The 111,645-nt window shown below is 59.2% G+C and carries 117 protein-coding genes and 3 pseudogenes (2 of these 120 only partly in view); 64 read left to right on the forward strand and 56 right to left on the reverse strand.

Annotated elements, in window-relative coordinates; all coding sequences use genetic code 11:
• The 9 genes from algG to JQ848_RS18210 form a co-directional block, all read left to right on the forward strand.
• Positions 1-708, forward strand: the final stretch of a protein-coding gene (gene algG / locus JQ848_RS18170; protein ID WP_202210994.1) for a mannuronan 5-epimerase AlgG. It extends 864 nt beyond the left edge of the window; the window shows 708 of its 1,572 coding nt (coding positions 865-1,572); the start codon falls outside the window, past its left edge; the stop codon is at positions 706-708.
• A gap of 11 nt (positions 709-719) precedes the next feature.
• Entirely contained in the window at positions 720-2,153 is a 1,434-nt protein-coding gene (locus JQ848_RS18175) for an alginate O-acetyltransferase (RefSeq protein WP_160628366.1), read from the forward strand.
• Positions 2,154-2,161: 8 nt separating this feature from the next.
• A complete protein-coding gene (locus JQ848_RS18180; RefSeq protein ID WP_202210995.1) occupies positions 2,162-3,283 on the forward strand; it encodes a mannuronate-specific alginate lyase in 1,122 nt (373 codons plus the stop codon).
• 192 nt (positions 3,284-3,475) lie between these two features.
• Positions 3,476-5,026, forward strand: coding sequence for an MBOAT family O-acyltransferase (locus JQ848_RS18185; protein ID WP_202210996.1), 1,551 nt, complete (start codon positions 3,476-3,478; stop codon positions 5,024-5,026).
• Between the two features lie 12 nt (positions 5,027-5,038).
• Positions 5,039-6,217, forward strand: coding sequence for an alginate O-acetyltransferase (locus JQ848_RS18190; protein ID WP_010656010.1), 1,179 nt, complete (start codon positions 5,039-5,041; stop codon positions 6,215-6,217).
• Positions 6,218-6,248: 31 nt separating this feature from the next.
• Positions 6,249-6,905, forward strand: coding sequence for an alginate O-acetyltransferase AlgF (locus tag JQ848_RS18195; RefSeq protein ID WP_202211318.1), 657 nt, complete (start codon positions 6,249-6,251; stop codon positions 6,903-6,905).
• A gap of 124 nt (positions 6,906-7,029) precedes the next feature.
• Complete coding sequence (locus JQ848_RS18200) at positions 7,030-8,481, forward strand: mannose-1-phosphate guanylyltransferase/mannose-6-phosphate isomerase (RefSeq protein WP_003440061.1); 1,452 nt, start codon at positions 7,030-7,032, stop codon at positions 8,479-8,481.
• Between the two features lie 153 nt (positions 8,482-8,634).
• Positions 8,635-9,099, forward strand: coding sequence for a hypothetical protein (locus tag JQ848_RS18205; RefSeq protein WP_003440059.1), 465 nt, complete (start codon positions 8,635-8,637; stop codon positions 9,097-9,099).
• Positions 9,100-9,109: 10 nt separating this feature from the next.
• Positions 9,110-9,928 (forward strand): SDR family oxidoreductase, encoded by an 819-nt coding sequence (locus JQ848_RS18210; protein WP_202210997.1) that lies wholly within the window; start codon positions 9,110-9,112, stop codon positions 9,926-9,928.
• A 50-nt stretch (positions 9,929-9,978) separates the two neighbouring features.
• Here JQ848_RS18210 and JQ848_RS18215 read toward each other — a convergent pair whose 3' ends face one another.
• The gene (locus tag JQ848_RS18215; protein ID WP_202210998.1) at positions 9,979-10,863 is read right to left on the reverse strand and encodes a LysR family transcriptional regulator; all 885 of its coding nucleotides are present in this window, start codon (positions 10,861-10,863) and stop codon (positions 9,979-9,981) included.
• 109 nt (positions 10,864-10,972) lie between these two features.
• On the opposite strand from JQ848_RS18215, the gene JQ848_RS18220 reads away from it, so the two are divergent.
• Together JQ848_RS18220 and JQ848_RS18225 are read left to right on the forward strand one after the other, a co-directional pair.
• Positions 10,973-12,196, forward strand: coding sequence for an MFS transporter (locus JQ848_RS18220; protein WP_127196046.1), 1,224 nt, complete (start codon positions 10,973-10,975; stop codon positions 12,194-12,196).
• A gap of 14 nt (positions 12,197-12,210) precedes the next feature.
• Positions 12,211-12,606: a DUF4440 domain-containing protein gene (locus JQ848_RS18225; RefSeq protein WP_010656015.1), complete on the forward strand. Its 396-nt coding sequence runs from the start codon at positions 12,211-12,213 to the stop codon at positions 12,604-12,606.
• A gap of 52 nt (positions 12,607-12,658) precedes the next feature.
• Here JQ848_RS18225 and JQ848_RS18230 read toward each other — a convergent pair whose 3' ends face one another.
• Genes JQ848_RS18230 through JQ848_RS18245 form a run of 4 tightly spaced genes read right to left on the reverse strand, consistent with a single transcriptional unit; the run spans position 12,659 to position 17,447 of the window.
• On the reverse strand, positions 12,659-13,525 hold the full coding sequence (locus JQ848_RS18230; RefSeq protein WP_003440026.1) for an efflux RND transporter periplasmic adaptor subunit: 867 nt from the start codon (positions 13,523-13,525) through the stop codon (positions 12,659-12,661).
• 10 nt (positions 13,526-13,535) lie between these two features.
• The gene (locus JQ848_RS18235; RefSeq protein WP_003440024.1) at positions 13,536-13,736 is read right to left on the reverse strand and encodes a DUF1656 domain-containing protein; all 201 of its coding nucleotides are present in this window, start codon (positions 13,734-13,736) and stop codon (positions 13,536-13,538) included.
• Positions 13,726-15,912, reverse strand: a complete 2,187-nt coding sequence (locus JQ848_RS18240; protein ID WP_202210999.1) for an FUSC family protein — start codon at positions 15,910-15,912, stop codon at positions 13,726-13,728. The genes JQ848_RS18235 and JQ848_RS18240 overlap by 11 nt, the downstream gene beginning before the upstream one ends.
• A gap of 23 nt (positions 15,913-15,935) precedes the next feature.
• Positions 15,936-17,447: an efflux transporter outer membrane subunit gene (locus tag JQ848_RS18245; protein WP_202211000.1), complete on the reverse strand. Its 1,512-nt coding sequence runs from the start codon at positions 17,445-17,447 to the stop codon at positions 15,936-15,938.
• Positions 17,448-17,660: 213 nt separating this feature from the next.
• Here JQ848_RS18245 and JQ848_RS18250 point away from each other — a divergent pair, with 213 nt between their 5' ends.
• Both JQ848_RS18250 and JQ848_RS18255 read left to right on the forward strand, forming a co-directional pair.
• Positions 17,661-18,593: a LysR family transcriptional regulator gene (locus tag JQ848_RS18250; protein WP_003440018.1), complete on the forward strand. Its 933-nt coding sequence runs from the start codon at positions 17,661-17,663 to the stop codon at positions 18,591-18,593.
• An 84-nt stretch (positions 18,594-18,677) separates the two neighbouring features.
• A complete protein-coding gene (locus JQ848_RS18255) occupies positions 18,678-19,667 on the forward strand; it encodes a 2-hydroxyacid dehydrogenase (RefSeq protein WP_003440015.1) in 990 nt (329 codons plus the stop codon).
• Positions 19,668-19,866: 199 nt separating this feature from the next.
• Here the strand turns inward: JQ848_RS18255 and JQ848_RS18260 are convergent, their stop codons facing one another.
• Positions 19,867-20,763, reverse strand: coding sequence for a DMT family transporter (locus tag JQ848_RS18260; RefSeq protein WP_003440013.1), 897 nt, complete (start codon positions 20,761-20,763; stop codon positions 19,867-19,869).
• Between the two features lie 134 nt (positions 20,764-20,897).
• On the opposite strand from JQ848_RS18260, the gene JQ848_RS18265 reads away from it, so the two are divergent.
• Complete coding sequence (locus tag JQ848_RS18265; RefSeq protein WP_003440011.1) at positions 20,898-21,773, forward strand: helix-turn-helix domain-containing protein; 876 nt, start codon at positions 20,898-20,900, stop codon at positions 21,771-21,773.
• Positions 21,774-21,894: 121 nt separating this feature from the next.
• Here JQ848_RS18265 and JQ848_RS18270 read toward each other — a convergent pair whose 3' ends face one another.
• From JQ848_RS18270 to JQ848_RS18280, 3 genes are all read right to left on the reverse strand, one after another.
• Positions 21,895-24,321, reverse strand: coding sequence for a TonB-dependent siderophore receptor (locus JQ848_RS18270; protein WP_037001367.1), 2,427 nt, complete (start codon positions 24,319-24,321; stop codon positions 21,895-21,897).
• Between the two features lie 156 nt (positions 24,322-24,477).
• A complete protein-coding gene (locus tag JQ848_RS18275) occupies positions 24,478-25,470 on the reverse strand; it encodes a FecR family protein (protein WP_202211001.1) in 993 nt (330 codons plus the stop codon).
• Positions 25,467-26,021, reverse strand: coding sequence for an RNA polymerase sigma factor (locus JQ848_RS18280; protein WP_083912783.1), 555 nt, complete (start codon positions 26,019-26,021; stop codon positions 25,467-25,469). Before JQ848_RS18280 ends, JQ848_RS18275 begins: the two co-directional genes overlap by 4 nt.
• Positions 26,022-26,458: 437 nt before the next feature.
• On the opposite strand from JQ848_RS18280, the gene JQ848_RS18285 reads away from it, so the two are divergent.
• The gene (locus JQ848_RS18285) at positions 26,459-26,887 is read left to right on the forward strand and encodes an HPF/RaiA family ribosome-associated protein (protein WP_003439990.1); all 429 of its coding nucleotides are present in this window, start codon (positions 26,459-26,461) and stop codon (positions 26,885-26,887) included.
• Positions 26,888-27,002: 115 nt separating this feature from the next.
• Here the strand turns inward: JQ848_RS18285 and JQ848_RS18290 are convergent, their stop codons facing one another.
• Positions 27,003-27,503, reverse strand: coding sequence for a phosphate-starvation-inducible protein PsiE (locus tag JQ848_RS18290; protein WP_003439989.1), 501 nt, complete (start codon positions 27,501-27,503; stop codon positions 27,003-27,005).
• A 255-nt stretch (positions 27,504-27,758) separates the two neighbouring features.
• Between JQ848_RS18290 and JQ848_RS18295 the strand changes: the two genes are divergently transcribed.
• The 3 genes from JQ848_RS18295 (at position 27,759) to JQ848_RS18305 (ending at position 29,119) form a co-directional block, all read left to right on the forward strand.
• A complete protein-coding gene (locus tag JQ848_RS18295) occupies positions 27,759-28,016 on the forward strand; it encodes a YebG family protein (RefSeq protein WP_003439988.1) in 258 nt (85 codons plus the stop codon).
• Positions 28,017-28,094: 78 nt separating this feature from the next.
• Positions 28,095-28,670: an NAD(P)H-dependent oxidoreductase gene (locus JQ848_RS18300; protein ID WP_161718113.1), complete on the forward strand. Its 576-nt coding sequence runs from the start codon at positions 28,095-28,097 to the stop codon at positions 28,668-28,670.
• A 38-nt stretch (positions 28,671-28,708) separates the two neighbouring features.
• Positions 28,709-29,119 carry a MerR family transcriptional regulator gene (locus JQ848_RS18305; RefSeq protein WP_202211002.1) on the forward strand — a complete coding sequence of 137 codons (411 nt, stop codon included), beginning with the start codon at positions 28,709-28,711 and terminating at the stop codon, positions 29,117-29,119.
• 45 nt (positions 29,120-29,164) lie between these two features.
• Here JQ848_RS18305 and JQ848_RS18310 read toward each other — a convergent pair whose 3' ends face one another.
• From JQ848_RS18310 to hmgA, 4 genes are all read right to left on the reverse strand, one after another.
• Complete coding sequence (locus tag JQ848_RS18310; RefSeq protein WP_003439985.1) at positions 29,165-30,205, reverse strand: Glu/Leu/Phe/Val dehydrogenase family protein; 1,041 nt, start codon at positions 30,203-30,205, stop codon at positions 29,165-29,167.
• A gap of 167 nt (positions 30,206-30,372) precedes the next feature.
• A complete protein-coding gene (gene maiA, locus JQ848_RS18315) occupies positions 30,373-31,011 on the reverse strand; it encodes a maleylacetoacetate isomerase (protein ID WP_160628386.1) in 639 nt (212 codons plus the stop codon).
• An 11-nt stretch (positions 31,012-31,022) separates the two neighbouring features.
• Positions 31,023-32,327 carry a fumarylacetoacetase gene (gene fahA / locus JQ848_RS18320; protein ID WP_010656024.1) on the reverse strand — a complete coding sequence of 435 codons (1,305 nt, stop codon included), beginning with the start codon at positions 32,325-32,327 and terminating at the stop codon, positions 31,023-31,025.
• A 2-nt stretch (positions 32,328-32,329) separates the two neighbouring features.
• Positions 32,330-33,634, reverse strand: a complete 1,305-nt coding sequence (gene hmgA / locus JQ848_RS18325; RefSeq protein WP_202211003.1) for a homogentisate 1,2-dioxygenase — start codon at positions 33,632-33,634, stop codon at positions 32,330-32,332.
• 163 nt (positions 33,635-33,797) lie between these two features.
• Between hmgA and JQ848_RS18330 the strand changes: the two genes are divergently transcribed.
• Positions 33,798-34,592, forward strand: a complete 795-nt coding sequence (locus JQ848_RS18330; protein WP_003439978.1) for an IclR family transcriptional regulator — start codon at positions 33,798-33,800, stop codon at positions 34,590-34,592.
• Between the two features lie 269 nt (positions 34,593-34,861).
• On the opposite strand, the gene JQ848_RS18335 is transcribed toward JQ848_RS18330, so the two are convergent.
• Positions 34,862-35,548: an LrgB family protein gene (locus JQ848_RS18335; protein ID WP_003439976.1), complete on the reverse strand. Its 687-nt coding sequence runs from the start codon at positions 35,546-35,548 to the stop codon at positions 34,862-34,864.
• The gene (locus JQ848_RS18340; protein ID WP_202211004.1) at positions 35,538-35,924 is read right to left on the reverse strand and encodes a CidA/LrgA family protein; all 387 of its coding nucleotides are present in this window, start codon (positions 35,922-35,924) and stop codon (positions 35,538-35,540) included. Before JQ848_RS18340 ends, JQ848_RS18335 begins: the two co-directional genes overlap by 11 nt.
• A gap of 99 nt (positions 35,925-36,023) precedes the next feature.
• Between JQ848_RS18340 and JQ848_RS18345 the strand changes: the two genes are divergently transcribed.
• Positions 36,024-36,920, forward strand: coding sequence for a LysR family transcriptional regulator (locus JQ848_RS18345; RefSeq protein ID WP_003439970.1), 897 nt, complete (start codon positions 36,024-36,026; stop codon positions 36,918-36,920).
• Here JQ848_RS18345 and JQ848_RS18350 read toward each other — a convergent pair.
• Complete coding sequence (locus JQ848_RS18350; protein ID WP_003439968.1) at positions 36,901-37,356, reverse strand: flavodoxin; 456 nt, start codon at positions 37,354-37,356, stop codon at positions 36,901-36,903. The genes JQ848_RS18345 and JQ848_RS18350 overlap by 20 nt on opposite strands.
• Before the next feature lie 134 nt (positions 37,357-37,490).
• Between JQ848_RS18350 and JQ848_RS18355 the strand changes: the two genes are divergently transcribed.
• Together JQ848_RS18355 and JQ848_RS18360 are read left to right on the forward strand one after the other, a co-directional pair.
• Positions 37,491-37,964, forward strand: coding sequence for a PAS domain-containing protein (locus tag JQ848_RS18355; RefSeq protein WP_127196053.1), 474 nt, complete (start codon positions 37,491-37,493; stop codon positions 37,962-37,964).
• Between the two features lie 52 nt (positions 37,965-38,016).
• Positions 38,017-38,625, forward strand: coding sequence for a hypothetical protein (locus JQ848_RS18360; protein WP_003439965.1), 609 nt, complete (start codon positions 38,017-38,019; stop codon positions 38,623-38,625).
• Positions 38,626-38,628: 3 nt separating this feature from the next.
• On the opposite strand, the gene JQ848_RS18365 is transcribed toward JQ848_RS18360, so the two are convergent.
• Complete coding sequence (locus JQ848_RS18365) at positions 38,629-39,561, reverse strand: MerR family transcriptional regulator (protein WP_010656028.1); 933 nt, start codon at positions 39,559-39,561, stop codon at positions 38,629-38,631.
• 242 nt (positions 39,562-39,803) lie between these two features.
• On the opposite strand from JQ848_RS18365, the gene JQ848_RS18370 reads away from it, so the two are divergent.
• The 6 genes from JQ848_RS18370 to JQ848_RS18395 all read left to right on the forward strand — a co-directional run bounded on the left by JQ848_RS18370 (position 39,804) and on the right by JQ848_RS18395 (position 42,786).
• The gene (locus tag JQ848_RS18370; RefSeq protein WP_202211005.1) at positions 39,804-40,373 is read left to right on the forward strand and encodes an antibiotic biosynthesis monooxygenase; all 570 of its coding nucleotides are present in this window, start codon (positions 39,804-39,806) and stop codon (positions 40,371-40,373) included.
• 94 nt (positions 40,374-40,467) lie between these two features.
• Positions 40,468-41,178, forward strand: a complete 711-nt coding sequence (gene folM, locus JQ848_RS18375) for a dihydromonapterin reductase (protein ID WP_161717946.1) — start codon at positions 40,468-40,470, stop codon at positions 41,176-41,178.
• Between the two features lie 21 nt (positions 41,179-41,199).
• Positions 41,200-41,760: a GTP cyclohydrolase I FolE gene (gene folE, locus JQ848_RS18380; protein WP_003439956.1), complete on the forward strand. Its 561-nt coding sequence runs from the start codon at positions 41,200-41,202 to the stop codon at positions 41,758-41,760.
• Complete coding sequence (gene folX / locus JQ848_RS18385) at positions 41,760-42,146, forward strand: dihydroneopterin triphosphate 2'-epimerase (RefSeq protein ID WP_003439954.1); 387 nt, start codon at positions 41,760-41,762, stop codon at positions 42,144-42,146. The genes folE and folX overlap by 1 nt, the downstream gene beginning before the upstream one ends.
• Positions 42,147-42,161: 15 nt before the next feature.
• On the forward strand, positions 42,162-42,458 hold the full coding sequence (locus JQ848_RS18390) for a DUF1244 domain-containing protein (protein WP_003439952.1): 297 nt from the start codon (positions 42,162-42,164) through the stop codon (positions 42,456-42,458).
• A complete protein-coding gene (locus tag JQ848_RS18395) occupies positions 42,451-42,786 on the forward strand; it encodes a HopJ type III effector protein (protein WP_010656030.1) in 336 nt (111 codons plus the stop codon). The genes JQ848_RS18390 and JQ848_RS18395 overlap by 8 nt, the downstream gene beginning before the upstream one ends.
• A gap of 120 nt (positions 42,787-42,906) precedes the next feature.
• Here the strand turns inward: JQ848_RS18395 and trxB are convergent, their stop codons facing one another.
• Positions 42,907-43,869, reverse strand: coding sequence for a thioredoxin-disulfide reductase (gene trxB / locus JQ848_RS18400; RefSeq protein ID WP_003439949.1), 963 nt, complete (start codon positions 43,867-43,869; stop codon positions 42,907-42,909).
• A gap of 311 nt (positions 43,870-44,180) precedes the next feature.
• Between trxB and cysZ the strand changes: the two genes are divergently transcribed.
• Both cysZ and JQ848_RS18410 read left to right on the forward strand, forming a co-directional pair.
• Positions 44,181-44,936 (forward strand): sulfate transporter CysZ, encoded by a 756-nt coding sequence (gene cysZ / locus JQ848_RS18405; protein ID WP_003439947.1) that lies wholly within the window; start codon positions 44,181-44,183, stop codon positions 44,934-44,936.
• Between the two features lie 97 nt (positions 44,937-45,033).
• The gene (locus tag JQ848_RS18410) at positions 45,034-46,227 is read left to right on the forward strand and encodes a glycosyltransferase family 4 protein (protein WP_161717945.1); all 1,194 of its coding nucleotides are present in this window, start codon (positions 45,034-45,036) and stop codon (positions 46,225-46,227) included.
• Here JQ848_RS18410 and JQ848_RS18415 read toward each other — a convergent pair.
• Together JQ848_RS18415 and JQ848_RS18420 are read right to left on the reverse strand one after the other, a co-directional pair.
• Complete coding sequence (locus JQ848_RS18415; protein WP_003439942.1) at positions 46,224-46,706, reverse strand: glutathione peroxidase; 483 nt, start codon at positions 46,704-46,706, stop codon at positions 46,224-46,226. The genes JQ848_RS18410 and JQ848_RS18415 overlap by 4 nt on opposite strands.
• 133 nt (positions 46,707-46,839) lie before the next feature.
• The gene (locus tag JQ848_RS18420) at positions 46,840-47,325 is read right to left on the reverse strand and encodes an FKBP-type peptidyl-prolyl cis-trans isomerase (protein WP_003439940.1); all 486 of its coding nucleotides are present in this window, start codon (positions 47,323-47,325) and stop codon (positions 46,840-46,842) included.
• Here JQ848_RS18420 and JQ848_RS18425 point away from each other — a divergent pair.
• The 3 genes and pseudogenes from JQ848_RS18425 to JQ848_RS18435 all read left to right on the forward strand — a co-directional run bounded on the left by JQ848_RS18425 (position 47,324) and on the right by JQ848_RS18435 (position 50,698).
• A pseudogene (locus JQ848_RS18425) lies at positions 47,324-47,633 on the forward strand (DUF3565 domain-containing protein). The gene JQ848_RS18420 and the pseudogene JQ848_RS18425 overlap by 2 nt on opposite strands.
• A gap of 59 nt (positions 47,634-47,692) precedes the next feature.
• Entirely contained in the window at positions 47,693-49,792 is a 2,100-nt protein-coding gene (gene pta, locus JQ848_RS18430; RefSeq protein WP_003439937.1) for a phosphate acetyltransferase, read from the forward strand.
• Positions 49,793-50,698, forward strand: a complete 906-nt coding sequence (locus JQ848_RS18435; protein WP_003439935.1) for an acyltransferase — start codon at positions 49,793-49,795, stop codon at positions 50,696-50,698. It begins immediately after the preceding gene.
• Between the two features lie 130 nt (positions 50,699-50,828).
• On the opposite strand, the gene cysN is transcribed toward JQ848_RS18435, so the two are convergent.
• The 3 genes from cysN to JQ848_RS18450 all read right to left on the reverse strand — a co-directional run bounded on the left by cysN (position 50,829) and on the right by JQ848_RS18450 (position 54,645).
• Positions 50,829-52,727, reverse strand: coding sequence for a sulfate adenylyltransferase subunit CysN (gene cysN / locus JQ848_RS18440; RefSeq protein ID WP_003439933.1), 1,899 nt, complete (start codon positions 52,725-52,727; stop codon positions 50,829-50,831).
• 9 nt (positions 52,728-52,736) lie between these two features.
• Positions 52,737-53,654, reverse strand: a complete 918-nt coding sequence (gene cysD / locus JQ848_RS18445; RefSeq protein WP_003439932.1) for a sulfate adenylyltransferase subunit CysD — start codon at positions 53,652-53,654, stop codon at positions 52,737-52,739.
• A gap of 232 nt (positions 53,655-53,886) precedes the next feature.
• Positions 53,887-54,645, reverse strand: coding sequence for a Nif3-like dinuclear metal center hexameric protein (locus JQ848_RS18450; RefSeq protein WP_202211006.1), 759 nt, complete (start codon positions 54,643-54,645; stop codon positions 53,887-53,889).
• A 101-nt stretch (positions 54,646-54,746) separates the two neighbouring features.
• On the opposite strand from JQ848_RS18450, the gene algW reads away from it, so the two are divergent.
• Positions 54,747-55,904 (forward strand): Do family serine endopeptidase AlgW, encoded by a 1,158-nt coding sequence (algW, locus tag JQ848_RS18455; protein WP_003439928.1) that lies wholly within the window; start codon positions 54,747-54,749, stop codon positions 55,902-55,904.
• Between the two features lie 57 nt (positions 55,905-55,961).
• On the opposite strand, the gene hisC is transcribed toward algW, so the two are convergent.
• The 10 genes from hisC to JQ848_RS18505 form a co-directional block, all read right to left on the reverse strand.
• Positions 55,962-57,014 (reverse strand): histidinol-phosphate transaminase, encoded by a 1,053-nt coding sequence (gene hisC, locus JQ848_RS18460; RefSeq protein WP_127196057.1) that lies wholly within the window; start codon positions 57,012-57,014, stop codon positions 55,962-55,964.
• Between the two features lie 2 nt (positions 57,015-57,016).
• Positions 57,017-58,345 carry a histidinol dehydrogenase gene (gene hisD / locus JQ848_RS18465; RefSeq protein ID WP_003439925.1) on the reverse strand — a complete coding sequence of 443 codons (1,329 nt, stop codon included), beginning with the start codon at positions 58,343-58,345 and terminating at the stop codon, positions 57,017-57,019.
• A 163-nt stretch (positions 58,346-58,508) separates the two neighbouring features.
• On the reverse strand, positions 58,509-59,144 hold the full coding sequence (gene hisG / locus JQ848_RS18470) for an ATP phosphoribosyltransferase (protein WP_003439923.1): 636 nt from the start codon (positions 59,142-59,144) through the stop codon (positions 58,509-58,511).
• Positions 59,145-59,326: 182 nt separating this feature from the next.
• The gene (gene murA / locus JQ848_RS18475) at positions 59,327-60,592 is read right to left on the reverse strand and encodes a UDP-N-acetylglucosamine 1-carboxyvinyltransferase (protein WP_003439921.1); all 1,266 of its coding nucleotides are present in this window, start codon (positions 60,590-60,592) and stop codon (positions 59,327-59,329) included.
• Positions 60,593-60,623: 31 nt separating this feature from the next.
• Complete coding sequence (locus JQ848_RS18480) at positions 60,624-60,863, reverse strand: BolA family protein (protein ID WP_003439919.1); 240 nt, start codon at positions 60,861-60,863, stop codon at positions 60,624-60,626.
• A gap of 114 nt (positions 60,864-60,977) precedes the next feature.
• Entirely contained in the window at positions 60,978-61,283 is a 306-nt protein-coding gene (locus JQ848_RS18485; protein ID WP_003439917.1) for an STAS domain-containing protein, read from the reverse strand.
• Positions 61,280-61,939 (reverse strand): MlaC/ttg2D family ABC transporter substrate-binding protein, encoded by a 660-nt coding sequence (locus tag JQ848_RS18490; RefSeq protein ID WP_003439915.1) that lies wholly within the window; start codon positions 61,937-61,939, stop codon positions 61,280-61,282. The genes JQ848_RS18485 and JQ848_RS18490 overlap by 4 nt, the downstream gene beginning before the upstream one ends.
• 11 nt (positions 61,940-61,950) lie before the next feature.
• Entirely contained in the window at positions 61,951-62,418 is a 468-nt protein-coding gene (mlaD, locus tag JQ848_RS18495) for an outer membrane lipid asymmetry maintenance protein MlaD (protein ID WP_003439913.1), read from the reverse strand.
• Complete coding sequence (mlaE, locus tag JQ848_RS18500; protein ID WP_003439912.1) at positions 62,418-63,215, reverse strand: lipid asymmetry maintenance ABC transporter permease subunit MlaE; 798 nt, start codon at positions 63,213-63,215, stop codon at positions 62,418-62,420. Before mlaE ends, mlaD begins: the two co-directional genes overlap by 1 nt.
• Positions 63,215-64,024: an ATP-binding cassette domain-containing protein gene (locus tag JQ848_RS18505; RefSeq protein ID WP_003439910.1), complete on the reverse strand. Its 810-nt coding sequence runs from the start codon at positions 64,022-64,024 to the stop codon at positions 63,215-63,217. The genes mlaE and JQ848_RS18505 overlap by 1 nt, the downstream gene beginning before the upstream one ends.
• A 291-nt stretch (positions 64,025-64,315) precedes the next feature.
• On the opposite strand from JQ848_RS18505, the gene JQ848_RS18510 reads away from it, so the two are divergent.
• The 10 genes from JQ848_RS18510 (at position 64,316) to JQ848_RS18555 (ending at position 71,341) form a co-directional block, all read left to right on the forward strand.
• Complete coding sequence (locus JQ848_RS18510) at positions 64,316-65,290, forward strand: KpsF/GutQ family sugar-phosphate isomerase (protein WP_003439908.1); 975 nt, start codon at positions 64,316-64,318, stop codon at positions 65,288-65,290.
• Positions 65,290-65,814 carry a KdsC family phosphatase gene (locus tag JQ848_RS18515; RefSeq protein ID WP_003439907.1) on the forward strand — a complete coding sequence of 175 codons (525 nt, stop codon included), beginning with the start codon at positions 65,290-65,292 and terminating at the stop codon, positions 65,812-65,814. The genes JQ848_RS18510 and JQ848_RS18515 overlap by 1 nt, the downstream gene beginning before the upstream one ends.
• Before the next feature lie 8 nt (positions 65,815-65,822).
• On the forward strand, positions 65,823-66,395 hold the full coding sequence (lptC, locus tag JQ848_RS18520) for an LPS export ABC transporter periplasmic protein LptC (RefSeq protein WP_127196060.1): 573 nt from the start codon (positions 65,823-65,825) through the stop codon (positions 66,393-66,395).
• The gene (gene lptA / locus JQ848_RS18525; RefSeq protein ID WP_003439896.1) at positions 66,382-66,927 is read left to right on the forward strand and encodes a lipopolysaccharide transport periplasmic protein LptA; all 546 of its coding nucleotides are present in this window, start codon (positions 66,382-66,384) and stop codon (positions 66,925-66,927) included. The genes lptC and lptA overlap by 14 nt, the downstream gene beginning before the upstream one ends.
• Complete coding sequence (gene lptB, locus JQ848_RS18530) at positions 66,927-67,652, forward strand: LPS export ABC transporter ATP-binding protein (RefSeq protein WP_003439894.1); 726 nt, start codon at positions 66,927-66,929, stop codon at positions 67,650-67,652. The genes lptA and lptB overlap by 1 nt, the downstream gene beginning before the upstream one ends.
• A gap of 184 nt (positions 67,653-67,836) precedes the next feature.
• Positions 67,837-69,330 carry an RNA polymerase factor sigma-54 gene (locus tag JQ848_RS18535; RefSeq protein WP_003439892.1) on the forward strand — a complete coding sequence of 498 codons (1,494 nt, stop codon included), beginning with the start codon at positions 67,837-67,839 and terminating at the stop codon, positions 69,328-69,330.
• Between the two features lie 76 nt (positions 69,331-69,406).
• Positions 69,407-69,715 carry a ribosome hibernation-promoting factor, HPF/YfiA family gene (gene hpf / locus JQ848_RS18540; protein WP_003439891.1) on the forward strand — a complete coding sequence of 103 codons (309 nt, stop codon included), beginning with the start codon at positions 69,407-69,409 and terminating at the stop codon, positions 69,713-69,715.
• A 12-nt stretch (positions 69,716-69,727) separates the two neighbouring features.
• Entirely contained in the window at positions 69,728-70,189 is a 462-nt protein-coding gene (ptsN, locus tag JQ848_RS18545; protein ID WP_003439889.1) for a PTS IIA-like nitrogen regulatory protein PtsN, read from the forward strand.
• Positions 70,190-70,194: 5 nt separating this feature from the next.
• Positions 70,195-71,052, forward strand: coding sequence for an RNase adapter RapZ (rapZ, locus tag JQ848_RS18550; RefSeq protein WP_003439888.1), 858 nt, complete (start codon positions 70,195-70,197; stop codon positions 71,050-71,052).
• A 16-nt stretch (positions 71,053-71,068) separates the two neighbouring features.
• Entirely contained in the window at positions 71,069-71,341 is a 273-nt protein-coding gene (locus tag JQ848_RS18555) for an HPr family phosphocarrier protein (RefSeq protein ID WP_202211007.1), read from the forward strand.
• Positions 71,342-71,388: 47 nt separating this feature from the next.
• On the opposite strand, the gene JQ848_RS18560 is transcribed toward JQ848_RS18555, so the two are convergent.
• The 6 genes from JQ848_RS18560 to pmbA form a co-directional block, all read right to left on the reverse strand.
• On the reverse strand, positions 71,389-72,282 hold the full coding sequence (locus tag JQ848_RS18560) for a ZIP family metal transporter (protein ID WP_202211008.1): 894 nt from the start codon (positions 72,280-72,282) through the stop codon (positions 71,389-71,391).
• Positions 72,283-72,309: 27 nt separating this feature from the next.
• The gene (locus JQ848_RS18565; RefSeq protein WP_003439885.1) at positions 72,310-72,921 is read right to left on the reverse strand and encodes a superoxide dismutase; all 612 of its coding nucleotides are present in this window, start codon (positions 72,919-72,921) and stop codon (positions 72,310-72,312) included.
• A gap of 1 nt (position 72,922) precedes the next feature.
• Positions 72,923-73,372 carry a hypothetical protein gene (locus tag JQ848_RS18570; protein WP_003439884.1) on the reverse strand — a complete coding sequence of 150 codons (450 nt, stop codon included), beginning with the start codon at positions 73,370-73,372 and terminating at the stop codon, positions 72,923-72,925.
• A 20-nt stretch (positions 73,373-73,392) separates the two neighbouring features.
• Positions 73,393-74,769 (reverse strand): class II fumarate hydratase, encoded by a 1,377-nt coding sequence (locus JQ848_RS18575; RefSeq protein WP_161717937.1) that lies wholly within the window; start codon positions 74,767-74,769, stop codon positions 73,393-73,395.
• Positions 74,762-75,157: a hypothetical protein gene (locus JQ848_RS18580; protein WP_003439881.1), complete on the reverse strand. Its 396-nt coding sequence runs from the start codon at positions 75,155-75,157 to the stop codon at positions 74,762-74,764. Before JQ848_RS18580 ends, JQ848_RS18575 begins: the two co-directional genes overlap by 8 nt.
• 151 nt (positions 75,158-75,308) lie before the next feature.
• Entirely contained in the window at positions 75,309-76,655 is a 1,347-nt protein-coding gene (gene pmbA, locus JQ848_RS18585; protein ID WP_003439879.1) for a metalloprotease PmbA, read from the reverse strand.
• Positions 76,656-76,762: 107 nt separating this feature from the next.
• On the opposite strand from pmbA, the gene yjgA reads away from it, so the two are divergent.
• Positions 76,763-77,284, forward strand: a complete 522-nt coding sequence (gene yjgA / locus JQ848_RS18590; protein WP_003439877.1) for a ribosome biogenesis factor YjgA — start codon at positions 76,763-76,765, stop codon at positions 77,282-77,284.
• A 45-nt stretch (positions 77,285-77,329) separates the two neighbouring features.
• On the opposite strand, the gene tldD is transcribed toward yjgA, so the two are convergent.
• The 8 genes from tldD to mreB all read right to left on the reverse strand — a co-directional run bounded on the left by tldD (position 77,330) and on the right by mreB (position 88,621).
• Positions 77,330-78,772, reverse strand: coding sequence for a metalloprotease TldD (gene tldD / locus JQ848_RS18595; RefSeq protein WP_003439875.1), 1,443 nt, complete (start codon positions 78,770-78,772; stop codon positions 77,330-77,332).
• A 172-nt stretch (positions 78,773-78,944) separates the two neighbouring features.
• Complete coding sequence (locus JQ848_RS18600; RefSeq protein WP_127196063.1) at positions 78,945-79,784, reverse strand: carbon-nitrogen hydrolase family protein; 840 nt, start codon at positions 79,782-79,784, stop codon at positions 78,945-78,947.
• A 36-nt stretch (positions 79,785-79,820) separates the two neighbouring features.
• Complete coding sequence (locus JQ848_RS18605) at positions 79,821-83,633, reverse strand: YhdP family protein (RefSeq protein WP_202211009.1); 3,813 nt, start codon at positions 83,631-83,633, stop codon at positions 79,821-79,823.
• Positions 83,634-83,705: 72 nt separating this feature from the next.
• Positions 83,706-85,163 carry a ribonuclease G gene (gene rng, locus JQ848_RS18610; protein WP_060781831.1) on the reverse strand — a complete coding sequence of 486 codons (1,458 nt, stop codon included), beginning with the start codon at positions 85,161-85,163 and terminating at the stop codon, positions 83,706-83,708.
• Between the two features lie 56 nt (positions 85,164-85,219).
• Complete coding sequence (locus tag JQ848_RS18615; RefSeq protein ID WP_003439861.1) at positions 85,220-85,825, reverse strand: Maf family protein; 606 nt, start codon at positions 85,823-85,825, stop codon at positions 85,220-85,222.
• 52 nt (positions 85,826-85,877) lie between these two features.
• Positions 85,878-86,366 (reverse strand): rod shape-determining protein MreD, encoded by a 489-nt coding sequence (mreD, locus tag JQ848_RS18620; protein WP_003439859.1) that lies wholly within the window; start codon positions 86,364-86,366, stop codon positions 85,878-85,880.
• Positions 86,366-87,439 carry a rod shape-determining protein MreC gene (mreC, locus tag JQ848_RS18625; RefSeq protein ID WP_083912782.1) on the reverse strand — a complete coding sequence of 358 codons (1,074 nt, stop codon included), beginning with the start codon at positions 87,437-87,439 and terminating at the stop codon, positions 86,366-86,368. Before mreC ends, mreD begins: the two co-directional genes overlap by 1 nt.
• 144 nt (positions 87,440-87,583) lie before the next feature.
• Positions 87,584-88,621 carry a rod shape-determining protein MreB gene (gene mreB / locus JQ848_RS18630; protein ID WP_003439856.1) on the reverse strand — a complete coding sequence of 346 codons (1,038 nt, stop codon included), beginning with the start codon at positions 88,619-88,621 and terminating at the stop codon, positions 87,584-87,586.
• A 210-nt stretch (positions 88,622-88,831) separates the two neighbouring features.
• Between mreB and gatC the strand changes: the two genes are divergently transcribed.
• From gatC to JQ848_RS18655, 5 genes are all read left to right on the forward strand, one after another.
• Complete coding sequence (gatC, locus tag JQ848_RS18635; RefSeq protein WP_003439854.1) at positions 88,832-89,119, forward strand: Asp-tRNA(Asn)/Glu-tRNA(Gln) amidotransferase subunit GatC; 288 nt, start codon at positions 88,832-88,834, stop codon at positions 89,117-89,119.
• A gap of 15 nt (positions 89,120-89,134) precedes the next feature.
• Positions 89,135-90,586, forward strand: a complete 1,452-nt coding sequence (gatA, locus tag JQ848_RS18640; protein ID WP_003439853.1) for an Asp-tRNA(Asn)/Glu-tRNA(Gln) amidotransferase subunit GatA — start codon at positions 89,135-89,137, stop codon at positions 90,584-90,586.
• Positions 90,587-90,596: 10 nt separating this feature from the next.
• Complete coding sequence (gene gatB, locus JQ848_RS18645; protein WP_003439852.1) at positions 90,597-92,042, forward strand: Asp-tRNA(Asn)/Glu-tRNA(Gln) amidotransferase subunit GatB; 1,446 nt, start codon at positions 90,597-90,599, stop codon at positions 92,040-92,042.
• A gap of 171 nt (positions 92,043-92,213) precedes the next feature.
• A complete protein-coding gene (locus JQ848_RS18650) occupies positions 92,214-92,585 on the forward strand; it encodes a septal ring lytic transglycosylase RlpA family protein (RefSeq protein WP_003439851.1) in 372 nt (123 codons plus the stop codon).
• 49 nt (positions 92,586-92,634) lie between these two features.
• Entirely contained in the window at positions 92,635-93,675 is a 1,041-nt protein-coding gene (locus JQ848_RS18655; RefSeq protein WP_003439850.1) for a calcium/sodium antiporter, read from the forward strand.
• Positions 93,676-93,701: 26 nt separating this feature from the next.
• On the opposite strand, the gene JQ848_RS18660 is transcribed toward JQ848_RS18655, so the two are convergent.
• The 3 genes from JQ848_RS18660 to JQ848_RS18670 form a co-directional block, all read right to left on the reverse strand.
• The gene (locus tag JQ848_RS18660) at positions 93,702-94,643 is read right to left on the reverse strand and encodes an AEC family transporter (RefSeq protein WP_161717931.1); all 942 of its coding nucleotides are present in this window, start codon (positions 94,641-94,643) and stop codon (positions 93,702-93,704) included.
• 79 nt (positions 94,644-94,722) lie between these two features.
• Positions 94,723-95,196 (reverse strand): WbuC family cupin fold metalloprotein, encoded by a 474-nt coding sequence (locus tag JQ848_RS18665; RefSeq protein ID WP_127196065.1) that lies wholly within the window; start codon positions 95,194-95,196, stop codon positions 94,723-94,725.
• 17 nt (positions 95,197-95,213) lie between these two features.
• On the reverse strand, positions 95,214-95,771 hold the full coding sequence (locus tag JQ848_RS18670) for a hypoxanthine-guanine phosphoribosyltransferase (protein WP_003439847.1): 558 nt from the start codon (positions 95,769-95,771) through the stop codon (positions 95,214-95,216).
• A gap of 165 nt (positions 95,772-95,936) precedes the next feature.
• Here JQ848_RS18670 and upp point away from each other — a divergent pair, with 165 nt between their 5' ends.
• Both upp and JQ848_RS18680 read left to right on the forward strand, forming a co-directional pair.
• Complete coding sequence (upp, locus tag JQ848_RS18675; protein WP_003439846.1) at positions 95,937-96,575, forward strand: uracil phosphoribosyltransferase; 639 nt, start codon at positions 95,937-95,939, stop codon at positions 96,573-96,575.
• Between the two features lies 1 nt (position 96,576).
• On the forward strand, positions 96,577-97,851 hold the full coding sequence (locus JQ848_RS18680) for a uracil-xanthine permease family protein (protein WP_003439829.1): 1,275 nt from the start codon (positions 96,577-96,579) through the stop codon (positions 97,849-97,851).
• A gap of 72 nt (positions 97,852-97,923) precedes the next feature.
• On the opposite strand, the gene hemH is transcribed toward JQ848_RS18680, so the two are convergent.
• Together hemH and JQ848_RS18690 are read right to left on the reverse strand one after the other, a co-directional pair.
• The gene (gene hemH / locus JQ848_RS18685; protein ID WP_003439827.1) at positions 97,924-98,949 is read right to left on the reverse strand and encodes a ferrochelatase; all 1,026 of its coding nucleotides are present in this window, start codon (positions 98,947-98,949) and stop codon (positions 97,924-97,926) included.
• Positions 98,950-98,962: 13 nt separating this feature from the next.
• Entirely contained in the window at positions 98,963-99,886 is a 924-nt protein-coding gene (locus tag JQ848_RS18690; protein WP_202211010.1) for a TIGR01777 family oxidoreductase, read from the reverse strand.
• A 205-nt stretch (positions 99,887-100,091) separates the two neighbouring features.
• Between JQ848_RS18690 and JQ848_RS18695 the strand changes: the two genes are divergently transcribed.
• The 12 genes and pseudogenes from JQ848_RS18695 to JQ848_RS18750 form a co-directional block, all read left to right on the forward strand.
• A complete protein-coding gene (locus JQ848_RS18695) occupies positions 100,092-101,078 on the forward strand; it encodes an NAD(P)/FAD-dependent oxidoreductase (protein WP_003439824.1) in 987 nt (328 codons plus the stop codon).
• A 185-nt stretch (positions 101,079-101,263) separates the two neighbouring features.
• Positions 101,264-102,232 carry a YbgA family protein gene (locus JQ848_RS18700; protein WP_003439822.1) on the forward strand — a complete coding sequence of 323 codons (969 nt, stop codon included), beginning with the start codon at positions 101,264-101,266 and terminating at the stop codon, positions 102,230-102,232.
• Positions 102,233-102,234: 2 nt separating this feature from the next.
• Positions 102,235-103,170, forward strand: a complete 936-nt coding sequence (locus tag JQ848_RS18705) for a MerR family transcriptional regulator (protein ID WP_202211011.1) — start codon at positions 102,235-102,237, stop codon at positions 103,168-103,170.
• 10 nt (positions 103,171-103,180) lie between these two features.
• The gene (phrB, locus tag JQ848_RS18710) at positions 103,181-104,626 is read left to right on the forward strand and encodes a deoxyribodipyrimidine photo-lyase (protein ID WP_202211012.1); all 1,446 of its coding nucleotides are present in this window, start codon (positions 103,181-103,183) and stop codon (positions 104,624-104,626) included.
• A complete protein-coding gene (locus JQ848_RS18715) occupies positions 104,619-105,389 on the forward strand; it encodes an SDR family NAD(P)-dependent oxidoreductase (protein ID WP_202211013.1) in 771 nt (256 codons plus the stop codon). Before phrB ends, JQ848_RS18715 begins: the two co-directional genes overlap by 8 nt.
• The gene (locus JQ848_RS18720) at positions 105,386-106,633 is read left to right on the forward strand and encodes an NAD(P)/FAD-dependent oxidoreductase (RefSeq protein WP_161717925.1); all 1,248 of its coding nucleotides are present in this window, start codon (positions 105,386-105,388) and stop codon (positions 106,631-106,633) included. The genes JQ848_RS18715 and JQ848_RS18720 overlap by 4 nt, the downstream gene beginning before the upstream one ends.
• Positions 106,630-107,430 (forward strand): DUF1365 domain-containing protein, encoded by an 801-nt coding sequence (locus JQ848_RS18725; protein ID WP_003439813.1) that lies wholly within the window; start codon positions 106,630-106,632, stop codon positions 107,428-107,430. Before JQ848_RS18720 ends, JQ848_RS18725 begins: the two co-directional genes overlap by 4 nt.
• Entirely contained in the window at positions 107,417-108,688 is a 1,272-nt protein-coding gene (locus JQ848_RS18730; RefSeq protein ID WP_202211014.1) for an SAM-dependent methyltransferase, read from the forward strand. Before JQ848_RS18725 ends, JQ848_RS18730 begins: the two co-directional genes overlap by 14 nt.
• Positions 108,681-109,196 (forward strand): DUF2878 domain-containing protein, encoded by a 516-nt coding sequence (locus JQ848_RS18735; RefSeq protein ID WP_202211015.1) that lies wholly within the window; start codon positions 108,681-108,683, stop codon positions 109,194-109,196. The genes JQ848_RS18730 and JQ848_RS18735 overlap by 8 nt, the downstream gene beginning before the upstream one ends.
• A gap of 78 nt (positions 109,197-109,274) precedes the next feature.
• A complete protein-coding gene (locus tag JQ848_RS18740; protein ID WP_003439808.1) occupies positions 109,275-109,580 on the forward strand; it encodes a YkgJ family cysteine cluster protein in 306 nt (101 codons plus the stop codon).
• A 119-nt stretch (positions 109,581-109,699) separates the two neighbouring features.
• A pseudogene (locus tag JQ848_RS18745) lies at positions 109,700-109,822 on the forward strand (YkgJ family cysteine cluster protein); the annotation flags it as partial.
• A 117-nt stretch (positions 109,823-109,939) separates the two neighbouring features.
• Positions 109,940-110,065 (forward strand): annotated as a pseudogene (locus tag JQ848_RS18750) (YkgJ family cysteine cluster protein); the annotation flags it as partial.
• 94 nt (positions 110,066-110,159) lie between these two features.
• Here JQ848_RS18750 and JQ848_RS18755 read toward each other — a convergent pair.
• The 3 genes from JQ848_RS18755 to JQ848_RS18765 all read right to left on the reverse strand — a co-directional run.
• A complete protein-coding gene (locus JQ848_RS18755; protein ID WP_202211016.1) occupies positions 110,160-110,678 on the reverse strand; it encodes an acyloxyacyl hydrolase in 519 nt (172 codons plus the stop codon).
• Positions 110,679-110,792: 114 nt separating this feature from the next.
• Positions 110,793-111,584, reverse strand: coding sequence for a glutamate racemase (gene murI / locus JQ848_RS18760; protein WP_202211017.1), 792 nt, complete (start codon positions 111,582-111,584; stop codon positions 110,793-110,795).
• Positions 111,577-111,645, reverse strand: the final stretch of a protein-coding gene (locus JQ848_RS18765) for a molybdopterin-synthase adenylyltransferase MoeB (RefSeq protein WP_202211018.1). Its footprint extends 687 nt past the window's final position; 69 of the gene's 756 nt are visible here — the last part of the coding sequence; its start codon lies off the right edge, out of view — the gene reads right to left on this strand; the stop codon is at positions 111,577-111,579. Before JQ848_RS18765 ends, murI begins: the two co-directional genes overlap by 8 nt.

Genomic DNA, 111,645 nt, shown 5'->3' on the forward strand with positions numbered 1-111,645 from the left:
GTAGTCAAGGGCAACACCTACCGCGACAACATCGTCTACGGCATCGACCCCCATGACCGTTCCCGCGGGCTGATCATCGCCGACAACGATGTATTCGGGACCCAGCGCAAGCACGGGATCATCATTTCCCGCGAGGTGAACGACAGCTTCATCTTCAACAACCGCAGCCATGACAACAAGTTGTCGGGCCTGGTGATCGACCGCAACAGTTCCAACAACCTGATTGCCGACAACCAGATTTTCCAGAACCACACCGACGGCATCACCCTGTACGAGAGCGGCGACAACCTGCTGTGGGGCAACAAGGTGATCAACAACCGTCGCCACGGAATCCGGGTGCGCAACAGCGTGAATATCCGGCTGTACGAAAACATCGCCCTGGCCAACGGCCTGACCGGCATCTACGGCCACATCAAGGATTTGACCGATACCGATCGCGATATCGACCTCGACCCGTTCGACACCCAGGTGTCACTGATCCTGGTGGGCGGCGAACTGGCCGGTAACGGCAGCGGCCCGCTGAGTATCGACTCGCCCCTGAGCATCGAGCTGTATCGGGTATCGATGCTGGCCCCGAGCAAATCCAGCGGCATCAGCTTCAACGGCATTCTGGGTGAGCGTCAGAGCGAGATTCTCGACCTGCTGGTGCGCCAGCAAAAAGCCGTGCTGATCGACCCCGTTGAACGCCAGACCGAAATGCGCGACTGAGGATGACTGTTATGCCCCCAAAAATGATCAAATTTCTAAGCTTGTCGGGCCTGACCGCCGCCATCCTCGCTGTCAGTGCCGGCGTGCAGGCAGATGAGATTCAAGCCCCGGCGTTCAACGCAGAACCCTGCTGCAACCTGTGCCCCCAAGCCCACGATGCGAAAAACTACACCACCCGCTACCAGCAAAACTTCACCACCCTGGTGCAGGCTGAAGGCGACTGGCTGTTCCGCACCCAGGAAGACCTGCGCACCGAATTCGATACCACCCCTGCCGGCTACCGACGCATGCAGCAACTGCACGATGCGTTCAAAAGCAAAGGTGTGGAACTGGTGGTGGTGTATCAACCGACCCGCGGGCTGGTCAACCGCAACAAACTGATGCCTGCCGAGCGTGACCGCTACGACTACGACAAGGCCCTGAAAAACTACCAGGCCATGCTCGGGCGCTTCGCCAAAATGGGCTACCACGTGCCTGACCTGTCGCCTTTGACCAACGAAAAACAGGCCCACGATTTCTACTTCCGCGGCGACCAGCACTGGACACCCTACGGCGCCGAACGCACCGCCAGAATCGTTGCCGACACGGTGAAAAAAATCCCCGCTTTCGCCGATATTCCCCGGCGCGAATTCGAAACCAGAATCTCCGGGCGCATGGGCAAGACCGGCACCCTGCACAACATGGCCGGCCAGTTATGCGGCACCAGCTATGCCGTGCAGTACATGGACCAGTTCAGCACCGAGCCCAGGGGCGAAGCCGCTGACGGCGACCTGTTCGGTGATTCGGGCAACCCGCAGATCACCCTGGTGGGTACCAGCCACAGCGGTAAGAACTACAACTTCTCGGGCTTTCTGGAGCAGTACATCGGTGCCGACGTGCTCAACGTCGCCTTCCCCGGTGGCGGCCTTGAAGGCTCGATGCTGCAGTACCTGGGCAGCGAAGAATTCCAGAAAACCCCGCCCAAGGTGCTGATCTGGGAGTTCTCGCCGCTGTATCGCCTCGATCAGGAGGTCACCTACCGGCAAATGCTGGCCCTGCTCGACAACGGTTGCCAAGGCAAGCCCGCGCTCCTGAGCAACAGCACCACGCTCAAGCCCGGCGCGAACCAGATGCTGGTCAATAGCCGCAACCTGGACCTGCGCAACGCCAATCACCAAATCGACATCCGCTTCGCCGATCCGTCGGTGAAAACCTTGCAAGCCACCCTCTGGTACATGAACGGACGCCACGAGAATCTGAAAATCGACAAGCCGACCACTTCCGACACCGACGGGCGTTTCGCCTTCGAGCTGCGCACTGACGAAGACTGGGCCAGCCAGAACTTGCTGGCCATTGAAATCGAGGGCCCGCAAGCCGGGGCCGAGCCGCAGAAAGTCGAGGCCCGACTCTGCAAACGCAACGTATTCCCCTCCCCTGCGCATCCCGACGCGCAGGCCGGACGATGAGGTATCTGATGCCAACTGCACCGATCACACTACGTTCATTACTGACCCCCGCCCTTCTCGGGCTGGCGATGTTTGCCAGCACCGCCAACGCCGCCGGAGCACTGCGCCCGCCCCAGGGTTATTACGCCCCGGTGGAAGCCTTTAAAACCGGCGATTTCAAAAACGACTGCGGGACCATGCCGCAGCCGTATACCGGCAAGCTGGAATTTCGCAGCAAATACGAAGGCTCGGACAAGGCCCGCTCGACACTTAATGTCGACTCGGAAAAAGCCTTCCGCGACGCCACCTCCGGCATCACCACCCTGGAACGCAGTACCAGTAAAAAGGTGATGCAGTTCATGCGTGACGGTCGCCCGCAACAGCTTGAATGCACGCTGAACTGGCTCACTGCCTGGGCCGAGGCCGATGCGCTGATGAGCAAAGACTTCAATCACACCGGCAAGTCGATGCGCAAATGGGCGCTGGGCAGCATGGCCTCGTCTTATATCCGCCTGAAATTCTCCAGTTCGCAGCCCCTGGCCCGGCATCCACAGCAGGCGCAGGTGATCGAGGCCTGGTTCAGCAAAATGGCGGATCAGGTGGTCAGCGACTGGGACAACCTGCCGCTGGAAAAAACCAATAACCACTCGTACTGGTCGGCCTGGTCAGTGATGGCCACCGCCATCGCCACCAACCGTCGCGACCTGTTCGACTGGTCGGTGAAAGAGTTCAGGGTCGGCGCGAGTCAAGTCGACGCCCAGGGCTTTTTGCCCAACGAACTCAAGCGCCAGCAACGCGCCCTGGCCTATCACAACTACGCCCTGCCGCCCCTGTCGATGATCGCCAGCTTTGCCCTGGTCAATGGCGTGGACCTGCGCAACGAAAACAACGGGGCCCTGAAACGCTTGGGCGAGCGCGTGCTCAGCGGGGTCAAGAACCCGGATGAGTTCGAACAAAAGAACGGCAAGAAGCAGGACATGACCGACTTGAAAGTCGACGCCAAATTCGCCTGGCTCGAACCGTTCTGCACCCTCTACACCTGCACCCCGCAGGTGATTGAAATGAAACGCGGCATGCAACCGTTCAAGACCTTTCGCCTGGGTGGTGACTTGACCAGGGTCTACGACCCGGCCCACGAAAAAGGCAAATAGCCCACCACCCTGACCCTTCTGTAGGAGCGAGCTTGCTCGCGAGCTCTTCGAGATCAAAAGATCAAAAGATCGCGAGCAAGCGCGCTCCCGCAGACGGGAAGAAGGGATTGCATCGATTTACCCCCCCGAGTTTTTCATGGGGGGTTTGGGGGGGCCTGGCCCTTTACTGTTGGTCAACACGGAGAAGTCAGGATGGTTTTTTCATCCAATGTGTTCCTGTTTATGTTCTTGCCAGTATTTCTGGCGCTGTATTACTTGAGCGGGCAACGCTATCGCAATCTGCTGCTGCTGCTCGCCAGCTATGGGTTCTACGCCTGGTGGCGGGTGGATTTCCTGGCACTGTTTATCGCCGTCACCCTCTGGAACTACTGGATCGGCCTCAAAGTCGGGGCCGCCGGGGTGCGCACCAAACCTGCCCAGCGCTGGCTGTTGCTCGGGGTAGTGGTCGACCTGGCGATTCTGGGCTACTTCAAGTACGCCAACTTTGGCGTCGACAGCATCAACGCCATGATGAGTTCGGTCGGCCTCGACCCGTTTATCCTGACCAACGTACTGCTGCCCATAGGGATCTCGTTCTACATCTTCGAGTCCATCAGCTACATCATCGACGTGTACCGCGGTGACACCCCCGCTACCCGCAACCTCATCGACTTTGCCGCCTTTGTGGCGATCTTCCCGCACCTGATTGCCGGTCCCGTGCTGCGCTTTCGCGACCTGGCCGACCAGTTCAACAACCGTACCCACACCCTGGATAAATTCAGCGAGGGCGCCACGCGGTTCATGCAGGGCTTTATCAAGAAGGTGTTCATCGCCGACACCCTGGCAGTGGTCGCCGATCACTGTTTTGCCCTGCAGGACCCGACCACCGGTGATGCCTGGCTCGGCGCGCTGGCGTACACCGCGCAACTGTACTTCGACTTCTCCGGTTACAGCGACATGGCGATCGGCCTGGGCTTGATGATGGGTTTCCGTTTTATGGAAAACTTCAAGCAGCCCTACATCAGCCAGTCGATCACCGAGTTCTGGCGCCGCTGGCACATCAGCCTGTCCACCTGGCTGCGTGATTACCTGTACATCACCCTGGGCGGCAATCGCAAAGGCACGCTGACCACCTACCGCAACCTGTTCCTGACCATGCTGCTCGGCGGTTTGTGGCACGGCGCCAACATCACCTACATCCTGTGGGGGGCCTGGCACGGGCTGTGGCTGGCGCTGGAAAAAGCCCTGGGCCTGAACACCAATCCCCGGGCCCTGAACCCGATCCGCTGGGTACTGACCTTCTTCATCGTGGTGCTGGGCTGGGTGATTTTCCGCTCCGAAAACCTGCACGTCGCCGCTCGCATGTATGGCGCCATGTTCAGCTTCGGCCAGTGGTCACTGTCGGAACTCAACAGCGCCAACCTCACCGGCCTGCAGGTTGCCACCCTGATCGTTGCCTACCTGACCCTGGCCTTTTTCGGCCTGCGCGACCTGTACCACACGCCAAAAACAGCCGGTAAAACAGACGCCGACGGCCCTGCCACCGCGCAACCGGGCCTGATCAAGGCCGTCCCCGGCGATGTGCCGGGCAGCCTGCACCTGCCCGGTTATACCCAGGGCGCCGAGGCCACTGTGCAACCGCCGTACTGGGTCGCTGACTGGCCGCGCTACGCCATGCGCAGCCTGATCGTGCTGCTGTTCATCGCCTCGATTCTCAAACTTTCGGCGCAAAGCTTTTCGCCGTTCCTCTACTTCCAGTTCTAAGGGGAGCCGACCATGAACCGGACTTTACGCATCCTCTACGTCACCTTCTTCTGCGGCCTGCTGGTGGGCCTGGGGCTGCTGGCCACGCGCAGCTTCATTGGTTTCAACACCACCGACAAAGACACCGTACTCAACGGTCGCTGGAGCAAAGCCGTCGAAACCCGTTACGACGATGAATTCCCGATCAAGCGTCTGGGCACCAACCTCTGGGCAGCACTGGATTTCACCCTGTTCAACGAAGGTCGCCCCGGCGTGGTGCTGGGCCGCGATCAATGGCTGTACAGCGACGAGGAGTTCAAGCCGTGGCCCGATGCCGAGCAGCACGTGGCAGACAACTATGCCCTGGTTGAGGGCGTGCGCCGGACCCTCGAGGAACGCGGGATCAAACTGGTAATGGCCGTGGTGCCGACCAAGGTGCGCCTGTATCCCGAACATATGGGTGAGCAGCGCCCGGCCGCCATTTATGCCGATCTGTACCGTGACTTCCATGCCCGCCTGGCCGCCAGCAAGGTGCTGGCGCCAGACCTGCTGGGCCCGCTGCAACAGGCCAAGCAGGCCGGGGCCCAGGTGTTCTTGCGTACCGACACGCACTGGACGCCGGACGGCGCACTGATTGCGGCCCAACAACTGGGGGCTTCGATTGCCGAGCAATTCCCCCTCAGCGGCAGCCCGCAACAGTTTGTGACCCAGGCGCAAAAAGTTGTGCAACACAACGGCGACCTGGAGCGGTTCCTGCCACTGGACCCGTTGTTCAGCAACCTGCTGCCGCCGTCCGAACCCCTGGAAAAACGCAGCACCCGCCCCGCCGAATCGGCTGCTGACAGCGAAGATTCATTGTTCACCGACAGCGAAGTGCCGGTGACGCTGGTGGGTACCAGCTACAGCGCCAACCCCAACTGGAACTTTGTCGGCGCCCTGAAACAGGCGCTGCGCAGTGATGTGATCAATGACTCCACAGACGGCCACGGGCCGATCCTGCCGATGCTCGCTTACCTGCAGAGCGATGGGTTCAAAAACAGCCCGCCCCAGGTGCTGATCTGGGAGTTCCCCGAGCGTTACCTGCCGGTGGACAACGAGATTGGCGATGCCGACCCGCAGTGGGTCGCGAGTCTGAAACAGGCCACCGGCCGCCAACCGCAAGTCGCACAGAACACTGCTGAATCCGAGACGCCCGACCGGGCGCAAAACTGAAAGAGAGGTACTACTGATGTCATTCAAAGCCATGCCGTTTACACCTGCTCCACGTCGTCTCGCCAAATCCCTCGCGCTGGTTGCGAGCATGAGCCTGCTCTCAATGCAAGCCTTGGCCGGCGGTGATGCCGCCCTCTACGGCCCGGTTGCGCCGAAGGGCTCGAGCTTTGTGCGTATTTTCAACGCCAGCCCCCAGCAAGTCAGTGCCACCGTGGGCAACACCGCCCTCGACGACGTGCCCGCCCAGGGCAGCAGCGAGTTCAGCTTTATGCCCCAGGGTGATTACAGCGCCAAAGTCGGCAGTCAGAACCTGTCGGTGCAACTGGCCGCCGATCACTATTACACCCTGGTCAACAGCGCCAGCGGCCAGCCGCAATTGATTGAAGAACCACCGTTCAAGAACAAACAGAAGTCCCTGGTGCGGGTGCAGAACCTCACCGATAAAACCCTGACCCTGAAAACCGCAGACGGCAAGACCGAGGTGGTCAAGGCCGTGGCCGCCAAGGGCCGGGGCGAGCGCGAGATCAACCCGGTCAAGGTCAGCTTTGCGCTGTTCGATGGCGAGCAAAAAATCACCGATCTCAAGCCTGTAGCCCTGGAACGCGGTGAAGCCGCCGTGCTGTACGTCATCGGCAGCGGCGCCAGCGTCTCGCCGACCTGGGTAAAGCGCCCGGTTTCGACCCGCTAAAAGCCTGCCCTTGTCTGTAGGAGTGAGCTTGTTCGCGATCTTTTGATGTTGTTTCAACAATCAAAAAATCGCGAGGCAAGCTCGCTCCTACGGGGAAAACCTATTTCAGATTTGGAGAGACAACATGATTCCGGTAATTCTTTCTGGTGGTAGCGGTTCGCGTCTGTGGCCTTTGTCGCGCAAGCAGTTTCCCAAGCAGTTTCTGGCCCTGACCGGCGAGCAGACCCTGTTCCAGCAAACCCTCGAACGCCTGGTATTCGAAGGCATGCAGGCGCCGATCGTGGTGTGCAACAAAGACCACCGTTTTATCGTCAATGAGCAATTGGCCAACCGCAGGCTCGAGACCCAGCGCATCCTCATGGAACCTTTCGGGCGCAACACCGCGCCTGCCGTGGCGTTGACGGCGATGATGCTGATCAATGAAGGCCGCGACGAGTTGATGCTGGTACTGCCCGCCGACCACGTGCTGGAAGACCAGAAAGCCCTGCAACGGGCGCTGGCCCTGGCCACCGTGGCCGCCGAGCGCGGCGAAATGGTGTTGTTCGGCGTGCCGGCCCTCAAGCCCGAAACCGGCTACGGCTATATCAAGTCCGCAGCCGACGGCTTACTGCCCGAAGGCGTCAGCCGGGTCGCATCCTTCGTCGAAAAACCTGATGCCAAACGCGCTGCCGAGTTTGTCAAAAGCGGCGGCTATTTCTGGAACAGCGGCATGTTTCTGTTCCGCGCCAGCCGCTTTCTCGAAGAGCTCAAACAGCATGAGCCGGATATCTATGACACCTGTGTGCTGACCCTGGAGCGCAGCCAGCAGGATGTCGACACCATCGACATCGACGACGCCACCTTCGCCTGCTGCCCGGACAACTCCATCGACTATGCCGTGATGGAAAAAACCCTGCGCGCCTGTGTTGTCCCGCTGACCGCAGGCTGGAGTGACGTGGGCTGCTGGTCATCGCTGTGGGACGTCAATGAAAAAGACGTCAACGGCAACGTCTGCAAGGGCGATGTGGTCATTCAGGACAGTACCAACTGCATGATCCACGGCAACGGCAAACTGGTATCGGTGATCGGTCTGGACAGCATTGTGGTGGTGGAAACCAAGGACGCAATGATGATCGCCCACAAGGACAAGGTTCAGGGGGTCAAACAGATGGTCAACACTCTGAACAAACAAGGCCGCAGCGAAACCCAGAACCATTGCGAGGTCTATCGTCCGTGGGGCTCCTATGACTCGGTGGACATGGGCGGGCGGTTCCAGGTCAAACATATTTCGGTCAAGCCCGGCGCCTGCCTGTCGCTGCAAATGCACCACCACCGCGCCGAGCACTGGATCGTGGTTTCGGGCACGGCAGAGGTGACCTGCGACGAGAACGTGTTCCTGCTCACCGAAAACCAGTCGACCTATATCCCGATTGCCTCGGTCCACCGCCTGCGCAACCCGGGGAAAATCGCCCTGGAAATCATCGAAGTGCAGTCCGGCAGCTATCTGGGCGAAGACGACATCGAGCGCTTTGAAGATGTATACGGACGCTCGACGCCAGTGGGCCGTGGCGTATCGATCAAGACCATCGCCCAGTAATCGCTGCCGCAGGCCATTGCTTTCGGCTCTGCGGCGAACAAAAGACCTCGCAGCCTGCGGCAGCGATTACAAGTGCCGCAGAGCGGCATCGTGCTTGATGCCGCGCGCTTCACCCCTCATGCTGACAGCTCATCTTCAGTCAAGGCGAGCGTCATGCTTATCGGCGTTTTACTGATCTTCACCTGGCTCATCCTGCTGCTGCGCTATCCGTCCAAGGCCTTGCCGGTGTCGCTGGCGGCAGTGATCGGCCTGGGTCTGGTGGCAGCCTCAGTGGCGTGGCTGGACAACCGCGAAGCCCGGCAACTGGCACGGCTTGAGCTGCGCATTACTTATGCCCCCGGCGAATGCCCGGCTGACCGCCCCCTCTCTGTTACCCTGCGCAATGGCAATGACGTACCGCTGATCGAGCTGAGCTGGCGTATCGCGGCCTATGCTCCGGGCGATACCGTCAACCTCGCCGACAACCTCTACACTGCCCCGCGCTATCGCGGACCCGGCGAGCTGCAAGGCGCTGCGAGCTGGCATGACTGTTTGCCCATGCCGACCTTGCGCGCCGGCTATCGCCCGCAGACCCTGGAATTTCGTGCAGAGCGCCTGCAAGGCAGCTTTTCCAACTAAGGATTTTTTGATGCCCCGTGTCTTGATCACCGGTTGTTCCAGTGGCATTGGCCGCGCGCTGGCCGATGTCTTCCACAAGGCCGGCCATGAGGTCTGGGCCTGTGCCCGCAAACCGCAAGATGTGGCCCGACTGGCCACGGCCGGGTTTAACGCGGTGCAACTGGATGTGAATGATCCGCCAGCGCTGGCGCTCCTGGCCGAACGTCTGGCCGATGACGGTCTGGACATGCTGATCAACAACGCCGGTTATGGCGCCATGGGTCCGGTGCTCGATGCCGGCGTCGAGGGCATGCAGCGCCAGTTTGAAACCAATGTTTTTTCCGTGGTCGGCGTCACCCGTGCCCTGTTTCCGGCATTGCGCCGCAACAACGGACTGGTGGTGAACATAGGCAGCGTTTCCGGGGTGCTGGTCACTCCGTTTGCCGGAGCCTACTGCGCCTCGAAAGCCGCCGTGCACGCCCTGAGCGATGCCCTGCGCATGGAACTGGCACCCTTTGGCATTCGCGTGCTGGAAGTACAGCCCGGCGCCATCGATACCTCGTTCGCCAGCAATGCCTGCGCCGAGGCTGAAGTGCTGATTGCCCAGGATTCGCCCTGGTGGCCGATGCGTGAAGGTATCCGCGCTCGCGCCAGGGCTTCACAAGACAAGCCGACGCCGGTGGCAGCGCTTGCCGAAGCGGTGTTCAAAACCACGCAAAAAACCAGGCCGCCGGCGCTATTGCGTTACGGCAATGGCAGCCGTGCCCTGCCGCTGCTGGCCGCGTTACTGCCGGGCTGCCTGCTGCAAAAAGTCCTCATGAAGCGGTTCGGGTTAAATACCGGGAACTGAAGAACTGTCACCTGTAGGAGCGAGCTTTAGAGGCTCGCGCCTACCGTTTTTTAGCTCTGGTGTTTCATGAAATCGATAAACACCCGCACTTTGAGCGGCAGATGGCGGGTATCGGGATACAGGGCGTACACCCCCTGGCGGGTCAGTTGCCATTCAGGCAGCAGGTGAATCAGGCGGCCGGTGCGCAAGTCGTCTTCGATCAGCCAGTCGGGCAGGATCGCCACGCCCTGCCCGGTCAGGGCAAAGGCGCGTAACACCGAGGAATTGTCGGCCTTGATCCGCGCCCTGGCGGGGTTGGGTTGATAGGCCTGAGTCGCTGCGTGGCTGACATGGCTGATACTCAACTCCCCGACCCGCCCGTGCTCCAGCCACGGGGTCTGCTCAAGGGCATGCACGGAGTCGATGGGCGCCACGCTGGCGACAAATGCCGGTGAGGCCACGGGCAGAATAGCGAAAGTACTCAATTGCACGGCCCGATGGCTGGAGTCCACCACCCGACCGAGCCGCAGGGCCACGTCAAAACGCTCGGAGATCAAGTCTGCGTGGGTCGATGAAGTGGACAACTGCACCTTGAGTTCGCGGTGCAGGTCGCGAAACAGCTCCAGCGCCGGCACCACCTTGGCCAGTGCATATTCCACAGTGGTGGTAATGCGTAATGTGCCCTTGAGCTCGGTGTGTTCGCTGCGGGCTTCGTCTATCGCCAGTTGCGCGGCTTCCAGCATGCTCAGGCAGTGCAGATAAAAACGCTCGCCGGCCTCGGTCAGCGCCAGCCGCCGGGTGTTGCGCGTCAGCAGGGTCACCCCCAGCTCGGCCTCCAGCCGCTTGATATTAAAGCTCACCACCGCGCGGGTCTGGCCCAGCAAATCGGCGGCGGCGGTCAGGGAGCCGGCTTCGACCACAGCTTTGAAGGTGTCGAATCGATCGAGACTGACCATGCTGAATACCGCCCATTGTCAAAATAATTTTGACAATCTAGCAGCCCGGACGCCGTTCCTCCAATCGCAAAAGCAGCCTACTGTGCCCGGCGCAATCAAGGAGCCGGTCATGGCCTATCGCAACAAAATCGCCCTGGTGTATTTACTGGGCTACGCACTGGATCTGCTGAACATGTTCGCCGCCGCCATTGCCTACCCCGACATCAGCCAACAACTGCAGGCTTCGGTCAGCCAGCTGGGCTGGGTCGGCAATGCCTACATGCTCGGCCTGACCCTGGTCATCATCCCCGGCGTGTGGCTGGCGGCAGTGTTTGGCGAAAAGCGCCTGATCATGGCCTCGCTCTTGCTGTTCAGCCTGGCGTCATGGGGCGTGGCGCAGGCAGGCTCGATTGAGGCGCTGATTGGCTGGCGCCTGCTGCAGGGGCTGGGCGGCGGGTTATTGATTCCGGTCGGCCAGGCCATGGTCTATCGGCATTTCCCCGTACGCGAACGGGCTCGCCTGACCTCGGTGATTTTGCTGGTGGCGTTGTTGGTGCCCGCGCTGTCGCCGACCCTGGGTGGGCGGATCGTGGAGGCATGGTCATGGCGCTGGGTGTTTTATGCCAACTTGCCGCTGGCGTTACTGGCGCTGTTGCTGGCCGGCTGCTGGCTCAAATCAGAGTCGCCCCCGACCCCACGCCCGACGCTGAATTACCACAGCCTGGCAACCGGAGCCCGGAGCATGGGGGGCTTGCTGAAAAGCCCGTTGTTGCGGGTGGCGATGCTCACTTATCTGTTCATCCCCGGGATTTTTATCGGCACCCAGCTGGTGAGTATTTTGTATTTTCACCAATCGGGTTTAAGCCCCGCGCAGACCGGGGCCCTGATGCTGCCGTGGGCACTGGCCTCGGCCCTGGGCATTAGCCTGAGCCGCTATCAATTCAATCACCTCGGGCCAAAACCCTTGCTCCTGCTGGGCATGACGGCCCAGGCAGCGGGTATTGCGCTGTTGATCCAGGTGGATGCATCAAGCACATGGCAGACGATGGCGCTGTACGGACTCATGGGCTTTGGCGGCAGCCTGTGCAGCAGTACCGCGCAAAACACCGCGTTTATTGATGTCAGTGCCCAGCGCATGGGCCATGCCAGCGCGCTGTGGAATATCAACCGGCAGTTGAGTTTTCTGCTCGGCCCGGCGTTGATGATGGGCCTGTTCGCGGCTTTGACCGCGCTCACCTCGACGCCCCGCGCCTTTGCCCTATGCTTTGCCATCGGCGCCGCGTTGACCCTGTTGCCGCTGTTTGCAGTGTTACGCCTCAATACCCCACGCGTGCTGGCGTTGCTGGCACCCTGACCGAAGAGAAATTGATGACTGACTATTCGCGCTACTTCGACCTTGTAACCGAAACCCACGTCGAGATTGAAGGCTGGTTTTCCGGACTTGAGCCAGGGGTGCTGCCCACCTTGCTCGGGCGTTTTTCAGAGCAGTTTTCGATGATCACGCCCAGCGGCAAAGAGCTGGACGCGAACGCTGTAGAGGCGCTGTTTGAACAGCTGCGCGGTGCCCGTCCGGGGCTGAAGATCACCTTGAGTGACTTCAAGGGCATCGCCCTGTATGGGGACGGCGCGGTGGTCAGCTACCGCGAGTTGCAAGAGGAACACAACGGCAACCGTACCGATCGACGCGCCACCGTGGTGTTTGAAAAGGACGCCAGTGCCAAGGTGCTGTGGCGCCATTTGCATGAGACCTTCAGCGCGGATTGATACCCCGGGCAGGCCCTGTGGGAGCTGGCAAGCCAGCTCCCACAAAAAAACATTATTGCGCTGCTGCATCCTGCTGCACGATCACCGTGCAGGTGGTGCCCGCTGCCAGCAGGAAGCCGTCGGGGATTTCGTCGATGTGGATCCGCACCGGTACCCGCTGCGCCAGGCGCACCCAGTTGAATGTAGGGTTAACGTCGGCCACCAGCTCCCGGCTCTCGGGGTTGTCGCGGTCGTAGATGCCCCGGGAAATGCTTTCAACATGGCCCTTCAATACTTCGCCGCTCATCATCTGCAGGTCGGCTTTGTCGCCCACGCGAATGTGCGGCAGTTTGGTTTCTTCGAAGAAGCCATAAACCCAGAACGAGTCCATGTCGATCACCGCCATTTTCGGATCGCCGACCCGCGCATAGTCACCGCGATGCACATTGAGGTTGGTCACGTAACCGTCCACCGTAGCCAGTACCTTGGTCCGCTTGAGGTCCAGTTGCGCCGCGTCCAGCTGGGCCAGGGCGTGCTGGTAATCGGCCAGGGCCGAGTCGGCGATGTTGCTGGCGTCGTCGCGGTTCTCGCGGGAGATCACCATGCTGTCCATGTCTGCCCGGCGATGGGCATTGACCTTGCGCATCTCCCAGGTAGCCTTGCGGGACGCCACCAGCGATTGCGCCTGCTTGACCATGATCTGGTAGTGCTCGGGGTCGATTTCCAGCAGAACGTCGCCCTTTTTCACCAACTGGTTGTCCTTGACCGGTACCCCGACCACGTAGCCGTTAACGTCGGCAGCAACGTTGATAATATCGGCCCGCACCCGACCATCACGGGTCCAGGGGGTATTCATGTAATGCTCCCAGAGGGTGCGGCCGATCCATATGGCAAGGGCCAGAACCAGCAAGGTGGCAAGCAGGCTGAAAAACTTTTTCATCGGATCGGTCTCAACGGTAAACAGTGAGCGCCATGGCGCCAAAAAGACAAGCAAACAGGCTCAGGCGCAGCAGCGCCGGGTGCCAGAAGAAGCGGTACAGGTCGTAACCGGAAATCAGTCGGTCAAAGCCCCATGCCAACCCCGCCGCGATAAAAAACATCAGGGTCATACTGGGCATGTAGACGCCGTGGAAGGCGATTTCACGAGGCATGTTCAGTTCCTTGCGGCCGGGCGTAGGCCGCCAGCGGCGATTGCGGATCGAGCAGAGAGGTACGGATAAAATGCAGGTAGCTCTGCACCCGGACCAGCGCCGAGGTATCAAAGTTACGGGCGAACGGTTCATCGGTGGCCTGAACCCGGCCGATGGCGTGATCAACCGCAATCAGTGCACGTTCAAGGTTGCTGTTACTGGGCGCGATGAACAGACGCACCAGCGCCCGGCCCATCACCCGGATGGCCTGCCGCCATGGCTGAGACTCGGCGTAGGCCGGATGCACAGGCAGAATTGCCTGCTCCTTGCGCAACTCGATGATCGCGTGACCGACTTCCAGCACCACAAACATCCAGCGCAACAATTGGCGCTGCACCTTGGGCTGACCGGCAGCCAGACCATAGGCCTGGTGCATCAGGTCGCGGGTACGGCTTTCCAGGCTGGAACCCAGACCGCGCAACTTGCCGCTGATGGCGTACACCACCTGCTCGCGCAGGTCCTGCTCCAGACGGCTCCATAACCAGCGGCTGTTGGGCGGCAGAATGATCGCCCCCGCTGCCGCGCAGACCAGCATGCCCAGCACCATCGCGATGTAGTCATTGATGAACTGGTACGGGTTGTAGATCGTCAGGTTGTCCGGTACCGAGCCGGTACTGAAAAAGATCAGCAAGCCCAGGCCAACCCCGGCGTATTTGGCCCGCGAGGTGAGGAACGAGCCAAATATGATCACCGGCGCCAGTACCAGGCACAACAGCGGGAAACCGTCGATGCGGGGCAGCACGAAGAACATTTCGACAAAGCCCACCAACGCACCGATAAAGGTGCCGCAGGCCATCTGGAACGCCATGCGTTTGGGGTTGGGGGTGGCTGCGGACAACCCCACGGTAGCAGCGGCAATCAGGGTCATGGTGGCGCCGCTGGGCCAGGCCGTCATCACCCAGTAGGTGCCGAGCACCACCAGAATGAACGCTGCCCGAATCCCCGAGGCGGCCGCCGACCACCAGTTGGTTTGCGAGATGAAGGGTTGGTCCCAACGCTCCCGCTCGTGGGTGTGATCAACCAGCGAGGCGTGGGTCTGTGCGTAGTTGTGCAGGTCGTCAACAAAGCGGAACAACAGTTCATAGGCCGTGTTGAAGTCCAGGAAATCCGAAGGGCCCGGATCGGTTTCAAGGAAGCTCACCCGCAGTGCACGCACATGCCCCGGCAGGCCGGCCTTGAATGTCTCCAGCTGCTCGGCCAGCAGCACCGCGTCCTTGTCCGTCAACGAGCGCCCGGCGTAGGTCTCGAGCAACTGCGCGAGCAATTCCAGTTCCGGTTCGATGGCCGATACCACCTGCACCACACCGCGGCTACGAAGACGCGCAAGCAATTGGTGCAGAGCATTGAAGCGGGTGGTGATGGCCATGAACTCACTGTTCAAACGACTCAAACGGCCACTGCGACGACGCATGTGCGGGTCTTCAAACACCGTTACGCTGCGCATGCCTTCCAGGCCAACACTCTCGGCGATAAAACGCACGTTGCTGGCTTCATACTCCTCTTGCGAGGACTGCCCGCGCAGGCCTTCAGCCACAAAACCGGCGAAGACCCCAAAGCGTTTGTACAGCGCGTCATGCATGGCCGCGCCTGCGGTCTTGGGCAAGATCGCAGCACTGACCACCGTAGAACAGAGGATGCCCAGGGAGATTTCCAGCACTCGCCAGACCGCGGCCATAAAGGCGCCATCGGGATGGGCCAGTGCGGGCAGGCCGACCATCGCTGCGGTGTAACCGGCCAGGACAAAACCATAGGCCCGGAAGTTACGGCAACGGGCCGCACCGGCCGAGCAGATGCCGACCCAGATCGCCAGCGAGCCAAGGAACAACACGGTGTTCTGAGCAAACAAAGCGATCAGCGCGACCATCACCGCCGAGCCGGTCAGGGTGCCCAAAAACCGGTAAAAACTTTTGGCGAACACCTGGCCACTTTGCGGTTGCATCACGATAAATACGGTGATCATCGCGGTGCGTGGCTGTGGCAGCTCAAGGCGCATGGCCAGCCACAGGGTCAAAAAGGCCGCGACCAATACTTTGAAAATGTGCACCCAGGTCACGCCATCGCTGCGCACCCAGTCATAGAAGCCACGGCGCCATTCCAGGGAATACAGCCAGCGTACCGGGGCGGGCAAGTGGTTCATTTACAGGCTCTCGGGGTTGAGCATCAATGTACAAACGGCGCCATGACAGCTGGCGGTTTGTCGGGCACGTAACGATCTTGTTTCGGCACATCGCTGCCGGCACCAAGGCCGCCACCCAGCGCTGTCACCAACTCGGCATGGGCAACCAGGCGTGCGGCCTGGACCTGCTGCTGCACTTGCTGCTGACGGAACAGCAGGGTTTGCGCGTTGAGAACGTTGAGGTAGTCGGTAAGGCCGCGCTGATAGGCAAGCATGGCGATGTCATAGGTTTTCTGTGCTGCCGCAACCGACTCGGCGGCGAACACCTGCTGCTTGTCCATGGACTCGCGCTTGATCAACTGATCGGAAATGCCCTTGAGCGCAGTGACCAGGGTCTGGTTGTACTTGGCTGTGGCCATGTCATAACCGCTGGCAGCCACACCCAGTTGCGAGCGCAGGCGGCCGCCATCAAAGATCGGCAGCGAAATCGCCGGGCCGACGTTGTAGTTGAGTTTTTTCGCGCTCAGAAACTCCAGGGCGCCGCCACCGGTGGCCATGAAGCCAAGACTGGCCACCAGGTCGACGTTGGGATAGAAGTCGGCATGGGCCACGTCAATGCCACGGGCCTGGGCCGCCACTTCCCAGCGGCTGGCCACCACGTCCGGACGCTGGCCCAGCAGTTCGGCCGGCAGCCTGGAAGGCAGTTTGAGTGCGGTATTGAGCGCCAGCACCGGCCGCTTGAGACGAGCACCCTCCCCCGGCCCTTTGCCCGCCAGGGCGGCCAGCTGGTTGCGGGTGAGGGCGATTTCTTCTTCCCGGGCGTCGATCTGGCGATGGATTTCGGGCAGCGGGGCTTGCGCCTGGCTGACTTCGAAGTGCGTGCCGATGCCGCCGTCCAGACGCTTTTGCGCCAGATCGAGGATCTGCTCTTGCTGATGCAGGGTCGACTCGATGATGTCGAGCTGGGCAAAGTGCAGGGACAACTGGATATAGGCGCGAATCACGTTGTTCTGCAATTCAAGTTGCGCCTGGCGCGCTTCGGCGACGCTCATGTGCGCCATGTCCACGGCCTGTTCGGTGGTGTTGCTGTCGCGGCCCCACAGGTCGAGGGAAAAACTGAAGCCCAATGCCGCGTTGTTGTCCCAGGTGGTGGAATTGTCCAGCTCACCGGGGCCATAGAATTGGTCAGACGGCCAGTTGTGGCGTTTGAGCGTCGAGTCGCCATTGATCTGCAGCGACTGCGCCGACTCGGCGATCCCGGCCATGGCCCGGGCCTGACGCACACGGGCGGCAGCCATGGCCATGGTTGGACTACCCTGCACTGCAAGGCTGATCCAGGCATCCAGTTGCGGGTCGCCATAAGCGTGCCACCATTGAGCCTTGGGCCAGTTGGCGTCTTGCGCGGCGTTTTCAATGGCCTCGTCGGTGACCAGAGTATTAGCGGCGAGCATCGTGTCTTTTGGACCGATACCACCGAAGCTGATGCAGCCGTTTAATGCCAACGATAAAGCCAGAACACTGAGGGCTTTAAGCTCTCTGCTATTGCGACGTTGCACTGCTGCAAATACCTGAGGGAGAAAGGAGGGATAAAACTGAAGAACACAATTCTAGGCTCTGGCAGGTGCAGCGATAAGCTGGCATTAATGTGAATCTTTATTACCATTCTTGGGATAATCCGTTGGTCTTATGCAAACCTGCCAGTAAACGCTGAAACTTCGTGTCACAATTTGTCGCTGCTTGTTGTCGTTGCCCCTACTTGAGAGCACTCCATGGACACTTTGCAAAACATGCGCGCCTTCAGTTGCGTAGCCGAAGCCGGAAGTTTCACCGCCGCGGCTGCCATGCTGGATACCACCACGGCCAACGTCTCGCGCGCGGTCTCCAACCTTGAGGCCCACCTGCAAACCCGCCTGCTCAACCGCACCACCCGACGCATCGCCCTGACCGAAGCCGGCAAACGTTATTTGTTGCGCTGCGAGCAGATCCTGGCCTATGTCGAAGAAGCCGAAGCCGAGGCCAGTGACGCCCACTCGCGCCCGGCCGGCCAGCTCAAGGTGCACACCATGACCGGCATCGGTCAGCACTATGTGATCGACGCCATCGCCCGTTATCGCAAGACCCATCCTGATGTGACCTTCGACCTGACCCTGGCCAACCGCGTGCCGGACTTGCTCAACGAGGGCTACGACGTGTCCATCGTGCTCGCCAGCGAGCTGCCGGATTCCGGGTTTGTTTCGCAACGTCTGGGCATCACCTACAGCATCGTCTGCGCCTCCCCCGGCTACGTGAAAACCAATGGCACCGCGGACAAGCCCGGCGACCTGCTCAACCACGCTTGCCTGCGCCTGGTAAGCCCGGTGATCGCGCTGGATAAATGGGTATTCGAAGGGCCGGAAGGTCAGGAGATGGTCTTGATCAACTCCTCGCCGTTTCTGGTCAACTCGGCCGATGCGATGAAAACCGCCATTACCAGCGGCATGGGCGTCGGCATTTTGCCGGTGTATGCGGCCATCGAAGGTCTGCGCAACGGCACCCTGGTGCGCATGCTGCCCAAGTACCGTTCCCAGGAGCTGAACCTGTACGCCATCTACCCCTCGCGCCAGTACCTGGATGCGAAGATCAAAACCTGGGTGGAGTACATGCGCGGGTCGTTGCCGGAGATTCTGGCAGCCCATCAGACTGAGCTGGCGACCTATAGCTGACAGTCGAAACCTTCAGGTATTGGCGGATGAACGGCGGGAATGTTAGCGTGCTTACATTCCCGACAGCCGATGAGTCTTGTTCAGATGAGCCTTTCCAGCACCAAGAAAACCGTACTTGCCTTCAGCCGTGTCACCCCCCGGATGGTCGAGCGCCTGCAACAGGATTTCAACGTCATCGTGCCCGATCCCAAGCTGGGCGATCTCAATGCCCAGTTCGATGAAGCCCTGCCCCACGCCCACGGTTTGATCGGCGTGGGCCGCAAGCTGGGGCGCAAGCAACTGGAGAACGCCAGGCAACTGGAAGTGGTCTCCAGCGTATCGGTGGGCTACGACAACTACGATGTCGACTACTTCAACGAACGCGGGATCATGCTGACCAACACCCCGGACGTGCTCACCGAAAGCACCGCTGACCTGGGTTTCACCCTGATCATGAGCAGCGCCCGCCGGGTGGCGGAACTGGATGCATGGACCAAGGCCGGGCAATGGCAGGCCAGCGTGCCGCCTGCGTTGTTTGGCAGCGACGTACATGGCAAGACCCTGGGCATTGTGGGGATGGGCAATATCGGCGCGGCCATCGCCCGTCGTGGTCGCCTGGGGTTCAACATGCCCATCCTCTACAGCGGCAACAGCCGCAAGACTGCCGTCGAGCAAGAGCTGGGGGCGCAGTTCCGCAGCCTGGACCAGTTGCTGGCCGAAGCCGATTTCGTGTGCCTGGTGGTACCGCTGAGCGAAAAAACCAGACACCTGATCAGCCGGCGCGAGCTGGGGCTGATGAAGAAAAGCGCGATTCTGGTGAATATCTCCCGTGGTCCGGTGGTGGATGAACCGGCGCTGATCGAAGCCCTGCAAAACGGTACAATTCGCGGCGCGGGACTGGATGTGTATGAGAAAGAGCCGCTGGCAGAGTCACCGTTGTTTGCGTTGAAAAACGCCGTGACCTTGCCGCACATCGGCTCGGCGACCCATGAAACCCGGGAAGCCATGGCCAATCGTGCCCTGGACAACCTGCGCAGTGCCCTGCTGGGCGAACGCCCGCAGGATCTGGTGAACCCGCAGGTCTTTAAAGGCTGATACGGCATTGATCTGATCCTGATCTGATCTGATCTGATCCTGATCTGATCTGATCTGATCCTGATCCTGATCTGATCCTGATCCTGATCTGATCTGATCCTGATCTGATCCTGTAGGAGCGAGCTTGCCTCGCGAGCTTTTTAAACAGCTCGCGAGGCAAGCTCGCTCCTACAGGGGGGCGGTGTTCGAGGTTCGAGGTTCAGGCCAGTTTTGCGGCCATAGGTACCACCCGGGGTTTGCGAAACACCAGCACGTTGCCCAGCATCACCAGTACCAGACCGGCCAGTGCCGGTGCTGTCCACTGGTAGCCCTCGGCAAACGCCGACACATTGAGTGCCACCAGCGGAAACAATACCGTGCAGTACGCTGCCCGCTCCGGGCCCATGCGCCCGACCAGGGTCAGGTAGGCGGTGAAACCTATCACCGAACCCGGAATCACCAGGTACAACAACGAGCCGATGTAACGGGTGTTCCATTCCATGGTGAACGCAATGCCGCTGAAGGCGCAGTACAGCGCCAGCATGCCGGCGCCATAGAGCATGCCCCAGGCGTTAGTGGTCAGCGGTTTGAGCCCGGCTTTTTGCTGCAGGCTCGACAGCATGTTGCCCGCCGAAAAACACAGGGTGCCGATCAATGCCAGCCCCAGCCCCAGCAGGATCTGCGGGGTCGCGGTATGCCCGCTCAACTCCGGCCAGAACAGCAGCCCCAACCCGAACAACCCCAGTGCACCTCCGGCGATTACGTTGCGGGCGATTTTCTGCTTGAAGAAGATCCGCGCGTTCAGCGCGTTCCACAGCGTGGCGGTGGAAAACACCACGGCGATCAAGCCTGTGGTCAGCCACTGACTGGCGGTCAAAAAGCACATGAAGTTGACGCAGAACAGACACAGGCCCTGCGCCAGGCAAATCAGATGCCCGCGCCGGTTCATGGTTTGCAGCCGACGCGTCAGCAACAACACCGCGAACAGCACCAGTGCCGCCAGGCCAAAGCGATAGACGATGGACACCGGTATGGCCACCACCCCCAATTGCAGTTTGAGGGCGATCCAGGTCGTGCCCCAGATCAACACGGTCAACAAGTACAGGGATAGGTTCATGGCAAGCTCCTGGAGATGGCTTGCAGTCTGCGATGCAATGCCGGGGCGCACTTGCAGATTCTTGCGCTTTTGTGGCCCCGGGGCTGGCAGCGCTGATGCGACGGAGTAGGATGCGAAGGGTTGGAGTAATCACCATGTCTGCATTCGATACCCTGCAAGTTTTTCAATCCATGAGCCGCTCGCCCAATGCCCGTCTGGAGCACAGTGCCGAGCTCGGTGACGGTATGGCCGCAGCCTTGTGGACCAACCATCACGATGCCCGCGACTATCAGGCGCCGACTCACCACACCCTGTCGTGCTACATCTCGGGCGGCACCGGGACCTTTCGCCGGGAGCAGCCGGGGGCAACGGGTGCGCCGGGCAAACTCTGCGTGCTGCCTGCCGATCATCAGTCGGCCTGGGTGATCAATGGCGCCATTCGCCTGGCCCATGTGTATGTCAGCCAGGAGCAATTCGCCCTGGGTTGCGTGACATTGCTCGACCGCGAACCTCGCGAGCTGCAACTGCGCGAAATCACCTTTTTCGATGACGAACAACAAACCCGGCGCTTTCATCAGTTGATCCAGCTGAACTGGAGCGAACCCGGCGAACGCCTGCTCACCAGCAGCCTGGCCAGCGAGTTGCTCGATCATGCGTTGCTCAGTCAGGTGGGGATGCGCAGCGGGCTGCAACTCAAGGGCGGGCTGGCGGCGTATCAACGGCGCCAGCTGGTGGACATGATTGAGCAGCAGCTGGCCGAGCCGTTGAACATTGGCCAACTGGCCGCGCACTGCGCATTGTCGCCTTACCACTTTGCCCGCATGTTTCGCCAGAGTTTCGGCGTGCCGCCTCACCAGTATCTGCTGGCGCGCCGCCTGGCTCGCGCCCGGGATTTGCTGCGCAACAGCGCGATGGGGCTGGGTGACATTGCACTGGCCTGCGGCTTTGCCAGCGCCAGCCACTTCGCCAACCGGTTCAAACAGACCCTGGGGGGGACGCCGGGAGAGTATCGGGCGGCGTTCAGGCCTTGAAAGCCACAACATCAACCAAATTAACCTGTAGGAGCGAGCTTGCCTCGCGAGCTGTGGGCTATCTGCGAGATTGCTGAAGAGCTCGCGAGGCAAGCTCGCTCCTGCAGGGGGCGGGGGCGGGTCAGAACTCCAGGGTGGTGGATACGCTCACTTGCCGCGCATCACCCATGGAGACAAACATCCGGCTCGCCGCCGAGGTGTAGTAAACCCGGTCGAAGAGGTTTTTGACGTTGAGCTGCACTTTGAGCTTTTGCCCTTCGAGCTGGGTGTCGTAGGTGGCAAAGGCATCGGCCACGGTGTAGGACGGCAGGTCGAAATCGTTCAGGGCGTCGCCTGCACGCTCACCCACATAGCGCGCTCCGGCACCGACCCGCAATTTGTCGCCGCCAACAATGTTGCCAAAGTCATAGACCGCCGATAGCGAGCCGCTGTTTTTAGCCACGTTCTGCAAGCGCATGCCCTGGTAGGTGGCGTCCTTGGTGACTTCGGCATCGGTGTAGGCATAGCTGCCGATCAGGCTCCACTGTTCGCTCAACTGACCGCTGACATCCAGTTCCAGGCCGCGGGAGCTGACCTGGCCTGCCGTCGAGTACAACGTGTCATCACCCACGGTGGTGGATACCAGAACGTTGCGCTTTTTGATGTCGAACAGCGCCGCGCTGGCGGTGATGCGCCCTGGAATATCCAGTTTGGCCCCCAGCTCCCAGGACTTGGCCTGCTCCGGGGCGATGGCCGAATCCAGGACCACGCCGCCGGTCAGGGGAGCGATGCTGGAGTTGGGCTTGAACGATTCGGTGTAGCTGCCGTAGAACGACAATTCATCGCTGTATTGATAGACCAGACCCGCCCGCGGTATCCATTTGACGCCGTTGGTATCGGTGTTGGCCTTGAACGGGATGCCCTTGCCCGCGAGCTGGTCGTACTTCTGGAAACGGCCGCCTGCCACCAGAATCCATTTATCGGTCAGGTGGATGGAGTCCTGGGCGAACAATGAATCGCTGCGCAGCAAGTCGGTCTGGTTGCTGTCACTGGCGCTGACCGTGGTGCCCGCCACTTCGCGACCATATACCGGGTCGAGATAGCTGAACGGGTATTGGCTGTTCTGCCGAATCAGATCCGCACGATAGATTTTGCGGTACTCGTCATCCACCCCGAACACCAGATCATGCTGCATGCCCGCAACCTGAACCTTGCCTTGCAGGCTGGCAGTGGTGAAGCGGTCGGTGGTGATGGCGCCCTGGGTGCCATCCATTTTGCGGGTCAGGGTACCGCTGGCCGGGTCGACGGCAGTCACCCGGACCTGGCTGGCGTCGTAGGTTTCGCGGTTCCAGCTGTAGCCGAAATGGGCTTTCCAGTTGTCATTGAGGTCGTGATCGACTTCAAGGCGATACAGGTCCGAGCGCCCCTGCATGTTGTTGAAGGGTTCGTCGAGGCGGCGCGTGGCCGGGATATCCAGCGGATGATTGGTGGCCGGGTTGATCGCCGTGCCCCGGTCAAAGGGGGTCAGAAACTCGCGATGTTCGTAGGCCAGCAGCACCTGGGTGTTGTCGCCATACCAGGCCAGCGAAGGGGCGATCAGGGTCTCGCGGTGCAGGCCAAAGTTGCGCCAGTAATCTTCATCTTCGTGATCGATGATCATCCGGTAGGCCAGCCCGGAATCCCCCAGCGGGCCGGTGCTGTCCAGTGTCCCGCCACTGCCGTTTTTGCCGGCACCATAGCTGGAGCCTTTTACCGTCAGTGCGTTGTACTGCTGCAGTTGCGGCTTTTTGCTGACCACGTTGACCACCCCGCCCGGGTCCTGGATTCCGTAGAGCAAGGACGCCGGCCCCTTGAGCACTTCGACCCGCTCGGTGGCGGCATTCAGCGCCCGGCCCTGCACCAGCGGCATGCCATCGCGCATGATCGAGCCGTCGCGGTTGTCGCCAAAGCCACGTTTCATTACCGAGTCCTGGGTCCCGCCCAGCGTGTTGCCCTGGGTGATGCCGCTGATATTGTTCAGCGCGTCATCCAGATTGCGCGGCACCTGGTCGCGAATGACCTGGGCGGCGACCACGTTGATGGTCTGCGGAATCTCCATCGACGTGCCCGTGCCACGCATCACCGAGGTACTGGCCGGAGGCTGATAGCTGGTGTCACTGACGGCCTGGGAGGTGATGCTGGTGGCCCCCAGGTTCAGGGCGCCGGCCTCGGGTCGGGGTTCGAGGGCAAAGGTGCTGGCATCGGTGCGCCGTGCATTCAAGCCCGACTGCGCGAGCAACTGCTGCAAGGCCTGCTCGGCACCCATGCGCCCTTCGACCGCCGGGGCTTGCAGGCCGAAGGGTGCTTCGTCGGTGTAGACCACACTGAGGCCGGTCAGCCGGCTGAAGTCGCTGAGGGCCCGGGGCAACGGCTCGGCCGGCAGATTGAAATCAAACAGAGCACCGGTTTGCTGCACAGTGGCACCGGCTGCCATGGCGACGGACAAAGGCGTTAACACCAGACCGGCCATCAAAGCCGAAACGCTCAACCACTGTTTAACCGAACCGCCTGCCGCTGACGTGGACTTCATGCTCATGACCTGTGTGCCAACCTGATACGGAATGCGAATTTTTCGCATTTTCAAGCACTACACGGATGGCCCCAGGGTTTACCTCACCCCTTGATTGAAAAAAATCCTGTGGGAGCTGGCAAGCCAGCTCCCACGATCAATCAACATGTATGAAACTCAACGCAGCACAATCACCCGCCCGAACAAGGTGTGCTGTTCAAACCCGAGCACGCCTTGCAGGGAGGCAAGCACTGCTTGCGGGTCCTGAGTGGGGAAGCTGGCGCTGATGCGGCGTGTGCCCAACTGGGTATTAAGCAACAGGATTTGCCCGGGGTAGTAGCGCCTCAGATCGGCCACCACATCGGCCAGCGGCGTCTTGTAGTAGCTCAGCGAGCCGCTGCGCCACGCCAGTCGGGCCTGACTGTCGACCTGTTGCACCGCGTCGCTCACAGCACCGTCGGCATAGGCCACTTGCTGGTCAGCCGCAAGAATCTGCTGTGGCGCGTGCTCCCCCGCCTTGACCCCGACCCGGCCGGATAACACGGTAACTTGCACCCCGGCAGGCTGCAGCCGTACTTCAAACTCAGTGCCCAGTACCCGCGCTTCGCCACCACTGGCATCCACCACAAAGGGTTCGCCGGTATGGGTAACGTGGAAAAACGCAACCCCGCGCCGCAACTCCACATGCCGCTCACCAGCGCTGAAATTCACCGCAATGGCACTGTCGGCATCCAGGGTGACCCGTGACTGATCGGCCAAGGTCACGGTGCGTACCTGCCCCGGCGCGCTGACGTAATCGGCGCCAAGATTATCGAGCCAGCGTATCGGCTGCCAGCCCGCGAACACCCCGACCGTCAACAACAGGCACGCAGCAACCGCCAGCCCACTGGACCAGTGCTTGATTCTGCTGCGCCGGGAAACCTTGATCGCCGACAAGTAACCTTGCAACACCTGCGCCTCTTCGGCCGCCAAAGTACTGCCCGCCACTTCGCTCAGCTCCCATATCACTTGCGCCCGGGAGTACGCCTCGGCGTGGGCGGGATCGGCCAGCAGCCAACGGCTGAAGGTGGCCTGATCACCGCTGTCGGGCTGATCGTGCAACACACTGAGCCACGCCAGCGCGGTGCGCTCCTGTTCGGCAGTGACCGCAATATCCGGACGATTGATCACGGCGCGGCCCCTGCTGGCGGCTCACGCAAACTGGCCTTGCAGGCCTCCAGGGCGCGCATCATGTGTTTTTCGACGGCACTTTGAGACAGTCCCATGACCCTGGCGATATCGGCATAGGTACGACCGTGAATCCGGTTGAGCAAAAATATATGCCGGGTGCGCTCGGGCAGGCTGCGCAAGGCGGCCTCGACCTGGCGCAAGTCATTGCCCGCCTCCAGTGCTGCCTGGGGCTCGCAGCTGCGGGCGTCCGACTCGGGCTGCCAGTGCTGATTGATCCGCCCGCGAGCCCCTTCGCTGCGCAGATGGTCGATGGCGATATTTCCGGCGCTGCGCAGTAAATAAGTGCTGAGTTCTTCGACCTGTACCAGGGGCCGGCGCCAAAACCGCAGGAACAAGTCCTGAACCAGATCGGCCGCCGTAGCCCGGCATCCGACACGGCGGCTCACCAGGGCTTCCATTTGTAACCGCTGAGATAAAAACACCTGCAGAAAATGCGCTCGTCCATGACGCGTGTCACTGCCGGGGCCTTCATTGAGATCGGGAGAGGTCATGGGTGGGGGATCGGTATACAGGTCGAAAGGAAAGCGATACTAATGATAAACATTATCAGATGCAAAAATAGATGACGGCCTGCAGCTACGGGTGTCGATTGAACCCAGAACCTGAGCCAGCCCCTGCAGGAGCGAGCTTTTAGCCATGATTGCAGACCGTTCGCGAGCAAGCTCGCTCCTGCAGCCTGATGCTGTTCTACATAATCTGAGCCGGCGAGCCGTCGTCGCATTTTGATATAAATCGACCATAGCCTGCACACGCGGGCTTGTCCGTCTCATCAAAGACTGACGCCGGTCATGGCTGGCGAGACTTGCGGAAAATAGTGCTTGAAATATTTGTTCATCGGCCCAAACACTGTAACTGAGCGATGACGAGGAACCTTTGAATACACGAGGCCGTCAGACCTCACACGAGCACGCTATATAAGGGAAGAATTATGCAAACTGAAGTCTTTTCCGATAAGAACATCGCCGTTGACGTACGTACCCAGAACTGGGTAACAGCGACAGTTGAAGTTACGCTCGAACGTCATTTGGAAGACCTGACTCGAGTCATCGTGCATGTCAGCGATGAAAACGGTGGCAAGTCAGGTACTAAAGACAAACGTTGCAAAATGGAGGCACGACCTAAAGGACACCAGCCATTTCTCGTTTCCCACGACGCTGATTCCCTGACAGAAGCGGTAGAAGGTGCCGCGACAAAACTGGAGCACAAGCTGGAGCACCTTTTCGGCAAGCTGCGTGGCAAACACACCCCTAAACTGGCCGTTGAAGGCTTTGAAGAAAAAGAGCCAAAACAGACTGCTGATGATTTGCTTGAAGAAGAGTTTTTGGAGAAAGAAAAAGAACTCGATAAAATCAGCTGATTCAGCGCCCAGAGCGTACTAAAAAGGGCGGGCTTACTTCGGTAAGCCCGCCCTTTTTTATGCTTTGAAGAAACTGCCGAGACGCAAATCTGCAGGAGACAAATTTACACAGCGTCTACAACTCGCCCTTCTCCACTTCCGGGTGTTCACCTGAACCTGCACCGGTCTTGCGCCGGGGGTTCTCTATTTTCACCGACGGGAACTGCGACGATGCATAGCGCACCACCAGAATCGCCAGCGCCAGCAACAAGATCGCTCCGGTCAGGTACACCACGCCCATGTCCGGCGGGTTGTGATGGGAGACGTTGGAGATCAGCAAGCGGGTCAAGGCCGTAATCGCCACGTAAATCAGGAAACGTACCGGCATGTGGTTGGTCTTGAAATAAATTCCGACCATGGCGCCCAGTTCGAGGTAGATGAACAGCAGCAGAATGTCATCGATGGAGATATTGCCCTTCTCCACCATCTGCAAAAACTCCATCACCGCCGCCCAGGCAGTGACTGCGCCAATGGCAAACAACGCCATATAGTGGAAGGTCTCGACGAACAGATTGCCCATCGATTCGGCCAGTTCATGAACCTGGCGACGTAGCTTTTCAGCTTTGTTAACTCTCACGATGCAGCTCCTTGAATCGACTCGAACGGATCATCCGCATGTACATGGCCCTTTCTGCATGCAGAAATAAGGCCAGGCATCCCCAGTGAGATGGTGGCGGCCGGCTATTAGACACCTCGGATGCCCGCTGCGCACACCAATTGCGGCTAGAGTAAAAAAGCCGCTATTCAAATCCCGGGGATTGGCTTATTCTTTTCGCTGTATATAAATACAGTAATCGCTAGATAATTTACGTGAAGGCATATGAGGTGGTAAATGGCCGTCGAAGTGGTATACCGCAGCAGCCGAGATCTGGAGCGTTTGTTCATGGATAAAGCCGAAGCTGACCGTCATGACAAAATGCTGGAACTTGCAGAGTTGCTGGCTGAAGTATTGCAAAAAGCCGTGCCGTCGCTGAGCGAGCAGCAGGTCGAAGAAGCCGGCATTTACATGGCGAAAAACCGCGATGTGTTTGCCAAAGCCTTCAAGAGCCAGCCGGACGCCCTGTCCGAGTTGCTGGTCGAAAGCGAGTAACAGCACCGAGCCCTCGCTTGACTCTCCCCCTGGGGGCAGACCCTATCCTGAAAGGCCGTCTTTCAGGTTGGTGTAATGATGAGCAAGCGAGTACTGGTAATTCTGGGACATCCCTCTGCCGACAGCTTTTGTGCAGCCCTGGCCGACCGCTATGTCGAAACGGCCATTGGCGCCGGCCAGGATGTCCGCGTGTTGCATCTCGCAGCCCTGTGTTTCGATCCGGTGCTGCACGAGGGTTATAAACAGATCCAGCCGCTGGAGCCGGACTTGCTCAAGGCCCAGGCTGACATCACCTGGGCGGAGCATCTGGTACTGGTGTTTCCGGTCTGGTGGGGCGGGGTTCCGGCTTTGCTCAAAGGCTTTCTCGAGCGCATCCTGCTACCCGGCTTCGCCTTTAGCTACCGCAAGGGCAAAGCTTTTCCAGAGAAACTGTTGTCAGGACGCAGCGCCTGTCTGCTGGTGACCATGGACACCCCGCCCTGGTATTACAAATGGGTGTACTGCATGCCGGCATTGCATCAAATGCGCAGGACCACTCTGGCCTTTTGTGGCATAAAACCCCTCGTGACCCTGACATTCGGCCCGATTCTGGATTCAACCGCCAGGCAGCGGGACATTTGGCTCGGGCAAATCCGCAAACTCGCTGCCAGGTAAGGCTCCAATATGCGGGCGGCCATTAAAAAGGACTTTTCATGTACATCGGCAAAGCCGCCCAACGATCGGGCACCACCATCAAAAGCATTCGTCACTATGAAAACATCGGCCTGTTGCCGCCGCCGCAGCGCCGTGGCAACTATCGCGTCTACAGCGAGCAGAGTGTCGAGCGGCTGATGTTCATAAAGTGCGCCCAGCAACTGGGCTTCAAACTGAAGGAAATGCTGGCGATTCTTGATGAGCACCACGGGCAGGCACTGCCATGGGATGTGGTGCGAAACGCCATCACCGACAAAAAACAGTCAGTGCTGGAGCAGATCCAGGCCCTGCACAACCAGCATGCCGGGCTGGTCGCATTCGAGACCCGTTTTTTGGCCGCGGATCAATCCTGTCAGGCAAGCAACCTGCTGGAGCCGCCGGTGGATGCTCGATTGCTGGCAATGGCCTGACGGCCTGGCTGTTCGGCTTGATCAGCTTCCTAGGCAAGCCTGCGCCTACGATGAGGTCGCAGTGCTTTTGGGGTACAACAACCGCTGCGCCAGCTCATCGGAAACCCGTGCCGGTGAACGCTTCTCGGCCTGGGCGTGGGCGTAGATGCCCGTCAGGCGCTGGCTGATACGCAACAACTGCTGGTTAATGGCCTCGGGGGTCGCGCCTTCATGGGTCAGCGCCATGTAAATCAGACCGCCCGAATTGATCACATAGTCAGGCGCATACAATATCCCCCGACGTTCGAGCTGATCGGCAACTTGCAGGTTGGTCAGCTGGTTGTTCGCACAGCCGGCCACTGCCGAGCAACGCAGTTGCGCCACGCTGTGCCAGTTCAGCACGCCGCCCAGACCGCAGGGTGCAAGAATGTCACAGGGGGTGCTGAGCAAGGCTTCACAGGCAACCGGATGGGCGCCAAGCTGATCCATGGCCAGGCGAACTTTACCGGGATCGGTATCGCACACCAGCAACTCGGCACCCGCCGCATGCAGTTGCTCGGCCAGGGCGTAACCGACCTTGCCCAGCCCCTGCACGGCAACCCGCAATCCTTCCAGGTTGTCACTGCCCAGACGCGACGACGCAGTGCTGCGAATACCGGCAAACACCCCCATCGCCGTATGCGGTGACGGGTCGCCTGCCGCAGTGGTACTGGTTACGTGGCGGGTGCTCTGGGCAATGCAATCCATATCGGCGGTAGAGGTGCCGCTGTCGATCGCGGTGATATAGCGTCCATCGAGTTGCTCGACACAGCGACCGAATGCTTCAAACAGCGCCGCGCGACTTTCGACATGGGCCGCCCGCATGACGACTGCCTTGGCGCCGCCCACCGCCAAACCGGCCAGCGCCGCTTTATAGCTCATGTCCTGGGCCAGGCGGATGGCATCGTTGACTGCACTTTCATCGTTGGGATACGCCAGATAACGGCAGCCACCCAGGGCGGGGCCCAGACGACTGCTATGAATGGCAATCACTGCCTTGAGCCCGGTGACAGGATCGACACTGAGGTGCAACGACTCCACATGAGCACTTTGCATGAGAGCAAACATTAACCAGCCCTCGAACGATAAAAGGTAAACGCCAGTATAGGTGGCGCCAGAAAAATCGTTGAAGTGCGCAGGAATAAGTCTGAGCTGTTTTCAGGGTTTCAGACATAACCTGCCGGGGCTACAGTTTGTGCGTCTGAACCCCGGCCCGGCCATTGTCTTGTGTGCCGCTAGGCGGGTGTATCCGGTTGCCGCGCGGGGTGTGCAGCGACAAACGCGGGGTGCTGCTCTGCCAATGCCGAAACCCGGGCGATCCGCGGGTATGGCACCAGCGATACCTTGAAGCGCTCAGCCGCATACAGCTGCGGGATCAGGTACACATCCGCCAGCCCGGGCTCCGGGCCGAAGCAATAGCCGCTATCGCCAATCAGTTGTTCAATGGCCGCCAGGCCCTGGCTGACCCAGTGACCTATCCATTGCATGACCTGCTCTTCGGTCTGCCCCGTCTGGCGCAGTTGATTGAGCACGCTGGCGTTGTGCAGCGGATGAATATCACAGGCCACCAGGGCTGCCACCGCACGTTCGCGGGCACGGGTGTCCAGATCTTCGGACAGCAACGCCACCTGCGGATACCGCTCTTCGAGGTATTCGATAATCGCCGGGGACTGGGTCAGCACCCTGCCCTCCTCCGTACGCAAGGCCGGTACCCGGCCTTGGGGATTGATCGCCAGATACGCCGGCTGGCGGTGCTCGCCGCCGCCAGCGGCAATCAGGTTGACCGGCACCGCCTGATAATCCAGACCTTTAAGCGCCAGCGCGATCCTCACCCGGTAGGACGAGGTCGAGCGGTAGTAGGTAAAGAGTTGCATGGCTCGCTCCTTTAGCGCGCAGCGACGACCTTGCCCCGGCATTCGCCAAAACCGATGGAGGCATACCCTTCACGGGTGCAACGGGCACGCAGGATGATTTCGTCGCCGTCCTCAAGGAACTTGCGAACCTCGCCCGACGCCAGTTCGATCGGGTGTTTACCGCCCTCGGTGATTTCCAGCAGGCTGCCCAGTTGCGAGCGGTCAGGGCCCGACAGGGTGCCCGAACCGAACAGGTCGCCCGACTGCAGCTGGCAACCGTTGACACTGTGGTGAGCCACCAGCTGCGCGGCAGTCCAGTACATGTTCAGACTGTTGCTCAAGCCCAGTCGATGGGCCGGCAGATTTTGTTCACGCATCCCCTGGGTCAGCAGTAGCACTTCGAGCTCGATGTCCAACGCGCCCTGGCCCTGATCCTTGGGATCGAGCAAGTACGCCAGGGGCTGCGGGTCGCCTTCAGGACGGGCCGGCTGCGCGCGACGGAACGGCTCCAGCGCTTCGGCCGTCACCACCCACGGGGAAATGCTGGTGATGAAGCTTTTGGACAGGAACGGCCCCAGCGGCTGGTATTCCCAGGCCTGGATATCACGCGCCGACCAGTCGTTGAGCAGGCAGAAACCGGCAATGTGTTCGCCCGCTTCGCTGACCGGGATGGCATCCCCCAAGTCATTGCCCTGGCCAATCCAGATACCCAGTTCCAGTTCGTAATCCAGACGTGCACAGGGCCCAAAAGTCGGCTCGGTCTGACCGGCGGGCAAGGTTTGTCCTTTAGGACGACGCACCTCGGCACCCGATGCGCGAATGGTGGAAGCGCGGCCGTGGTAGCCGATTGGCACGTACTTATAGTTGGGCAGCAAAGGATTGTCAGGGCGAAACAGTTTGCCGACGTTTTTCGCGTGTTCGATGCCGACATAAAAATCGGTGTAGTCACCGATTTTGGCCGGCAGGTGTAATTGGCAATCCGCCGCCAGCGGTAGCAGTTTCGCACCCTGGGCTTCGATCTTGCCCCGCAGGGTGCTGCCCTCGCCCAGCAGCTCCAGCAAGCGTTCGCGCAGGGCTACCCGGGCACTGCGGCCCAACGCAAAATAGGTATTCAAGGCGCCGCCCAGCGAGGCTTCCACCGCGACCTTGGCCTGACCTTCAAACAAACCGGCAGCCAGCGCCGCCTCAAGATCAAAAATGTGCTCGCCGATGGCGATACCGCTACGGGGCGCCGAGCCATTAAGGCTGAAGATCCCCATGGGCAAGTTTTGCAACGGGAAATCACTGTGGCCGTTGGCGGAGGCGATCCAGCTGCGGGTAAATGTGGACTGGGTCATGTTTATCTCCGATTCGGGTTGAAGGTTGTGGGCAGCGAAGCCCAGCAAGCGTCGTAACTGGATTGCAACTGCGGGCATTCAAGGGCGAACCGGCTGGGGCGCAACACCTGGCTGGTCTCAAACATAAAGGCCATGGTGTTATCGATTTTGCTCGGTTGCAGCTCTGCCGCAATGGCATTGGTACAGGTTTCGGCGTCCGGGCCATGGGCGCTCATGCAGCTGTGCAGCGAAGCACCGCCGGGCAGGAACCCCTCGGCCTTGGCGTCGTAACTGCCCTGGATCAGGCCCATGAACTCGTTCATCAGGTTGCGGTGGAACCATGGTGGCCGGAAGGTGTTTTCAGCCACCATCCAGCGCGGCGGGAAGATCACGAAGTCGAGGTTGGCCAGACCCGGCACGCTGGTGGGCGAGGTCAATACCGTGAAGATCGAGGGGTCGGGATGATCGAAGCTGACGGTGCCAATGGTGTTGAAGCGCCGCAGGTCATACTTGTACGGCACGTTATTGCCATGCCAGGCGACCACGTTGAGTGGCGAGTGATCCAGCTCGCAACCCCACAGTTCACCGAGGAATTTTTGCACCAGAGGGGTCGGTTGCCCGTTATGTTCGTAGTGGGCCACCGGGGCCAGAAAATCCCTGGGATTGGCCAGGCCATTGCTGCCAATGGGGCCCAGATCCGGCAGGCGCAGCGGCGCACCATGGTTTTCGGCCACGTAGCCACGGGCTTGCGGGTCGAGCAGTTCAACACGGAACTTGAGGCCACGGGGGATCACGGCAATCTCCAGAGGCTCAAGCTCCAGCACCCCCAACTCGGTCGCAATCCGTAGACGGCCCTGCTCGGGCACCAGCAGCAATTCACCGTCGGCCTTGAAGAACACGCGCCGCATCGAGGTGTTCGCGCAGTAGCTGTAAATGCTGATACCCGCAGGTTTGTCCGCAGCGCCATTGGCCGCCATAGCCACCAGACCGTCGATGAAATCTGTGGCCTCATCCGGGATTGGCAGCGGGTTCCAGCGCAGGCGATTGGGGGTTACCGGGCCCAATCCGCCGCCGCCCAGTTGCCGCCCGAGCTTGACGAATGCCGGGTGGTTGGCTGATGGCTTGATCCGGTACATCCAGGTGCGGCGCGATTCGCTGCGTGCCATGGTGAACGCGGTACCCGACAACAACTCGGTGTACAGCCCGTAGGGGACTTGTTGCGGAGAGTTCTGGCCGACCGGCAACGCGCCGGGCAATGCTTCGCTGCTGAATTCATTGCCAAACCCGGATTGATACACGAGATCGGACAAAGACGAGTCGAGGTTCATGGCGCCTCCAGTGTGGAGAATACAGCTGACTGCGCCCGGCCCGAAAACAGCTTGCGCGTCGCTGCGTTATTTTTATCGTAATTCAATTACGCATAACGTAATTTGATTGGTATTAAGCGTCAAGCTATAAAGACGCCCATTCGTCCCGAGATCCCAGCAGCCCATGGAAAAGCCACGCAGCAGTAACGACAGCACTGGCAAACAGAAAGTGCGCTCCGCCGAAGTCGGCACTGACATCCTCAAGGCCCTGGCCGAGCTGTCACCTTCCACTTCCCTGTCGCGTCTGGCCGAGCACGTGCAAATGCCGGCGAGCAAGGTGCATCGCTACTTGCAGGCATTAATCGCCAGTGGTTTTGCCGAGCAGAATGCAGCCACCAATCATTACGGACTGGGGCGTGAGGCGTTACGTGTGGGGCTGGCCGCACTCAACAGCATGGATGTGCTGAAAGTCGCCGCCCTGCCCATGGCCGAACTGCGCGATGACTTGAATGAAACCTGCTTTCTGGCGGTGTGGGGCAATCAGGGGGCAACCGTGGTGCATATTGAAGCCGCGGTTCGCGCAGTCACGGTGGTGACCAAACTGGGTTCGGTGCTACCCCTGCTGAGTTCGTCCACGGGGCTGGTGTTCAATGCCTTTCTGCCTGACCGGGAAACCGCCACATTGCGCGAGCTGGAGTTGCAAACCGATAAAATTCATCCGCTGAAAAAACCTGAAACCTACGCCGCAACCGGTGTACAGATCCGTGAACGGGGATTGCATTTTGTCCATGGCTTGCTGATGCCCGGGGTCGATGCATTATCGGCACCGGTGTTTGATGCCACCGGTCATGTGGCTGGCGTACTGACCGTGGTCGGGCCGGCGTCGCTGTTCCATGCCGATGAAAACGGCCCCGCAGCCAAGCGGCTGCTGGAAGCGAGCACGGCCATCAGCTGGCGGATGGGTTATCAACCGGGTTAACAACGCCTGCCGCGGTAAGACTGTGGAGTCTGGTTCGGCTTTCGACTATTGCCGAAGCGGTAACAGAGATTGTCGAAAAGCGGCCTTACTCCATAACAAGACAGCCATTATTCTTATCGAACTTTCCGGCACGGCTGCCGGTCACACGGATTGAGTCAACTCGACTCTCCCCCAGATTTACCCTGACGTTGATTTGTTGCTCCTTGATGAACGTCTTCGTTGGCCGCTGTCCTTCAGCGGCCTTTTTTATGCCCGGAATTTGCCGCGGTTCAAAGCAGCAGCATCAGCAATGGCGCCGCAAACAGGTTGAGGATCCCGGTGAGGACCATGACCAGCCCCGCCACTGACCCCTCTTCACTGCCGACCTCGCGGGCGCGGCTGACCCCCGCTCCGTGGGCCCCGATGCCGAACAGGGCACCCCGCGCCAGACTGCTGCGCAGCGGTAGCCACTTGAGCAGAATCCCCCCCAGCAGTGCGCCAAATACACCGGTAAACATTACGAACACCGCAGTCAGTTCGGGGACTCCGCCCAGGTGTTGGGCCAGGGGCATGGCGAACGGCGTGGTGATGGAACGGGGCACCAAAGACATGGTCAGCGATGTGTCGAGGGCCAGTGCCCTGGCCAGCCAGAATGAGCTGCCAATGGAGGCCACACTCCCTGCCAGCATCCCCAGCAACAAGGCGACCCAATGCCGCGCCAGCAACTTGCGCTGCTGCCAGATCGGCACGGCGAAGGCCACTGTCACCGGGCCCAATACCAGCATCAACCAATGGGTATCGCTTGAGTACTCGGCATAGGCGGTGTGTAGCGGTACGGCCACTGCGAGCAACAGGGCAGGCACCAGAATCAGCGGCGACAGCAGATAGCGCCCGGTGCGCCGGTACAGCCAGCGGCTCAGACCGTAGGCCCCGAGGGTGAGGATCAGCCAGAACACAGGCATCCATTCAAACTTCATGGCGCAGTCTCCAGCGGCATACGGCTTCGACGGTAAAGGCGGTCACCACCATGACCAACAAGGTGCTGACCCCGATCACCAGCAATATCCGCCATCCGTCATCGCGTACCAGTGCGCCGTAGTCGAGCAGGCTCATCAGCGCCGGGATGAAGAACAGCAACATTTCGGCCATCAATACCCCGGCACCCAATTGCAGGGTCGCCGGGTTGATCAGCCCCAAGGCAAATGCCAGCAGCAGCAAGGCCATGCCAATCACCCCGCCGGGTATTGGCAGGTGCCACCACGCCGCGATCTGACAGCCGAGAAAATAAATGGCCAGCAATACCGCCACCTCCACGACCAGACGGGCAAAGCGTTTTACATCGAAGCGTTTCATATGGGTTCCAGTGCAGACTGGACTTCAGTTTAAAGACAGGCCTTCCATCCCTAAAACGAATTGTTAGACTGGCAGCTATTCCAAAACGGAATCACGCACATGGAATTCAAACAACTGCGCACATTCGTTGAAGTGGCGCGCCAGGGCGGGTTTACCCAGGCCGCCCATCTGCTGCATATCAGCCAGTCAGCGGTGAGTAAACAGGTGGCGCAACTTGAGCAGAACCTTGGCACGCCACTGTTCGATCGCCTGGGTTCGCAGGTGCGCCTGACGGCGGCGGGAAATGTGGTGCTGCAGCGCGCAGAAGGCATGCTGCGCCTGCACAATGAGCTGCTCAGCGAGCTGGACGACTTGAGCCAGTTAACCCGGGGCGAGTTACGGGTAGGGCTGCCGCTACTGGGCAGTAATACCTTGTTCGCCAGCCTGTTTGCCGAGTACCGGCGGCGTTACCCCAATATTCAGGTGCAACTGCTCGAAGGCGGCAGCATGCATATTGAGCAGGCGGTGATGAGCGGAGAACTGGAGCTGGGCGGCAGTCTGACCCCGAAAAACCCGCTGTTCGGCTATCAACCGTTTTGCGATGAACCGCTGGATGCGCTGCTGCCGGAGGATCATCCGCTTGCACAGGACGGCAGCGTGCGTCTTGAGCAATTGGCCGATACACCGTTTTTGCTCTACCAGCGCAGCTTCATGCTCAACGAGCGTTTGCTGCAGGCGTGCCATCAATCGGGCTTCACACCCAAAGAAGGTGGCCGCAGCGGGCAATCGGATTTTTTAGTGGCGCTGGTGGCCGCCGGACAAGGCGTGGTGCTGCTGCCCAGCGTGGTGGCCCGGGCTCTGGTACGGCCGGGGGTCGTGCGTTTGAAGCTGATCGCGCCGGATTACCTGCGCTGGGATATCGCCTTTATCTGGCGCGACGGGGCTTATTTGTCGCGGGCAGCCCAAGCCTGGCTGGAGCTGCTGCGCGAGCGGCCGGTTATTGCGTCAGTGCCTTGATCAAGTCCTGCAGCCAGGGCTCGGCGTCTTCTTCCGGGGTAACGGTGACGCTGGAGTCCAGGCGCAGCATGGGTTGCACCTCGCGCAGCCCCAGCTCTGCGAACAGCTCACGGATTTGCTCGCCGCCGCCGCAGAAAGTGTCGCCATAACTTTCATCACCAAGGGCGATCACGGCACCGGGCAAGCCACGCCAGGCGGCCGGCAGCAGATCACGGATCTCGCAGTACAACGGCATCAGGTTGTCGGGCAGCTCGCCCATGCCCGTGGTCGAGGTGACGGCCAAAAAGGCTTCAGGAGCGAAGGCCTGAATATCTGCCAGGCGGGCGCGAGGATTGAGCAAAACCTCAAAGCCGGCATCGGTCAGCAGTTGTCTGGCGTTGCGGGCGACTTCTTCTGCGGTGCCGTACACCGAGCCGGAAAGGATGGCGACTTTCATCAATCTGATCCTGTAACTGACTAAAAGTCCGGGATATTAGCAGGTGAGGCGCAGCTTTCGGTGATGGCACGTAGACTGCACCTGCGACCGGCTTAAAATGCCAGCATTTTGCCGCCCCTCCGGAGAACCCCACGATGATTACTTCCCGCTTGTTGCAACGCATGGTGGACGCGTCCCAGGACGGCATTGTGATTGCCGAACAGGAAGGCGAAGACAACATTCTGATTTACGTGAACAAGGCGTTTGAAACGCTCACCGGTTACAGCAGCGACGATATTTTGTATCAGGACTGTCGCTTTTTGCAGGCCGGTGACCGCGATCAAACCGGCCTGCAATTGATCCGCGATGCCATCGCCAGCGGCCAGCCGACTCGCCAGATACTGCGCAACTATCGCAAGGATGGTGCGCATTTCTGGAACGAGCTGTCGATCACCCCCGTGTTTAACGAGAACGATCAGCTCACCTACTTTATTGGCGTGCAAAAAGATGTCACGGCCCAGGTCAAAGCCCAACAGCGGGTTGCGCAACTGGAAGCCGAACTGGCCGGGGTAAAAGCCGAACTCCAGGCGCTCAAGGCGACGAACGGAGTTAACAAAACACAGAATTGAGGGTCTTAGTCTCACCTGCGCTGATTTGTAACGCTAATTTACGAGCCAGATAATGTCCCACGAGACCCTTCTGACTCAGGACGAGTTGGATTTTATCCAGACGATGCATCAGAACCCGCAGCTCAATCAGCGGGACGCTTCGTCGAGCCTCACGGTTAAAGGGGTCTCGCAAATACGTGATCTGCTCACCCGCCTGGCCGCCCATGAACAAGTCACGATCCAGGCGCAATTTGCCGACCAGCAAATGAGCTTTCCGTTAAGCCTGGTGGAAGACGAGTTCCATGCACAGCATTTGCAGCTGGGAGCGCCGAGCATTTTTGAAGACGGGCCCCTTGGCCGCCCGTGGCGCCTGACCCTGGAAGAACCGGTGGCACTGGAGAATATTCGGGCCAGACCCGGAAACCTGTGGGTCACCCAGGTATCGTTCAAGGGACTGCTGGTAGAGGTGCGCAACAACAGTCAGCCACCGCGTCAGTTTGCCCAATGGTTCAGCCCCGTGGGCTATGAACGGATCGCCGTACGCGGCACGCTGGAGCGCAAGACCGAATCAGGCCTGTATGCCTACCGGCTTGGCCAGCACGATAAAGGCCAGACCGAGCGTCTGCGCCAGTTCATCCTGCAACAGCATCGTCTGGCGCATCCGGCATTTCACAGCTCATAGCCCTCAGCGCCCCTTGAGTTCAGCATCCAGCTGCTGACTCACCCCAGCAGCCTGGCGCCCCAAACAGACAACCGATGTTCCCTGCAGCGCCTCTTGCGCCGTGTGCACAGCCTCGCCCGCCAAAAACAGCGGACAGTTCAGGCTGGGCGCCAACCGCGTCAGCCGCCGATGGTGCGCGGCGCCCAGGGTACGCTGAGCAAACAGCACAACGGCCTGGGGCCTGATCTTCTCGCAAATCAGCGCAAGCTCGTCCAGTGGCTGCCCTGTCGCCAACACCCTGACCACCCGATCGTGGCGGCTCAGGAGCAAGCCGGCGACCAGCAGCTCCAGCTCATGACACAGCTCCGGCACTGCAACCATCACCACACACTGTGCGGCTTGTGCCGCCTGCATCTGCAGCCGGTGCTGTACCCGTGCGCGCAGGAACCCGTCCAGCATCAGCCATTCACTGGTGCGGCCGAACTCATCCCGCCCCCTGAGCAGTTGCTGCCACAGCGGCAGAAAAATATCCTGGAAAACGGTTTCTGCCGGGTAACCGGAATAAATCTGCCCGTACAGGCGTTCCAGCTCGGGCTCGTTGAATGCACTCAGCGCAGCCCCTGCACGGCATTGCCATTCACGGTGCTCATTGGCGACAGGCTGCGGGCGCTCATGTGCAGAGTCGTTGGCCAGTAACTGCGCGACTTTGCTGACGGCCACCCCGCGCTCCAGCCAGCCCATGACCCGGCGCACTGTCTCAATATCGGTCACGGAGTACAGACGATGCCCGCTTATGGTGCGCGTTGGCTGGATCAGACCGTAGCGCCGCTCCCAGGCGCGCAGGGTCACCGGGTTGATGCCTGTGAGCCGCGCGACTTCCCTGATCGGATACAAGCCTTGCTGTTCAGGGCAATCGGCAGATAACGCTACGGGCTCAAGTTCAGTAATCACGGGCATTGGAGGGCAAGGACCAAGAGGATATGCAGGGGATTCTACGCCTCATCGCGTCATCTGGTGCTCAAACAGGGGCCGGGATTTTCACGATGCTTTGCGGGATCAGACTTGTCAGCGATACAAACCGGCGCAAAAGAGCTCAGGAGGAACAATCCTTGCTTGTTTTCCAGAACACGGCCCACCACCCCGGTGCTGTGTTTTGTGGCTGCCCTACCCGGGCAGCATCAGCCTTCTGGAGATACACAATGTCTACCACTCCTGTCACCTTGCTGGTTGCACGCCGTGTCGCTGAAGGCCGCTATCAGGAATTGATCGCCTGGCTGCATGAGGGTGAACAATTGGCCACAGACTTTCCCGGCTACCTGGGCTCCGGCGCTCTGGCCCCGCCTGCGGGCGATGACGAGTTTCAGATCATTTTCCGCTTTGCCGACGAAGCCACCCTCCACGCCTGGGAACACTCGGTCTCGCGCAAGGCCTGGTTGCTGCGTGGCAGTGACCTGTTTGCCCATCCTTCAGAGCGCCGCGTGAAGGGTATCGATGGCTGGTTCGGTGCCACCGGTCAGCGCCCGCCCCGCTGGAAGCAAGCGGTGGCCATCTGGCTGGCTTTCTTTCCGGTGTCACTGCTGTTCAACTTTGTACTGGGCCCGCTGCTGGACGAGCTGAGTTTGCTGCCACGCATATTTGTCAGCACCCTGGCCCTGACCCCGCTGATGGTGTTCTGGTTTATTCCACTCTCAACCCACTTGCTGGCCAACTGGCTTCACAGCCTTCCAAACAAGCCGCCGGCCGGCGCAATCGCATCCCATCGCAGCTAAACCCGGATTCGGGCTTGGCCGTTACGTCGCGGACGCTGGTATAGTTTTGCTACTACGCCGCGACAGTTTCCGGCCTTACCTCACCGAGTCCGTCATGCCCTCTCCTTCTGCACCGATTCTGATCACTGGCGCTGGCCAGCGCATTGGTTTGCATTGCGCCAGGCAACTGCTGGCGGACGGTCATGGGGTGATCATCACCTACCGCAGTGAAAAACCCGGCGTACAAGCCTTGCGCGAACTGGGCGCCACGACGCTGTTTGCCGACTTTTCAAACGAAGAAGGTATTCTCGATTTTATCCAGCGCCTGAAAAGCCACACTGACTCGCTGCGGGCCATCGTCCATAATGCCTCGGCCTGGCTTGTGGATACCGTCGACGACCAGACCGCGGCCTTCACGCAAATGTTCAGCGTGCACATGCTCGCCCCCTACCTAATCAACCTGCACTGCACTGAACTGCTGGAGCGCTCGACTCCAGCGGACATTGTGCATATCAGCGACGATGTCACACGCAAGGGCAGCAGCAAGCATATTGCCTATTGCGCGACCAAGGCCGGGCTCGACAGCCTGACCCTGTCATTCGCCGCTAAACTGGCGCCACGCATCAAAGTCAACGGCATTGCCCCGGCCTTGCTGATGTTCAACCCGGACGATGACGCGGCGTACCGCGCCAGCACCCTGGCCAAGTCGGCGCTGGGGTTTGAACCCGGCGCCGAGGTGATTTATCAGAGCCTGCGCTACCTGCTGGATAACCCGTATGTGACCGGCACCACCTTGACCGTCAATGGCGGCCGGCATCTCAAATAGCCGTCCCCGAGGAAGTACTTCATGAGCGCAACACTGCCTGAGCAATATCGCGAGATCCTCATCGGTCTCGGTGAAAACCCTGACCGCGAAGGCTTGCTCGACACCCCAGAACGCGCAGCAAAAGCCATGCAGTACCTGTGTCATGGTTACGAACAAAGCGTTGAAACCATCGTCAATGGCGCCCTGTTTGCCTCGGACAGCGATGAAATGGTGATCGTCTCCGACATCGAGCTGTATTCGCTGTGCGAGCATCATTTGCTGCCGTTCATTGGCAAGGCGCATGTGGCCTATATCCCGACCGGCAAAGTGCTGGGCCTGTCGAAAATTGCCCGCATCGTCGACATGTTCGCCCGCCGCCTGCAAATCCAGGAAAACCTGACCCGGGAAATCGCCGATGCCATTCAGGACATTACCCAGGCCGCCGGTGTTGCCGTGGTGATTGAAGCCCGGCACATGTGCATGATGATGCGCGGCGTAGAAAAACAGAACTCAACCATGAACACCTCGGTCATGCTCGGCGCATTTCGCGAATCCAGCACCCGCATGGAGTTCCTGCAATTGATAGGACGGAGCAAGTCTTAATGCCACAACTTCAGCCAGGAATGGCCCGCATCCGCGTCAAAGACCTGTGTCTGCGCACGTACATCGGGATCAACGAGGAAGAAATCCTCAACAAGCAGGATGTATTGATCAACCTCACCATCCTCTATGCCGCCCAGCAAGCCGTGCGTGACAACGATATCGATCACGCCCTCAATTACCGGACCATCACCAAAGCGGTGATCCAGCATGTCGAAGACAACCGCTTCGCCCTGCTTGAGCGTCTGACCCAGGAACTGCTGGATCTGGTCATGGCCAATGGCGCCGTTCTGTACGCCGAAGTCGAAGTCGACAAGCCGCACGCGTTGCGCTTCGCCGAATCGGTTTCAATTACGCTGGCGGCAAGCCGCCAGGCACCCACCCTTTAAATATCGGTGAATCCCATGACGCCCCAAGAACGCCTTGAACTCGAAGCCGCCGCCTTTCGTCGCCTGGTTGCGCACCTGGACAGCCGCAAGGACGTGCAGAACATTGACCTGATGAACCTCTCGGGTTTTTGCCGTAATTGCCTGTCCAAGTGGTACAAGGCAGCGGCGGACGAGCGTCAGATCGACCTCAGCCTCGATGACGCCCGTGAAGTGGTGTACGGCATGCCTTATGCCGAGTGGAAATCCCAATATCAGAAAGAAGCCAGCGCCGAACAGGCTGCGGCCTTCGCAACAGGAAAAAAGCATGACTGATTTGAATACCCTGCGCGCCAGCCTCAACAGCGGCGAGCACCTGTTCGCCGATACCCTGGCGTTTATCGCAGCGCACTACGATTACCAGCCACAAGCCTTCACCAATGGTGGTGTAGAGAACGCGGCCGGGCAGAATGAGGGCTCGTGCAAAACACTGGGTCTGGCCCTGCTGGAAGGCCTGAGCGATAAAGAAGCACTGCTGGCTTTCGGCGAGCACTATCGCTCGGTGGTGGCGACCCCGGACGGCACGGACCACAGCAACATCCGCGGGTTGATCGCCCATGGCCTGGCCGGGGTTGAATTCACCGCCCCGCCGTTGACCCTGTAGGAGCGAGCTTGCTCGCGAGCTCTTCTTTGCTGCTCTGAAAATCTCGCGAGCAAGCTCGCTCCTACAATTTGCCCCACACAAAAAAACCGGCCGAAGCCGGTTTTTTTATGTCGCAAACTGTCAGAACTGCGCGTTCTGCAGGCCGTCCAGGTAGCGCTCGGCGTCCAGTGCAGCCATGCAGCCCGCACCTGCCGAAGTGATGGCCTGACGGTAGACGTGGTCAGCCACGTCGCCGGCCGCAAACACACCTTCGATGCTGGTGGCAGTAGCGTTGCCTTCACGGCCGCCCTGCACAACCATGTAGCCATCCTTGAGTTCCAGCTGGCCTTCAAACAACGAGGTGTTCGGCGTGTGGCCGATGGCAATGAAGACGCCGTCGACTTTCAGCTCGTCAAAGCTGCCATCGTTGTTTTTCAGGCGCGCACCGGTCACACCCATGTTGTCACCCAGCACTTCGTCCAGGGTGGCGTTAAGCTTGAGCTCGATCTTGCCTTCAGCCACACGTGCGTGCAGCTTGTCGATCAGGATCTTCTCGGCGCGGAATGTTTCGCGACGGTGAACCAGAGTCACCTTGCTGGCGATGTTGGCCAGGTACAGCGCCTCTTCAACAGCGGTGTTGCCACCGCCAACCACAGCCACAGGCTTGTTGCGGTAGAAGAAACCGTCACAGGTGGCACAGGCGGAAACGCCTTTGCCCATGAACGCTTCTTCAGACGGCAGACCCAGGTAACGGGCGCTGGCGCCTGTTGCAATGATCAACGCATCGCAGGTGTAAACACCGCTGTCGCCGGTAAGGCTGAACGGTTTGTTTTTCAGATCAACGGCGTTGATATGATCAAACACGATCTCGGTTTCAAAACGCTCGGCGTGTTCGCGCATGCGTTCCATCAAGACCGGACCGGTCAGGCCATGAACATCCCCCGGCCAGTTATCGACTTCGGTGGTGGTGGTCAGTTGACCGCCAGCCTGCATGCCCGTGATCAGCAGTGGTTTGAGGTTGGCGCGGGCCGCGTAGACCGCGGCGCTGTAACCGGCAGGGCCGGAACCCAGAATAATCACACGCGAATGACGTACTTCAGACATGACTCACTCCTATGACCGCCCGTGTCGAAACCGGGTCGGAACGCCGATTGACCGGCTGGAATAAAAAGAAATCGCAAACCTGCTCAGGCAACGCCTGAAACACGCAGATCCTGAAAAATATAGGTGCAGCGTATAGAGGCCGCAGAGAGTAAGGAAATATGCAATAACAATCCAGCTCATAGCTGGTCTCTATGTAGTCAAATAGATGCCTGGACGTCTTTGTTACAGCAATTGTCGATTCTTACGCAAGACTTTCGCCCTACAGATAAAGCCGTTAAGGTCGCCCGGTTTTCCACTGCTCGGAGCACACTATGCCCGCACCCGTTCTCTCTGGCCCTCAGTACTTGCGTGAAGGCCTCAAGTTGGTCCTCAGCCCTGGCCTGCGCCTGTTCGTGCTGTTGCCACTGCTGATCAATCTGGTGCTGTTCGTCGGGCTGATTTATTTCGCCGGGCACCAGTTCAGCCTGTGGGTCGATGCCCTGATGCCGTCGCTGCCCCACTGGCTCAGCTTCCTCAACTATTTATTGTGGCCGCTGTTCGTGGTGCTGGTGGCGTTGATGGTGTTTTTCACCTTCACCATGCTCGCCAATATCATTGCCGCCCCTTTCAACGGTTTTCTCTCGGAAAAAGTCGAAGCTGTGGTGCGCGGGGTGGATAACTCGCCGCCTTTTAGCTGGGGGGAACTGATCGCCATGGTGCCACGCACCCTGGCCCGTGAAATGCGCAAGCTGGGCTATTTTCTGCCGCGGGCGATTGCCCTGCTGATCCTGTCGTTTATTCCGGTGCTCAATTTGGTAGCCGCGCCCCTGTGGCTGATTTTCGGGGTCTGGATGATGGCCATCCAGTACATCGACTACCCGGCGGACAACCACAAGCTTGGGTGGAATGAGATGCTCGCCTGGCTGCGTGAAAAGCGCTGGCAGAGCCTGAGCTTTGGCGGGATCGTGTATCTGGTGCTGCTGATTCCGGTGGTCAACATTCTGATGATGCCGGCCGCTGTCGCAGGCGCGACCCTGTTCTGGGTGCGTGAGCGGGGCGACGAAGCACTGGCCAGAACCAGAGCCTGATCACTGCAGGGGCCTCGCAATGCTCTGACGCGAGGCACCTGCAGCTATTATTTTTGCCCGCGTCATAAATCCAACATGGCGCTGACATATTGTCGACATGGCTGTACCTGACACTGAGGTCATGACAACAGCCCTGCACATAGCCCTGATCACTGAAACCTTCCCGCCCGAAATCAATGGAGTGGCCAATACCCTCAGCCATTTGAGTGACGGCTTGCGTGCGCGCAATCATCTCGTGGAAGTGGTGCGCCCGCGCCAGACCGAGGATGCCAACCAGCGCAGTACCCCGACGCTGATGCTGTGTCGGGGCTGGCCTTTGCCGGGGTATCCGGGTCTGCAATGGGGCATGACGTCGACCCACAGGCTGACCAGACGCTGGCAGCAGCAGCGCCCGGATGTGGTGTACATCGCGACTGAAGGGCCATTGGGATTGTGTGCATTGCGTGTTGCCCGACGCCTGGGCATCGCGGTGGTCAGCGGTTTTCACACCAACTTTCAACAGTACTTCAACCAATATGGTTTGACCTTCTTCAGCCGCGCCCTGACCCGCTATCTGCGCTGGTTCCATAACCGCTCCAGCCTGACCCTGGTGCCCAGTGCCAGCCAGCGCCTGGAACTGACGCGCAGACATTTCGAGCGGCTGGAGTTACTCGCCCGCGGCGTCGACAGTCAGCTGTTCAGTCCGTCCAGACGACAAATGTCTTTGCGCCAAAGTTGGGGCCTGAGGGAAAACGATATTGCGCTGCTACATGTCGGGCGCCTGGCACCGGAAAAAAACCTCGGAGCCCTCAAACGTTGCCTTGATGCATTGCAAGCACGCTATCCGGCACGGCGCTTCAAGTTGATTGTGGTCGGTGACGGACAAAAGCGGGCTGCTCTCGAGGCATCGTTGCCCGAGGCGGTTTTTTGCGGGGTGCAGTGCGCAGAAGCCCTGGCCAACCATTACGCCAGCGCAGATGTGTTTTTATTTCCAAGCCTTTCCGAGACCTTTGGCAACGTGGTGCTTGAAGCCCAGGCCTCGGGGCTGGGGGTCGTGGCCTATGACGAGGCCGCTGCCGGCCAGCATATTCGCCATGGCTATAACGGCGTGCTGGCCATGCCGGGTGATGAGTATGCCTGGCTTGAAGCCGCCTGCTGGCTGCTCGAAGACCCGGAAACCCTGCGCACCATTCGTCTCAATGCCCGCCGGCATGCCAGCCGTCAAAGCTGGCAGGGCATCATCGAGCAGTTCGAAGGCCATTTGCTGCGGGCTGCCCGGGGCTGCACCGGCGCCGTCGAAGTGCCGGTTTAAGACAGGGCTTTTTCAATCGCCTGAATAACCGTCGCATCGTCCGGTGCGGTACGCGGTGAAAAGCGTTCGAGCACGCGGCCGTCCGGACCCACCAGAAATTTCTCGAAGTTCCAGCTGATGTCACCCGGGAACTCTGCCCCTTCGCCGGCCAGCAAGCGATACAGTTGATGACGCTCCGGACCGTTTACGTCCAGCTTGGCGCTCAGTTCAAAAGTCACGCCATAGTTCAGGCTGCAAAATTCGCGGATTTGCTCTTCAGTGCCCGGTTCTTGCCCGGCGAACTGGTTGCAGGGCACGCCAAGCACCCTGAAGCCCCTGGCCTTGTACTGCTGATAAAGGTTTTCCAGCGCGGCATATTGCGGGGTCAATCCACATTTCGAGGCAACGTTCACCACCAGCACAACCTGGTCTTTGAAGGTTTCCAGGAGCAGCGGCTTGCCGTCCAGTGCGTGGAGATTAAGTTCGTGAAAAGCGCTCATGACAAACTCCTGAATTCCCGGGCCATGTATAAACAATCGCCTGAAGTGCCGATTGCCATATTCTTCAAAAAGCAAAAAGGCGCCCGTAGGCGCCTTTTTCTGGCTAGCTCGCAATTGAGCGTAGCAGCAGTGATCAGTGCTGATGACCGCCTTCACCGTGCACGTGACCGTGAGCAACTTCTTCTTCGCTCGCGTCACGTACTGCAACAACCTTGACCTTGAAGGTCAGGCGCTGGCCTGCCAACGGGTGGTTGCCGTCTACAGTTACGTCGTCACCGTCCAGATCACGGATAGTCACGATCTGCATCTGACCGTCCGGCGCGGAAGCGTGGAACTGCATGCCCACTTCCAGTGTGTCTACGCCTTCGAACATGCTGGCGCTCAAGGTGCTGACCAGTTCGGCAGAGTACTCGCCGTAAGCGTCTTCAGGTTCAACGGTCACTGTCAGTTCTTCACCAACGGCCTTGCCGTCAAGCGCCTTTTCCAGACCCGGAATGATGTTACCTGCGCCTTGCAGGTAAACCAGCGGTGCACCGCCGGCAGAGCTATCGATGACATCACCATCGTCGTTGGTCAGGGTATATTCGATGGAGACAGCCTTGTTGGCGGCGATCGTCATGGGGCGAGACCTTTTGCAAAAAAATAAGTGAGTTCGCAAGTCTAACCAAGCAATCGCCCGAAAGCGAATACAACAAAGACCAACGGATAACTTTGAAAACTTCAACGATCATTGGCTGGCGTCAAGATGAAGAGCAGCACTGGGTCGCAGTGTTGTCATGTGGCCATACCCAGCACCTTCGTCACCAGCCACCCTGGCAATCCAGGCCCTGGGTCCTTGACCCGCAGCAACGCCAGAAAAAAATAGGTCAGCCCTTTACCTGTGGCTGGTGTGCTCAAGACGCAGATAGCGCTAATCTTGGCAATTGATTCAGGCACCCGTCCCGCACATCGGACGCTGCCCTGCACTGCCACGTCAGGAAGCTCGCATGCAAACTTTCTTTATTGCCCCCACTGATTTCGGTGTGGGCCTGACATCTATTAGCCTCGGACTGGTTCGCACGCTGGAGCGCGCGGGGTTGAAAGTCGGCTTTTTCAAGCCGATTGCCCAGCCGCATCCGGGTGATATCGGCCCTGAGCGCTCGACCGAACTGATCGCCCGCACCCACGGTCTCAAGCCGCCAACCCCTTTGGGGCTGGCCCATGTGGAACGCATGCTGGGTGACGGCCAACTGGATGAACTGCTCGAAGAAATCATCAGCCTTTATCAAGAAGCAGCCATTGGTAAAGATGTACTGATCGTTGAGGGCATGGTGCCCACCCGCACCGCCAGTTACGCCGCACGGGTCAACCTGCACCTGGCCAAGAGCCTGGATGCCGAGGTGATTCTGGTGTCGGCCCCGGAAAACGAAGTGCTGACCGAGCTCTCCGGCCGGGTTGAATTGCAGGCACAGTTGTTTGGTGGCCCCAAAGATCCGAAAGTGCTGGGCGTGATCCTCAACAAGGTGCGCACCGACGAAAGCATGGAAGTTTTTTCGGCGCGCCTCAAAGAGCACTCGCCGTTGCTGCGCAGTGGCGATTTCAGACTGCTGGGCTGCATTCCTTACCAACCCGAACTCAACGCGCCACGCACCCGCGACGTGGCCGACCTGCTGGGTGCCCAGGTGCTGAATGCCGGGGACTACGAAACCCGGCGCATGTCGAAAATCATTCTGTGCGCCCGCACCGTACTCAACACCTTGCAACTGCTCAAACCCGGGGTGCTGGTGGTTACCCCCGGCGATCGCGATGACATTATTCTGGCTGTCAGCCTGGCGGCCATGAATGGCGTGCCGCTGGCCGGGCTGCTGCTGACCAGCGACACCAAGCCCGACCCGCGCCTTATGGAACTGTGCCGTGGTGCGCTGCAGGCCGGGCTGCCGGTGCTGTCAGTGAGTACAGGGTCCTATGACACGGCGAACCAGCTCAACCAGCTGAACAAGGAAATCCCGATTGATGACCGCGAGCGCGCGCAAATCATCACCGACTTTGTTGCCGGCCATCTGGACGCCAACTGGCTGCATCAACGCTGCGGCACCCCGCGGGAAATGCGCCTGACCCCGGCGGTGTTCCGCTATCAACTGATCCAGCGGGCCCAGCAAGCCAACAAGCGCATCGTCCTGCCCGAGGGCAGCGAGCCATTGACCGTGCAGGCGGCTGCCATTTGCCATGCCCGCGGAATTGCCCGCTGCGTATTGCTGGCCAAACCTGAAGAGGTTCTGGCAGTGGCCAAGGCCCACGGTTTCGAGCTGCCTGAGGGGCTGGAGATTCTGGACCCGGATCTGATTCGCGGGCGTTACGTCGAACCGATGGTGGCGCTGCGTAAAACCAAAAGCATCAATGCGCCGATGGCCGAGCAACAGCTGGAGGACACCGTGGTGATCGGCACCATGATGCTGGCCCTGGACGAAGTGGACGGGCTGGTTTCCGGGGTTATTCACTCGACCGCCAACACCATCCGCCCTGCCCTGCAACTGATCAAAACGGCACCTGGCTGCACCCTGGTGTCATCGGTGTTCTTCATGCTGTTTCCCGAACAAGTGCTGGTATATGGCGACTGCGTGATGAACCCGCATCCGTCCGCCAGTGAACTGGCCGAAATTGCCTTGCAAAGCGCCGACTCGGCCGCCGCCTTCGGCATTACCCCGCGGGTGGCAATGATCAGCTACTCCAGCGGCGAATCGGCCAGTGGCGAAGAGGTCGAAAAAGTACGCGAAGCCACCCTGCTGGCCCATGAGGCCCAGCATTCGTTGCTGATCGACGGGCCTCTGCAATATGACGCCGCTGCCAATGAAGCGGTCGCCAGACAACTGGCCCCCGACAGCAAAGTGGCGGGCCGGGCGACGGTCTTTGTGTTCCCGGACCTGAACACCGGCAACACCACGCACAAGGCGGTACAACGCAGCGCCGATTGCGTCAGCCTTGGGCCTATGCTGCAAGGTCTGCGCAAACCGGTAAATGATCTGCCTCGCGGCGCGCAAGTCGACGACATTGTCTACACCATCGCCCTCACGGCGATTCAAGCCGCCAACCGACCTATGGATGTGTAAATGCTGGATTTCCTGCCTGCGCCGTTACGCGGCGTCATCGCTTCATTGCTACTGGCGATCAACACTATCCTGTGTTGCACGCCGCTGTTCGTAGTTGCCATTTTCAAGCTGTGCCTGCCATTCCCGGCAGCGCAGCGTGTGACCGACGAGTTGATGCGCCGGATCCACGAAGCCTGGGTCAGCAACAATTCGCGCTGGATGGATTTACTGCGCAAGACCCGCTGGCACATCGAAGGCCTTGAGGGGCTGGACTACCAGCACTCCTACCTGATCACCAGCAACCACCAGAGCTGGGTTGACATCATGGTGCTGCAGTACGTGCTCAACAAACGTATTCGTCCGCTCAAGTTCTTCCTCAAGCAGGAGCTGATCTGGGTCCCGGTGATCGGTCTGGCGTGGTGGGCTCTGGGCTTCCCGTTCATGAAGCGCTACACCAAGGCTTACCTGGACAAACACCCGGAGAAAAAAGGCGCGGACCTGGCCACCACCCGTAAAACCTGCGCCAAGTTTAAAAACCAGTCGGTAGCGATTTTCAATTTCGTTGAAGGCACACGCTTTACCGAGGCCAAACACGCGCAGCAGAACTCTCCGTTTCGCTACCTGCTCAAGCCCAAGGCCGGCGGCATTGCCTTTGTCCTGGATGCGATGGGCGAACAGCTGCAATCGATCATCAACGTGACGATCCACTACCCAGGCGGCAGACCGGGTTATTGGGATCTGCTGTGCGGCAACGTGCGGGAGGTGGTGGTGGATTTCGAAGAGCTGAGAATCCCGGCCGGGTTTATCGGTAAAAACTACGACCAGGACCCTGAGTACAAGCGGGCGTTTCAGAGCTGGATCAATACCTTGTGGGAAAACAAGGACCGGCTGCTGGACGAGTTGCATCGCAAATACCCCGGCGCCTGAGCTATCCCCTTGCTGTGGGCGCGAGCTTGCCTGGAATAGATCGCGAGCAAGCTCGCTCCTGCAGAGGGGAAATACACGCGCATAAAAAAGCCCGCCACCGAGTACTCGGTGGCGGGCTTTTTCGTACGGCTTAGATAGCGCCGTGTTTGCGCAACAGCTCCAGTACCAGCTTCACACTTTCATCCAGCGACAGCGATTGCGTATTGACCACCAGATCGGCATTCAACGGCACGTCATACGGGAAAGATTCTCCCGGGATGTTATCGCCACCGGCTGCATACAGCCCTTGCGGGTCACGCTCGGCACATACGGCCGGAGATGCCTGCACATAGACGGTCAGCAGGCGATCATCACCGATCAGTGCCTTGGACTCTTCACGGCCCAGGGCATCCGGAGCCACGAACGCGGCCAGGGTCAACAAACCGGCTTCGTTGAACTGACGCGCCACATGGGCAGCACGACGCCAGTTCTCGGTACGCCCGGCACGATCCTGGGGCAAGCCCTTGTTCAGGTCGTGGCGCAGGTTCTGGCCATCCAGTACGAACACTGCACGCCCCATATCGAACAGCTTGCGCTCAACGGCGTAGGCCAGGGTGCTTTTGCCCGCCCCGGAGAGACCGCTGAACAGCACGGTGGCCGGTTGCTGGCCAAAACGCTGGGCCCGCTCCTCGGTGGTCACATGGGCCAGTTCACCATGATGGGTCGCGCTGCCATGGCTCTGCGGCTGGGCGACAATCATGCCCGCGCCGACGGTGCCGTTGGTCAGGCGATCGATAATAATGAATGAGCCCGTGGTGCGGTTGCTGGCATAGCCATCCAGCGCAATCGGTGCATCGAGGCTGATCCTGACCTTACCGATCTCGTTCAGCTGCAAGGCACTGGCCGGGCCTTCTTCCAGGGTGTTTACATCGACCTTGTTGACGATGCTGGCGATCGAACCCGGCACATAGCTGGTGGCACGCTTGATGTCGTATTTCTTGCCCGGCAACATCGGCTCTTCAGCCATCCACACCAGCATGGCCTCAAAGTTGTCGGTCACCAGCGGCTGGTTGTCGGCATGCACCAACAGGTCGCCACGGGAGATGTCGATCTCGTCTTCCATGGTCAGCGTCACCGCCTGACCCGGACCGGCGTGTTCCAGTTCACCTTCAAAGGTGACGATGGATTTGACCCGGCTGCTCTTGCCCGACGGCAGCACCACAATTTCGTCGCCCTTGCGCACGATGCCGCTGGCCAGCGTACCGGCAAAGCCACGGAAGTTCAGGTTGGGACGGTTCACGTACTGCACCGGGAAGCGCAGGTCGGTGAGGTTGCGATCGGCCGCCACTTCAACGGTTTCAAGAATTTCCATCAGCGACTGGCCGGTGTACCACGGCGAGCGCTCGCTTTTGTTCACCACGTTGTCGCCCTTGAGGGCAGACATCGGCACAAAGTGCATGCTGGTGGGCTTCATCTGCAAGCCTTCGGCGAACTTCAGGTAATCGGCCTTGATCGACTCGAAAACACCCTGATCGAAGTCCTTGAGGTCCATCTTGTTGATGGCCACCACGATGTGTTTGATGCCCAGCAACGAAGCGATGAAGCTGTGGCGACGGGTCTGGGTCTGCACGCCGTAACGGGCATCCACCAGAATGATCGCCAGGTCACAGGTCGAAGCACCGGTGGCCATGTTGCGGGTGTACTGCTCATGGCCCGGGGTGTCGGCAATGATGAATTTACGCTTGGCGGTCGAGAAATAACGGTACGCCACGTCAATGGTGATGCCCTGCTCGCGCTCGGCTTGCAGACCGTCCACCAGCAGCGCCAGGTCGATGTCGTCACCGGTGGTGCCGCTCTTTTTCGAGTCACGCGTGATGGCTTCCAGGTGATCTTCGTAGATCATCTTGGAGTCGTGCAGCAGGCGCCCGATGAGGGTGCTCTTGCCGTCGTCGACGTTGCCGCAGGTCAGAAAGCGCAACATCTCTTTGCGCTCGTGCTGGCCCAGGTAGGCGAGGATGTCCTCGCTGATCAAATCAGATACATGCGACATGACAACCCCTTAGAAATAACCCTGACGTTTTTTATCTTCCATCGAGCCGGCACCATCGTGATCGATGACTCGGCCCTGGCGCTCGGAAGTTCGGGTCAGGAGCATTTCCTGGATGATGTCGGTCAGGGTTTCAGCCTCGGACTCCACCGCGCCGGTCAGCGGGTAGCAGCCAAGCGTACGGAAACGGACCTTTTTCTTGACGATGCGAGCCTTGTCTTCGTCAGACAGGTGCTCAAGGATGCGCTCGTCGTCGATCATGATCAGGGTGCCGTTCTTCTCGATCACATCGCGTTCGGCCGCGAAGTACAGGGGCACAATAGGAATGCCTTCGAGATAGATGTACTGCCAGATATCGAGTTCGGTCCAGTTCGACAACGGGAATACGCGAATCGATTCGCCCTTGTTGACGTTGCCGTTGTAAACGTTCCACAACTCGGGGCGCTGGTTTTTCGGATCCCAGCGGTGCTTGCTGTCGCGGAAAGAGTACACGCGCTCTTTGGCACGGGACTTTTCTTCGTCGCGGCGCGCGCCACCAAAGGCGGCATCAAAACCGTATTTGTCCAGCGCCTGCTTGAGACCCTCGGTCTTCATGATATCGGTGTGCTTGGCGCTGCCGTGGGTGAAGGGGTTGATCCCTTGCGCCACGCCGTCCGGGTTGACGTGAGTGATCAGGTCCAGGCCCAGCTCGGCAACCATCTTGTCGCGAAAGCGGTACATCTCCTGGAATTTCCACTGGGTGTCGACATGCATCACCGGAAACGGCAGCTTGCCTGGGAAAAACGCCTTGCGTGCAAGGTGCAACATCACGGCAGAATCTTTACCGATCGAGTACAGCATCACCGGGTTATCGAACTCGGCTGCCACCTCGCGGATGATGTGGATGCTTTCCGCCTCCAGCTGTTTCAGGTGCGTCAGTTTGTCGACCATGGCTACTCACGAAAGCTATCTTATGAACGGCCTGCGGGCCGTGTTCGAGGGGAGAATCCTAGCACAGCGCTCTCTTCTATTGAGGGCGCCAACTAGATCGAAACGGTCTAAGAATAGATCGACGAGTTTGCCTCTTTACCTCTGCTGGAGCGAGCTTGCCTCACGATGTTTTGATCTTGAAAGCTCGCGGCCAATCGAGTGCCGACCGGCTGTTCCCCAGAGGGCATAAGGGTTAAATCGGGTTCGGACAGTCGATGAACAAATGTTCAAGGGCAAAGCGGCGGGCCAGGTAGTCCCCCAGGGCTTGCACACCATAACGCTCGGTGGCGTGATGGCCGGCAGCAATGAAACTGATGTCGTTTTCCCGGGCACTGTGGAAAGTTTGCTCCGACGCTTCGCCGCTCAGGTACAGATCAACCCCGGCCAGTACCGCCTGATCGATGTAACCCTGACCGCCACCGGTACACCAGCCTACGCGGCGAATCATTGCACTGCCTTCAATCAGCAACGGCTCACGGCCCAGGGCTTCTTGCACGCGGCGGGCAAAATCACGGGCCGTCACCGGCTCGGCCAAAGAACCCACCAGCCCCACCACTTTGGCGTTGTTCGGGTCCAGCGCCCCTTCAACAGTGATGTCCAGCTGCCGCGCCAGTTGCACGTTATTGCCAACTTCGGGGTGCAGGTCGAGGGGCAGGTGATACGCCAGCAGGCTGATATCGTGTTTGAGCAAGGTTTTGAGGCGGCGCTGCTTCATCCCGGTGATGCAGGGGTCTTCGCCCTTCCAGAAGTAACCGTGGTGCACCAGCACCAGATCGGCCTGGGCCTCGACTGCCGCATCCAGCAACGCCTGGCTGGCGGTCACGCCGCTGACGATTCGCAGCACCTGTGGCCGGCCCTCGACCTGCAGCCCGTTGGGGCAGTAATCGCTGATTGCAGCGCAGTTCAGGTAACGATTTGCTTCTTCTACCAGTGTGCTCAGGGCAACAGCCATAAAAGACTCCTAAATATAGCGTTCAGAGGCGTTCGGCCCTCGTATAATGGCCGCCATTATGGGCCGTCAAGATGGCTCTGCAACCTTCAGGACTGAGTTCAATGTTTAAGGCTTTGCGTTATTCCGGCTGGCCACTACTGGCGGGCGTGCTTGTCGCCATGCTGATTATTCAGCGCTACCCGCAGTGGGTCGGGTTGCCGAGCCAGGACGTCAATCTGCAGCAGGCCCCGCAAACCACTTACGTGCAGCAGGGCCCGGTCACCTATGCCGACGCCGTGACCCGCGCGGCGCCCGCTGTGGCCAACCTGTACACCACCAAGGTGGTGAACAAAAACGCCAAGCCCCTGTTCGAAGATCCGCAGTTCCGGCACTTCTTCGGCAATAACGCGCCCAAGCAAAAACGCATGGAGTCCAGCCTGGGTTCGGCGGTCATCATGAGCCCCGAGGGCTATTTGCTGACCAACAACCACGTGGTAACGGGCGCCGACCAGATTGTGGTGGCACTCAAGGACGGCCGCGAAACATTGGCCCGGGTGATTGGCAGCGATCCGGAAACAGACCTGGCGGTTCTCAAGATCGATTTGAAAAACTTGCCGGCGATCACCATCGGCCGCTCGGACACCCTGCGCATTGGTGACATCGCCCTGGCGATCGGTAACCCGTTCGGGGTCGGCCAGACCACTACCATGGGCATCATCAGTGCCACCGGCCGCAATCAGTTGGGGCTGAATAACTATGAAGACTTCATTCAGACGGACGCCGCGATCAACCCCGGCAACTCCGGTGGTGCACTGGTGGATGCCAATGGCAACCTGACCGGCATCAACACTGCAATCTTCTCCAAGTCCGGCGGTTCACAAGGCATAGGCTTTGCGATCCCGATCAACCTGGCGATGGAAGTCATGAAGTCGATCATCGAACACGGGCAAGTGATTCGGGGCTGGCTGGGGATTGAGGTGCAGCCGTTGACTGCTGAGCTGGCCGAGTCCTTTGGCCTGGCCGGACGCACGGGGATTGTGGTGGCGGGGATTTTCCGTGACGGCCCGGCGCAGAAAGCCGGCCTGCAACTGGGCGATGTGATCTTGAGCATTGACGGTGCACCGGCCAGCGACGGCCGCCGCTCAATGAATCAAGTGGCGCGCATCAAGCCTTCGGACAAGGTGTCGATAGTCGTCATGCGCAATGGCAAAGAGATCAAGCTCACCGCCGAGGTTGGCCTGCGTCCACCGCAAGAGCAGCCGCCGCAGCAAGAGGAATAACCTGCAGGAGCGAGCCTGCCCGCGATCTTTTAAAAGCTCGCGAGCAGGAGGGCAGGTTTACAGGTCGGACAAGCCTTCAATCAGCGCCGCATTCTGCTCCGGCGTGCCGATAGTGATGCGCAAGAACTGGGCGATGCGCAGTTGTTTGAAGTGACGCACTATCACCCCCTGCCCCCGCAATTTTGCCGCCAGCGCGGCCGCATCATGTTCCGGGTGACGGGCGAAGATGAAATTCGCCGCCGATGGCAGCACCTCGAACCCCAGCGCCTGTAGCTGCCCGACCACTTGCTCGCGACTGTCGATCACGACTTTGCAGGTGTGCTCGAAATACTCACGGTCTTCGAACGCCGCCGCCGCACCGGCAATCGCCATGCGATCCAGCGGGTAGGAGTTGAAGCTGTTTTTGATCCGCTCCAGCGCCTCGATCAGGTCGGGATGCCCCACCGCCAGCCCTACACGCAAACCGGCCAGCGAGCGGGACTTGGACAGGGTTTGCGTCACCAGCAGGTTCGGGTAGCGGTCGACCAGGCTGATGGCCGTCTCGCCGCCAAAGTCGATATAGGCCTCATCCACGACCACCACGGAATCCGGGCTGGCCTTGAGTATTTGCTCAATGGCATCCAGCGCCAGCAGGCAGCCGGTCGGAGCATTGGGGTTGGGGAAGATGATGCCGCCATTGGGCCTGGCGTAATCCGCAGGCTGGATCTGGAACTGTTGATCCAGCGGCACCGCGTCGAACTCTATGCCATACAGGCCGCAGTAAACCGGATAGAAGCTGTAGCTGATGTCCGGGAACAGCAGCGGCTTGTCGTGTTGAAACAAGCCGTTGAAAACATGGGCCAGCACTTCGTCAGAGCCGTTACCCACAAACACCTGGCCGGTCTGCACGCCGTAATACTCGGCAACCGCCTGTTTGAGCAGATCACTGTTCGGGTCCGGGTACAGGCGCAGGTTGTCGTTTATCTGCGCCTGCATCGCTGTCAGCGCTTTTGGCGAAGGGCCATAGGGGTTTTCATTGGTGTTGAGCTTGACCAGTCTGGCCAGCTTGGGTTGTTCGCCCGGCACGTAAGGCACCAGTTCTTTAACGAACGGACTCCAGAATTTACTCATGCTTATTGCCCCTGTTCGCTGTCAGCAATGATCCGGTATTCGGCACTACGGGCGTGGCCGGTCAGTGATTCTCCACGGGCGAGAATCGAGGCCGTCTTGCCCAGATCGGAAGCGCCCTGCTCGGAGCAGAAGATGATCGAGGAGCGCTTCTGGAAGTCATACACACCCAGGGGCGAAGAGAAACGCGCGGTACCGGACGTAGGCAATACGTGGTTGGGACCGGCGCAATAGTCGCCCAGCGCCTCGGAGGTGTGACGGCCCATAAAGATCGCACCGGCGTGGCGGATCTGCGGCAGCCAGGCTTGCGGGTCGGCAACCGACAACTCAAGGTGCTCCGGGGCGATGCGGTTGGCTACGTCTATGGCTTGCTGCATGTCATTGACCAGAATCAGCGCACCACGACCATTGATCGAAGTGTTGATGATCTCGGCCCGCTCCATGGTTGGCAGCAGTTTGGCGATGCTGGCCGCCACCTTGTCGAGGAACTCGGCGTCGGGGCTGACCAGAATCGCTTGCGCGTCTTCGTCATGCTCGGCCTGGGAGAACAGGTCCATGGCGATCCAGTCCGGATCCGTCTGGCCATCGCACACCACCAGGATCTCCGAAGGGCCGGCGATCATGTCGATGCCGACCTGACCGAACACGTGGCGCTTGGCAGTGGCAACGTAGATGTTGCCGGGGCCGACCACCTTGTCGACTTTTGGCACGCTTTCGGTGCCGTAGGCCAATGCCGCAACCGCCTGGGCGCCGCCGATGGTGAACACCCGGTCGACACCGGCGATACAGGCAGCAGCCAGTACCAGTTCATTGAGTTCGCCACGGGGCGTCGGCACGACCATCACCACTTCGGTGACGCCTGCCACCTTGGCCGGAATCGCGTTCATCAATACCGACGACGGGTACGACGCCTTGCCGCCCGGTACGTACAGGCCGGCACGATCCAGTGGCGTGACTTTCTGGCCCAGCACCGTGCCGTCGGCTTCGGTGTAGCTCCAGGATTCCTGCTTCTGTTTTTCGTGGTAGCTGCGAACCCGTTGCGCGGCTTTTTCCAGCGCTTCACGCTGAGGGGCCGTGATGCGGGTCAGTGCCAGCTCAAGGCGTTCGCGGGGCAGAATCAAGTCCGCCATCGACTTGACGCTCAGCCCGTCAAAACGCTGGGTGAACTCAACCAGTGCGGCGTCGCCGCGTTCGCGTACGGCTTTGATGATGTCGAGCACACGCTGGTTGACCGAGTCGTCAGACACACTTTCCCAGCTCAGCAGATGATCCAGATGCTGCGCGAAGTCCGGGTCAGCAGCGTTGAGTCGGCGAATTGCAGTGGGAGCGGTCATAGCGAGGGCCTCGGAAATTGGCGAATGCTTAGAGTTTATGGTTTTGCACAGCACAGGCACCGCAAGACTACCAAGCCATCCGCGCGGGTACCTGAGATTTCTGGCTATTACACGGATGGATGGGCGCGACTTCAGGGTACAGACCCCGGGCCGCGCAGGTGAGTCAGCCGCGGTGTCGCGATTCCACTGCTTTGCGCAGGGTGTCGATCAGGGCTTGAATACGGGCGTGCTGCATCTTCATCGAAGCCTTGTTGACCACCAGACGGGAGCTGATGGCGGCAATGAATTCCTGGGGTTCCAGGCCATTGGCACGCAAGGTGTTACCGGTATCGACCACGTCGATGATCTTGTCGGCCAGGCCAATCAGCGGGGCCAGCTCCATCGAGCCATAGAGCTTGATGATGTCGACCTGACGGCCTTGCTCGGCGTAGTAACGCTTGGCGACATTGACGAACTTGGTTGCTACGCGCAGCCGGCCTTTGGGCTCGGCAGCCCCGATGGCACCGGCAGTCATCAGTTTGCACTGGGCAATCTGCAGGTCCAGCGGCTCGTAGAGGCCCTGGCCACCGTACTCCATCAACACGTCTTTACCGGCCACACCGAGGTCGGCCGCGCCATGCTCTACATAGGTCGGCACGTCAGTGGCGCGGACGATCAGCAGGCGGACGTCGGGCTGGGAGGTCGGGATGATCAGCTTGCGGCTTTTGTCCGGATTCTCGGTCGGCACAATACCTGCTTCAGCCAGAAGCGGCAGGGTGTCGTCAAGGATACGGCCCTTGGACAGTGCAATGGTCAACATGGGAAACGTAAGTCCTTATCAGGGTACTTATGTCCGGACACAAGCGGTGCCGGACATGCATCGAGCCTGATAATCAGGCTCGACTTGAACGATTCGAGGCCGGGTAAGGTAACGCTTGCAAGCCGTTACGTCACCTGGCGGCTGGACACCATCCCTGTGCCCATGATGCCAAATACCAGAAACTAGCCCGGAACGCGGCGGATTTTGGCACCCAGCATTTGCAGTTTTTCTTCGATGCACTCGTAGCCGCGGTCTATGTGGTAGATGCGATCGATCAGAGTGTCACCTTCGGCGACCAGCGCCGAGATCACCAGACTGGCCGAAGCCCGCAGGTCGGTCGCCATGACTGGCGCGCCTTTGAGGGTTTCGGTACCGGTGACGATGGCCGTGTTGCCTTCGACCTGGATCTTGGCGCCCATGCGATGCAGTTCGTATACGTGCATGAAGCGGTTTTCGAAGATGGTCTCGATCACTGCACCCGTGCCTTCGGCAATGGCGTTAAGCGAAATGAACTGCGCCTGCATGTCGGTCGGGAACGCCGGGTACGGTGCAGTACGCACGTTCACCGCTTTCGGGCGCTTGCCGTGCATGTTCAGCTCGATCCAGTCTTCACCGGTGGTGATCTCGGCGCCAGCTTCCTTGAGTTTTTCAAGAACTGCTTCGAGGATGGTCGGATCAGTGTCCTTGACCTTGACCCGGCCACCGGTCACTGCAGCAGCCACCAGGTAAGTACCGGTTTCGATACGGTCCGGCATTACTTTGTAAGTGGTCGGGTGCAGCTTCTCAACGCCATCAATGGTGATGGTGTCGGTACCTGCACCGCTGACCTTGGCGCCCATGGCGTTCAGGAAGTTGGCCAGGTCGACGACTTCAGGCTCGCGGGCAGAGTTCTGCAGAACGCTGCGGCCCTTGGCCAGTGCGGCGGCCATCATGATGTTCTCGGTACCGGTTACGCTGACGGTATCGAAGAAGAAGTTGGCACCGCGCAAGCCGCCTTCTGGCGCCTTGGCTTTGATGTAACCGCCTTCGACATCGATTTCTGCGCCCATGGCTTCAAGGCCACGGATGTGCAGGTCGACCGGACGCGAACCGATTGCGCAACCGCCTGGCAACGCAACTTCAGCGTAGCCAAAACGGGCAACCATCGGGCCCAGTACCAGGATCGACGCACGCATGGTTTTAACCAGTTCGTACGGAGCCACCAGGGTTTTGATGGTATTCGGGTTGATTTCGACGCTGAGTTTTTCATCGATCACAGGCTCGATGCCCATGCGACCGAACAACTCGATCATGGTGGTGATGTCGTGCAAGTGCGGCAAGTTGGCAACGGTAACCGGGCCATCGCACAGCAGGGTTGCAGCAAGAATTGGCAGAGCGGAGTTTTTCGCCCCGGAAATGCGGATTTCGCCATCAAGACGAGCACCACCGGTAATAATCAATTTATCCATAACAATCTCGACGCCAATGGGCTCAGGGGGCTCAGGTGCGCTCGGCCCAGGCCGCGCTGCTGAAGAATTTCATAGTGACCGCGTGGATACTGCCATCAGCAATCCAAGGGTTCAAATGGGCATAGATGCTTTGTTGACGCTTAACCGGGCTCAAGGCCACCAGTTCGTCACTAATCACGTTCAGCTGAAAGTTGCAGCCTTCGCCCTCAACTTCTACCTGGGTTCCAGGCAGCTTTCCTTCAAGAAAGCTCTTCACTTCTACGGCCTGCATGCTCAACCTCAATCGGCGCCTGATGCGCGCGGGTCGGCCATCATACAAAAAAGCCCCGCGCCTGCGAACCCCACTTAACAGGACTCTGACGGGGGGCTTTTCTATAAATGGCTATTAATGATGTGCCAGCAACTCGGTCAAGCCCGAGACCTGGGCGATTTCGCGCATGTCTTCGGGCATTGCCTTGATGCTCAATGGCTTGTTCAGGGCTTGTGCATCACGGATGTAACAGAGCAGCAGCGACAAACCGACGCTGCTGGATTTGGTGACCGCCGAGCAATCCACCACCAGGGTCTTGGCCAGAGCCTTTTTGATCAGGGCCTGACCTTCCTTGCGCAAGCGAGGGCCGGTCTGATAGTCGAGTACGCCGCTGAGGCGCAACTCGCTTTCGCCGGCCAGGGTCACTGCCGCCTCACTCATTGGCCGGCAGCCTTGGGAGCCGCTTGATCGGTAACTTGCTTGGCCTTGGCAACTTCGCCCGCCCAGTTATCGATGGTCTTGTCCAGATTGTTGCCATTGCGCTGCATGGCGTCGGCGAACTGGTCACGGAACAGCTTGCCAATATTGATACCGTTGATGATCACGTTACGAACTTTCCACTCGCCGTTGACCTTGTTAAGGGTGTAGGACAGCGGGTAAATCGCGCCCTTGTCGCCCTTCACCGTCATGTCGACGCTGGTGCGATCGCCACTTTCATCCTTGGCCGGCGACACGGTAATGCCTTCGTTCTTGAACTCGAGCAAGGCATTGCCATAGAACTGCATCAGGCTGCGCTTGAAGTTTTCCTGGAAGCGCTGCATTTGCGCCGGGGTGGCGTTACGCGAGTACTTCACGGTCATGATGCTTTTGGAAATACCGTCGACGTCCACCACAGGACCGACAATGCCGTTCAGGGCATCGTAGAACTTGCTCGGGTTGGTCTTGTACAGCTCTTTATTGGCGGACAGGTCTGCCAGCAAGCGGTTGGTGGTATCTGAAACGATGTCGTGGGCAGACTGCCCCGGAGCAGCATTTGCCACCAAAGGAAGGGCTGCTGCCAGAATTACCAGCAGGCCACGGCGCAAGAGAGAAATCATCTAAAAGCTCCTTATTTGGCTTCTTTGCTAACGGTGTTGAGCAGGAATTTCCCGATCAGATCTTCAAGGACCAACGATGATTGCGTGTCATGGATGGTGCCACCATCTTTGAGCACAGCGTCTTCGCCGCCGACGCTGATACCGATGTATTTCTCCCCCAGCAAGCCAGCTGTGAGGATAGACGCTGTCGAATCGGTCGGCAGGTTATCCACGCTCTTTTCGAGCTGCAGGGTGACCCGGGCAGTGAAGTTGTCCCGGTCCAGATCAATTGCCGTGACCTTGCCGATGGTCACGCCCGCCATGGTGACTTTGGCGCGCACGGTAAGACCGGCAATATTGTCGAAGTAGGCGTAGAGCTTGTAGGTGTCGGTGCTGGCGGTCGGGGACAGTCCACTGACTCGCAGGGCAAGCAACAACAAAGCCAGGATGCCAGCCAGCAAAAACAGGCCGACACCGATTTCCATGGTGCGGTTTTGCATCAGAAATCTCCAAACATCAAGGCAGTCAAAATAAAGTCCAGCCCGAGGACTGCCAACGAGGCATACACCACGGTCTTGGTAGTGGCACGGCTGATCCCCTCTGAAGTGGGCTCACAGTCATAACCTTGGAACACGGCAATCCAGGTCACCACAAAGGCAAAAACGATGCTTTTGATGATCCCGTTAAGTACGTCACCACTGAAGGTTACGCTGTTTTGCATATTGGCCCAGTATGAGCCGTCGTAGACGCCCAGCCAGTCAACCGCGACCCACGAACCACCCCAGATCCCGACCACGCTGAAGATCATCGCCAGTATCGGCAGGGAAATGAACCCGGCCCACAAGCGCGGGGCAATGATGTATTTAAGCGGGTCGACCCCGATCATTTCCAGGCTGGACAGTTGTTCGCTGGATTTCATGTTGCCAATCTCGGCGGTCAGGGCAGATCCCGCACGCCCGGCAAACAACAGCGCAGTGACCACCGGCCCGAGTTCACGCAGAAGCGTCAGGGCAACCATCTGCCCGACCGCCTGCTCGGAGCCGTAGCTGGACAGGATACTGAAGCCTTGCAGCGCCAGGACCATGCCGATGAACACACCGGACACCACGATAATCACCAGCGACATGACGCCCACGGAGTGCAGCTGCTTGAGCAACAGTCCGAACCCGCCACCAATGCCGCCACGCCCCAGCAAAGAATGAAAGAGGAATATCCCCGAACGGCCCAGTACCGAGACGATATCGATACCGGCCCGGCCGAATAGTCCGACACGATCCATAATTGAATGCTTGCGCATCAGCGCTTCCCCAGAAGATCGGTTCGGTAGTCCGACGCCGGAAAGTGAAACGGAACAGGACCATCCGGGTCGCCGTTCATGAACTGACGAATACGCGGGTTATCGGCGTTCATCAACTCTTCGGGCGTACCCTGCCCCAGCACCTGACCATCGCCGACTACATACAGATAGTCAGCGATACTCGCTGTTTCAGCCAGGTCGTGAGAAACCACGATGCTGGTGATGCCCAAGGCATCATTGAGCAGACGAATCAGGCGAACCAGAACCCCCATTGCGATGGGGTCCTGCCCGACAAAAGGTTCGTCATACATCAGGATCTGCGGGTCCAGGGCAATCGCACGCGCCAGGGCAACCCGGCGCTTCATGCCGCCAGACAACTCGTCGGGCATCAGATCAATGGCTCCGCGCAGTCCCACCGCCTGCAATTTAAGCAGCACGATGTCGCGAATCATTTCTTCCGGCAACTGGGTGTGAACCCGTAGCGGGAAGGCCACATTCTCGAATACGTCCAGGTCGGTGAACAACGCCCCGCTTTGAAACAACACCCCCATGTGCTTACGGGCATCGAACAGATCACTGCGCGACAACGTCGGCAGGTTCTGACCGTTGACCCACACCTCACCGCTGCTGGGACGCAGTTGCATTCCCATCAAACGTAAAAGGGTGGTCTTGCCGCAGCCGGAAGGCCCCATGATTCCCGTGACTTTGCCACGCGGAATCAGAATATCGACATTATTGAAGATGCTGCGCGTACCGCGCTTGAAGGACACTCCCTTCAGCTCGACCGCGTAGGCGTTATCGGCGCTCATCTAAACTCCTTGCGATGCAGCCTCTGCCTCTCACCCGGACACTTTGCCCCTTTATCGGGAGGCGCGTTCCCTGAGCGGGCCGAACTGGCGGCGAACTATAGCACTGCTGATAGTGACCGCCCAAGGCCGAAGGAGTGCCGTATCAGGTTCCAGACAGCGAAATAAATTCGATTCAGCTGTAATCCCGGCAGTAGTTTGTAGCGCAGACAACAAAGCACGACGATCTAGCGTGAGGGAATTGCGCATTACCGCTATAATCTTTGCCTTTTCTCAGGCTATCTGACTTCAAACATGAGCCAATCCAGCGACCTGATCCAATCTGCTCAGCGTACCATCCGCCTCGAACTGCAAGCCGTAGAAGGTTTGCTGGCTCATATCGACGCAGACTTCGTACGCGCTTGCGAGATGATTTTGGCCAGCAAGGGCCGGGTAGTCGTGGTCGGCATGGGCAAGTCCGGGCATATCGGCAACAAAATTGCTGCGACTCTGGCCAGCACCGGTACCACCGCTTTTTTCGTCCATCCGGCCGAAGCCAGCCATGGCGACATGGGCATGATTACCCGAGATGACATTATTCTCGCGCTGTCCAACTCGGGGTCGACTGCAGAGATCGTCACCCTGCTGCCCCTGATCAAGCGTTTGGGTATCCAGTTGATCTGCATCACCGGCAACCCCGAGTCGCCACTGGCCAAAGCCGCCGATGTCAGCCTGGACGCCCGCGTGGCTCAGGAGGCCTGCCCGTTGAACCTGGCACCGACCTCCTCGACTACTGCCGCGCTGGTGCTGGGTGATGCTCTGGCCATAGCCTTGCTCGAAGCCCGTGGCTTTACCGCTGAGGACTTTGCCTTTTCGCATCCCGGTGGAGCCCTGGGCCGCCGCCTGCTGCTGAAAGTCGAAAACGTCATGCACTCGGGCGCAGACTTGCCGCAGGTTGTCCGCGGCACGCTGCTCAAGGATGCATTGATGGAAATGACGCACAAAGGTCTCGGCATGACCGTGGTTATAGAAGAAGATGGTCGCCTGGCCGGAATCTTCACTGACGGTGACTTGCGCAGAACCCTGGATCGCGAAATCGATATCCGCAACGCAAGCATTGATGCAGTCATGACCCCCCATGGCAAAACCGCACGGGCCGACATGCTCGCCGCCGAAGCCTTGAAAATCATGGAAGACCACAAAATCAACGCACTGGTTGTAGTCGACAAGGAAGACCGGCCGGTTGGTGCCTTGAACATGCACGACTTGCTACGCGCAGGAGTGATGTAATGACCCTTGAACTACTCAAGCGCGGCAAAGACATAAAACTTGCCATTTTCGACGTTGACGGGGTTTTGACCGACGGCCGCCTGTACTTCCTTGAAGACGGCAGCGAGTTCAAGACCTTCAACACGCTGGACGGTCTGGGTATCAAGATGCTGATGGCCGCCGGGGTTCAGACCGCGATTATCAGCGGCCGTAAAACCCCGGTGGTTGAACGTCGCGCACAAAACCTGGGGATCGCGCACCTGTATCAGGGGCGCGAAGACAAGTTGGTGGTATTGGACGAGCTTCTTGGCCAACTCAACCTAAGCTATGAACAGGTCGCCTATTTGGGCGATGATCTGCCTGATTTACCGGTTATCCGCCGAGTTGGTCTGGGCATGGCAGTTGCCAATGCTGCCAGCTTTGTTCGCGAGCACGCCCATGGCGTCACTCAGGCACGAGGCGGAGAAGGTGCCGCACGCGAATTCTGCGAGTTGATTTTGCGCGCTCAAGGCCGTCTAGACGCGGCCCACGCAGCCTACCTATAGAGTTTTCCATGCTGAGCAAAAAGATCCGTAACATCCTGTTATTCACGGTCATTGCTGCGTTGTTCGCATCAGTTGGCTACTGGAATATCAGCCCCGAACGTTTTCTCGACACCCCTAAAGCGGCCGTCGATGAAAGCGCTATCGACTATTACGCGCTTAATGCGCGCAGCCTGCAGTTCTTGCCGGACGGCAAACTGCAGTATGAAATGACATCCGACAAAATCGAGCATTTGCTGTCATCGGAAGTCACCCTGATGACCAAGCCCGACCTGCAAATGTACCGCGGCACGGCCTTCCCGTGGCACGTACAGAGCGAGCGCGGAGAAGTTAATCCGGACGGCACCGAGGTCGAGCTGATCGACTCGGTACGTGTGGCCCGCACAGATGAAAAAAATCGCACTACGGTTATTACCAGTTCCCGCATGACTGTATTCCCCCAGAAGCAATATGCGCAGACCGAGCGAGACGTTAGAATCGACGGCGCTGGCGGCGTAACAACTGGCAAGGGCATGAAAGCATATTTGAAAGACGGCAGGATGGACCTGCTGTCCAACGTAAGAGGACAGTATGAGTCTCGTTAAATCCCTCCCTTTATTGCTCAGCCTGAGCGCAGCACTGGGAAGCGTGAGCGCCTGGGCTCTGCCGAACGATAACGAACAGCCAATCCGCATCCAGGCCAATGAAGCCCAGCTGGATGACAAACAAGGCGTCGCGACCTACAAGGGCGATGTAATCATCACCCAGGGCTCGATGAAAATCACCGGTAACACCGTCACTATTACCCGCAATGCTGCGGGTGAAATTGATATCGTGACCTCAGTCGGCAACCTGGCCTATTTCGAGCAGCTGCAAAAAGCAACCGACTCCAAGCCGGTTCAGGCCTACGCCGTAACCATTCAGTACCATGCGCCGCAAAACCGCATTGTGCTGATCGACAAGGCCAAGGTCATCAACGACGGCAACACCACCGAAGGCGAGAAGATCGTCTATGACACGGTGAAACAGGTCGCAAACGCCGGACGCGCCAATGGCTCCACAGTCACCGCACCACGCCCGCGCATCGACATGGTGATCCAGCCGAAGAAGAAAACCGACCAGCAGAAGGCCCAGTAATGGCAACCCTCAAAGCCCAGCATTTGGCTAAAAGCTACAAGAGTCGCCAGGTGGTACGTGATGTCAGCCTGTCAATCGACAGCGGGCAAATCGTGGGTTTGCTCGGCCCTAACGGTGCAGGCAAGACCACATGCTTCTACATGATTGTCGGCCTGGTCCAGGCTGACCAGGGACGCGTACTGATCGACGACCTGGATGTCAGCCACCAGCCCATGCACGGCCGCGCACGCGCCGGCATCGGTTACCTGCCCCAGGAAGCCTCGATCTTTCGCAAGCTTTCGGTCGCCGATAACATCATGGCGATCCTCGAAACGCGCAAAGAACTCGACAAGGCCGGTCGTCGCAAGGAACTCGAAAGCCTGCTGCAGGAGTTCCACATCAGCCACATCCGCGACAGCCTCGGCATGAGCCTGTCCGGTGGTGAGCGACGCAGGGTCGAAATCGCCCGGGCACTGGCAACCGCCCCGAAATTCATCCTGCTCGACGAACCCTTTGCCGGCGTTGACCCGATATCTGTGGGCGACATCAAGCAAATCATTCATCACCTCAAGGCCAAGGGCATTGGCGTACTGATCACCGATCACAACGTCCGTGAAACCCTCGACATCTGCGAAACCGCCTACATCGTCAACGATGGGCAGTTGATAGCCGAAGGTGATGCTGAAACCATTCTGGCCAATGAATTGGTCAGAGAAGTGTATCTGGGCCACGAGTTCCGCCTGTAAGGCCAGATGCATCGCGAATTCCCGGGCGCCAAGGACAGCAAAAAGTCGTCACGACTTTTATTACCTTGGCGCTCTAGGCAAACGCACCGGTTTCAGGCATATAATTTGCTTATGTTTGGCGCTCACGCGCCTTGGTAGTGGATGGCGCCATGCGCGCCGGCGAATAAGGTCTTAAGCCCCAGCCATGAAACCATCGCTAGTCCTGAGAATGGGCCAGCAGCTGACGATGACACCGCAGCTGCAACAGGCCATCCGCCTGCTCCAATTGTCGACCCTGGACCTGCAACAGGAGATCCAGGAGGCTCTGGAATCCAATCCGATGCTCGAGCGCCAGGAAGACGGCGACGACTTCGACAATTCAGATCCTTTAGCCGACAACATTGAGCAAAAACCCAACAGCGACATCCAGGAACCTTCCTATCAAGAGTCCGCGCCTACTGTGGACAACCTGGAAGAAGGCGACTGGAGCGAACGCATTCCCAATGAGCTACCCGTCGACACAGCCTGGGAAGACGTTTATCAAACCAGCGCCAGCAGCCTGCCCAGCAACGATGATGACGAATGGGACTTCACCACCCGCACCTCGGCCGGTGAGAGCCTGCAAAGTCACCTGTTGTGGCAACTGAACCTGGCACCGATGTCCGACACCGACCGACTGATCGGCGTCACCCTCATCGACTGCATCAACAACCAGGGCTATCTCGACGAAACTCTCGAAGAGATCCTTGAGGCGTTCGATCCCGAGCTGGACATTGAGCTCGATGAAATCGAAGCCGTTCTGCACCGTATCCAGCAATTCGAACCGGCCGGCATTGGTGCGCGCAACCTGAGCGAGTGCCTGCTGCTGCAATTGCGCCAGCTACCGGCCAACACGCCCTGGTTGAACGAAGCCAAGCGCCTGGTAACCGATTACATCGACCTGCTGGGCGCCCGCGACTACAGCCAGCTCATGCGCCGCATGAAGCTCAAAGAAGACGAACTGCGCCAGGTCATCGAACGGGTACAGAGCCTTAATCCACGTCCGGGGTCGCAGATCGAATCCGGCGAAGCCGAATACGTCGTGCCTGACGTGATCGTTCGTAAAGACAACGAACGCTGGCTGGTCGAGCTTAACCAGGAGTCGGTACCGCGCCTGCGGGTCAACCCGCAATACGCAGGATTCGTTCGTCGTGCCGACACCAGCGCCGACAACACCTTCATGCGCAATCAGCTGCAAGAAGCGCGCTGGTTCATCAAAAGCCTGCAGAGCCGCAACGAAACCCTGATGAAAGTGGCGACCCAGATCGTGGAGCATCAGCGCGGTTTTCTGGAGTATGGCGACGAGGCAATGAAACCTTTGGTACTGCATGACATTGCAGAAGCCGTCGGCATGCACGAATCAACCATTTCCCGGGTCACCACCCAGAAATTCATGCATACCCCGCGGGGCATTTATGAATTGAAGTACTTTTTTTCCAGTCACGTCAGCACCTCCGAAGGTGGTGAATGCTCGTCCACTGCGATACGCGCCATCATCAAAAAACTGGTGGCGGCTGAAAATCAGAAAAAGCCGTTGAGTGACAGCAAGATCGCTGGTTTACTGGAGGCACAAGGTATTCAGGTGGCCCGTCGCACCGTCGCCAAGTACCGCGAGTCCTTAGGGATAGCGCCTTCGAGCGAACGCAAGCGTTTGATGTAAGCCACGGGCCACAGCGTTTCAGTGGCAGGCTGGTCGGCCTGCCACTTTATGCAATGGCAACAGAAGGAGAAACTGCATGCAAGTCAACATCAGTGGACAACATCTGGAAGTCACCCAAGCGCTCCGCGACTCGATCAACGAAAAATTCGCACGGCTGGAACGTCACTTCGACAAGATCACCAATGTGCAGGTGATTCTCTCTGTTGAAAAACTAAAACAGAAAATCGAGGCCACCCTCAATATTCACGGTGGCGAAGTTGTCGCCAATGCCGTCGATCCAGACATGTATGCGGCCATTGACAGCCTCTACGACAAGCTTGATCGCCAACTGAAAAAGCATAAGGAAAAGACCCAAAGCCTGCTCCAGGGCGCCACGGGTCGTTAATACTCCATAACCATGATTCGACTTGAAAATATCCTGACCCCCGGCCGTTCCTTGGTGAACGCGCCGGGCGGCAGTAAAAAGCGCGCACTCGAACAAATTGCCACCCTGATCAGCCGCGAAGTGCCGGGTCTGGAAATGCAAGATGTCTTCGAGAGCCTTATTGCCCGTGAAAAACTGGGATCCACCGGTTTTGGTAACGGCATCGCCATCCCCCATTGCCGCCTCAAGGGCTGCGAGTCGCCTGTCAGTGCCTTGCTACATCTTGACGCTCCCATAGATTTCGACGCCATCGATGGCGCGCCGGTCGACCTGTTGTTCGTTTTGCTGGTGCCAGAAGCTGCTACCGACGCACACCTGGAACTGCTGCGGCAGATCGCCAGCATGCTCGACCGCAAAGATGTGCGTGAACGATTACGCAGCGCACCCAGTAACGAAGCGCTGTATCAGGTTGTTCTGGACGTACAGAACGGTTAATTATCATGCGCCTAGTCATTGTCAGCGGACGCTCCGGCTCCGGTAAAAGCACCGCCCTCGCCGTCCTCGAAGATAACGGTTTCTATTGCATCGACAACCTGCCCGCCGGCTTGCTGCCAGAGCTGGCGGAACGTGCACTGATTCATACTGAACTGGCGCAGCCGCTGGTGGCGGTATCGATCGATGCGCGAAACCTGCCAAGCCATTTGTCACGCTTTCCGCAATTGCTTGAAGAAGTGCGCAACCGGCATATCCAGTGCGATGTTCTGTACCTCGACGCCGATGAAGAAACCTTGCTCAAGCGCTTCTCGGAAACCCGTCGGCGGCATCCACTGAGCAGCGCGAGCCGTTCACTGGCCGAGGCCATTCGTGATGAGAGCCAGTTGCTCGGGCCCATTGCCGACCTTGCCGACCTGACGATCAACACCACCAATCTGAACCTGTATCAGCTGCGCGACACCATCAAGCTGCGCCTGCTGAACAAGCCTGAACCCGGCACAGCCTTTCTGGTTGAGTCGTTTGGCTTCAAGCGCGGCATGCCGGTCGATGCCGACCTGGTATTTGACGTGCGTTGCTTGCCCAACCCCTACTGGAAGCCCGAACTGCGCGAGCTGTCAGGGCTGGATCAGCCCGTTGCGGATTACCTGGCAGCGCAGCCTGATGTCGAAGAGATGTTCCAGGACATCTCCAGCTACCTGCTCAAATGGCTACCCCGCTTCGCCGCCAGCAACCGCGCCTATGTCACCATAGGGATCGGCTGCACTGGCGGTCATCACCGCTCGGTGTATCTGACCGAGCGACTCGGCAAATGCCTGCAACAAACTCTGAAGAATGTCCAGGTTCGCCACCGCGACCTTACTTGAAAGGATCAACCCCGCGATGCCTGCACTGGAAATTGAAATCATCAACAAGCTGGGCTTGCACGCTCGGGCATCCGCCAAGTTCGTAGGCATAGCCGGACAGTTTCCATGCCAGGTAAGAGCAGGACGTACCGCAGAATCCATGGTCGATGGTAAAAGCATCATGGCCATGATGATGCTGGCCGCTGGCAAGGGCACAAAGATCCACCTCAAGACCGAGGGCGAACAAGACCAGGAAGCACTGGATGCACTGGTCAAACTCATCAACAACTACTTTGACGAGGGCGAATAACCAATTGCAGGAGCGCCGCTAGACGCTCCCCCGGCAGTTTGCAGCGTTTACCCCAACGCCGTATCCATCAACATCATCAAGCAAAACCCGACGCATAACCCCAGGCTTGCAAGCTTCTCGTGACCATTGCGCCGCGACTCGGGGATCACTTCTTGCGTCACCACCAGCAACATGGCCCCGGCTGCCAGCGCCAGGCCCAGTGGCAACAACACCTCGGCCAAATTCACCAGCCAGGCACAGAGCAGCGCAAATACCGGTTCGACCAGACCGGAAGCGGCGCCAATCAGGAATGCCTTGACCCGCGACATCCCGGCACCCGCCAACACTAATGCGATCACCAGACCTTCCGGCACATCCTGCAGGGCGATGCCCATCGCCAGGCTATCGGCATCCGGCATGCCGCCCCCTGCCGACACCCCGACCGCCATTCCTTCAGGAATGTTGTGCGCCACAATCGCAATGACAAACAACCAGATACGTGGCGCAATCAGCGGCTCGCCAGGCCGGTTGAGGAACATCTCCGGCCCCGCTCCGCTGACCTTGCGATCGAGCAAAAACAGACAGAACGCTCCCAGCAGGATGCCCGCACTGACCAGCCCGCTCGACGCCCATGATGACAACCCCAGGCTTTGGGCCGACGCAATGCCGGGCACAACCAGCGAGAAAGCCGTGGCGGCCAGCATCACCCCGGCCCCGAAGCCCAACAAGGTATCGCTCACCGCCACCGGCATTTTGCGGATGACCAGTACCGGTACTGCGCCTAAAGCGGTGCCCAGCGCGCAGAGCGATCCGCCCTGCAACGCCCGCAACATTCTTGGCTCAAGGTCCAGCCAGAGCAGTCCCTTGGCCACCAACAAGGCCGTGCCCGCCAACAGCAAGAGCATGCCGAGGGCATAACGGAACATCCGCACCCCGCCGACTGCCAATATTTGCGTGCCCATAATCGGCCCGAATCCTTTTAAGTAGGCTCAGGCAATCGCTGCTTGATACCGGCGCGCCACTTCTGGCCAATTGATCACGTTGTAAAACGCATTGATATATTCCGGACGGCGATTCTGATAGCGCAGGTAGTAAGCGTGCTCCCATACGTCGAGCCCCAGAATCGGGGTGTTGCCATTCATCAGCGGGCTGTCCTGGTTGCCGCTGCTTTCCACCACCAGGGTCTTTTGCGGGGTCACGCTCAACCATGCCCAACCGCTGCCAAAACGGGTCAGGGCGGCCTTGGTGAAGTTCTCCTTGAACAGTTCCAGGCCACCCAGTTGCTGATCAATCGCCTTGGCCAGCGCACCGTCCGGATTACCGCCGCCCTGCGGGCTCATGACTTGCCAGAACAGCGAGTGATTGGCATGTCCGCCACCCTGGTTGATGACTGCGGCCCGCAGCTTTTCCGGCAGTTGCTGAACTCCGGCGAGCAATTTTTCAACCGGCCACTGCGCCCATTCAGTCCCTTCCACTGCGGCATTCAGGTTGTTGATATAGGTCTGGTGATGCTTGGTGTAGTGAATCTCCATGGTTTGCGCATCGATATGCGGCTCAAGTGCGTCGTAGGCATAAGGCAAGGCAGGCAAGGTAAAAGTCATATCAATGTGCTCCTGGATGATGGCCGCTGACTGTTGAAAACCCGTGACCGGACTGCGCCACGGGTCTTTTGAGCAACAGATTGGAACGCGGGTATTCGCCGTGATCGCTGATGAAGTTCAAAAGCTCGACATAGGTTTTGCTGCTCTGACGCAGCGCTGCTTCTCGCAATGCCGGCCCCAGACGCGGGTTCTGCATGGTTTGCAACAAGCGCTGGTGAATGGCGCAGAGGTACTCGACGCTCTCCTCTGGCTGATTGAGGCGCAGATGCAAATCTGCCAGGTTGTGGTGCGAAATAACGCAGGCCGCCACCGCCTCATCGGCATCACTCCAGCGCTCGAGCAGGACCTGGGCCAGCGCAAGCGCTTGCAGATAATGCTCGCGGGCATCGACCAGCTCGCCCTCAGCGAAACAGCGATTGGCTCTTTCGATCGTGCGTTTCCAGTGCTCCATGTGAACCTCCAGGCGAGGGGTTAAACGCCGCCGGCTGTCAGCTTCTCGGGATCGAGCAAGACTTCAAGCTGGCTGCGTGGCAGATCTGTGTATTCAAGGGCAACGTCTATCACCGGGCGCCCCTGTTGATAGGCGGTCTTGGCTATTTCAGCGGCCTTTTGATAGCCAATGATCGGATTCAGCGCCGTCACCAGAATCGGGTTGCGCGACAGCGCTTCCTTTAGCTTGGCGTCATTAACCTTGAAGCTGGCGATCGCCTTGTCCGCCAGCAAACGGCTGGAATTGGCCAGCAGTTCGATGCTGCCCAGCAGGTTGCGGGCAATCACCGGCAACATCACATTCAGTTCGAAATTGCCGGACTGACCGGCGATGGTGATCACCGTGTCATTGCCGATCACCTGGGCCGCAACCATGGCCGTGGCTTCAGGAATCACCGGGTTGACCTTGCCCGGCATGATCGAAGAGCCCGGCTGCAAGGCTTCAAGCTCGATCTCGCCCAGGCCGGCCAGCGGGCCGGAGTTCATCCAGCGCAGGTCGTTGGCGATTTTCATCAGCGATACGGCCGTAGCCTTGAGCTGGCCCGAGACGGATACGGCGGTATCCTGCGAACCGATCAGGGCGAACAGGTCTTTACCCGGAGTGAATTGCACATGGGTCAGTGCGCTGAGCTGCTGACTGAACAGCCCGGCGAATTGCGCATGCGCGTTGACCCCGGTGCCCACAGCAGTGCCACCCTGGGCCAGCGATTGCAGGGCCGGCTGCAGGTCGTGCAAGTGCCCGATATTGGCCCGCAGCTGCTGCGCCCAGCCATTGAGAACCTGGCTCATGCGCACCGGCATGGCGTCCATCAGGTGCGTGCGGCCGGTTTTGACGTAAACGTGAACCTGTTCAGCCTTATGCTCAATCACCTGCACCAGATGGGACAGCGCCGGCAGCAGCTCCTCATGCAGGCCCAGCGCGGCGCTGACGTGAATGGTGGTGGGGATGATGTCGTTGCTGCTTTGCCCGCAGTTGACGTGATCATTGGCATTGACCGCCTCTCCCAGTACCCGGGAGGCCAGCGTGGCAATCACTTCGTTGGCATTCATGTTGGAGCTGGTGCCCGAGCCGGTCTGGAAAATATCCACCGGGAAGTGCTCCATGAAATCGCCGGCCAAAAGAATCTGCGTGGCCTCGACTATGGCGTTGCCCTGCGCTTCGCTGATCTGCTTGAGTTCTACGTTGGCCTTGGCCGCGGCAGCCTTGGCCAGGATCAGTGCGCGAATGAATTGCGCAGGCATGCGCTGATGACTGATCGGGAAGTTATTCACCGCACGCTGGGTTTGGGCTCCATACAGCGCAGCCTCAGGCACGTGCAATTCACCCATGCTGTCACGTTCGATACGGGTATTACTCATCGGGAAATCCTTGCAGCAGTTCTGTTAGAGAAATGGAGGGCTCGAGCTCGCAGGTGGCCAATCGCCAGGCAAAGCTTTGCCAGTGCTTGAGACGGCAGGCACACAGGGCTTGAGTTTCGATATCGCGCAGCGGACGCCAGGCGTGGTCCAGACACAGGGTGCGCCACTGCCAGGGCAGCGCAGTGTCGCTTGCGGTGTCCAGCAGCAGCCGGAAGCTGGTCACGGCAATCGTCCAGGGCGACGTTGACGTGCAGCAGGCCAGATAGCGGCCCTCGGCCAGGTAGTGCTCAATCAGGCGCGGTTCATCAGGCGCCAGCCCGCAACGGATCTGGCGGCTCATCCAGCGCCAGCTTTCCAGATAAGGCCCTTCATGCAAGGCAGAACTCATGACCCAGGCTCACTCGATAATGAGATTCATTATTAAGCGATATTGATTATCAACACAAGCCTGCTAAAGGCTGTGCCGCGCAATCTTCTGCAGACACAAAAAAGGCGTATCCCCCCGACAGGTGATACGCCCTGGTGTACGCCGGGAGGAATTAGCTGCCAGCCACAGTCATCCGTTCAATCAACACGGAGCCGGTGCGGATGTTGCTGCGCAACTCCAGGTCATTACCTACGGCAACGATCTGCTTGAACATGTCACGCATGTTGCCGGCGATGGTCACTTCCTGAACCGGGAACTGGATCTCGCCATTCTCGACCCAGAAACCTGCGGCGCCACGGGAGTAATCCCCCGTCACCATGTTAAGCCCGCTGCCCATCAGCTCGGTGACGAACAAACCGCGCCCCATGCGCCGGATCAACGCGGCCTGGTCTTCATCGCCATGGGTCACGAACAGGTTGTGCACGCCGCCCGCGTTGGCGGTACTTGGCAGGCCCAGCTTGCGTCCGGAATAGGTGCTGAGGATGTAGGACACCAGCTCGCCGTCTTTGATGAACGGTTTGGCGTAGGTGGCCAGGCCATCGTTATCGAACGACGAACTGCCCATGGCACGCATCAAATGCGGGCGCTCATCCAGGGTCAGCCATTCAGGGAAGATCTGCTGGCCCATCGCGTCCAGCAGGAAGGATGACTTGCGGTACAGGTTGCCCCCCGAGATCGCCCCCAGGAAGCTGCCAAACAAGCCGCCGGCCAGCTCGGCCGAGAACAGCACCGGCACTTCGCAGGTGGGCACCGGACGCGAACCCAGTCGCCGGGCCGCCCGCTCTGCTGCGCGCTTGCCGATGGTTGCTGCATCCATCAACAACTCACCCTGGCAATTAACGTCATACCAGTAGTCACGCTGCATCTGGCCGTCGCCTTCGGCAATCATCACGCAGCTCAGGCTGTGGCGGGTCGAAGCCGAGCCACCGATAAAACCGTTGCTGTTGCCATACACCCGGCAGCCCTGGTGGGTGCTCAGGGTGGTGCCGTCGGCGTTTTTGATGCGGCTGTCGGCCTCGAATGCCGCGGCTTCGCAAGCCAGCGCTTTTTCGATGGCTTGTTCCGGGGTGATATCCCAGGTGTGGAAGACATCAAAGTCTTTCAGGTCGCGCGCCATCAGGCTGGCGTCGGCCAAGCCCGAGCTTTCATCTTCAGAAGTGTGTTTGGCGATTGCCAGAGCCGCCGCAACGGTTTCGCGGATGGCATCGGGACCGGTGGCCGAAGTGCTGGCCGACCCCTTGCGCTGACCCACATAGAGCGTGATGCCAAATCCCTGGTCGCGGTTGAACTCAACGGTTTCAACTTCGCGCTGACGTACAGAAGTCGACAGCCCCTGCTCCAGTGACACTGCCACTTCACAGGCGCTGGCCCCCTGACGCCTGGCTTCAGCAATGATTTGCTCTACTTGCTCCTGCAGTGCCGGCAAGGCCTGCGGGCCGACGCTTTGTACTGCACTCATGGTTTTCTCCACTCAAATTCTGTTTTCGGCAGGGCCGCCGAGCGACCGGGCCGGACAAGCGGCCCCCGACTGGTTATCATGGCGGCGTTTCTTTGCGGACTGCCACCATGGTTGATTCTTACGACGACGCCTTCGACGGCGAAAAAAGCAAAACACAGGTCAAGAAAGAGCTGCATGCTCTGGTTGATCTGGGCGAGCGTCTCACGACACTCAAGCCTGATTTGCTGAAAAAACTGCCTTTGACCGACGCCTTGCGCAAGGCTCTGGCAGATGCTCCAAAACACACGGCCAATATTGCGCGCAAGCGCCATATGATGTTCATCGGCAAGCTGATGCGTGATCAACCGATCGACGAAATCCTTGCATTGATTGATCAAGTAGATGCCTCTTCGCGCCAATACAACGAACGTTTCCACGGACTCGAACGCTGGCGTGACCGCTTGATTGCGGGCTCCGACGACGTACTTGAAAAGTTCGTTGCCGATTTCCCCGAGACCGACCGCCAGCAATTGCGTTCGCTCGTGCGTCAGGCTCAACACGAACTTGCCCATAACAAGGCGCCGGCCGCAAGCCGCAAATTGTTCAAGTACATTCGTGACCTGGACGAGGTTCAACGCGGTCTGCGTTGATCCCCGACCAATGAGTGGGCTGCATTGCAGTCCACCCAGTCTTTATCACCCGCCTGTACCGCCTACGGTGATCGCGTCAATCTTCAAGGTTGGCTGACCCACACCCACCGGCACCGACTGCCCATCCTTGCCACACGTGCCCACGCCGCTGTCCAGCGTCAGATCGTTACCGACCATCGACACCTTGCTCATCGCTTCCGGCCCGTTGCCAATCAGGGTCGCGCCTTTGATCGGGTAAGTGATTTTGCCGTCTTCGATCATGTACGCCTCACTGGTGGAGAACACGAACTTGCCGCTGGTGATATCCACCTGTCCGCCGCCCAGATTGGCGCAGTAGATGCCTTTCTTCACCGAAGCAATGATTTCGGCCGGATCACTTTCGCCACCCAGCATGTAGGTGTTGGTCATGCGCGGCATCGGCAGATGCGCGTAGGACTCGCGACGGCCATTGCCGGTGCGGGCCACACCCATCAGTCGGGCATTGAGCTTGTCCTGCATGTAACCCTTGAGTACGCCATTTTCGATCAGCGTGGTGCACTCGGTCGGGGTGCCTTCGTCATCCACGCTCAGCGAGCCACGACGACCGGCCAGGGTGCCGTCATCAACGATGGTGCACAGCTTGGAGGCAACCATCTCGCCCATGCGCCCGCTGTAGGCCGAACTGCCCTTGCGGTTGAAATCGCCTTCCAGGCCATGACCGACTGCTTCGTGCAGCAACACGCCGGACCAGCCGGAACCCAGTACCACCGGCATGGTGCCCGCTGGAGCCGGTACGGCCTCAAGATTGACCAGTGCCTGGCGCAGCGCCTCACGGGCATAGCCCATGGCACGGTCTTCAGTGAGGAAGTAGCGGTAATCGGTACGCCCGCCACCGCCATGACCGCCGCGCTCGCGACGGCCATTTTGCTCAACGATGACACTCACATTGAAGCGCACCAAAGGCCGCACATCCGCAGCCAGACCGCCGTCGGTGGATGCCACCAGGATCCGCTCCCAGACCCCGGCCATGCTCACGGTGACCTGCTGAATACGCGGATCAAGGGCCCGGGTAGCAGCATCGATACGCTTGAGCAACTCGACCTTTTCTGCGCGGCTGATCACTTCCAGCGGGTTGTCGGGCGCATACAACTGCGCCACGTCCTGGGTGGTGAAAGCCTGAACGGTGCCGTTTTGCCCGGCACGCGAGATCGAGCGCGCAGCACGTGCAGCCAGGCCCAGTGCTTCCAGGGTGATGGCGTTACTGTAGGAAAATCCGGTTTTCTCGCCAGACTGGGCGCGCACGCCGACACCTTGATCAAGGCTGAAGCTGCCTTCCTTGACGATGCCGTCTTCCAGCGCCCAGGACTCGGATATCTGGCCCTGGAAATACAGATCTGCTGCGTCGATGCCCGGCCCGGCCAGATCACCCAAAACACTTTGCAGGCTTTCAATGGTGACACCGCCCGGTGCCAGCAGATGTTCGCTGACTGAGGTCAACAAGTCGCTCATATTCACTCCGTCTTGGCCCCTGCTTCAGCATCTTTGAGTGCTGAACCCACGGGCCTGAAAATTACTGCGGGAGCTGGCTTGCCGGCGATGCAGACGAGTTGATCTGTCTCTGTCCGTGCTGCTATCACTGGCAAGCCAGCTCCCACAAAAAATGCATCTGACCGAAACGCCTCTAAACCTGCTCCTGAGCGCCCCGGGAAAAAAATCGTCGATGATTCACCACCGGCATGCGCGCCCTGATGGCCGCCTGCTCGGCATTGTCGCGCTCGGCCAGCAGCACCCCTTCGCCTTGGGCCTGCTCTGCCAGCACTCGCCCCCAAGGGTCGATAATTGCAGCATGCCCCCAGGTTTCACGCGGCCCGGGATGCACGCCACCCTGGGCTGCAGCCAACAGGTAGCATTGGGTTTCTATCGCCCGGGCACGGATCAGTATGTCCCAGTGTGCTTGCCCGGTAACGGCGGTAAAGGCCGAAGGCGCGGTAATCAATTCAGCCCCGGCAGCCCGCAGTTCGCTATACAGCTCCGGAAAACGCAGGTCGTAACATACGCTCAGGCCCAGTTTGCCAACCGGGGTATCTGCCACCACTACCTGTGCCCCGGGCGCATAGTCATCGGATTCACGGTAACGGCCACGGCTGTCAGACACGTCCACATCAAACAGGTGCAGTTTGTCGTATCGCGCGGCCTGCTCGCCATCGGCGTTGATCAACAATGAACAGGCATTGACCTTGGCATCTGGTTGCCCTTCGGGCGGCAGCGGCAAAGTACCCGCCACTATCCATAAGTTGAGGTCTCGGGCGGCCTGTTTCAACCATGGCAGGATCGGCCCCTGCCCCACGGCCTCGGCGCGGCCGATATCGGCGATATCCCGGCGACCCATTGCCGCGAAATTTTCGGGCAATACCGCCAGCCGCGCGCCACGCCCGGCGGCCTGCTCCAACAGGCGGCGGGCCTGGGCCAGATTGGCCAGCACATCGCTCTGGCTGACCATCTGAATCACTGCAAACGACATGGCGCACTCCTTGAAATGTCTGACGCCATGCTACTCCTAGTTTTTCTCAAAAGGCTTGTCGAAGGTGATCTTCGGATCGGCCCACGGGCCCTGGATGCTGTATTGCACGCTGGCGAAGCGCGACACCTGATCACCGATCAACTTGTTGAGCAAGAACATTGCTCCGCCTGCCGCCGGCCCGCCCACCAACAGCGCCGCAAGGGGCAGATTGTTGGTCACAGGCAGCGTGACCAGCAACTTGGCGTTGACCTGGTCGGTGATCATATTCAACGTGCCGCTGAGTTCAAGGTTAGTCGACGGCCCGGTCATCAGGACGGGTCTGGAGGTGCTGTAAACGCCATTTGTGGCATTCAGCACGCCTTTGACCCGGTCATAGCTCAGACCCTTGCCAAACAGATCCGAGAAGTCCAGACGCAAGCGGCGGCCGATGGCATTGAAGTTCAGCAGGCCAAAGATACGCAGCACCTGAGCGCTGCCATCGACCTCGACAAACTGACCTTTGTTCAGCGAGGCATCCAGAGTGCCCGAGAAGCGCTTGAGGCCGATCCAGGCCGGAGAGCCGGGCCAGCGCCCATCGACATCCACATGGAAATTGTTACTGGTCACACTCGGCGCAAAGCCCCAGTTCTTCAGGACATCGGCCAGGTTGCGTCCGCCGATACGGCCTTTGTACCAACTGTTGCTGGCACCGGCTCCCCCTTCCCAACCGCCCGAGCCTTCGAGCAGCAAGCCCTTGAGCCCCAGGTTCAGATTGTTGAGGCTGATGCCGCGGTTGTTCGGCCGCACATTCAGCGACCAGGCACCCAACAAGTCAGACCCCTGATAAAGCTGGCGAATGATGATGTCCAGCGCCGGTATTTTGCGTGGATCAACCGAAGCCAGCGGGTCCGGAGCATTGTCGTCAGTCACCGCCTTGGGATCAGGCGCCGGCAGGCGAATGGTCTGCATAGTGATCACGATCGGGGCATTTTTGGCATCGGGCAAGGTCACTGCGCCGGTGGCCTGTTTGCTATTGATCTGTAAGCCCCAGGACGCCGCGCTGCGCTTCATTTGCAGACTGACCTGATCCAGTTGCGTACCAAACGCGTTCAGCTTGCCGACTTTGAAATCCGCACTGCTGAGCATCTGCTTGGCGCTGCCTCCGGGGTCCTTGCCCGCATAACGCTCGACCAGTGCCTGCCAGGGAGCAACATCCAGTTCCGACAGCACGCCGCGAATACGCAACCCTTTACCGGGTGGCAACACGGGATCGCCAGCCCCCAGAAACAACTCGCCACGACCGTCTTCGAATTTGCCGTCAGGCGCAGCGAAGGTCAGGTTTGCCAGATCACCGTAGTCAAACCAGTAACGGCGCTCGGCGCCCTGCAAGGTCATGCGAAATACACTGTTGCGGGTCTGGTTGGCGGCCAGACCGAAGGGTGCAGGCAGGTCAACCACCGCCCCCTTGAGGCTGGAGCTGACCCGCAACTGGCTGTCCGCACCATCCAGGGTGAGTTGCAGTTGAAAAGGCAAATCCCCGGAGACCGGAATCGGCTGATAGAACTTGAGCCAGTCGGTGAGTTTCTTGACCCCGACCTGACCACTGGCAACAACCCGGGTACTCAGCCTGCCAGGTTTGCCATCGGCGAATATCTGCGCGGTGACCGGACGATCAAAAGCCCTGGCACTGATACCTTTGCCGCTCAAACCTTTGGCGCTGTCAAAACGGAAGTCGCCCTTGAGCTGGGTCAATTCAAGTTCGGGATTGCTCAGTTTCAAACGCGCCTTGTCGGTTTTGAAGTCCACCAGAATTTTCGGTTCGACACCTTTCTCCAGCGGGATATCAAGGTCGACCCGGCCTTTGAGCGAGCCTTCGCCTTGCCAGCCGGCAAAGGTTTCAGCCGTGCCTATCGGCGCCTCCTGGAGGATTTTCAAACCGTCGCCCAGGCCACCGTCGAAGTCACCGTCCAGGTACAGGTGGCTGACCTTGCCAGTCGGCACGTGGGGAATACTGACCGCGACATTGCGCACCTGGGTGTCGAGCAACTGGCCCTTGCTGGCCATGATGCGTACGCCGCTGTCTTCGATGAATACATCACCCGACACATTGCGCACATGGGGCCAGCCGGGCTGGAAATCCAGCTCGGCACCATGAACCTTGAAGAACAGGCTGATGTTGCGCGCGGCGGCCACCGCATCGTGACTGAGCGAGCCCTGATACTGGAAGAAACCTTCGTCAACCGAGCCCTTGATGATGGCCGTACTCAGCCATTCGGTGAGCGCCGGGCTCAATACCTCAGGCAGGTATTTTGGAGTGAAGCGCCCATCACCATCGGTCAGGCCGACCCGCAGGTCCATATAGTCTTCTTCAGAGTGATCCATATGAATACGGATCAGGAAGTCAGCGGCAATCTTGCCTTCTTCCCCCAGCACTTTGATGGCAGGTGCTATCAGGGTGAAGCTGTTTTCATCCAGCTTCCACGTGAGCAAGGCGTTGGCCTGCAGGTATTGCCAGGGCCTGGCAAAAATCGGCTCCAGGTGCAGCGAGAAATCTTTGCTGTCCAGTCGCAGCTCGCCCTTGCCCAGGTCGCCGCTGATCAATCCGCTGACATTACGTGCCGCCGGGGCACCGTGGGTGGCGTTGAAGCCCACTTGCTGCAAGTTGGCCGCGAAACTGAGCTTTTGCTCGTCGGTCGCAGCGGGCCGGTAGTCGACCAGCACATTACGTAATGTGCCCGTCACTTTCAGCTGGTCGATGACTTCAGCGGCGGCCTCTGGCACCGGCGCGAGGGAGTCCATCAACGGGGTGATCGGGGTCAGGTCCAGATGATCGGCCTGTAGATGCCAGCGCTCCAGTTCTTTATCAGTGGCTGCGAACTGTTGCAGTTGCATGCGGGTTTCCCAGCGGCTCTTGCCCACATTCATCGCCAGCGAGTCCAGCACTACCTTGTAGCCCTGATCTGCGCGCTGAATCCAGGCACGCATTGCCAGGTCCTCAATCGCCTCAGGCTTGCGCTCTGCATAAGCACCGCGCATGGATGGCGCGTTCAAGCGCGCAACGGCACTTTGCACCGAGCCCTTGCTCCAGTTAAACCAGAATTCGCCACCGGCTTTTAGCTCAGACACTTTCCAGGGATTGATCAGGCTGGCTGGCAGCCATTTGGCCCAATCACTTTGTGGCAGGCTCAGATAAGCCTGGGCTGCACCGTCACGCCAATGACCGGCCTGGATTTGAGTTTTGAGACTCATCGCCACAGGCTGGCCGTCAGGCAGGGTGAAGCGGGTATCGAGACGCTGATCAGAAGCACCCGCATCAAGGGTAAGCCCCACATAAGTCAGGGTCAGCGGGGCGTGCTTCCAGGGTTCCAGAGTTACCTGGCTGTCGAGCAGGGACACCCGGGCAACCTGCTGCAGTTGATTGAGCAATTGCTCCGGGTCCAGCGGCTGATCGTCCTGGAGCGCAAAACCTTCAAGCGCCCAATGACCGGCCTGGTCCTGACGCAAGCTCAGTTGCAGGCCATCGAGTTGCACATGGGCGAGGCGAATGTCGCGGTTCAGCAGGCTGGCCCAGACATCGGGAACCACCTGTACCTGATCCAGACGCAGGGCACTGTTGCCCTCGCCGACCATGACATCGTGGGCCAGCAGCACCGGCCCCATGCCATCCCAGCGCCCTTCAAGGCTGCCAATGGTCAAGGGCACGCCCAAGGCTTCACGGGCTTTGTTCTGGACTTCCAGGCGATATTCGGCGATCAGCGGCGTGAGCTCGCGGCCCAGGCTGACGTACAACGCCGTGAGTACCAAAATCAGGGCACAGGCCCCTAATCCCCAGCGGGTCAACGCGGCAAAAAAGCGTGTCAGACGCTCCATGTCAGGCGGCCCCTTCAATGATGATCAAAGGGGCAGGAGTTAGCCCCTTTTTAATGCGGCATGCAGGATACTTCAGAGCAGCACCACGTCGTATTGTTCCTGGGAATACATGGTTTCGACCTGAAAACGGATCGTACGCCCGATAAATCCTTCCAGCTCCGCGACGTTGCCCGATTCTTCATCCAGCAAGCGGTCGACAACTTTCTGGTTAGCCAATACACGATAGCCAACAGCCTGATAAGCACGAGCTTCGCGCAGAATTTCACGGAAAATTTCGTAGCAGATAGTTTCTGCGGTTTTCAGCTTGCCGCGCCCCTGACAGCACACGCAGGGCTCGCACAGTACCTGCTCAAGGCTTTCGCGGGTGCGCTTGCGGGTCATCTGCACCAGACCCAGCTCGGTAATGCCGATGATGTTGGTCTTGGCGTGATCACGCTCGAGTTGTTTTTCGAGGGTGCGCAATACCTGACGCTGGTGCTCTTCATCTTCCATGTCGATGAAGTCGATAATGATGATGCCGCCCAGGTTCCGCAGGCGCAGTTGCCGGGCAATGGCGGTGGCAGCTTCCAGATTGGTCTTGAAGATGGTTTCTTCGAGATTGCGGTGCCCCACAAACGCACCCGTGTTGACGTCGATGGTGGTCATCGCTTCTGCCGGGTCAACCACCAGATAACCGCCGGACTTGAGCGGTACCTTGCGATCCAGTGCTTTCTGGATCTCGTCTTCGACGCCATACAAATCAAAAATCGGGCGCTCGCCCGGGTAGTGCTCCAGGCGATCGGCAATTTCCGGCATCAGTTCGGCAACAAACTGCGTGGTCCGTTGAAAGGTCTCGCGGGAATCAATGCGGATTTTTTCAATCTTGGGGCTGACCAGGTCACGCAGTGTGCGCAACGCCAGGCCCAGGTCTTCATAGATCACGGTCGGGGCACCGACGGTTTTGATCTGTGCTCCGATCTGGTCCCACAGCCGCCGCAAATAACGAATATCCATCAGAATTTCATCTGCCCCGGCACCCTCGGCCGCCGTGCGCAGGATAAAACCACCGGCTTCCTTGATCCCCTCTTTGGCCACGCAATCGCTGACCACCTGTTTAAGGCGCTCACGCTCGGCTTCGTCTTCGATTTTCAACGAAATACCGACATGGGCCGTGCGCGGCATGTACACCAGATAGCGTGAAGGGATGGATAACTGGGTGGTCAGACGCGCGCCCTTGGAGGCAATCGGGTCTTTGGTGACTTGCACCACCAGGCTCTGGCCTTCATGCACCAGGGCGCTGATGCTTTCAACGGCCTGGCCTTCGCGCAGGGAAATTTCAGAAGCGTGAATAAAAGCAGCACGATCCAGACCGATATCGACAAAGGCAGCCTGCATGCCGGGCAAAACCCTGACCACCTTGCCTTTATAAATATTGCCAACAATGCCCCGGCGCTGGGTACGCTCGACATGCACCTCTTGCAGAACACCGTTCTCTACCACCGCCACGCGCGATTCCATCGGCGTGATGTTGATCAGGATCTCTTCACTCATGGCTGGGTCTCGTTCAGGCGTCATCACATTAGTGCCACGTCTCGTAGGTGCACAATTCAGTGCACGTTAAGGTTTTGCCAACAGGGTATGCCGAAATGCCCCAGCAGTTCTGCGGTTTCGCACACAGGCAACCCCACTACGCCCGAATAACTGCCATTGAGGCCTGAAACAAAGACTGCGGCCAACCCCTGGATGGCGTAACCACCTGCTTTATCCTGAGGTTCACCGCTGGCCCAATACAGTCTGGCTTCTTGTTTGCTGATGTTTCGAAAGCTGACCCGACTGCGTATCACGCGGGTTTCGCAGCGCTCGGCATCCATAATCGCAATGGCCGTCAGCACTTCATGCTCGCGGCCGGATAGCGCCATGAGCATAGCCATGGCATCGACCTCATCGACCGGCTTGCCGAGTATCTGGCCATCAAGTACCACAGCAGTGTCGGCGCCCAACACACAAAAAGTGCTACTGAGTATGGATTTGAGCAGCCGATCGCATCCCGCCCTGGCCTTTTCGTGCGCCAGGCGCTCGACATAGGCCGCAGGGGACTCATTCGCAAGAGGGGTTTCATCAATGGCAGCACTGATGGTGTTGAACGGCACGCCGATTTGAGTCAGTAACTCACGTCGACGTGGCGAACCGGAAGCCAGATAAAGCGAAAGCATCGTGACATCTCCCTGTCAAAGTGCACAAACCAGGAAATGGCTCGCGCTCCTGTTAATTGATTTTGAAGCGTCGGCGCAACCCGCGAAGCCCGTAACTGACCCATGGCCAGAGCAGTGCGCTGACCAGCGCAGGCAGAATCAGGGCCAGGGTCGGCTGACGGTTGCCGGTCAAAGCACTTAGCCATAACTGGGCCAGTTGGGCCAGACCGAAAATAACCAGGATCACCAGACTCTGCTGCCACATGGGGAACATCCGCAGACGCTGCTGCAGCGACAGTACGAGGAAGGTGATGAGGGTCAAAATCAGCGCGTTCTGCCCCAGCAACGTGCCGTACAGCACATCTTCGGCCAACCCCAGGCACCAGGCCGTGACCATGCCCACTTTATGCGGCATGTAGAGGGTCCAGAAAGCCAGCAGCAACGCCAGCCAGAGCGGGCGCAGGATTTCCATGAACTGCGGCATCGGTGAAATGCTGAGTAACAGGCCGATGGCGAACGTTAGCCAGATGATCCAGCCATTATTCGAACGAGTACTCGCCATTATTGCCTCTCCCGAGTCGTGGCCGGCGCAGCTGCTGGCGGGGTGGCCGCGGCGGGGGTTGGCGCTGGAACAGGTTTTTTCACGGCGTTGACCGCAGGCGCAACCGGGGTAGCAACCGGAGCAGGCGCTGGCGCAGGTACAACCACAGGCGCTGCCGGTTTGGGCACGGTTGCCGGAATGATCGGCGGCGCCTCACCGTTTTGCTCGGCCTCCTGGGCCTTGGCGGCATCGTTGGCCCGCTCTTCGGGGGTGCGACTGTCGCTGAATACCAGCAGCAAATAGCGGCTGCGGTTCAGGGCGGCGGTCGGAACGGCACGCACAATGGCGAACGGCTGACCCGAGTCGTGAATCACTTCTTTGACGGTTGCCACGGGATAGCCGGCCGGGAAACGCTGCCCCAGGCCCGAGCTGACCAGCAAATCGCCCACTTTGATATCCGCTGTATCGGCCACATGGCGCAATTCCAGACGCTCGGGATTGCCCGTACCGCTGGCGATGGCACGCAAACCGTTACGGTTCACCTGCACCGGAATACTGTGGGTGGTATCGGTCAGCAGCAAAACCCGCGAGGTGTAGGGCATCAACTCGACCACTTGCCCCATCAGGCCGCGAGCATCGAGTACCGGCTGGCCCAGCACGACGCCGTCGCGCTCACCCTTGTTGATGATGATGCGGTGGGTAAAGGGGTTCGGGTCCATGCCGATCAACTCGGCCACCTCAACCTTCTCGTTAACCAGCGCAGAAGAGTTCAACAACTCGCGCAGGCGGACGTTCTGCTCGGTCAGGGCGGCCAGCTTTTGCATGCGCCCCTGAAGCAGAAGGTTTTCGGTCTTGAGTTTCTCGTTATCCGCGACCAGTTCGGTACGACTGCCGAACTGACTGGCCACACCCTGCCACAAGCGTTGCGGCAAATCGGTGATCCAGTAGGACTGCATCAGCACCAGCGACATCTGACTGCGCACGGGTTTGAGCAATGTGAAGCGGGCATCCACTACCATTAGCGCGACCGATAGCACGACCAGCACCAACAAGCGCACGCCCAATGAGGGGCCTTTGGCGAAGAGCGGTTTAATAAGCCGCTCCTCCCAGGCAAGTGTTCAATTTATTCATACGGCTTCAAAACGGCCTGGATGAAGATTGACAGAAGATAAACGCCAAAAGGCAGCACTGCAAAGTGCTACCTTCTGGTGATAACCATGGGACTGCACCACGCGATCTTATTCGCTGGAAAGCAAGTCCATCGTGTGTTTATCCATCATTTCCAACGCACGGCCACCACCACGTGCTACGCAGGTCAGCGGGTCTTCGGCAACGATTACCGGCAGACCGGTTTCCTGGGCCAGCAACTTGTCGAGGTCACGCAGCAAGGCGCCACCACCGGTCAGTACCAGACCGCGCTCGGCGATGTCCGAAGCCAGCTCTGGCGGGGACTGTTCCAGTGCACTTTTCACGGCCTGAACGATGGTTGCCAGCGACTCTTGCAGAGCCTCGAGCACTTCGTTGGAGTTCAGGGTGAAGGCACGCGGTACACCTTCCGCCAGGTTACGGCCACGCACGTCGACTTCACGCACTTCACCGCCCGGGAAAGCCGTACCGATTTCGGTCTTGATGCGCTCGGCCGTCGATTCACCGATCAGGCTGCCGTAGTTACGGCGCACATAAGTGATGATCGCTTCGTCGAAGCGGTCGCCGCCAACCCGTACGGATTCGGCGTAAACCACACCGTTCAGGGAGATCAGCGCGATTTCAGTGGTACCACCACCGATATCGACAACCATCGAGCCGCGTGCTTCCTCAACCGGCAAGCCGGCACCGATAGCAGCTGCCATCGGCTCTTCGATCAGGAACACTTCACGGGCACCGGCACCGAGTGCCGATTCGCGGATGGCGCGACGCTCTACCTGAGTCGATTTGCAGGGTACGCAAATCAGAACCCGGGGGCTTGGCTGCAGAAAGCTGTTTTCGTGCACCTTGTTGATAAAGTACTGCAGCATTTTTTCGCAAACGCTGAAGTCGGCAATAACGCCATCTTTCATCGGACGAATGGCTGCAATATTACCCGGTGTACGGCCCAGCATGCGCTTGGCCTCGGTGCCGACAGCAACGACACTTTTCTGGTTACCGTGCGTCCGAATAGCCACAACCGATGGCTCATTCAGGACAATACCGCGCTCACGCACGTAAATCAGGGTGTTGGCAGTGCCCAGGTCGATGGAAAGATCGCTGGAAAACATGCCACGCAGTTTCTTGAACATGGGAAAGGGACCCTAGGCAACGCGTGGGTAAAAAAGTGCGGCAAACTCTAACAACGACAGGGATTTTGGGCAAGGCGCCAATATGTTAAATTGGCAGCTTTTCAGAGCACCAACCCCCACAATCGCGGCCATATGACCGTAGAAATGCGGTAGTGTTCCGACAATCTAACACACGGATAGCATCCGTCCTGTTTTCCACTGGAGAATCCCATGGCGCTTGAACGCTCCGACGTGGAAAAAATCGCTCATTTGGCCCGTCTGGGTCTCAATGATGCTGATATCCCACGCACCACCGAAGCCCTGAATAGCATTCTGGGGCTGATTGATCAGATGCAGGCTGTCGACACCACCGGTATCGAGCCTCTGGCACACCCCCTGGAAGCCAGCCAGCGCCTGCGCGCAGACGTCGTGACTGAAAGCAATCATCGCGAGGCTTACCAGTCCATCGCACCAGCGGTCGAAAATGGCCTTTATCTGGTTCCGAAAGTCATCGAGTAAAGGGAAAGAGCCTGCATGCATCAATTGACTCTGGCCGAGATCGCCCGCGGACTCGCCGATAAAAAGTTTTCTTCCGAAGAGCTGACCAAGACCTTGCTGGCGCGTATCGCCCAGCTCGATCCTCAGCTCAACAGCTTCATCACCCTCACCGAAGACCTCGCCCTCGAGCAGGCCAAGGCCGCTGACGCACGTCGCGCCAACGGTGAAACCGGCGCACTGCTGGGCGCACCGATCGGTCACAAGGACCTGTTCTGCACCCTGGGCGTACGCACCAGCTGCGGCTCGAAGATGCTCGACAACTTCAAGGCCCCGTATGACGCCACCGTGGTCGCCAAACTGGCCGCTGCAGGCGCGGTGAGCCTGGGCAAGACCAACATGGACGAATTCGCCATGGGGTCGGCCAACGAGTCGAGCTACTACGGCGCGGTGAAAAACCCGTGGAATCTGGAGCACGTGCCAGGGGGTTCGTCGGGAGGTTCGGCTGCGGCCGTTGCCGCTCGTCTGCTGCCCGCTGCAACGGGCACAGATACCGGCGGTTCGATCCGCCAGCCGGCCGCCCTGACCAACCTCACCGGCCTGAAACCTACCTACGGACGGGTTTCGCGCTGGGGCATGATCGCCTACGCCTCCAGTCTCGACCAGGGCGGCCCGCTGGCCCGCACTGCAGAAGACTGCGCCATCCTGTTGCAGGGCATGGCCGGTTTTGATCCGCAGGACTCCACCAGCATCGACGAACCCGTGCCGGACTACAGCGCCAGCCTCAACGGTTCGCTGCAGGGCCTGCGCATCGGCGTGCCGAAAGAGTATTTCAGCGAAGGCCTGGACCCGCGTATCGCGCAACTGATCCACACCAGCATCAAAGAGCTCGAAAAGCTGGGTGCCGTGATCAAGCACATCAGCCTGCCCAACATGCAGCACGCCATTCCTGCGTACTACGTGATCGCCCCTGCCGAGGCCTCTTCCAACCTGTCGCGTTTTGACGGCGTGCGCTTCGGCCACCGCTGCGAAGACCCGAAAGACCTCACCGACCTGTACAAGCGTTCACGCGCCGAAGGCTTTGGCCCGGAAGTACAGCGCCGGATCCTGGTAGGTGCCTACGCCCTGTCGGCTGGCTACTACGACGCTTACTACCTGCAAGCGCAGAAAATCCGTCGCCTGATCAAAAACGACTTCATGACTGCATTCAATGAAGTCGACATCATCCTCGGCCCGACCACACCTAACCCGGCCTGGAAAATCGGCGCTAAAAACAGCGACCCGGTTTCTGCCTACCTGGAAGACGTGTACACCATCACCGCCAACCTCGCGGGCCTGCCGGGCCTGTCGATGCCGGCCGGTTTTGTCGATGGCCTGCCAGTCGGCGTGCAGCTGCTTGCGCCCTACTTCCAGGAAGGTCGCTTGCTCAACGTCGCGCACCAGTACCAGTTGAATACCGACTGGCATCTGCGCTCACCTGCCGGCTTCTGAGGAGAAACACATGCAATGGGAAGTTGTGATCGGGCTGGAAATTCATTCTCAGCTCGCCACCCAATCGAAGATTTTCTCCGGTAGCGCCACCACCTTTGGTGCCGAACCGAACACCCAGGCCAGCCTGGTTGATCTGGGCATGCCTGGCGTATTGCCGGTGCTGAACCAGGAAGCCGTGCGCATGGCCGTCATGTTTGGCCTGGCGGTTGATGCCGAAATCGTTCAGCACAACGTGTTTGCCCGCAAAAACTACTTCTACCCCGACCTGCCCAAGGGCTACCAGATCAGCCAGATGGAGTTGCCGATCGTCGGCATGGGCCATCTGGACATCACTCTGGAAGACGGCACCGTCAAACGTGTCGGCATCACCCGCGCGCACCTGGAAGAAGACGCGGGCAAAAGCCTGCACGAAGACTTCAGCGGCTCCACCGGCATCGACCTGAACCGTGCCGGTACGCCCCTGCTCGAAATCGTTTCCGAGCCGGACATGCGTAGCGCCAAGGAAGCCGTAGCCTACGTCAAGGCGATGCACGCCCTGGTGCGCTACCTGGGCATCTGCGACGGCAACATGGCCGAAGGTTCGCTGCGTTGCGACTGCAACGTGTCGATTCGCCCGGTTGGCCAGGCTGAGTTCGGTACCCGCTGCGAGATCAAAAACGTCAACTCGTTCCGCTTTATCGAAAAAGCCATCAACAGCGAAGTACGACGTCAGATCGAGCTGATCGAAGACGGCGGCAAGGTGATTCAGCAAACGCGCCTGTATGACCCGAACAAGGACGAAACCCGCGCCATGCGCAGCAAGGAGGAAGCCAACGACTACCGTTACTTCCCCGATCCGGACCTGCTGCCGGTGGTCATCGAAGATTCGTTCATCGAAGACGTGCGCGCCACCCTGCCGGAACTGCCACCGCAAAAGCGCGAGCGCTTCCAGTCGCAGTTCGGCCTTTCCGCTTATGACGCCAGCGTACTGGCTTCGAGCCGTGAACAGGCCGACTACTTCGAGAAAGTGGTAAACATCGCCGGCGACGCCAAACTGGCGGCCAACTGGGTCATGGTTGAACTGGGCAGCCTGCTCAACAAGCAAAGCCTGGATATCGACCAGTCGCCGGTCAGCGCCGAGCAACTGGGTGGCATGTTGCTGCGCATCACCGACAACACCATCTCCGGAAAAATCGCCAAGGTGGTGTTCGAAGCCATGGCCAATGGTGAAGGCAGCGCCGACGAAGTGATCGACAAGCGCGGTCTCAAGCAAGTGACCGACAGCGGCGCGATCGAGAAGGTGCTGGACGACGTGCTGGCGGCCAACGCAGAACAGGTCGAACAATACCGCGCGGCCGATGAAGCCAAACGCGGCAAGATGTTCGGCTTTTTCGTGGGCCAGGCGATGAAAGCTTCCAAAGGCAAAGCCAACCCGCAACAGGTCAACGAACTGCTCAAAAGCAAGCTCGAAGGCTAAGCAACAATCCCGCGGGAGATCTGTTGACCCCGGATCTCCCGCGGGAGCTGGCTTGCCAGCGATTCAGACAAAGCGACTGGTCCATTGAACGGAGACGATGTCATTGCTGGCAAGCCAGCCCCCCACAGGATTTGGGTAACCCCACACACCCCGCAATAAAAGGATTCCCCCATGAAGCGGCTACTCGGCGCCTGCGCCCTGCTCAGCTTGCTCGCCGGCTGTGCCAGCCATGACATAGACCCCCGCGGCTATGACAAAACCGGCATTGCCTCCTATTACGGCGCCCGCCATCACGGCAAACTGACCGCCAGCGGCGAGCCCTTCAACCAGCATGGTCTCACCGCCGCCCACCCCGGCCTGCGATTCGGCACCCGGGTACTGGTCACCAACCTTGGCAACAACAAGTCTGTCATCGTGCGCATCAATGATCGCGGACCCCATACCCGGGGCCGGCTGATCGATCTTTCACGCCAGGCGGCAAAACAGTTGGGTATGCTGAGCAGCGGTACAGCCAAAGTCAGGGTTCAAGGCTTGAGCGATTAATTGAGGAGTGCCGGACATTTTAGGGTTGAACGCATTATCACCGTGGAGCTTGCTGCAACTGCTCTGCGGCCTTGTTTTACTGATTGCTGGCGCCGAACTGCTGGTGCGCTGCGCCATGCGTATAGCCGCCAATCTGAAAGTGCGCCCATTGCTGATCGGCTTGACGGTGGTCGCCCTGGGCAGCAGCGCGCCGCAAATGACGGTCAGCCTGCAAGCCGCGCTCAATGACACCCCGGACATTGCCGTCGGCAGCGTCATCGGCAGCAATATCTTCAATATTCTGGTCACTCTCGGCCTCTCGGCACTGATTATTCCACTGCGCGTGTCACGCCAGCTGGTGCGCCTGGACATTCCACTGATGATCCTGGCCAGCGGTCTGGTGTTCGCCCTGGCCCTGAACAGGCAACTCGACCGCCTGGATGGCGTCATATTGCTCTGCGGTCTGCTGGTCTATTTCGGTCTGCTGCTGCGCCAGTCACGCCACAGCGGCCATCATCACGCCAGCCACGACCTGCCCCGCACTTCAAGCCTGCGCAACGGCCTGCAAATGCTTGCCGCCCTGGTCTTGCTGGGTCTGGCCGGGCACCTGCTGCTGGGCGCAGCGGTCGACATTGCCACCGAGTGGGGACTGTCCGAACGCATCATCGGCCTGACCATCATTGCTGTCAGCACCTCGCTGCCACAACTGGCCACCTCGCTGATCGCAGCCCTGCGCGGCCAGCGCGAGATTGCCGTCGGCAACGTGATCGGCAGTAACGTCTTCAACCTGCTGGGTGTGCTCGGCCTCACGGCGCTTGTGGCACCGGAGCCCCTGTCGGTCTCGCCCAATGCCCTGACGTTCGACCTGCCGGTCATGCTGGGCGTCGCGGCGCTGTGCCTGCCCGTGTTCTATACCGGATACCGCGTCACCCGCGGCGAAGGCATATTGCTTCTGGCGCTGTACCTGGCTTACGGACTGCACGTGGTGTCCTTTACTACCGGCATGCCCCTGGCCGGCAGGCTCGAGCACCTGATGCTGTTTTATGTCTTGCCGGCGCTGCTGGTGTTTCTGCTGCTCAGCACCTTGCGCGCCTGGCGTCGACAACACTGAGCCACGCTGTGACCACCCGGGGGTGGCTAGATCCAGCCGCCCCACTGCAACACAAAGATCCCGATATTGGTGGTGATCGCAGCCATCAGGGTGGTGATCACGATAATCGCGGCTGCCAGTTCATGATTGCCGTTGGCCGCCCGGGCCATGACATAGCTGGCGGCAGCTGTGGGGCTGGCAAAGTACAGAAACAAAGTCCCCAGCTCGGCCCCCCGGAAACCACAAAGCCAGGCGCCCAGCGTGGTCAGTAATGGCAGGCTGACCATTTTCACCAGGCTTGCACTCAGCGCCAGGTCACCACTTTTACGCAAACTCGCCAACGACAGCGTGCCGCCGATACATATAAGCGCCAGCGGCAAGGTCATCGACGCCAGATACTCACCCGAGGTCAGCAGCCAATGGGGCAGGCCGATCTTGAACGCGGCAAAAGGGGCTGCCACCAGCACGCTGATGATCAGCGGGTTCTTGAACACGCTTTTACAGATGCTCCAGGGATCGGACTTGATCACCGGGCTGTACACCGCCAGCACGATGGTCGACAAGGTGTTGTAGAGCAGAATCACCAGGGCCGCGAGCACTGCCCCCAGGGAGATACCGTAATCGCCATACATGCTGGCCGCCAGGGCCAGGCCGATGACCGCGTTGTTGCCGCGAAACGCGCCCTGAGTGTAGATACCCCGCTCAGCACGAGGGCAACGCCAGATCGACCAGCCCCAGGCCAGGGCAAAACTGGCCAGCGTCGCTACGGTGAAATAGCCGAGTACCTTGGGCTGCAAGGCGGCCCTGAGATCGGCATGCAAAATACCCAGAAACAACAACGCCGGCATGGTGACGTTGAACACCAGTGCCGACGCAGTGTGGATAAAGTTGTCATTGATCCAGCCCACGCGCTTGAGCACAACGCCCAGAAACAGCATGGCAAACACGGGAGCCGTGATAGAGAGTGTCTGAAGGAAAATAGCCAGCATATCGAGTCAGCCTGGTGGCGATCGGGAGGAAGATCGTATGCGGAATCAGACGTTTAGTTAGCCAGCGTCAACCCGCAGTTTAATCAAATTGCGCACGCATCCAGCAATGATACTCGGCCACTGCAGGCTCACCCTCGCGAGGAGCCCAGGGTGCCAGCTCGCCGTCTCCAACCGGCCGATAAGGCCCGGCTTTGCACTCGAACATCAGGCTGTCGTCCTCAAGCACCACCAGCCCATGAAAAATACCTGCTGGCAGATCGACCCCCAGACTCCCGCCTCCGGCTTGCAATACGCGCTTGTCGAGCACCCGACCTTCTTCATCGAAAATCAGGACGCCAAGCGTGCCCTTGAGTACCAGCAGGGTCTCAGCCTTGTCGCTGCCCAGGTGCCGGTGCGGCGGAACATAGGTGGAGGGTTGCAGCCCCACCACCATGCGATGGCAGGCCTCTTCCATCTGATGCAAGTTGTGATGCTGGCGACCACGGGGGTTGCCGGCAGCTTTCTCTGCCAGGTCGTTGAAGAGCGATTGATCGAGAAAGCTGGGGCGGGTCATGGTTTCAACGTCCTTTATTACATGTCTTTGACGGCATAAATCCCGGCGGCATTGCGCCAGTATCCCTTGTAGTCCATGCCATAACCGAAGAGGTAGCGGTCAATGCACGGCAGACCCGCGTAATTGGCTTTCAGGTCCGGGCGCGCCTTGCGCTGATGGTCCTTGTCGATCAGCACCGCCGTATGCACCTGACGGGCACCTGCGTGTTTGCAGAACTCGACGATGGCACTCAGGGTGTGACCTTCATCGAGGATGTCATCAATGATCAGAACATGACGGTCAATGAACGACACTTCTGGCTTGGCCTTCCAGAACAGATCGCCGCCAGTGGTCTCATTGCGATAGCGCGTCGCGTGCAGGTAAGACGCTTCAAGCGGGAACTTCAGGTGGGTGAGCAACTTGCCCGCAAAAATCAGGCCGCCATTCATCACACAAAATACTACTGGATTGGTCTCGGCCATTTCGGCCGTGATTTGCGCGCCAACGCGGGCAATGGCTGCCTCGACTTCAGCTTCGGTGTACAGGCAGTCAGCCTCTCGCATGATTTGACGGATATGCTCGAGATCAGCAGACATGACGCTCTCCAGGGGGGTTGTGCAAGAAAAGCGGGCAAAGGTACGCACCCGCATGGCTCAGATCAAGTATTTATGGACTAACGTGCAGTAATGTTTAGTAGGACATCACCCCGTATTAGATTAATCTAGGCCGCTTTTTTTGCCTGCCCACGGAGCCTTTCCCCCATGCCCATTCGCGAGATACGCCACCCGCTGATTCGTCACAAGCTCGGCCTTATGCGCCGCGCAGACATTAGCACGAAGAACTTCCGCGAGCTTGCTCAGGAAGTAGGCGCGTTGCTGACCTATGAAGCCACCAAAGACCTGACCCTCGAAACCTACGAGATTGAAGGCTGGTGCGGCACTGTTAAAGTTGAAAAAATCGCCGGCAAGAAAATTACCGTCGTCCCGATCCTGCGTGCCGGCATTGGCATGCTCGAAGGTGTACTGAGCCTGATTCCAGGCGCCAAAGTCAGCGCAGTCGGTGTAGCCCGTAACGAAGAAACCCTTCAGGCCCACACCTACCTGGAAAAACTGGTACCGGAAATCAACGAACGTCTGGCGATGATCATCGACCCGATGCTGGCCACCGGTGCATCCATGGTTGCCACCATTGATCTGCTGAAGAAAGCCGGCTGCAAAGAAATCCGCGCCATGGTGCTGGTTGCCGCGCCAGAAGGCATTGCCACTGTAGAAGCCGCTCACCCGGACGTCGTCATCTACACCGCCTCCATCGATGAGCGTCTGAACGAACACGGTTACATCATTCCTGGCCTGGGCGATGCTGGCGACAAGATCTTCGGCACCAAGCAAAAGGACGCATAACATGCAGGACGAGTTCAACGACCCGCTCTGGCGCCAGATCATATCTGGCGCGCAGATGCTCTTCGTGGCCTTTGGCGCGTTGGTCCTGATGCCTTTGATTACCGGCCTCGACCCTAACGTCGCGCTGTTCACCGCGGGTCTCGGGACTCTGTTGTTCCAGATCGTGACCCGGCGCCAGGTGCCGGTTTTTCTGGCTTCAAGCTTTGCGTTCATTACCCCGATCATTCTCGCCAAAGGCCAGTTCGGCCTTGCCGCGACCATGGGCGGCGTGATGGCAGCAGGCTTCGTGTACACCTTCCTCGGTTTCGCGGTAAAGCTCAAAGGCACCGGTTTTATTGACCGCCTGCTGCCTCCCGTAGTGATTGGTCCGGTGATCATCTCGATTGGTCTGGCAATGGCCCCGATTGCAGCGCACATGGCCATGGGCCGCGCTGAAGATGGCACCGAGCTGATCCACTACCAGACTGCCATGCTGATCTCGATGCCAGCCCTGCTGACCACCCTGATCGTAGCCGTGTTCGGTAAAGGCATTTTCCGCCTGGTGCCGATCATTGCCGGCGTGCTGGTGGGATTCTCGATGGCGTTTTACTTTGGCGTAGTGGACACGGCCAAGATTGCCGCCGCCCCATGGTTTGCCCTGCCGCACTTCACTGCTCCCGAGTTCAACTGGCAGGCGATTCTGTTTATCGTCCCCGTGGCCCTGGCCCCGGCCATTGAACACATCGGCGGAGTGATTGCCGTGGGCAGCGTGACCGGCCGCGACTATCTGAAAAAGCCCGGCCTGCATCGCACCCTGTTCGGTGACGGCATCGCCACCACCGCTGCCGGCCTGCTTGGCGGTCCGCCCAACACCACCTACGCCGAAGTGACCGGCGCAGTGATGCTGACCAAGAACTACAACCCGAAAATAATGACCTGGGCGGCGATTTTCGCCATTAGCCTGGCATTTGTCGGCAAGTTCGGCGCACTGCTGCAAAGCATTCCAGTGCCGGTGATGGGCGGGATTCTATGCCTGTTGTTCGGTTCAATTGCTGCGGTCGGGATGAACACCCTGATTCGCCATCAGGTCGATCTGAGCGAAGCCCGCAACCTGGTGATTGTTTCGGTGACCCTGGTGTTCGGTATCGGCGGAGTGCTGATTGGCACCGGCATGGGCCCGGAAGACTTCGGCCTCAAGGGCATCGCCCTGTGTGCCATCGTCGCCATTGCGCTGAATCTGTTGTTGCCGGGCAATGACAGCTGGAAACACAAGAAAGGTGACGGGCCGGTTATCTAAATCGGCAAGTCCCCCAGGATCCTGTGGAAGCCTGGCCTGCCAGGCTTCCACAAGGTATCTGCAAGCGGAGTTTTACAGCGCCAGCGGCGCCCGCTCACACAAGGTATTCAACGCTGCCGCCCACTCAGGGTTGTCATTCAGGCACGGTACCAGCACCAGCTCCTCCCCCCCCGCCGCAATAAACTGCTCGCGACCGCGATCGCCGATTTCTTCCAGCGTTTCAATGCAATCCGCCACAAACGCCGGGCACATGACCAGAATCTTCTTCACTCCGTCTTTGGCCAGAGCGTCCAGCCGTGCCTCGGTATAGGGTTCGATCCACTTGGCCCGGCCCAGTCGGGACTGGAACGCCACCGACCATTTGCCCGCCGGCAACCCCGCGCGATCGGCAAACTCCTGGGCCGTACGCAAGCACTGCGCCCGGTAGCAGGTTGCCAATACTGCCGGCGAAGCATTCTGGCAGCAGTCAGCATTTTTGAAGCAGTGATTACCGGTCGGATCGAGTTTATGCAGATGGCGCTCGGGCAAACCGTGAAAACTGAGCAGTAAATGATCGTAATCCTGCTCCAGATGCGGCCGTGTACTCGCCACCAATGCGTCGAGGTATTCGGGCTGATCGTAAAACGGCTGCACGATGGAGAGTTGAATGCCCAGCTTTGCGGCTTTGATCACCCGCTTGGCTTCTGCAATCACGGTGGTGACCGTACTGTCGGCAAACTGTGGATACAACGGTGCCAGGGTGACCTTGTGAATGCCCTTGGCCGCCAGACGTGTGAGCACGGTTTCAATGGACGGTTCGCCATAGCGCATTGCCAGTTCTACCGGCCCCTTGGTCCACTCCTTGCTCATCGCCTGCTGCAGGCGACGGCTGAGCACCACCAGCGGCGAGCCTTCATCCCACCAGATGGAGGCATAGGCATGGGCCGATTGTTCGGGGCGCTTGACCAGAATCAGTGACACGATCAGGCGGCGCAATGGCCACGGCATGTCGATCACATACGGGTCCATCAGAAACTGGTTCAGGTAGCTGCGTACATCGGCTACCGAAGTAGACGCGGGCGAACCCAGGTTAACCAGTAATAGTGCGTGCTCGGTCATGCAACATCCTATTTCAGAGGCGGGCGGACAGATCATCCAGGGCCGCACGCAAATCGGTGAACTGAAAAGTGAAACCGGCTGCCAGCAATTTGGCCGGCGTGGCCCGTTGGCCGCCCAGCAATAACTGTGACAATTCGCCCAGACCAACGCGCAAGGCAAAGGCGGGAACGGGAATGAACGCCGGACGGTGCAACACGCTGCCCAGGGTTTTGGCGAACTCAAGGTTGCGTACCGGATGCGGCGCGCAGGCATTATAAGGACCCGACGCGGCATTCTCATGCACAAGAAAATCAATCAGGGCAATTTGGTCATTGATATGAATCCATGGCATCCATTGCCGACCATTACCTATCGGCCCGCCCAACGCCAGTTTGAAAGGCAATAACAGGCGCGACAAAAAGCCGCCCTCGGCCGCCAGCACCAGGCCGGTACGCACCAGCACCAGGCCGGTACGCACCAGCACCACACGAATGCCCAAGGCCTGTGCGCGTTGCGCGGTTTCCTCCCAGGCAATACACAAATGGCTGGCGAAGTCTTCGCTCACCGGAGGCGACTCTTCGGTCAACTCGCGCTCACCCCCATCGCCATACCAGCCCACTGCCGAACCGGACACCAGCACCGAAGGTTTTTGTTCGCGGCTGGCCAGCCAGGTCACCAGGGTTTCCGTCAGCGTAATCCGGCTGCCCCACAACAACGCCTTGCGCTTGCGTGTCCATGGCCGATCGGCAATCGGCGCGCCGGCAAGGTTGATCAGCGCATCAATCGGCTCCTGGCCAAGTTCTTCAAGTGTGGCGACGCCTCTTACGCCGGCACCGCACAATTCGCTCACGCGATCAGGGCGACGACTCCACACGCTCAGGCGATGACCTTGCGCCAGCCAGTGACGGCAAAGCTGGCGCCCGATCAAGCCTGTACCGCCGGTCAGCAAAATGTGCATGAGTTGATCCTCGCTGGGAGTTTTATCGGGTGCACTGGTCTATTTTTAAAGAAATTCCCATTTCTTCGGGCCGCTGGCTTCATAAAGAATAGGCTAGGCTGGCCCGGCAAGCGCACTAAAACTTATACTAATAAATTAATTTGTACAGATATTGGCGGCATCGTAGTTTGTGCAGCTGACTGGGCAAATAGGGATTGAGGCCAATATGACTGTACCTATCGCAATTATCGGGGCCGGCATCGCCGGATTGTCTGCCGCACGGGCACTGCACAAGGCCGGGCACACTGTGCATCTGTTCGATAAAAGCCGCGGCAGCGGCGGACGCATGTCGAGCAAGCGCAGTGATGCGGGATCACTGGATCTTGGAGCCCAGTATTTCACTGCCCGCGATCGCCGCTTTGTCGATGAGGTCCAGCAGTGGCAAGCCCTGGGCTGGGCTGCTGAATGGGAACCTCATCTGTACAACCACAAGAACGGCCAGCTCACACCGTCACCGGACGAACAGACCCGCTGGGTAGGCAGCCCGCGCATGAGCGCGATTACCCGCGGCATGCTCGGCCATTTCAAGGTTGAGTTTGCATGCCGTATTACTGACTTGATACGCGGTGAAAAACACTGGCACCTGCTGGATGCCGACGAGGTCAGTCACGGCCCCTACAGCCATGTGATAGTGGCAACGCCGGCACCTCAGGCAACCGCCCTGCTTGCTTGTGCGCCCAAACTGGCAAGCACCGCGGCCGGAGTGAAAATGGACCCGACCTGGGCCGTCGCCCTGGCTTTCGATACGCCCCTGGAAACCAAAATGGATGGCTGCTTCGTGCAAGACAGCCCGCTGGACTGGCTAGCCCGCAACAGCAGTAAACCGGGGCGTGAGCACAAGCCCGACACCTGGGTGCTGCATGCCACCAGCGCCTGGAGCAGGCAAAACCTGGATCTGTCCAAAGAAGCAGTCATCGAGCACTTGCACGGTGCGTTTGCCGAACTGATGCACTTCCCCATGCCTGCGCCGATCTTCAGTCTGGCCCACCGCTGGCTCTATGCCCGGCCTTCCACCGCCCATGAATGGGGAGCACTGACCGATGCCGATCTGGGGCTTTATGCCTGTGGCGACTGGTGCCTGTCAGGCCGGGTCGAAGGCGCGTGGCTCAGTGGCCAGGAGGCAGCCCGGCGCTTGATCGAGCACCTCGAATAAAGCCCAGGGCAGGCGTATAGCCTCTGTAAGAGCGAGCTTGCTGGCGATCTTTTAAAAACGGCTCGCTCCTGTAGAAGCCCCAAATACTTGTACAAGATAATTGACTTGTACAAGGCAAAGCCTAAGATGAAACCAGGTTGTACATCGCTACAAAGATGTACAAGTAATTCCTGGAGGTTCATCCCATGGTCAGCGCCGTCTCAGCCCGCGACAAACCGAAAATCGCCATCAGTGCCTGCCTGCTGGGCGCCGAAGTTCGCTTCAACGGCGGGCATAAGGCTTCGCAACTGTGCAGCCAGGCCCTGAGTGAGTATTTCGAGTTCGTCCCGCTGTGCCCCGAAGTCGCCATCGGGCTGGGCATTCCGCGCCAGCCCATTCGCCTGATCGGCGACCCTGCCCAACCCCAAGCCGTAGGCAGTGTCGACAGCGCTATGGACGTAACCCGGCCACTGCACGATTACGCTGTGGCCATGGCCGCAGCGCACACAGACATTTGCGGCTACATCTTTATGCAAAAGTCGCCGTCTTGCGGACTCGAGCGGGTCAAGGTCTATCAGGACGGTGGACGCCCCGCAGAGTTGAGAGGACGGGGTATTTACGCACAAGCGTTTTGCGCCGCGCACCCGGACTTGCCGGTTGAAGAAGAAGGCCGCCTCAACGACCCGGTATTGCGTGAAAACTTTCTGACCCGGGTTTACGCCTATAGCGCCTGGCAACAGTTGCTCGGAGACGGCATCACCCGCCGCTCCCTGACCGAGTTTCATGCCCGCTATAAATACCAGCTTATGGCCCACCACCCCGAACAGTACAAAACCCTGGGCAACATGCTGGGGAGCCTGGGCAAGGGCGACCCTCGCGAAATTGCCCCGCAGTATTTCAGCGAGTTGATGAAAGCCCTGAAAAAATGCGCCACGCGCCGCACTCACACCAATGTGCTGCAACACATCAGCGGCTATCTCAAACAGTCCCTCAGCCGCGAAGACAAGCAAGAAATGCAGTACCTGATTGGCCAGTACCTGCACGGCATTGTGCCGTTGGTGGTGCCGCTGACACTGCTCAAGCATCATTTTCGCCAGCATCCGGATCCCTATATCTCGCGGCAGGTGTACCTGCAACCGCACCCGGAAAACCTCAGCCTGCGCAATGCGATCTGACCATGAATCAGGACCTTTCGCAGACCAGCTCTGCCGCACCCGACTACAACCAGGCCCTGACCGAAGGCTGGCTGCCGATACGCGAAGTGGCGCGCATCACGGGGGTCAATGCCGTGACCCTGCGCGCCTGGGAGCGGCGTTATGGCCTGATCGTCCCGCACCGCACCGCCAAAGGTCATCGCCTGTTCTCAGCCGCCCATATCCAGCGAATCCAGCACATTCTGACCTGGCTCAATCGCGGGGTGTCGGTCAGCCAGGTCAAGCCACTGCTCGACCTGGCCCCGAGCCACCGCGAACCCGTCGACAACGACTGGCTGGCATGGAGCCAGGCCCTGACGCTGGCGATCACTGAGCTGGCCGGGCGCAGACTGGACGACAACTTCAATCAGGTCATGTCGCTGTATCCGGCCCACACCCTGTGCGGACAGCTGCTGATACCGCTGTTGAGCGAGCTGGAACAACGCTGGCAGGGCCAGTTCGGGGCACAACTGGAGCGAGTGTTTTTCAGCTCCTGGCTACGCAGCAAGCTGGGCGCCCGTATCTACCACAACAATCGCTCACTCAAAGGCAAGCCCATCCTGCTGATCAACCATTCACCCCAGCCTTTCGAAGCCCAGCTGTGGCTCACCGCCTGGCTGGTCAGCAGCAGCCACTGCCCGGTTGAAGTCTTCGACGCGCCCCTGCCCGGCGGTGAACTGGCATTGGCGGTGGAACGCCTCAAATCACCCGCCGTGGTCCTCTATTCGAGCCAGACCCTGAACCCCCAGCAACTGCCAAAGCTACTGAAGGGCGTTGACTGCCCGATCCTGATTGCCGGACCGACGGTATGCATCCATAGCGCCGAGCTGGCCGTAAGTACTACTGAAATCGCAGGATTGTCTCTTGCTCGCGATCCCCTTGAAGCCCATCAACGGCTCAGCCAGCTCGGACTGTTCTAGAGGAATAAACATGCAACTGATCTGGCTGCGCAGCGACTTGCGCCAAAACGACAACACCGCCCTGAGCGCCGCAGCTGAACGCGGCCCCACTGTGGCCGTGTATCTCATCAGCCCCGAGCAATGGCTGGCCCATGACGACGCGCCGTGCAAAGTCGATTTTTGGCTGCGTAATCTGAGCGTCCTGAGCGACAGCCTCGAGCAACTGAATATCCCGTTACTGATTCGCAGCGCGCCCGCCTGGGACCAGGCCCCCGCGGTGCTGGTTGAACTGTGCCAACAGTTGGGCATTGAGGACGTGCATGTAAATGATGAATACGGCATCCATGAAACCCGGCGCGATCAAGCCGTCGCCCGTGCCCTCGACGCCAAGGGCATCGGCTTTCATCGTCACCTCGACCAACTGCTGTTTCAACCCGGCAGTGTGCTGACCAAAACCGGGACCTACTTTCAGGTGTTCAGCCAGTTCCGCAAGGTTTGCTATGAGCGCCTGCACACGGGACTGCCGCGCATAGTGGCCACACCCCGGCCCCAGGCGCAGCTGACCATTGCCCGGGATGCGATTGCTCAATCTGTTAGCGGCTTTGCGCCGCCCGACGAAACCCTGCGCGCACTCTGGCCGGCCGGGGAAGACGAAGCCCGGCAGCGCCTGGCACGCTTCGCCGACGAGCAAATCCACTACTACAAAGAAGAGCGTGACTTGCCCGCCAAACCTGGCACCAGCCAGCTTTCGCCCTACCTGGCAGCAGGCGTTATCTCACCCCGCCAATGCCTGCATGCAGCACTGCTCAGCAACAACGGCGAATTTGAAAGCGGCAGTGTCGGCTGCGCGACCTGGATCAGCGAACTGATCTGGCGCGAGTTCTATAAACATATTCTGGTGGGTTACCCACGGGTTTCCCGGCATCGCGCATTCAGAGCCGACACCGAGTTCTTGCCCTGGCGTGATGCCCCACAAGAACTGGCAGCATGGAAAGAGGGGCGCACCGGTATCCCGATCATCGACGCGGCTATTCGCCAACTGCTGGCAACCGGCTGGATGCACAACCGCCTGCGGATGGTGGTGGCAATGTTCCTGACCAAGAACCTGTTGATCGACTGGCGCGAGGGTGAGCGCTTCTTTATGCAGCACTTGATTGATGGCGATCTGGCAGCCAACAACGGCGGCTGGCAGTGGAGCTCATCCACCGGGACCGATTCGGTGCCCTACTTCAGAATTTTCAACCCCTTGAGTCAGTCCGAGCGCTTCGATCCCGAAGGTCGCTTCATCAAGCACTGGCTGCCAGAACTTGCGACGCTGAATAAAAAAGAGATTCATAACCCGGCCATTGCCGGCGGCCTGTTTGGGGTTGCCGATTATCCGCGGCCAATTGTCGACTTGAAACACAGTCGCGAACGGGCCCTCAGCGCGTTCAAGAATCTGCCGTCGCCCCAGCTTTACGAGGTGTGCGATGGCTGAGACACGGCGTATCTGGCTTACCGGGGCCAGCAGCGGGATTGGTGCTCACATGGCGGAACAACTGCTCAACAGCGGTGCCCGCCTGGCATTGAGTGCCCGCACCCTGCCCCCCCTGCAAGCGTTATCCGAACGCTACCCGGGGCAGGTGCTGCTGGTGCCCGGCGACCTGACCGACAGCCTGCAAGTGCGGGAAATCGGCAAACGTATCGCGCACACCTGGGGCGCGCTGGACTGCGTGATTCTGAATGCCGGCTCCTGTGAGTATGTCGACGTCCGGCATTTCGACGCAGCCCTGATCGAGCGCGTGGTGCGCACCAATTTACTGGCCAGCGCTTACTGCCTTGAAAGTGCACTGCCTTTACTGCGTGCAGGCACCCGTCCGCACCTGGTGGGCGTGGTCAGTTCCGTGACCTTCTGGCCCCTGCCACGGGCCGAAGCGTATGGCGCGTCAAAAGCCGGACTGCGCTACTTGCTGGAGTCACTGCGCATCGATCTCGCCCACGAGGGAATGGATGTCACCCTGGTCAGCCCCGGCTTCGTTGACACCCCGCTGACGGCAAAAAACGATTTCCCCATGCCCATGCGCTGGCCTGCACTCAAAGCCGCACAGCATATTTGCCAGCGTCTGGAAAACCGCCCGCTGGAAATCGCTTTTCCCTGGTCATTTATCGCCACTCTCAAACTGATGGCGAGCCTGCCAAAACGCCTGCAACTGGCGATTGGAAAACGCCTGGCACGGACTTCTGACGAGACACCATCATGAAAATCGCGATCATTGGCAGCGGCATCTCAGGCCTGACCTGTGGCTATTTACTGCATAAAGAACACGATATCCGCGTGTTCGAGGCCAGTGACTGGGTGGGGGGGCATACCCATACGGTGGATGTCGGCATCGGCGGGCGTCACTATAAAATTGATACCGGCTTCATCGTGTTCAACGACTGGACCTATCCCAACTTCATCAAGCTGATCGATCGACTGGGGGTGCGCTCCAAAGCCACTGAGATGAGCTTCTCGGTGCACGACCCCCGACGCAATTTCGAATACAACGGCAACAGCCTCAACAGTTTGTTCGCCCAACGCAGCAACCTGTTGTCCCCCGGGTTCTGGGGCATGTTGCGCGATATCCTGCGTTTCAATCGCCAGGCCGTACGCGACCTGCAACAACAGCGCATTGCCAGCGACACCCGACTGGGCGACTACCTGCAGCAGCGTGGCTATGGCCCCCGGTTTATCGAGCACTACATTGTGCCGATGGGCGCGGCGATCTGGTCCATGCCACTGGCCGAGATGCAGGCATTTCCGCTGCAGGCGTTTATCCGCTTCTTCAAGAACCACGGCTTGCTGAGCATCACCAATCGCCCGCAGTGGCGAGTGATCGAAGGTGGCTCGAGCGCCTATGTACAACCGCTGAGCGCAGGTTTTGCCGAACACATTCGCCTCAACTGCCCGGTTACGGCGGTTGAACGCGACGACCTGGGGGTACTCATCCACAGCCCGGCAGGCAGCGAGCGCTTCGACAAAGTGATTTTTGCCTGCCATAGCGATCAGGCCTTAAAGCTGTTGGCCCGGCCGACAGTCGCCGAACAGCAAATCCTCGGCGCCCTGCCCTACGCCGATAACGACGTGGTCCTGCACACCGATACCCGACTGCTACCTGAGCGAAAACAGGCCTGGGCCAGCTGGAACTATCGACTGGGCGATGTCGGACAACGCCGCGCCAGCGTGACTTACGCCATGAACATCCTGCAGGGGATCGAGAGCGAGACCACATTCTGCGTCAGCCTTAACCAGACCGAGGCCATCGACCCGCTGCAAGTGCTGGCCCGATACACCTACGCCCACCCGCAATACAGCCTCGATGCCGTAGCCGCCCAAGGGCGCTGGCAAGAATTGCTGGGGCCGCAGCACAGCTATTTTTGCGGTGCTTACTGGGCTAACGGCTTTCACGAAGACGGGGTGGTCAGCGCTTTGCGTGTCGCCTCAGCATTCGGCCAACAGCTATGAACAGCGCCCTGTACAGCGGCTGGATCGCCCACCGGCGTTTTGCGCCGACCAGCCATGCATTCCGCTACCGCATCGGCTTGTTGTATCTCGACCTGGACGAACAGGATGCTGTATTGGGGCTGTCACCACTGGCTGGAAAAAGCCGCTTTGCACCCTTCTCGTTTCGCGAAACCGATTACCTGAAGGATTACACCAGGACCGGCATGCGCCTGATGGATGCCGTTCGCCAACAAGTCGCCCGGGCCCTCGGGCATACGCCCCAAGGTGCCATCTGCTTACTGACTCAGGCCCGCAGCTGGGGCTTGAGTTTCAACCCGGTGAGTTTCTTTTATTGCTACGAGGCTGACGGGCAACTGGCTGCCATCCTGTGCGAAGTGAGCAATACCCCGTGGCGCGAGCACTATCACTACGTGCTCCCGGCCCTGGGTGACAGCCATCAGCATTTTGCCGTGGCCAAGGCATTTCATGTCTCGCCTTTTCTGCCCCGCGATCTGGAATACCGCATGAGTTTCAGCCCGCCCGCTGCCCGACTCGGTGTGCATATGGCGGATTGGCAAGGTGAGCTGAAAATGTTCGATGCCACCCTCAATCTGCAACGCAGCGCTCTCGACCGTCCAGGTTTGCATCGCTACTTGCGGCAATTTCCATGGATGACGGCAAAGACTTGCCTGGCCATTTACTGGCAAGCCTTGCGCCTGTTTCTCAAACGTACGCCGATCTTTTCCCATCAGGCCGCCGACGGCGCCTTTCGTATTGCCGCCCTGCAACCCAAGGATAAACGTCATGAAAAGCCCTAGCCTGGTGAGCAAAACCTCACGATTGAGTACCTACAATCTGACCAGCGTACTGCTGCGGCGCGGAGTCATGCGTCAACTCAGCCAGCTGCAGCACGGCCAATTGGTGCTGACTGAAAATGGCGAGCGCCATCTGTTCGGTGACAGCAACGCGACACTGATCGGCGAAGTGCACATCAGCGACCCCGGTGTCTGGGGGATGATCGCCAGCAACGGTTCCATAGGCGCCGGCGAAGCATTTATCCACGGCTACTGGAGCTCGCCCGACCTGACCAGAGTGGTCCGGGTACTGGTCAGCAACCTGAAGGTTCTGGACGCCATGGAGGGTGGGCTTGCCAGCCTGGGACGCCCGTTGATACGGGGCTTGCACTGGATCAATCGCAATACCCGCAAAGGCTCGCAAAAAAACATTGCGGCTCATTACGACCTTGGCAATGAGATGTTCGAGCAGTTTCTCGACCCCACCATGATGTATTCAGCGGCGCAGTTCCTCAGCCCTGACGACAGCCTGGAGCAGGCCCAACTGAATAAGCTGCAACGCATTTGCCAGAAGCTCGACCTCAAGCCCGAAGACCACTTGCTGGAAATCGGCACCGGCTGGGGCAGCATGGCAATTTTTGCCGCGCAGCATTACCACTGCAAAGTGACCACCACCACACTCACGAAGGAACAATTCGATTACACCCGTAAGCGTATCGAGGCACTGGGACTTCAGAATCAGGTGACCTTGTTGCTGGAGGATTACCGCGATCTGACCGGGCAGTACGACAAACTGGTGTCCATCGAGATGATCGAAGCGGTCGGCCATCATTTTTTACCCAACTACTTCAAACAGTGTTCGCACCTGCTCAAGAGCCAGGGGTTGATGTTGCTGCAAGCCATCACCATTCGAGACCAGCGTTACGAGCAAGCCAAAACCGGCGTGGACTTTATCCAGCGCTACATCTTCCCCGGCGGCGCACTGCCCAGCGTGCAGAAAATGCTCGAGATCGTCACCCGCGATACCGACATGAACCTGATGCATATGGAGGACTTTGGCCTGCACTACGCCAGAACCTTGCGCCTGTGGCATGAGAACTTTCGCCGCGCCCACGGCCGTCTGACCGAGCTGGGCTATGACGAATACTTCCTGCGTCTGTGGGAATTTTACCTGTGCTACTGCGAAGGTGGCTTCCTCGAACGCAGTATCGGCACCGCGCAATTGTTGCTGGCCAAACCCGGGGCCATGCCGCAACCCTTGCTCGGGCGCTTTGATGCTTGATCTGAAGCTGCTGGCCAATGCCGGAATGTTCCAGCTTGGCTGGTTTGCCTGTGTGCTGGGTGGCAATAGCCTGTGGTTACTACTGCCGGCGGGCGTACTACTGGTGAACGGACTGTGGATAAGTGCCCGGTGGACAGAAGTGCGCTTGATCATTTGCGTCTGCTTGCTCGGCACCCTGGTGGACAGCCTGCTGCTCAATGCCGGGGTTTTTGAGTTCCGGCAGGAGGGGATTTTCATCCCGTTCTGGTTGATGCTGCTCTGGGCATTACTGGCGACCACCCTGAACCATTGCCTGGAATGGACGGCACGACCGGCATGGCGGGCGGTGCTGCTGGGCGCGGTTGGCGGGCCATTGTCGTATTACGCAGGGCAACGGCTGGGGGCGGTGCAATTCGGGTTCGGACTGTGGCCGACCCTGTTCTTGCTCGCGGTGTTATGGGCGGGGTTGTTCCCGGCGCTGCAATGGCTGGCGGGCAAGCAGACAGCCCAACTTCCGCTGCGAGAATGAGCTTGCTCCTACAGGGATGAATGGCGGTTTGTCAGCGGTTTTACACCTGACAGCTGCTCTGCCTTACACTGCGCGCCTATGACCAACATCCCCCTGACCGAAATTACCGAACCCGCCGTCACCTGTTCGACGTGCGCGGCATGCTGCTGCCAACTGGAAGTGATGTTGATCACCGACACCGGTGTGCCCGAGCGCTTTATCGACACCGATGACTGGGGCGGCGAGGTCATGCTGCGCCTCGATGATGGCTGGTGTGCAGCGCTGGATCGCAACACCATGATGTGCACCATCTACGAAAAGCGTCCGCTGATTTGCCGCGAGTTCGAGATGGGTGATGTTGAATGCCTGAACGAGCGTCAAGGCATCACAACCGCCTATCGGTAGGGGTTTGATCCCTTGCAGGAGCGAGCTTGCTCGCGAGCTTTTGCGGTATGGCATATCACGCTGAAAAGCTCGCGAGACAAGCTCGCTCCTACAGGGAAGGCGTACGTTACAGCGGCAGACTGGATCGCAACACCATGATGTGCACCATCTACGAAAAGCGTCCGCTGATTTGCCGCGACTTCGAGATGGGTGATGTTGAATGCCTGAACGAGCGTCAAGGCATCACAACCGCCTATCGGTAGCGGTTTGATCCCTTGTAGGAGCGAGCTTGTCTCGCGAGCTTTTGCGGTATGGCATATCACGCTGAAAAGCTCGCGAGACAAGCTCGCTCCTACAGGGAAGACCTACGTTACAGCGGCAGACTGGATCGCAACACCATGATGTGCACCATCTACAAAAAGCGTCCGCTGATTTGCCGCGAGTTCGAGATGGGTGATGTTGAATGCCTGAACGAGCGTCAAGGCATCACAACCGCCTATCGGTAGCGGTTTGATCCCTTGTAGGAGCGAGCTTGTCTCGCGAGCTTTTGCGGTATGGCATATCGCGCTGACAAGCTCGCTCCTACGGGGAAGACGTACGTTACAGCGGCATTGTGTAATGCAGGGCGTAGCTCTCTATACCGTCGTTGGTGCTCGATAGCCCGGCATTGGAGTAATGAGTCGCTCGAATACCCACTTCATGCCCACCGGTAAAGCGCAGGCCAAAACCCAGGCGATCTTCAAACTGGAAAGCCGTCCCCAGCTTGTTGCCCTCAACTTCAGTGTGGGAAAACGCTGCGACCCCGATGCCGGCCTCTACATAAGGCTTGACCGTTTCACCGGCAAACTCGTACACAAATACAGGCGAGAACGACAAGCTGTGGTTCGCAGATGACTTGTCACCTTCCCAGTAGGTGTAAGCCCCATCCCAATAACCTGTAAGACGACCAACATCACTCTGCAGCCAGCTCTTGTCCCAATCGGACTTCAAGCCCAGCCGATAAGTCATGGTCGATTCACTGGTGTGCCCTACCCCAAACTCGATACCGGCCGCTTGTGCTGTGTAGCTGTGCCCCAGAACAGAGGCTGCCAGCGCAGCCAGGCAAAAAAATCGCTTCATAAGAAAATCCCGCTTCCGTATGCAAAGATCATTGTTGTGTGCCTCATCAGACAAGCGCTAAGAATCCAGTCTCCGCCCGAAAGTTCAACCGTCTTGAACCTTTTCACACTTTTTTCACAAACCGAAGCTTTGCACACTCCCTGATTTATTCCACAACAGCGGCAGGATATTTTGCATGTGCTCCGGCGAGGCGCTGGTCCAGAACTGTGTTAGCCGGGCGGGGCCCGCTGCCAGCAGGCTTCTTTCACTCAACAACCGCTTGAGCTGGCGAGCCACTGCGGCGCCGGTGTCGATCAGGATGATCGAAGACGGCAGCATCTGGCTCAGCAGGGGCTTGAGGAAGGGGTAATGGGTGCAGCCGAGAATAATGGTGTCGCAACCCGCCGCCACCAGCGGTTCGACATAGCCGCGCAACAGGGTTCGCAGCTCGTCGCTGTGCAAGTCACCGGTTTCAATCAGCTCTACCAGCCCCGGACACGGCTGGGTGATCACCCGTACATCGCTGGCAAAGCGGTCAAGCAAGGCGGCAAATTTGGCACTTTGCAAAGTACCAGTGGTTGCAAGTACCCCCACCACCCCGCTGCGTGTGGCCGCAGCAGCCGGTTTGACCGCAGGCTCCATACCGACGATGGGCCAGTCGGGGTAAGACTGACGCAACTGCGCAACGCCGGCTACGGTGGCGGTGTTGCATGCCAGCACCAGAGCTTTAGCCCCCTGGCGCTGAAAAAAATCCGCCATCACGGCGCAGCGCTGGCGAATAAATTCAGGACTTTTTTCGCCGTAGGGAATGTGACCGCAGTCCGCCACATATAGCAGTGACTCATTGGGCAACAGACCATGAATCTCCCGCAGCACCGACAGACCGCCGACACCGGAGTCGAAAACACCTACCGGTGCTTCATTCATGGCCCGTACCGCATACGCTGCACCCGGGATCGCGCTTGACTCGCAGTTCGCGAAACCGCGT

It is taken from the genome of Pseudomonas paraversuta (assembly GCF_904067025.1).
Lineage (GTDB): Bacteria > Pseudomonadota > Gammaproteobacteria > Pseudomonadales > Pseudomonadaceae > Aquipseudomonas > Aquipseudomonas paraversuta.

Coding starts and splice junctions, on each gene's coding strand:
- JQ848_RS18175 (WP_160628366.1), top strand. CDS start 720: ATGCCCCCAAAAATGATCAAATTTCTAAGCTTGTCGGGCCTGACCGCC.
- JQ848_RS18180 (WP_202210995.1), top strand. CDS start 2,162: ATGCCAACTGCACCGATCACACTACGTTCATTACTGACCCCCGCCCTT.
- JQ848_RS18185 (WP_202210996.1), top strand. CDS start 3,476: ATGGTTTTTTCATCCAATGTGTTCCTGTTTATGTTCTTGCCAGTATTT.
- JQ848_RS18190 (WP_010656010.1), top strand. CDS start 5,039: ATGAACCGGACTTTACGCATCCTCTACGTCACCTTCTTCTGCGGCCTG.
- JQ848_RS18195 (WP_202211318.1), top strand. CDS start 6,249: ATGCCGTTTACACCTGCTCCACGTCGTCTCGCCAAATCCCTCGCGCTG.
- JQ848_RS18200 (WP_003440061.1), top strand. CDS start 7,030: ATGATTCCGGTAATTCTTTCTGGTGGTAGCGGTTCGCGTCTGTGGCCT.
- JQ848_RS18205 (WP_003440059.1), top strand. CDS start 8,635: ATGCTTATCGGCGTTTTACTGATCTTCACCTGGCTCATCCTGCTGCTG.
- JQ848_RS18210 (WP_202210997.1), top strand. CDS start 9,110: ATGCCCCGTGTCTTGATCACCGGTTGTTCCAGTGGCATTGGCCGCGCG.
- JQ848_RS18215 (WP_202210998.1), bottom strand. CDS start 10,863: ATGGTCAGTCTCGATCGATTCGACACCTTCAAAGCTGTGGTCGAAGCC.
- JQ848_RS18220 (WP_127196046.1), top strand. CDS start 10,973: ATGGCCTATCGCAACAAAATCGCCCTGGTGTATTTACTGGGCTACGCA.
- JQ848_RS18225 (WP_010656015.1), top strand. CDS start 12,211: ATGACTGACTATTCGCGCTACTTCGACCTTGTAACCGAAACCCACGTC.
- JQ848_RS18230 (WP_003440026.1), bottom strand. CDS start 13,525: ATGAAAAAGTTTTTCAGCCTGCTTGCCACCTTGCTGGTTCTGGCCCTT.
- JQ848_RS18235 (WP_003440024.1), bottom strand. CDS start 13,736: ATGCCTCGTGAAATCGCCTTCCACGGCGTCTACATGCCCAGTATGACC.
- JQ848_RS18240 (WP_202210999.1), bottom strand. CDS start 15,912: ATGAACCACTTGCCCGCCCCGGTACGCTGGCTGTATTCCCTGGAATGG.
- JQ848_RS18250 (WP_003440018.1), top strand. CDS start 17,661: ATGGACACTTTGCAAAACATGCGCGCCTTCAGTTGCGTAGCCGAAGCC.
- JQ848_RS18255 (WP_003440015.1), top strand. CDS start 18,678: ATGAGCCTTTCCAGCACCAAGAAAACCGTACTTGCCTTCAGCCGTGTC.
- JQ848_RS18260 (WP_003440013.1), bottom strand. CDS start 20,763: ATGAACCTATCCCTGTACTTGTTGACCGTGTTGATCTGGGGCACGACC.
- JQ848_RS18265 (WP_003440011.1), top strand. CDS start 20,898: ATGTCTGCATTCGATACCCTGCAAGTTTTTCAATCCATGAGCCGCTCG.
- JQ848_RS18270 (WP_037001367.1), bottom strand. CDS start 24,321: ATGAAGTCCACGTCAGCGGCAGGCGGTTCGGTTAAACAGTGGTTGAGC.
- JQ848_RS18280 (WP_083912783.1), bottom strand. CDS start 26,021: ATGACCTCTCCCGATCTCAATGAAGGCCCCGGCAGTGACACGCGTCAT.
- JQ848_RS18285 (WP_003439990.1), top strand. CDS start 26,459: ATGCAAACTGAAGTCTTTTCCGATAAGAACATCGCCGTTGACGTACGT.
- JQ848_RS18295 (WP_003439988.1), top strand. CDS start 27,759: ATGGCCGTCGAAGTGGTATACCGCAGCAGCCGAGATCTGGAGCGTTTG.
- JQ848_RS18300 (WP_161718113.1), top strand. CDS start 28,095: ATGAGCAAGCGAGTACTGGTAATTCTGGGACATCCCTCTGCCGACAGC.
- JQ848_RS18305 (WP_202211002.1), top strand. CDS start 28,709: ATGTACATCGGCAAAGCCGCCCAACGATCGGGCACCACCATCAAAAGC.
- JQ848_RS18310 (WP_003439985.1), bottom strand. CDS start 30,205: ATGTTTGCTCTCATGCAAAGTGCTCATGTGGAGTCGTTGCACCTCAGT.
- maiA (WP_160628386.1), bottom strand. CDS start 31,011: ATGCAACTCTTTACCTACTACCGCTCGACCTCGTCCTACCGGGTGAGG.
- fahA (WP_010656024.1), bottom strand. CDS start 32,327: ATGACCCAGTCCACATTTACCCGCAGCTGGATCGCCTCCGCCAACGGC.
- hmgA (WP_202211003.1), bottom strand. CDS start 33,634: ATGAACCTCGACTCGTCTTTGTCCGATCTCGTGTATCAATCCGGGTTT.
- JQ848_RS18330 (WP_003439978.1), top strand. CDS start 33,798: ATGGAAAAGCCACGCAGCAGTAACGACAGCACTGGCAAACAGAAAGTG.
- JQ848_RS18335 (WP_003439976.1), bottom strand. CDS start 35,548: ATGAAGTTTGAATGGATGCCTGTGTTCTGGCTGATCCTCACCCTCGGG.
- JQ848_RS18340 (WP_202211004.1), bottom strand. CDS start 35,924: ATGAAACGCTTCGATGTAAAACGCTTTGCCCGTCTGGTCGTGGAGGTG.
- JQ848_RS18345 (WP_003439970.1), top strand. CDS start 36,024: ATGGAATTCAAACAACTGCGCACATTCGTTGAAGTGGCGCGCCAGGGC.
- JQ848_RS18350 (WP_003439968.1), bottom strand. CDS start 37,356: ATGAAAGTCGCCATCCTTTCCGGCTCGGTGTACGGCACCGCAGAAGAA.
- JQ848_RS18355 (WP_127196053.1), top strand. CDS start 37,491: ATGATTACTTCCCGCTTGTTGCAACGCATGGTGGACGCGTCCCAGGAC.
- JQ848_RS18360 (WP_003439965.1), top strand. CDS start 38,017: ATGTCCCACGAGACCCTTCTGACTCAGGACGAGTTGGATTTTATCCAG.
- JQ848_RS18365 (WP_010656028.1), bottom strand. CDS start 39,561: ATGCCCGTGATTACTGAACTTGAGCCCGTAGCGTTATCTGCCGATTGC.
- JQ848_RS18370 (WP_202211005.1), top strand. CDS start 39,804: ATGTCTACCACTCCTGTCACCTTGCTGGTTGCACGCCGTGTCGCTGAA.
- folM (WP_161717946.1), top strand. CDS start 40,468: ATGCCCTCTCCTTCTGCACCGATTCTGATCACTGGCGCTGGCCAGCGC.
- folE (WP_003439956.1), top strand. CDS start 41,200: ATGAGCGCAACACTGCCTGAGCAATATCGCGAGATCCTCATCGGTCTC.
- folX (WP_003439954.1), top strand. CDS start 41,760: ATGCCACAACTTCAGCCAGGAATGGCCCGCATCCGCGTCAAAGACCTG.
- JQ848_RS18390 (WP_003439952.1), top strand. CDS start 42,162: ATGACGCCCCAAGAACGCCTTGAACTCGAAGCCGCCGCCTTTCGTCGC.
- JQ848_RS18395 (WP_010656030.1), top strand. CDS start 42,451: ATGACTGATTTGAATACCCTGCGCGCCAGCCTCAACAGCGGCGAGCAC.
- trxB (WP_003439949.1), bottom strand. CDS start 43,869: ATGTCTGAAGTACGTCATTCGCGTGTGATTATTCTGGGTTCCGGCCCT.
- cysZ (WP_003439947.1), top strand. CDS start 44,181: ATGCCCGCACCCGTTCTCTCTGGCCCTCAGTACTTGCGTGAAGGCCTC.
- JQ848_RS18410 (WP_161717945.1), top strand. CDS start 45,034: ATGGCTGTACCTGACACTGAGGTCATGACAACAGCCCTGCACATAGCC.
- JQ848_RS18415 (WP_003439942.1), bottom strand. CDS start 46,706: ATGAGCGCTTTTCACGAACTTAATCTCCACGCACTGGACGGCAAGCCG.
- JQ848_RS18420 (WP_003439940.1), bottom strand. CDS start 47,325: ATGACGATCGCCGCCAACAAGGCTGTCTCCATCGAATATACCCTGACC.
- pta (WP_003439937.1), top strand. CDS start 47,693: ATGCAAACTTTCTTTATTGCCCCCACTGATTTCGGTGTGGGCCTGACA.
- JQ848_RS18435 (WP_003439935.1), top strand. CDS start 49,793: ATGCTGGATTTCCTGCCTGCGCCGTTACGCGGCGTCATCGCTTCATTG.
- cysN (WP_003439933.1), bottom strand. CDS start 52,727: ATGTCGCATGTATCTGATTTGATCAGCGAGGACATCCTCGCCTACCTG.
- cysD (WP_003439932.1), bottom strand. CDS start 53,654: ATGGTCGACAAACTGACGCACCTGAAACAGCTGGAGGCGGAAAGCATC.
- JQ848_RS18450 (WP_202211006.1), bottom strand. CDS start 54,645: ATGGCTGTTGCCCTGAGCACACTGGTAGAAGAAGCAAATCGTTACCTG.
- algW (WP_003439928.1), top strand. CDS start 54,747: ATGTTTAAGGCTTTGCGTTATTCCGGCTGGCCACTACTGGCGGGCGTG.
- hisC (WP_127196057.1), bottom strand. CDS start 57,014: ATGAGTAAATTCTGGAGTCCGTTCGTTAAAGAACTGGTGCCTTACGTG.
- hisD (WP_003439925.1), bottom strand. CDS start 58,345: ATGACCGCTCCCACTGCAATTCGCCGACTCAACGCTGCTGACCCGGAC.
- hisG (WP_003439923.1), bottom strand. CDS start 59,144: ATGTTGACCATTGCACTGTCCAAGGGCCGTATCCTTGACGACACCCTG.
- murA (WP_003439921.1), bottom strand. CDS start 60,592: ATGGATAAATTGATTATTACCGGTGGTGCTCGTCTTGATGGCGAAATC.
- JQ848_RS18480 (WP_003439919.1), bottom strand. CDS start 60,863: ATGCAGGCCGTAGAAGTGAAGAGCTTTCTTGAAGGAAAGCTGCCTGGA.
- JQ848_RS18485 (WP_003439917.1), bottom strand. CDS start 61,283: ATGAGTGAGGCGGCAGTGACCCTGGCCGGCGAAAGCGAGTTGCGCCTC.
- JQ848_RS18490 (WP_003439915.1), bottom strand. CDS start 61,939: ATGATTTCTCTCTTGCGCCGTGGCCTGCTGGTAATTCTGGCAGCAGCC.
- mlaD (WP_003439913.1), bottom strand. CDS start 62,418: ATGCAAAACCGCACCATGGAAATCGGTGTCGGCCTGTTTTTGCTGGCT.
- mlaE (WP_003439912.1), bottom strand. CDS start 63,215: ATGCGCAAGCATTCAATTATGGATCGTGTCGGACTATTCGGCCGGGCC.
- JQ848_RS18505 (WP_003439910.1), bottom strand. CDS start 64,024: ATGAGCGCCGATAACGCCTACGCGGTCGAGCTGAAGGGAGTGTCCTTC.
- JQ848_RS18510 (WP_003439908.1), top strand. CDS start 64,316: ATGAGCCAATCCAGCGACCTGATCCAATCTGCTCAGCGTACCATCCGC.
- JQ848_RS18515 (WP_003439907.1), top strand. CDS start 65,290: ATGACCCTTGAACTACTCAAGCGCGGCAAAGACATAAAACTTGCCATT.
- lptC (WP_127196060.1), top strand. CDS start 65,823: ATGCTGAGCAAAAAGATCCGTAACATCCTGTTATTCACGGTCATTGCT.
- lptA (WP_003439896.1), top strand. CDS start 66,382: ATGAGTCTCGTTAAATCCCTCCCTTTATTGCTCAGCCTGAGCGCAGCA.
- lptB (WP_003439894.1), top strand. CDS start 66,927: ATGGCAACCCTCAAAGCCCAGCATTTGGCTAAAAGCTACAAGAGTCGC.
- JQ848_RS18535 (WP_003439892.1), top strand. CDS start 67,837: ATGAAACCATCGCTAGTCCTGAGAATGGGCCAGCAGCTGACGATGACA.
- hpf (WP_003439891.1), top strand. CDS start 69,407: ATGCAAGTCAACATCAGTGGACAACATCTGGAAGTCACCCAAGCGCTC.
- ptsN (WP_003439889.1), top strand. CDS start 69,728: ATGATTCGACTTGAAAATATCCTGACCCCCGGCCGTTCCTTGGTGAAC.
- rapZ (WP_003439888.1), top strand. CDS start 70,195: ATGCGCCTAGTCATTGTCAGCGGACGCTCCGGCTCCGGTAAAAGCACC.
- JQ848_RS18555 (WP_202211007.1), top strand. CDS start 71,069: ATGCCTGCACTGGAAATTGAAATCATCAACAAGCTGGGCTTGCACGCT.
- JQ848_RS18560 (WP_202211008.1), bottom strand. CDS start 72,282: ATGGGCACGCAAATATTGGCAGTCGGCGGGGTGCGGATGTTCCGTTAT.
- JQ848_RS18565 (WP_003439885.1), bottom strand. CDS start 72,921: ATGACTTTTACCTTGCCTGCCTTGCCTTATGCCTACGACGCACTTGAG.
- JQ848_RS18570 (WP_003439884.1), bottom strand. CDS start 73,372: ATGGAGCACTGGAAACGCACGATCGAAAGAGCCAATCGCTGTTTCGCT.
- JQ848_RS18575 (WP_161717937.1), bottom strand. CDS start 74,769: ATGAGTAATACCCGTATCGAACGTGACAGCATGGGTGAATTGCACGTG.
- JQ848_RS18580 (WP_003439881.1), bottom strand. CDS start 75,157: ATGAGTTCTGCCTTGCATGAAGGGCCTTATCTGGAAAGCTGGCGCTGG.
- pmbA (WP_003439879.1), bottom strand. CDS start 76,655: ATGAGTGCAGTACAAAGCGTCGGCCCGCAGGCCTTGCCGGCACTGCAG.
- yjgA (WP_003439877.1), top strand. CDS start 76,763: ATGGTTGATTCTTACGACGACGCCTTCGACGGCGAAAAAAGCAAAACA.
- tldD (WP_003439875.1), bottom strand. CDS start 78,772: ATGAGCGACTTGTTGACCTCAGTCAGCGAACATCTGCTGGCACCGGGC.
- JQ848_RS18600 (WP_127196063.1), bottom strand. CDS start 79,784: ATGTCGTTTGCAGTGATTCAGATGGTCAGCCAGAGCGATGTGCTGGCC.
- JQ848_RS18605 (WP_202211009.1), bottom strand. CDS start 83,633: ATGGAGCGTCTGACACGCTTTTTTGCCGCGTTGACCCGCTGGGGATTA.
- rng (WP_060781831.1), bottom strand. CDS start 85,163: ATGAGTGAAGAGATCCTGATCAACATCACGCCGATGGAATCGCGCGTG.
- JQ848_RS18615 (WP_003439861.1), bottom strand. CDS start 85,825: ATGCTTTCGCTTTATCTGGCTTCCGGTTCGCCACGTCGACGTGAGTTA.
- mreD (WP_003439859.1), bottom strand. CDS start 86,366: ATGGCGAGTACTCGTTCGAATAATGGCTGGATCATCTGGCTAACGTTC.
- mreB (WP_003439856.1), bottom strand. CDS start 88,621: ATGTTCAAGAAACTGCGTGGCATGTTTTCCAGCGATCTTTCCATCGAC.
- gatC (WP_003439854.1), top strand. CDS start 88,832: ATGGCGCTTGAACGCTCCGACGTGGAAAAAATCGCTCATTTGGCCCGT.
- gatA (WP_003439853.1), top strand. CDS start 89,135: ATGCATCAATTGACTCTGGCCGAGATCGCCCGCGGACTCGCCGATAAA.
- gatB (WP_003439852.1), top strand. CDS start 90,597: ATGCAATGGGAAGTTGTGATCGGGCTGGAAATTCATTCTCAGCTCGCC.
- JQ848_RS18650 (WP_003439851.1), top strand. CDS start 92,214: ATGAAGCGGCTACTCGGCGCCTGCGCCCTGCTCAGCTTGCTCGCCGGC.
- JQ848_RS18660 (WP_161717931.1), bottom strand. CDS start 94,643: ATGCTGGCTATTTTCCTTCAGACACTCTCTATCACGGCTCCCGTGTTT.
- JQ848_RS18665 (WP_127196065.1), bottom strand. CDS start 95,196: ATGACCCGCCCCAGCTTTCTCGATCAATCGCTCTTCAACGACCTGGCA.
- JQ848_RS18670 (WP_003439847.1), bottom strand. CDS start 95,771: ATGTCTGCTGATCTCGAGCATATCCGTCAAATCATGCGAGAGGCTGAC.
- upp (WP_003439846.1), top strand. CDS start 95,937: ATGCCCATTCGCGAGATACGCCACCCGCTGATTCGTCACAAGCTCGGC.
- JQ848_RS18680 (WP_003439829.1), top strand. CDS start 96,577: ATGCAGGACGAGTTCAACGACCCGCTCTGGCGCCAGATCATATCTGGC.
- hemH (WP_003439827.1), bottom strand. CDS start 98,949: ATGACCGAGCACGCACTATTACTGGTTAACCTGGGTTCGCCCGCGTCT.
- JQ848_RS18690 (WP_202211010.1), bottom strand. CDS start 99,886: ATGCACATTTTGCTGACCGGCGGTACAGGCTTGATCGGGCGCCAGCTT.
- JQ848_RS18695 (WP_003439824.1), top strand. CDS start 100,092: ATGACTGTACCTATCGCAATTATCGGGGCCGGCATCGCCGGATTGTCT.
- JQ848_RS18700 (WP_003439822.1), top strand. CDS start 101,264: ATGGTCAGCGCCGTCTCAGCCCGCGACAAACCGAAAATCGCCATCAGT.
- JQ848_RS18705 (WP_202211011.1), top strand. CDS start 102,235: ATGAATCAGGACCTTTCGCAGACCAGCTCTGCCGCACCCGACTACAAC.
- phrB (WP_202211012.1), top strand. CDS start 103,181: ATGCAACTGATCTGGCTGCGCAGCGACTTGCGCCAAAACGACAACACC.
- JQ848_RS18715 (WP_202211013.1), top strand. CDS start 104,619: ATGGCTGAGACACGGCGTATCTGGCTTACCGGGGCCAGCAGCGGGATT.
- JQ848_RS18720 (WP_161717925.1), top strand. CDS start 105,386: ATGAAAATCGCGATCATTGGCAGCGGCATCTCAGGCCTGACCTGTGGC.
- JQ848_RS18725 (WP_003439813.1), top strand. CDS start 106,630: ATGAACAGCGCCCTGTACAGCGGCTGGATCGCCCACCGGCGTTTTGCG.
- JQ848_RS18730 (WP_202211014.1), top strand. CDS start 107,417: ATGAAAAGCCCTAGCCTGGTGAGCAAAACCTCACGATTGAGTACCTAC.
- JQ848_RS18735 (WP_202211015.1), top strand. CDS start 108,681: ATGCTTGATCTGAAGCTGCTGGCCAATGCCGGAATGTTCCAGCTTGGC.
- JQ848_RS18740 (WP_003439808.1), top strand. CDS start 109,275: ATGACCAACATCCCCCTGACCGAAATTACCGAACCCGCCGTCACCTGT.
- JQ848_RS18755 (WP_202211016.1), bottom strand. CDS start 110,678: ATGAAGCGATTTTTTTGCCTGGCTGCGCTGGCAGCCTCTGTTCTGGGG.
- murI (WP_202211017.1), bottom strand. CDS start 111,584: ATGAATGAAGCACCGGTAGGTGTTTTCGACTCCGGTGTCGGCGGTCTG.